110 protein-coding genes, 1 tRNA gene and 1 pseudogene (2 of these 112 cut by a window edge) are annotated in these 112,759 nt (G+C 68.6%); 54 read left to right on the top strand and 58 right to left on the bottom strand.

The genetic code is table 11. From position 1 onward, the window contains the following. Both mfd and LBW94_RS27900 read left to right on the top strand, forming a co-directional pair. Positions 1 to 2,951, top strand: partial view of a transcription-repair coupling factor gene (mfd, locus tag LBW94_RS27905; protein ID WP_225060253.1) — the 3' portion only. Its footprint begins 694 nt before the window's first position; only the last 2,951 of its 3,645 coding nucleotides appear in the window; the start codon falls outside the window, past its left edge; it ends in the stop codon at positions 2,949 to 2,951. Positions 2,952 to 3,274: 323 nt separating this feature from the next. Then, positions 3,275 to 3,955, top strand: a complete 681-nt coding sequence (locus LBW94_RS27900; RefSeq protein WP_225060311.1) for a MazG family protein — start codon at positions 3,275 to 3,277, stop codon at positions 3,953 to 3,955. Between the two features lie 157 nt (positions 3,956 to 4,112). Here LBW94_RS27900 and LBW94_RS27895 read toward each other — a convergent pair whose 3' ends face one another. Both LBW94_RS27895 and LBW94_RS27890 read right to left on the bottom strand, forming a co-directional pair. Beyond that, on the bottom strand, positions 4,113 to 6,587 hold the full coding sequence (locus LBW94_RS27895) for a hypothetical protein (protein WP_225060252.1): 2,475 nt from the start codon (positions 6,585 to 6,587) through the stop codon (positions 4,113 to 4,115). 346 nt (positions 6,588 to 6,933) lie between these two features. Further along, entirely contained in the window at positions 6,934 to 8,343 is a 1,410-nt protein-coding gene (locus tag LBW94_RS27890) for a DHA2 family efflux MFS transporter permease subunit (protein ID WP_225060251.1), read from the bottom strand. Positions 8,344 to 8,464: 121 nt separating this feature from the next. On the opposite strand from LBW94_RS27890, the gene LBW94_RS27885 reads away from it, so the two are divergent. After that, entirely contained in the window at positions 8,465 to 9,427 is a 963-nt protein-coding gene (locus LBW94_RS27885; protein WP_225060250.1) for an RNA polymerase subunit sigma-70, read from the top strand. A gap of 105 nt (positions 9,428 to 9,532) precedes the next feature. Here LBW94_RS27885 and LBW94_RS27880 read toward each other — a convergent pair whose 3' ends face one another. Together LBW94_RS27880 and LBW94_RS27875 are read right to left on the bottom strand one after the other, a co-directional pair. After that, on the bottom strand, positions 9,533 to 9,829 hold the full coding sequence (locus LBW94_RS27880; protein WP_225060249.1) for an MTH1187 family thiamine-binding protein: 297 nt from the start codon (positions 9,827 to 9,829) through the stop codon (positions 9,533 to 9,535). Positions 9,830 to 9,832: 3 nt separating this feature from the next. Further along, positions 9,833 to 10,309: a hypothetical protein gene (locus LBW94_RS27875; RefSeq protein WP_225060248.1), complete on the bottom strand. Its 477-nt coding sequence runs from the start codon at positions 10,307 to 10,309 to the stop codon at positions 9,833 to 9,835. A 632-nt stretch (positions 10,310 to 10,941) separates the two neighbouring features. Between LBW94_RS27875 and LBW94_RS27870 the strand changes: the two genes are divergently transcribed. Then, positions 10,942 to 12,384 (top strand): stealth family protein, encoded by a 1,443-nt coding sequence (locus LBW94_RS27870; RefSeq protein WP_416276960.1) that lies wholly within the window; start codon positions 10,942 to 10,944, stop codon positions 12,382 to 12,384. A gap of 77 nt (positions 12,385 to 12,461) precedes the next feature. On the opposite strand, the gene LBW94_RS27865 is transcribed toward LBW94_RS27870, so the two are convergent. From LBW94_RS27865 to LBW94_RS27840, 6 genes are all read right to left on the bottom strand, one after another. Continuing rightward, the gene (locus LBW94_RS27865) at positions 12,462 to 13,409 is read right to left on the bottom strand and encodes a metallophosphoesterase (protein WP_225060246.1); all 948 of its coding nucleotides are present in this window, start codon (positions 13,407 to 13,409) and stop codon (positions 12,462 to 12,464) included. 133 nt (positions 13,410 to 13,542) lie between these two features. Next, positions 13,543 to 14,967: an MATE family efflux transporter gene (locus LBW94_RS27860; RefSeq protein WP_225060245.1), complete on the bottom strand. Its 1,425-nt coding sequence runs from the start codon at positions 14,965 to 14,967 to the stop codon at positions 13,543 to 13,545. Between the two features lie 28 nt (positions 14,968 to 14,995). Then, positions 14,996 to 16,024: a PLP-dependent cysteine synthase family protein gene (locus tag LBW94_RS27855; protein ID WP_225060244.1), complete on the bottom strand. Its 1,029-nt coding sequence runs from the start codon at positions 16,022 to 16,024 to the stop codon at positions 14,996 to 14,998. A gap of 65 nt (positions 16,025 to 16,089) precedes the next feature. Continuing rightward, entirely contained in the window at positions 16,090 to 17,973 is a 1,884-nt protein-coding gene (locus LBW94_RS27850; RefSeq protein ID WP_225060243.1) for a Y4yA family PLP-dependent enzyme, read from the bottom strand. Continuing rightward, positions 17,964 to 18,953 carry an ornithine cyclodeaminase family protein gene (locus tag LBW94_RS27845; protein WP_225060242.1) on the bottom strand — a complete coding sequence of 330 codons (990 nt, stop codon included), beginning with the start codon at positions 18,951 to 18,953 and terminating at the stop codon, positions 17,964 to 17,966. Before LBW94_RS27845 ends, LBW94_RS27850 begins: the two co-directional genes overlap by 10 nt. Before the next feature lie 13 nt (positions 18,954 to 18,966). After that, positions 18,967 to 19,932, bottom strand: coding sequence for a TauD/TfdA family dioxygenase (locus LBW94_RS27840; protein WP_266272258.1), 966 nt, complete (start codon positions 19,930 to 19,932; stop codon positions 18,967 to 18,969). A 337-nt stretch (positions 19,933 to 20,269) separates the two neighbouring features. On the opposite strand from LBW94_RS27840, the gene LBW94_RS27835 reads away from it, so the two are divergent. From LBW94_RS27835 to LBW94_RS27805, 7 genes are all read left to right on the top strand, one after another. After that, entirely contained in the window at positions 20,270 to 21,040 is a 771-nt protein-coding gene (locus LBW94_RS27835) for a lytic transglycosylase domain-containing protein (RefSeq protein WP_225060240.1), read from the top strand. A gap of 193 nt (positions 21,041 to 21,233) precedes the next feature. Then, positions 21,234 to 22,523 carry a phosphopyruvate hydratase gene (eno, locus tag LBW94_RS27830; protein ID WP_225060239.1) on the top strand — a complete coding sequence of 430 codons (1,290 nt, stop codon included), beginning with the start codon at positions 21,234 to 21,236 and terminating at the stop codon, positions 22,521 to 22,523. A 65-nt stretch (positions 22,524 to 22,588) separates the two neighbouring features. Then, positions 22,589 to 23,227 (top strand): FtsB family cell division protein, encoded by a 639-nt coding sequence (locus LBW94_RS27825; RefSeq protein WP_225060238.1) that lies wholly within the window; start codon positions 22,589 to 22,591, stop codon positions 23,225 to 23,227. Then, the gene (locus tag LBW94_RS27820) at positions 23,224 to 23,787 is read left to right on the top strand and encodes a DUF501 domain-containing protein (RefSeq protein ID WP_225060237.1); all 564 of its coding nucleotides are present in this window, start codon (positions 23,224 to 23,226) and stop codon (positions 23,785 to 23,787) included. The genes LBW94_RS27825 and LBW94_RS27820 overlap by 4 nt, the downstream gene beginning before the upstream one ends. Then, positions 23,780 to 24,733, top strand: a complete 954-nt coding sequence (locus LBW94_RS27815; protein WP_323137945.1) for a Ppx/GppA phosphatase family protein — start codon at positions 23,780 to 23,782, stop codon at positions 24,731 to 24,733. Before LBW94_RS27820 ends, LBW94_RS27815 begins: the two co-directional genes overlap by 8 nt. Before the next feature lie 86 nt (positions 24,734 to 24,819). Further along, a complete protein-coding gene (locus LBW94_RS27810) occupies positions 24,820 to 26,271 on the top strand; it encodes a peptide MFS transporter (protein WP_266272254.1) in 1,452 nt (483 codons plus the stop codon). 56 nt (positions 26,272 to 26,327) lie between these two features. Beyond that, positions 26,328 to 26,404, top strand: a tRNA-Leu gene (locus LBW94_RS27805). Positions 26,405 to 26,482: 78 nt separating this feature from the next. Here LBW94_RS27805 and LBW94_RS27800 read toward each other — a convergent pair. Genes LBW94_RS27800 through LBW94_RS27790 form a run of 3 tightly spaced genes read right to left on the bottom strand, consistent with a single transcriptional unit; the run spans position 26,483 to position 27,975 of the window. Further along, on the bottom strand, positions 26,483 to 26,632 hold the full coding sequence (locus tag LBW94_RS27800) for a hypothetical protein (RefSeq protein WP_225060235.1): 150 nt from the start codon (positions 26,630 to 26,632) through the stop codon (positions 26,483 to 26,485). A gap of 7 nt (positions 26,633 to 26,639) precedes the next feature. Then, the gene (locus tag LBW94_RS27795; protein ID WP_225060234.1) at positions 26,640 to 26,867 is read right to left on the bottom strand and encodes a hypothetical protein; all 228 of its coding nucleotides are present in this window, start codon (positions 26,865 to 26,867) and stop codon (positions 26,640 to 26,642) included. 37 nt (positions 26,868 to 26,904) lie between these two features. Next, positions 26,905 to 27,975: an IS630 family transposase gene (locus LBW94_RS27790; RefSeq protein ID WP_266270995.1), complete on the bottom strand. Its 1,071-nt coding sequence runs from the start codon at positions 27,973 to 27,975 to the stop codon at positions 26,905 to 26,907. A 276-nt stretch (positions 27,976 to 28,251) separates the two neighbouring features. Between LBW94_RS27790 and LBW94_RS27785 the strand changes: the two genes are divergently transcribed. From LBW94_RS27785 to LBW94_RS27760, 6 genes are all read left to right on the top strand, one after another. Continuing rightward, complete coding sequence (locus LBW94_RS27785) at positions 28,252 to 28,578, top strand: hypothetical protein (protein ID WP_225055069.1); 327 nt, start codon at positions 28,252 to 28,254, stop codon at positions 28,576 to 28,578. After that, positions 28,559 to 29,074 (top strand): DUF6879 family protein, encoded by a 516-nt coding sequence (locus tag LBW94_RS27780; protein ID WP_225055067.1) that lies wholly within the window; start codon positions 28,559 to 28,561, stop codon positions 29,072 to 29,074. The genes LBW94_RS27785 and LBW94_RS27780 overlap by 20 nt, the downstream gene beginning before the upstream one ends. Continuing rightward, positions 29,071 to 29,910, top strand: coding sequence for a helix-turn-helix domain-containing protein (locus LBW94_RS27775; RefSeq protein ID WP_225055066.1), 840 nt, complete (start codon positions 29,071 to 29,073; stop codon positions 29,908 to 29,910). Before LBW94_RS27780 ends, LBW94_RS27775 begins: the two co-directional genes overlap by 4 nt. A 33-nt stretch (positions 29,911 to 29,943) precedes the next feature. Continuing rightward, positions 29,944 to 30,351, top strand: coding sequence for a hypothetical protein (locus tag LBW94_RS27770; protein ID WP_225055064.1), 408 nt, complete (start codon positions 29,944 to 29,946; stop codon positions 30,349 to 30,351). Positions 30,352 to 30,369: 18 nt separating this feature from the next. Further along, positions 30,370 to 31,181, top strand: a protein-coding gene (locus LBW94_RS27765; protein ID WP_416276966.1) for an IS5 family transposase whose coding sequence is annotated in 2 segments (ribosomal slippage) — positions 30,370 to 30,706 and positions 30,706 to 31,181 — 813 coding nt in all. Because the reading frame shifts where the segments join, the coding sequence is not laid out codon by codon here. Between the two features lie 70 nt (positions 31,182 to 31,251). After that, positions 31,252 to 31,806: a hypothetical protein gene (locus LBW94_RS27760; protein ID WP_225055132.1), complete on the top strand. Its 555-nt coding sequence runs from the start codon at positions 31,252 to 31,254 to the stop codon at positions 31,804 to 31,806. Here the strand turns inward: LBW94_RS27760 and LBW94_RS27755 are convergent. Both LBW94_RS27755 and LBW94_RS27750 read right to left on the bottom strand, forming a co-directional pair. After that, positions 31,703 to 31,924, bottom strand: a pseudogene (locus tag LBW94_RS27755) (hypothetical protein); the annotation flags it as partial. The gene LBW94_RS27760 and the pseudogene LBW94_RS27755 sit on opposite strands and share 104 nt — an antisense overlap. A gap of 119 nt (positions 31,925 to 32,043) precedes the next feature. Next, positions 32,044 to 32,799, bottom strand: a complete 756-nt coding sequence (locus tag LBW94_RS27750) for an IMP cyclohydrolase (RefSeq protein ID WP_225055062.1) — start codon at positions 32,797 to 32,799, stop codon at positions 32,044 to 32,046. Positions 32,800 to 32,946: 147 nt separating this feature from the next. Between LBW94_RS27750 and LBW94_RS27745 the strand changes: the two genes are divergently transcribed. The 3 genes from LBW94_RS27745 (at position 32,947) to LBW94_RS27735 (ending at position 34,698) form a co-directional block, all read left to right on the top strand. Beyond that, complete coding sequence (locus tag LBW94_RS27745) at positions 32,947 to 33,150, top strand: hypothetical protein (protein WP_225055061.1); 204 nt, start codon at positions 32,947 to 32,949, stop codon at positions 33,148 to 33,150. A gap of 97 nt (positions 33,151 to 33,247) precedes the next feature. Further along, positions 33,248 to 33,547: a helix-turn-helix transcriptional regulator gene (locus LBW94_RS27740; protein ID WP_323137951.1), complete on the top strand. Its 300-nt coding sequence runs from the start codon at positions 33,248 to 33,250 to the stop codon at positions 33,545 to 33,547. Between the two features lie 473 nt (positions 33,548 to 34,020). Continuing rightward, positions 34,021 to 34,698 carry an MspA family porin gene (locus tag LBW94_RS27735; protein WP_225055059.1) on the top strand — a complete coding sequence of 226 codons (678 nt, stop codon included), beginning with the start codon at positions 34,021 to 34,023 and terminating at the stop codon, positions 34,696 to 34,698. A gap of 128 nt (positions 34,699 to 34,826) precedes the next feature. Here LBW94_RS27735 and LBW94_RS27730 read toward each other — a convergent pair whose 3' ends face one another. The 6 genes from LBW94_RS27730 to LBW94_RS27705 all read right to left on the bottom strand — a co-directional run bounded on the left by LBW94_RS27730 (position 34,827) and on the right by LBW94_RS27705 (position 38,432). Beyond that, the gene (locus LBW94_RS27730; protein WP_225055126.1) at positions 34,827 to 35,126 is read right to left on the bottom strand and encodes a zinc-binding dehydrogenase; all 300 of its coding nucleotides are present in this window, start codon (positions 35,124 to 35,126) and stop codon (positions 34,827 to 34,829) included. A 3-nt stretch (positions 35,127 to 35,129) separates the two neighbouring features. Then, the gene (gene ccrA / locus LBW94_RS27725; protein ID WP_225055057.1) at positions 35,130 to 36,203 is read right to left on the bottom strand and encodes a crotonyl-CoA carboxylase/reductase; all 1,074 of its coding nucleotides are present in this window, start codon (positions 36,201 to 36,203) and stop codon (positions 35,130 to 35,132) included. Then, positions 36,200 to 36,838, bottom strand: a complete 639-nt coding sequence (locus tag LBW94_RS27720) for a hypothetical protein (RefSeq protein ID WP_225055055.1) — start codon at positions 36,836 to 36,838, stop codon at positions 36,200 to 36,202. The genes ccrA and LBW94_RS27720 overlap by 4 nt, the downstream gene beginning before the upstream one ends. A gap of 288 nt (positions 36,839 to 37,126) precedes the next feature. Then, complete coding sequence (locus tag LBW94_RS27715; protein WP_255633748.1) at positions 37,127 to 37,258, bottom strand: hypothetical protein; 132 nt, start codon at positions 37,256 to 37,258, stop codon at positions 37,127 to 37,129. Between the two features lie 21 nt (positions 37,259 to 37,279). Further along, a complete protein-coding gene (locus LBW94_RS27710) occupies positions 37,280 to 37,402 on the bottom strand; it encodes a hypothetical protein (protein WP_255633747.1) in 123 nt (40 codons plus the stop codon). A 148-nt stretch (positions 37,403 to 37,550) separates the two neighbouring features. Beyond that, complete coding sequence (locus tag LBW94_RS27705) at positions 37,551 to 38,432, bottom strand: hypothetical protein (protein ID WP_225055053.1); 882 nt, start codon at positions 38,430 to 38,432, stop codon at positions 37,551 to 37,553. A gap of 556 nt (positions 38,433 to 38,988) precedes the next feature. Between LBW94_RS27705 and LBW94_RS27700 the strand changes: the two genes are divergently transcribed. Further along, a complete protein-coding gene (locus LBW94_RS27700) occupies positions 38,989 to 39,705 on the top strand; it encodes an LGFP repeat-containing protein (RefSeq protein ID WP_225055051.1) in 717 nt (238 codons plus the stop codon). Positions 39,706 to 39,709: 4 nt separating this feature from the next. On the opposite strand, the gene LBW94_RS27695 is transcribed toward LBW94_RS27700, so the two are convergent. Next, positions 39,710 to 40,987: a glycosyltransferase 87 family protein gene (locus LBW94_RS27695; protein WP_225055049.1), complete on the bottom strand. Its 1,278-nt coding sequence runs from the start codon at positions 40,985 to 40,987 to the stop codon at positions 39,710 to 39,712. Positions 40,988 to 41,090: 103 nt separating this feature from the next. Here LBW94_RS27695 and LBW94_RS27690 point away from each other — a divergent pair, with 103 nt between their 5' ends. Both LBW94_RS27690 and LBW94_RS27685 read left to right on the top strand, forming a co-directional pair. Further along, positions 41,091 to 42,464, top strand: coding sequence for a purine-cytosine permease family protein (locus tag LBW94_RS27690; protein ID WP_266272246.1), 1,374 nt, complete (start codon positions 41,091 to 41,093; stop codon positions 42,462 to 42,464). Positions 42,465 to 42,567: 103 nt separating this feature from the next. Continuing rightward, on the top strand, positions 42,568 to 44,073 hold the full coding sequence (locus LBW94_RS27685; protein WP_225055046.1) for an amino acid permease: 1,506 nt from the start codon (positions 42,568 to 42,570) through the stop codon (positions 44,071 to 44,073). Here the strand turns inward: LBW94_RS27685 and LBW94_RS27680 are convergent. Continuing rightward, positions 44,045 to 44,650, bottom strand: coding sequence for a hypothetical protein (locus LBW94_RS27680; RefSeq protein ID WP_225055045.1), 606 nt, complete (start codon positions 44,648 to 44,650; stop codon positions 44,045 to 44,047). The two genes, LBW94_RS27685 and LBW94_RS27680, sit on opposite strands and share 29 nt — an antisense overlap. 36 nt (positions 44,651 to 44,686) lie before the next feature. After that, positions 44,687 to 45,331: a TMEM175 family protein gene (locus tag LBW94_RS27675; protein WP_225055043.1), complete on the bottom strand. Its 645-nt coding sequence runs from the start codon at positions 45,329 to 45,331 to the stop codon at positions 44,687 to 44,689. 87 nt (positions 45,332 to 45,418) lie between these two features. Here LBW94_RS27675 and LBW94_RS27670 point away from each other — a divergent pair, with 87 nt between their 5' ends. Then, a complete protein-coding gene (locus tag LBW94_RS27670; RefSeq protein WP_225055042.1) occupies positions 45,419 to 46,174 on the top strand; it encodes a TetR/AcrR family transcriptional regulator in 756 nt (251 codons plus the stop codon). Here the strand turns inward: LBW94_RS27670 and LBW94_RS27665 are convergent. Together LBW94_RS27665 and LBW94_RS27660 are read right to left on the bottom strand one after the other, a co-directional pair. Beyond that, a complete protein-coding gene (locus LBW94_RS27665) occupies positions 46,117 to 47,349 on the bottom strand; it encodes a PucR family transcriptional regulator (protein WP_225055040.1) in 1,233 nt (410 codons plus the stop codon). The two genes, LBW94_RS27670 and LBW94_RS27665, sit on opposite strands and share 58 nt — an antisense overlap. Positions 47,350 to 47,499: 150 nt before the next feature. Further along, complete coding sequence (locus LBW94_RS27660; protein WP_225055038.1) at positions 47,500 to 47,958, bottom strand: winged helix-turn-helix transcriptional regulator; 459 nt, start codon at positions 47,956 to 47,958, stop codon at positions 47,500 to 47,502. Between the two features lie 66 nt (positions 47,959 to 48,024). Between LBW94_RS27660 and LBW94_RS27655 the strand changes: the two genes are divergently transcribed. Then, on the top strand, positions 48,025 to 48,927 hold the full coding sequence (locus LBW94_RS27655) for an NADP-dependent oxidoreductase (protein ID WP_225055036.1): 903 nt from the start codon (positions 48,025 to 48,027) through the stop codon (positions 48,925 to 48,927). A 3-nt stretch (positions 48,928 to 48,930) separates the two neighbouring features. Here LBW94_RS27655 and LBW94_RS27650 read toward each other — a convergent pair whose 3' ends face one another. Both LBW94_RS27650 and LBW94_RS27645 read right to left on the bottom strand, forming a co-directional pair. Then, positions 48,931 to 50,367, bottom strand: coding sequence for a hypothetical protein (locus LBW94_RS27650; RefSeq protein ID WP_225055034.1), 1,437 nt, complete (start codon positions 50,365 to 50,367; stop codon positions 48,931 to 48,933). A 64-nt stretch (positions 50,368 to 50,431) separates the two neighbouring features. Further along, entirely contained in the window at positions 50,432 to 52,708 is a 2,277-nt protein-coding gene (locus LBW94_RS27645; protein ID WP_225055032.1) for a serine/threonine-protein kinase, read from the bottom strand. 293 nt (positions 52,709 to 53,001) lie between these two features. Between LBW94_RS27645 and LBW94_RS27640 the strand changes: the two genes are divergently transcribed. The 4 genes from LBW94_RS27640 to LBW94_RS27625 all read left to right on the top strand — a co-directional run bounded on the left by LBW94_RS27640 (position 53,002) and on the right by LBW94_RS27625 (position 56,191). After that, on the top strand, positions 53,002 to 53,292 hold the full coding sequence (locus tag LBW94_RS27640; protein WP_019929403.1) for a hypothetical protein: 291 nt from the start codon (positions 53,002 to 53,004) through the stop codon (positions 53,290 to 53,292). Between the two features lie 219 nt (positions 53,293 to 53,511). Next, complete coding sequence (locus LBW94_RS27635) at positions 53,512 to 54,369, top strand: SGNH/GDSL hydrolase family protein (RefSeq protein WP_225055031.1); 858 nt, start codon at positions 53,512 to 53,514, stop codon at positions 54,367 to 54,369. A 111-nt stretch (positions 54,370 to 54,480) separates the two neighbouring features. Further along, positions 54,481 to 55,701 (top strand): acetyl-CoA C-acetyltransferase, encoded by a 1,221-nt coding sequence (locus LBW94_RS27630; protein WP_225055029.1) that lies wholly within the window; start codon positions 54,481 to 54,483, stop codon positions 55,699 to 55,701. A 154-nt stretch (positions 55,702 to 55,855) separates the two neighbouring features. Beyond that, the gene (locus LBW94_RS27625) at positions 55,856 to 56,191 is read left to right on the top strand and encodes a DUF1330 domain-containing protein (protein WP_225055026.1); all 336 of its coding nucleotides are present in this window, start codon (positions 55,856 to 55,858) and stop codon (positions 56,189 to 56,191) included. A 108-nt stretch (positions 56,192 to 56,299) separates the two neighbouring features. Here LBW94_RS27625 and LBW94_RS27620 read toward each other — a convergent pair whose 3' ends face one another. Both LBW94_RS27620 and LBW94_RS27615 read right to left on the bottom strand, forming a co-directional pair. Next, a complete protein-coding gene (locus LBW94_RS27620) occupies positions 56,300 to 57,148 on the bottom strand; it encodes a Bax inhibitor-1/YccA family membrane protein (protein ID WP_225055024.1) in 849 nt (282 codons plus the stop codon). Positions 57,149 to 57,261: 113 nt separating this feature from the next. Further along, positions 57,262 to 58,431, bottom strand: a complete 1,170-nt coding sequence (locus LBW94_RS27615) for a class I SAM-dependent methyltransferase (protein ID WP_225055023.1) — start codon at positions 58,429 to 58,431, stop codon at positions 57,262 to 57,264. Between the two features lie 71 nt (positions 58,432 to 58,502). Here LBW94_RS27615 and LBW94_RS27610 point away from each other — a divergent pair, with 71 nt between their 5' ends. Continuing rightward, positions 58,503 to 59,057 (top strand): hypothetical protein, encoded by a 555-nt coding sequence (locus LBW94_RS27610; protein ID WP_225055021.1) that lies wholly within the window; start codon positions 58,503 to 58,505, stop codon positions 59,055 to 59,057. Positions 59,058 to 59,075: 18 nt separating this feature from the next. On the opposite strand, the gene LBW94_RS27605 is transcribed toward LBW94_RS27610, so the two are convergent. Continuing rightward, entirely contained in the window at positions 59,076 to 59,756 is a 681-nt protein-coding gene (locus LBW94_RS27605) for a hypothetical protein (protein ID WP_225055019.1), read from the bottom strand. Positions 59,757 to 59,895: 139 nt separating this feature from the next. Here LBW94_RS27605 and LBW94_RS27600 point away from each other — a divergent pair, with 139 nt between their 5' ends. From LBW94_RS27600 to LBW94_RS27590, 3 genes are all read left to right on the top strand, one after another. Then, the gene (locus LBW94_RS27600; protein WP_225055017.1) at positions 59,896 to 61,275 is read left to right on the top strand and encodes a cystathionine beta-synthase; all 1,380 of its coding nucleotides are present in this window, start codon (positions 59,896 to 59,898) and stop codon (positions 61,273 to 61,275) included. Between the two features lie 831 nt (positions 61,276 to 62,106). Beyond that, entirely contained in the window at positions 62,107 to 62,727 is a 621-nt protein-coding gene (locus tag LBW94_RS27595; protein ID WP_225055015.1) for a transglycosylase SLT domain-containing protein, read from the top strand. A gap of 214 nt (positions 62,728 to 62,941) precedes the next feature. Further along, positions 62,942 to 63,757, top strand: a complete 816-nt coding sequence (locus LBW94_RS27590; protein ID WP_225055013.1) for a mechanosensitive ion channel family protein — start codon at positions 62,942 to 62,944, stop codon at positions 63,755 to 63,757. A 40-nt stretch (positions 63,758 to 63,797) separates the two neighbouring features. Here the strand turns inward: LBW94_RS27590 and LBW94_RS27585 are convergent, their stop codons facing one another. Beyond that, positions 63,798 to 64,166 carry a DUF6401 family natural product biosynthesis protein gene (locus LBW94_RS27585; protein ID WP_225055011.1) on the bottom strand — a complete coding sequence of 123 codons (369 nt, stop codon included), beginning with the start codon at positions 64,164 to 64,166 and terminating at the stop codon, positions 63,798 to 63,800. 154 nt (positions 64,167 to 64,320) lie between these two features. Here LBW94_RS27585 and LBW94_RS27580 point away from each other — a divergent pair, with 154 nt between their 5' ends. Then, positions 64,321 to 65,469, top strand: a complete 1,149-nt coding sequence (locus LBW94_RS27580; protein WP_225055009.1) for a cystathionine gamma-synthase — start codon at positions 64,321 to 64,323, stop codon at positions 65,467 to 65,469. 88 nt (positions 65,470 to 65,557) lie between these two features. Here the strand turns inward: LBW94_RS27580 and greA are convergent, their stop codons facing one another. Continuing rightward, complete coding sequence (gene greA, locus LBW94_RS27575) at positions 65,558 to 66,052, bottom strand: transcription elongation factor GreA (RefSeq protein ID WP_225055007.1); 495 nt, start codon at positions 66,050 to 66,052, stop codon at positions 65,558 to 65,560. Positions 66,053 to 66,411: 359 nt separating this feature from the next. Beyond that, positions 66,412 to 66,879 (bottom strand): DUF4307 domain-containing protein, encoded by a 468-nt coding sequence (locus LBW94_RS27570; RefSeq protein WP_225055005.1) that lies wholly within the window; start codon positions 66,877 to 66,879, stop codon positions 66,412 to 66,414. Positions 66,880 to 67,071: 192 nt separating this feature from the next. On the opposite strand from LBW94_RS27570, the gene mca reads away from it, so the two are divergent. Next, the gene (gene mca, locus LBW94_RS27565; protein WP_225055004.1) at positions 67,072 to 67,974 is read left to right on the top strand and encodes a mycothiol conjugate amidase Mca; all 903 of its coding nucleotides are present in this window, start codon (positions 67,072 to 67,074) and stop codon (positions 67,972 to 67,974) included. Then, positions 67,974 to 68,231: a hypothetical protein gene (locus LBW94_RS27560; protein ID WP_225055125.1), complete on the top strand. Its 258-nt coding sequence runs from the start codon at positions 67,974 to 67,976 to the stop codon at positions 68,229 to 68,231. The genes mca and LBW94_RS27560 overlap by 1 nt, the downstream gene beginning before the upstream one ends. A gap of 16 nt (positions 68,232 to 68,247) precedes the next feature. Here LBW94_RS27560 and LBW94_RS27555 read toward each other — a convergent pair whose 3' ends face one another. Further along, on the bottom strand, positions 68,248 to 68,412 hold the full coding sequence (locus tag LBW94_RS27555; RefSeq protein WP_225055003.1) for a hypothetical protein: 165 nt from the start codon (positions 68,410 to 68,412) through the stop codon (positions 68,248 to 68,250). Between the two features lie 51 nt (positions 68,413 to 68,463). Here LBW94_RS27555 and LBW94_RS27550 point away from each other — a divergent pair, with 51 nt between their 5' ends. From LBW94_RS27550 to LBW94_RS27540, 3 genes are all read left to right on the top strand, one after another. Beyond that, on the top strand, positions 68,464 to 68,727 hold the full coding sequence (locus tag LBW94_RS27550) for a hypothetical protein (RefSeq protein WP_225055002.1): 264 nt from the start codon (positions 68,464 to 68,466) through the stop codon (positions 68,725 to 68,727). A 152-nt stretch (positions 68,728 to 68,879) separates the two neighbouring features. Further along, positions 68,880 to 69,146, top strand: a complete 267-nt coding sequence (locus LBW94_RS27545; RefSeq protein WP_225055001.1) for a hypothetical protein — start codon at positions 68,880 to 68,882, stop codon at positions 69,144 to 69,146. Between the two features lie 2 nt (positions 69,147 to 69,148). Further along, positions 69,149 to 71,515: an N-6 DNA methylase gene (locus LBW94_RS27540; RefSeq protein WP_225055000.1), complete on the top strand. Its 2,367-nt coding sequence runs from the start codon at positions 69,149 to 69,151 to the stop codon at positions 71,513 to 71,515. Here the strand turns inward: LBW94_RS27540 and LBW94_RS27535 are convergent. Genes LBW94_RS27535 through LBW94_RS27525 form a run of 3 tightly spaced genes read right to left on the bottom strand, consistent with a single transcriptional unit; the run spans position 71,500 to position 74,694 of the window. Continuing rightward, entirely contained in the window at positions 71,500 to 72,429 is a 930-nt protein-coding gene (locus LBW94_RS27535; RefSeq protein WP_225054999.1) for a hypothetical protein, read from the bottom strand. The two genes, LBW94_RS27540 and LBW94_RS27535, sit on opposite strands and share 16 nt — an antisense overlap. A gap of 10 nt (positions 72,430 to 72,439) precedes the next feature. Continuing rightward, the gene (locus LBW94_RS27530; protein WP_225054998.1) at positions 72,440 to 73,552 is read right to left on the bottom strand and encodes an AAA family ATPase; all 1,113 of its coding nucleotides are present in this window, start codon (positions 73,550 to 73,552) and stop codon (positions 72,440 to 72,442) included. Next, positions 73,549 to 74,694 carry a DUF262 domain-containing protein gene (locus tag LBW94_RS27525; protein WP_225054997.1) on the bottom strand — a complete coding sequence of 382 codons (1,146 nt, stop codon included), beginning with the start codon at positions 74,692 to 74,694 and terminating at the stop codon, positions 73,549 to 73,551. The genes LBW94_RS27530 and LBW94_RS27525 overlap by 4 nt, the downstream gene beginning before the upstream one ends. 168 nt (positions 74,695 to 74,862) lie before the next feature. Here LBW94_RS27525 and LBW94_RS27520 point away from each other — a divergent pair, with 168 nt between their 5' ends. The 3 genes from LBW94_RS27520 (at position 74,863) to infA (ending at position 78,233) form a co-directional block, all read left to right on the top strand. Beyond that, positions 74,863 to 76,917 carry a thioredoxin domain-containing protein gene (locus LBW94_RS27520; protein ID WP_416276959.1) on the top strand — a complete coding sequence of 685 codons (2,055 nt, stop codon included), beginning with the start codon at positions 74,863 to 74,865 and terminating at the stop codon, positions 76,915 to 76,917. 285 nt (positions 76,918 to 77,202) lie between these two features. Further along, positions 77,203 to 78,003 (top strand): GNAT family N-acetyltransferase, encoded by an 801-nt coding sequence (locus LBW94_RS27515; RefSeq protein WP_225054995.1) that lies wholly within the window; start codon positions 77,203 to 77,205, stop codon positions 78,001 to 78,003. Further along, the gene (gene infA, locus LBW94_RS27510; protein WP_225054993.1) at positions 78,000 to 78,233 is read left to right on the top strand and encodes a translation initiation factor IF-1; all 234 of its coding nucleotides are present in this window, start codon (positions 78,000 to 78,002) and stop codon (positions 78,231 to 78,233) included. The genes LBW94_RS27515 and infA overlap by 4 nt, the downstream gene beginning before the upstream one ends. A 66-nt stretch (positions 78,234 to 78,299) precedes the next feature. Here the strand turns inward: infA and LBW94_RS27505 are convergent, their stop codons facing one another. Further along, a complete protein-coding gene (locus LBW94_RS27505; protein ID WP_225054992.1) occupies positions 78,300 to 79,913 on the bottom strand; it encodes an adenylate/guanylate cyclase domain-containing protein in 1,614 nt (537 codons plus the stop codon). 4 nt (positions 79,914 to 79,917) lie between these two features. Beyond that, complete coding sequence (gene trhA, locus LBW94_RS27500; RefSeq protein WP_266272234.1) at positions 79,918 to 80,604, bottom strand: PAQR family membrane homeostasis protein TrhA; 687 nt, start codon at positions 80,602 to 80,604, stop codon at positions 79,918 to 79,920. Between the two features lie 237 nt (positions 80,605 to 80,841). Between trhA and LBW94_RS27495 the strand changes: the two genes are divergently transcribed. Next, positions 80,842 to 81,630, top strand: coding sequence for an isoprenyl transferase (locus LBW94_RS27495; protein ID WP_225054990.1), 789 nt, complete (start codon positions 80,842 to 80,844; stop codon positions 81,628 to 81,630). A 10-nt stretch (positions 81,631 to 81,640) separates the two neighbouring features. Here the strand turns inward: LBW94_RS27495 and coaA are convergent, their stop codons facing one another. Next, entirely contained in the window at positions 81,641 to 82,573 is a 933-nt protein-coding gene (gene coaA, locus LBW94_RS27490; RefSeq protein WP_225054988.1) for a type I pantothenate kinase, read from the bottom strand. A 242-nt stretch (positions 82,574 to 82,815) separates the two neighbouring features. Between coaA and LBW94_RS27485 the strand changes: the two genes are divergently transcribed. Continuing rightward, a complete protein-coding gene (locus LBW94_RS27485) occupies positions 82,816 to 84,015 on the top strand; it encodes a DUF885 domain-containing protein (protein ID WP_225054986.1) in 1,200 nt (399 codons plus the stop codon). A gap of 1 nt (position 84,016) precedes the next feature. Here LBW94_RS27485 and LBW94_RS27480 read toward each other — a convergent pair whose 3' ends face one another. Next, a complete protein-coding gene (locus tag LBW94_RS27480; protein WP_255633744.1) occupies positions 84,017 to 84,145 on the bottom strand; it encodes a hypothetical protein in 129 nt (42 codons plus the stop codon). 155 nt (positions 84,146 to 84,300) lie between these two features. Here LBW94_RS27480 and glyA point away from each other — a divergent pair, with 155 nt between their 5' ends. Further along, positions 84,301 to 85,596 (top strand): serine hydroxymethyltransferase, encoded by a 1,296-nt coding sequence (glyA, locus tag LBW94_RS27475; RefSeq protein WP_225054984.1) that lies wholly within the window; start codon positions 84,301 to 84,303, stop codon positions 85,594 to 85,596. Between the two features lie 159 nt (positions 85,597 to 85,755). Here the strand turns inward: glyA and LBW94_RS27470 are convergent, their stop codons facing one another. Further along, the gene (locus LBW94_RS27470) at positions 85,756 to 86,721 is read right to left on the bottom strand and encodes an LLM class F420-dependent oxidoreductase (RefSeq protein ID WP_225054982.1); all 966 of its coding nucleotides are present in this window, start codon (positions 86,719 to 86,721) and stop codon (positions 85,756 to 85,758) included. A 168-nt stretch (positions 86,722 to 86,889) separates the two neighbouring features. On the opposite strand from LBW94_RS27470, the gene LBW94_RS27465 reads away from it, so the two are divergent. Further along, a complete protein-coding gene (locus LBW94_RS27465) occupies positions 86,890 to 88,296 on the top strand; it encodes a class II fumarate hydratase (protein WP_225054980.1) in 1,407 nt (468 codons plus the stop codon). A 24-nt stretch (positions 88,297 to 88,320) separates the two neighbouring features. Here the strand turns inward: LBW94_RS27465 and LBW94_RS27460 are convergent, their stop codons facing one another. The 5 genes from LBW94_RS27460 to LBW94_RS27440 all read right to left on the bottom strand — a co-directional run bounded on the left by LBW94_RS27460 (position 88,321) and on the right by LBW94_RS27440 (position 92,806). Then, the gene (locus tag LBW94_RS27460; RefSeq protein ID WP_225054978.1) at positions 88,321 to 89,208 is read right to left on the bottom strand and encodes an immunity 49 family protein; all 888 of its coding nucleotides are present in this window, start codon (positions 89,206 to 89,208) and stop codon (positions 88,321 to 88,323) included. A 6-nt stretch (positions 89,209 to 89,214) separates the two neighbouring features. Continuing rightward, positions 89,215 to 90,405 (bottom strand): hypothetical protein, encoded by a 1,191-nt coding sequence (locus LBW94_RS27455; RefSeq protein ID WP_225054976.1) that lies wholly within the window; start codon positions 90,403 to 90,405, stop codon positions 89,215 to 89,217. Between the two features lie 71 nt (positions 90,406 to 90,476). Further along, on the bottom strand, positions 90,477 to 90,878 hold the full coding sequence (locus LBW94_RS27450) for a hypothetical protein (RefSeq protein ID WP_225054974.1): 402 nt from the start codon (positions 90,876 to 90,878) through the stop codon (positions 90,477 to 90,479). Between the two features lie 57 nt (positions 90,879 to 90,935). After that, positions 90,936 to 91,385, bottom strand: a complete 450-nt coding sequence (locus tag LBW94_RS27445) for a hypothetical protein (RefSeq protein ID WP_225054973.1) — start codon at positions 91,383 to 91,385, stop codon at positions 90,936 to 90,938. A gap of 221 nt (positions 91,386 to 91,606) precedes the next feature. Beyond that, positions 91,607 to 92,806, bottom strand: a complete 1,200-nt coding sequence (locus LBW94_RS27440) for an FAD-dependent monooxygenase (RefSeq protein WP_225054971.1) — start codon at positions 92,804 to 92,806, stop codon at positions 91,607 to 91,609. Between the two features lie 94 nt (positions 92,807 to 92,900). Between LBW94_RS27440 and LBW94_RS27435 the strand changes: the two genes are divergently transcribed. Then, a complete protein-coding gene (locus LBW94_RS27435; protein WP_225054969.1) occupies positions 92,901 to 93,641 on the top strand; it encodes a TetR/AcrR family transcriptional regulator in 741 nt (246 codons plus the stop codon). On the opposite strand, the gene LBW94_RS27430 is transcribed toward LBW94_RS27435, so the two are convergent. The 3 genes from LBW94_RS27430 to LBW94_RS27420 all read right to left on the bottom strand — a co-directional run bounded on the left by LBW94_RS27430 (position 93,638) and on the right by LBW94_RS27420 (position 96,626). Then, a complete protein-coding gene (locus LBW94_RS27430) occupies positions 93,638 to 94,495 on the bottom strand; it encodes an acyl-ACP desaturase (protein ID WP_225054967.1) in 858 nt (285 codons plus the stop codon). The genes LBW94_RS27435 and LBW94_RS27430 overlap by 4 nt on opposite strands. 165 nt (positions 94,496 to 94,660) lie before the next feature. Beyond that, complete coding sequence (locus LBW94_RS27425) at positions 94,661 to 95,968, bottom strand: PhoH family protein (protein ID WP_225054966.1); 1,308 nt, start codon at positions 95,966 to 95,968, stop codon at positions 94,661 to 94,663. A 268-nt stretch (positions 95,969 to 96,236) separates the two neighbouring features. Further along, entirely contained in the window at positions 96,237 to 96,626 is a 390-nt protein-coding gene (locus LBW94_RS27420) for a DUF488 domain-containing protein (protein WP_266272227.1), read from the bottom strand. Between the two features lie 71 nt (positions 96,627 to 96,697). Between LBW94_RS27420 and LBW94_RS27415 the strand changes: the two genes are divergently transcribed. Then, positions 96,698 to 96,970, top strand: coding sequence for a hypothetical protein (locus tag LBW94_RS27415; protein WP_225054963.1), 273 nt, complete (start codon positions 96,698 to 96,700; stop codon positions 96,968 to 96,970). Positions 96,971 to 96,993: 23 nt separating this feature from the next. Here the strand turns inward: LBW94_RS27415 and glpX are convergent, their stop codons facing one another. Further along, positions 96,994 to 98,037 (bottom strand): class II fructose-bisphosphatase, encoded by a 1,044-nt coding sequence (gene glpX / locus LBW94_RS27410; RefSeq protein ID WP_225054961.1) that lies wholly within the window; start codon positions 98,035 to 98,037, stop codon positions 96,994 to 96,996. Between the two features lie 152 nt (positions 98,038 to 98,189). On the opposite strand from glpX, the gene LBW94_RS27405 reads away from it, so the two are divergent. Beyond that, positions 98,190 to 98,756: a DUF4245 domain-containing protein gene (locus LBW94_RS27405; protein WP_225054959.1), complete on the top strand. Its 567-nt coding sequence runs from the start codon at positions 98,190 to 98,192 to the stop codon at positions 98,754 to 98,756. Between the two features lie 150 nt (positions 98,757 to 98,906). Here LBW94_RS27405 and LBW94_RS27400 read toward each other — a convergent pair whose 3' ends face one another. Continuing rightward, positions 98,907 to 100,301: an MFS transporter gene (locus LBW94_RS27400; protein WP_225054957.1), complete on the bottom strand. Its 1,395-nt coding sequence runs from the start codon at positions 100,299 to 100,301 to the stop codon at positions 98,907 to 98,909. A gap of 488 nt (positions 100,302 to 100,789) precedes the next feature. Between LBW94_RS27400 and LBW94_RS27395 the strand changes: the two genes are divergently transcribed. Both LBW94_RS27395 and LBW94_RS27390 read left to right on the top strand, forming a co-directional pair. Next, positions 100,790 to 101,692 carry a LysR family transcriptional regulator gene (locus tag LBW94_RS27395; RefSeq protein WP_225054956.1) on the top strand — a complete coding sequence of 301 codons (903 nt, stop codon included), beginning with the start codon at positions 100,790 to 100,792 and terminating at the stop codon, positions 101,690 to 101,692. Between the two features lie 85 nt (positions 101,693 to 101,777). Next, positions 101,778 to 102,665: a phosphotransferase family protein gene (locus tag LBW94_RS27390; RefSeq protein ID WP_225054954.1), complete on the top strand. Its 888-nt coding sequence runs from the start codon at positions 101,778 to 101,780 to the stop codon at positions 102,663 to 102,665. Between the two features lie 11 nt (positions 102,666 to 102,676). On the opposite strand, the gene LBW94_RS27385 is transcribed toward LBW94_RS27390, so the two are convergent. The 3 genes from LBW94_RS27385 to LBW94_RS27375 all read right to left on the bottom strand — a co-directional run bounded on the left by LBW94_RS27385 (position 102,677) and on the right by LBW94_RS27375 (position 104,863). After that, the gene (locus LBW94_RS27385) at positions 102,677 to 102,904 is read right to left on the bottom strand and encodes an exodeoxyribonuclease VII small subunit (protein WP_225054952.1); all 228 of its coding nucleotides are present in this window, start codon (positions 102,902 to 102,904) and stop codon (positions 102,677 to 102,679) included. Next, complete coding sequence (gene xseA, locus LBW94_RS27380; RefSeq protein WP_225055120.1) at positions 102,891 to 104,132, bottom strand: exodeoxyribonuclease VII large subunit; 1,242 nt, start codon at positions 104,130 to 104,132, stop codon at positions 102,891 to 102,893. Before xseA ends, LBW94_RS27385 begins: the two co-directional genes overlap by 14 nt. A gap of 92 nt (positions 104,133 to 104,224) precedes the next feature. Next, positions 104,225 to 104,863, bottom strand: coding sequence for a lipid droplet-associated protein (locus LBW94_RS27375; protein ID WP_225054949.1), 639 nt, complete (start codon positions 104,861 to 104,863; stop codon positions 104,225 to 104,227). A 230-nt stretch (positions 104,864 to 105,093) separates the two neighbouring features. Here LBW94_RS27375 and LBW94_RS27370 point away from each other — a divergent pair, with 230 nt between their 5' ends. Beyond that, positions 105,094 to 106,098, top strand: a complete 1,005-nt coding sequence (locus LBW94_RS27370) for a 4-hydroxy-3-methylbut-2-enyl diphosphate reductase (RefSeq protein ID WP_225054947.1) — start codon at positions 105,094 to 105,096, stop codon at positions 106,096 to 106,098. A 106-nt stretch (positions 106,099 to 106,204) separates the two neighbouring features. Here the strand turns inward: LBW94_RS27370 and LBW94_RS27365 are convergent, their stop codons facing one another. After that, a complete protein-coding gene (locus LBW94_RS27365; protein ID WP_225054945.1) occupies positions 106,205 to 107,017 on the bottom strand; it encodes a DUF6542 domain-containing protein in 813 nt (270 codons plus the stop codon). A 58-nt stretch (positions 107,018 to 107,075) separates the two neighbouring features. Further along, entirely contained in the window at positions 107,076 to 108,212 is a 1,137-nt protein-coding gene (locus LBW94_RS27360; protein WP_225054943.1) for a DNA recombination protein RmuC, read from the bottom strand. A gap of 175 nt (positions 108,213 to 108,387) precedes the next feature. On the opposite strand from LBW94_RS27360, the gene LBW94_RS27355 reads away from it, so the two are divergent. Together LBW94_RS27355 and LBW94_RS27350 are read left to right on the top strand one after the other, a co-directional pair. Next, a complete protein-coding gene (locus LBW94_RS27355; protein WP_225054941.1) occupies positions 108,388 to 109,569 on the top strand; it encodes an exonuclease SbcCD subunit D in 1,182 nt (393 codons plus the stop codon). 196 nt (positions 109,570 to 109,765) lie between these two features. After that, positions 109,766 to 112,759, top strand: the 5' portion of a protein-coding gene (locus LBW94_RS27350) for an AAA family ATPase (protein ID WP_416276958.1). The gene runs 1,395 nt beyond the window's last position; only the first 2,994 of its 4,389 coding nucleotides appear in the window; its start codon is at positions 109,766 to 109,768; the stop codon falls past the right edge of the window.

Genomic DNA, 112,759 nt, shown 5'->3' with positions numbered 1-112,759 from the left:
TGGAAAGCGTTGTCGCGCAGCCGTGCCGGGAGCTGTTGCTGACCGCCGAACTGCGCGAGCGGGCCGCCGCGGTGGCCGCGGAGAATCCCGCGGACGCGGCGCTGGTCGAGATGCTGGAGAAGCTGGCGCAGGGCATCGCGGTCGAGGGGATGGAGGCGTTGCTGCCGGTGCTGCGACCGGGGCGGTTGCCGCTGCTGGTCGACGTGCTGCCGCCGGAAACACATGTGCTGCTGTGTGATCCGGAGAAGGTCCGGACCCGGGCCGCGGATCTGGTGCGCACCGGACAGGAGTTCCTGGAGGCATCCTGGACGGCCGCCTCGTTCGGCGCCGCCGCGCCGCTGGGGGCGCACGGGCTGGATCTGGCCGCCTCCGCCTATCAGGGTCTGGACGTGGTGCACGCCGAGGCCGAGGCCCGTGGGTTGCCGTGGTGGACACTGAGTCCGCTGGCCGCCGACGATCCGGCCGAGGTGGTGCTGCCGGTGCTGGCCGCCCCCGCCGCGCGCGGTTCGCAGGAGCTGGTGGCGACGGTGTTCGCGTCGCTGCGCGCGCATGTGGCCGCCGACGCGCCGGGTGGCGCCGGTCGCGCGGTCATCGTGGTGGCCGGTCATGGCACCGCGCAGCGCATCCTGGAACGGCTCGGTGACGCCGAGGTGCCCGCCGCGCCGCTGGCGCCGGGTGCGGAGCCCGAACCCGGCCGGGTCGGGGTGCTGTGCGGGTCGCTGCACGACGGCATCATCTTCGACGACGCGCGGCTGGTCGTCATCGCCGAATCCGATCTCACCGGCAACCGGGTCACCGCGCCCGCCGAGGGTAAGAAGCTGCCCGCCCGCCGCCGCAACCAGGTCGATCCGCTGGCACTGACCGCGGGTGACATGGTCGTGCACGACCAGCACGGCATCGGCAAGTTCGTGGAGATGATCGAACGCACCGTCGGCGGGGCCCGCCGGGAGTATCTGGTCATCGAGTACGCGCCGAGCAAGCGCGGCCAGCCCGGCGACCGGCTGTTCGTGCCGATGGATTCGCTGGATCAGCTGTCCCGCTACGTCGGCGGCGAGCTGCCCAGCCTGTCGAAGCTCGGCGGTTCCGACTGGGCCAATACGAAGCGCAAGGCGCGCAAGGCGGTTCGCGAGATCGCCACCGAACTGGTGCAGCTGTACGCGGCCCGGCAGGCCGCGCCCGGTCACGCCTTCGGCCCGGACACCCCGTGGCAGCAGGAGATGGAGGACGCCTTCGCGTTCACCGAGACCGTCGATCAGCTCACCGCCATCGCCGAGGTCAAGGCCGATATGGAGAAGGCGGTCCCGATGGACCGGGTGATCTGCGGCGACGTCGGGTACGGCAAGACCGAGATCGCGGTCCGCGCGGCCTTCAAGGCGGTGCAGGACGGTAAGCAGGTCGCGGTGCTGGTGCCGACCACCCTGCTGGCGCAGCAGCATTTGCAGACCTTCACCGAGCGCACGTCGGGCTTCCCGATCGTCGTGAAGGGCCTGTCCCGTTTCACCGATCCGGGCGAGTCGCGCGTGGTGCTGGAGGGTATGACCACCGGCGAGGTCGATATCGTCGTCGGCACCCACCGCCTGTTGCAGACCGGGGTGCGGTGGAAGGATCTGGGCCTGGTGATCATCGACGAGGAGCAGCGCTTCGGTGTCGAGCACAAGGAACACATCAAATCGCTGCGCACCCACGTCGACGTGCTGACCATGTCGGCCACCCCGATCCCGCGCACCCTGGAGATGAGCCTGGCCGGCATCCGCGAGATGTCCACCATCCTCACCCCGCCGGAGGAGCGGCATCCGGTGCTCACCTACGTCGGTTCCTACAACGACAAACAGGTCGCCGCCGCCGTGCGCCGCGAACTGCTGCGCGACGGCCAGGTCTTCTACGTGCACAACCGGGTGAACTCGATCGACAAGGCCGCCAAGCGGATTCGCGATCTGGTGCCGGAGGCGAGGGTCGCGGTCGCGCACGGCCAGATGCACGAGGACATGCTGGAGAAGACCGTCCAGGGCTTCTGGGAGCGCGAATTCGACGTACTGGTCTGCACCACCATCATCGAAACCGGCCTGGACATCTCCAATGCCAACACCCTGCTGGTGGAACGTGCCGACGCCCTGGGCCTCTCGCAGCTGCATCAGCTGCGCGGCCGGGTCGGGCGCAGTCGCGAGCGGGGTTACGCGTACTTCCTGTACCCGCCGGAGAGGCCGCTCACCGAGACCGCCTACGACCGGCTGGCCACCATCTCGCAGAACTCCGACCTGGGCGCCGGTATGGCGGTCGCGATGAAGGATCTGGAGATCCGCGGCGCCGGCAATGTGCTCGGCGCCGAACAGTCCGGGCACGTGGCGGGGGTCGGCTTCGATCTGTACGTGCGGCTGGTCGGCGAGGCGGTGGAGGCGTACCGCGCCGCCGCCGACGGCCGTCCGATCACCACCGAGGAGGACGTGAAGGAGGTGCGCATCGACCTGCCGGTGGACGCGCACATCCCGCCCGACTACATCGCCAGCGACCGGCTGCGCCTGGAGGGTTACCGCAAACTCGCTGCCGCCGGGGACGATTCGGCGCTGGCCGCGGTGGTGGAGGAACTCGTCGACCGGTACGGGCCGCTGCCGGTGGAGGTCGGCCGGCTGGTGTCGGTGGCGCGGCTGCGACTGCTGTGCCGCGAGTACGGCATCGCCGAGGTCGGTGTCACCGGCACCACCGTGAAGATCTCCCCGATGCAGCTGCCGGACTCGAAACAGTTGCGGCTCAAGCGGATCTACCCCTCGGCGAGCTACCGCCCGACCACCGGCATCGTGCAGGTGCCGCTGCCCCGGGTGGAGGACAGCGTCGGCGCCGCCCGGGTACGGGACGTACAGGTGTTGCAGTTCGTCGCCGACCTGCTGCTCGCGTTGGACGGAAAGGCCCAGGGCTCGGTGGATCTCGCCGTCGCGACCGACCCGGCCGCTCGATGACGGCATCCGAGCGCCGCGCCACCGGGCCGGAGCATGGTGCGGCCGTGCCGGGCCCGGAAAACGGACGGGCCGCCGTGGATTCGGACTCCGATCCCACCGCGGAGAGCTGGGAACACGATGCGGCCGTGGGCGATTCGGTGCCCGGTCGGACGGGCGAGCGTGATCCGGCCGCAGCGGGCCGGGGACGTGATGCGGCCGTGGCGAATTCGGTGCTCGGCACGGCGGGGCCGGGTCCGCGCTGCCGTGCCGCCGGTGAGCCGAGCCGCCCGGCGCCGAGTCCGGTCCCACTGCCGATGGCCGCCGCCGAGGACTATCGGGTGGCGATGGATTCGGCCTCGATGGCCCGCAGTCTCGCCGAGGCGGTCGATGTGATGGACCGGTTGTGGCAGTTCGGCGGCTGGGAGGTCACCCAGACCCACGATTCGCTGCGCCCGTACCTGCTCGAGGAGACCTATGAACTGCTCGACGCGATCCAGGACGGCGACAGCGACGCCATCCGCGAGGAACTCGGCGACCTGTTGCTCCAGGTGCTGTTCCATTCCCGGATCGCCGAGGCCGCAGGCGAATTCACCGTCGACGACGTCGCCGCCACCCTGGTCGCGAAACTCGTGCACCGCAGCCCGCACCTGGACGGCGAGCGGATCGACCCGGACGCGGACGTGGAGACGAAGATCGCCGCGCAGGAACGCGCCTGGGAGGAGCGCAAATTCGCGGAGAAGGCCCGCCGCTCCTGCCTGGACGGCATCGCGATGGCGCAGCCGGCCCTGGCACTGGCGGAGAAGATCTGCTCCCGCGCCCGCGGCGCGGGCCTGCCCGGCGACCTGATCCCCGAGGAGCTCACCGTGGTGCGGCTCGGCGGACCCGCCAGCGCCGAGGAGCGGCTGCGCAAGGCCACCCGCGACTTCGCGGCCCGCATCCGGGCCGCGGAGGACGCCGCCGAGGTGGGGCGTGGTGTGCGTGCGCCGCTCGCGGGAGCGGACTGGCATACCTACTGGCCCCACTGAGCCGAGCGCCGCTGTCGCCCGCGCGGGTCGAGCGCGCCGGGCCGGCCGCCATCGTGGCTTGGTCGACAATGTCGCGGCTGCCGGGGTGAGTTGCACCCCGGTGTGGCGAGACCGGTCCGGCGTCCGGAGGTCCGATCGATGCCCGCGCGGATTCCGGTCAGCCGTGGTTGAGTGCGGCGGTGACCGGCCCGTGCGCGGCCGCCCACGCACTCATCACGGCCGGGTCGCCCGACCAGTGCTGGCCGGGCGGCACCAGCGCGTTCCACGGTGTCCGCTTGGTGCCGGTGGCCCACAGATCGGTGTCGGTGGCCGACGAGATGACCCGCCTGGCCTCGCGCAGCAATTGCGGATCCTCCGGATTCGCCACATAGTGGTTCACGGCTTGCAGGATTTCGTCCGCATGCCGGGTACCGATCGCGTCCATCATGCGCGTGGCATTGATCTGACTGATGCCGGCCAGGGCCCCCGAGCCGGGTGTGCCACTGGCAACCTTCGCGAGTTCTGTGATCTTGGCCGAGGTCGGATTGCTGAAGTAGTCGTTGACCCACGCGTTCTGCGGTCCGGCGGCGTTTCCGTGGTCGAGCGTGACACCACCGCGATAGGTCCGGTGGAAACGGAAAGCCGTGGCCTGCAAGGTGGCGATCGCCGCCGCGGCGTCGGGCGCCTCACCGACGCCGGCGACCATATCCAAGGCGGTGGAATTCACGCGGTGCACCGCGGAGACCACATGCCCCAGATTCTTGTTGGACAGCGTCCAGCCGCTGGCGTCGGATTCGACGATCTGCCATGCGCGGATCGCATTGGTGATGGTCGGATCGCTGTATCCGGCCTTCAGGAGAGCGGCCCGGGCATCCGCGGTCTTGCCGCCGACGTCCATCAGACCCTGCAACGACACGGACGCGCCGAGCAACGACCTGCGCCCGGCCCGGCCGCCGAGAACCGCGGTGCCGCCGCGGCCCTCGACCGCGGCCAGCGCGGCCCGCCAGTACAGCGGGCGATGCATATACGACATGGCGTAGTCCCCATCGGGGCCACCGACCCCGTCGGCCGCCCAGAAACCCTGCTGGCCGATCTGGGACGCCTTCTCCAGCCGGGCCCGCGGCCGCAGCGGGTTGCGGGTGCCGAACGCCAGCCATTCGGTGATCGGTGAATTGCCGAAGGTGCTGGCGGCGGCGAAGATCGGCAGCATTGTCGCGGTGAGCGAATGGTTCGCTCCCACGGTTCCCATGCCGATCGCCCGTGCGCTGCCGCTGCCGCCGCCCCCGGACCCGCCCTTGCCGGCGCCCTGCACGGCCAGCGCGAACCGGTTCGCGATCCACTCGTTGCCGCTGTGCAGGGTCTTGTTGAGCCGTTTCAACTGGAATATCGCGATGATCTCCAGGATGGCGCCGATCACGAACACCACCATGACCTGATCCCCGGCGGCGTCGAACAGGTCGCGCAGAATCAGCACGTACACACCGAGGAATATGGTGAACGCCGTCATCCGCGCGGCGGCCACGAAGCCGTCCACCACATTGCGGATGAGGAAGGTCTGGGTCGGTCCGTAGACGAAACCGCCTGCGGCGAAGCCGAATATCGTCATCAGCCCGTGGTAGATGGTGTCCAGCGCGGCCCAGATCACCTTGATCGCCAGGGTCGCCCCGAACAACAGCAGAATCGTCCCCGAGAGCAGCAGCAGTACGCCGGTGGCGATCTGCTCGAAACTCGGATTGTTCATGGTGTCCCGGGCAGCGGTGTCCCCGCAGTTGCCGATCCCCGACTTCACCTGGTTCTCGCTGCCCGATGCCACGCCCACCGACCAGGCGGTCCTGCATCCGGACTCGTTGTCGATCACGTGGCCGAAGTTCCACACCTGCAACGGCCGCCGCGCGAAATTGTCGGTGAGGGTGGCCTGCATGGTCGCGACCATATTGGTCGGATCGACACTGGTATTGCCGTTGAGTCCGGCGGCCACCTCGATTCCGAGGTCCCGGCCCTGGGCCACCAATCCGTTGGAGGACAGCACATCCGCGAGCGGCTCGGCGAGGAATATCGGCCCGAGTACGCCGACCATCACCATGGTGGCGGCCTGGATGGTGGCCTTGGCGACATAGCCGCGGATGACGAACCAGGCCACGAAGAAGGCGCCGATGGTCGCGGCGGTGATCAGCATCGCGGGTGTGGCGATCTGGCCGGTCAGGCTGTGACCGACCGCCAGCAGCGCTTTCGAGATCAGGTTCAGCCACGCGAAACTCAGCGCGTAACCCATCAGCCAGATGGCCGTGATCACGATGATCTTCCAGCCGGCGAACTCCATGCCCAGCACGATCGACAGTGCCGTGTTCCCCGGATGCAGAATGCTGCCGTGATCGGTGGCGAACAGATAATTCGCGGCCTGCACCCCGGAGGAATCGGCCACCTTGGTCCAGGCGAGTGCGCTGCCGACCGACGAACCCGCGGTCCGGGCATTCGACTCGGCGGCGGCTGCCGTCCCCAATAGACCTGGGAACACGAACAATACGAAGAAACCGCCCGACAGACCGGTCATCCAGCGCCGTCGCCGCGTCGCCAGAACCCAGGCGCGAGCGCGCCGCAGCATTCCGGGCAACAGCAGGCGCGACGGATCCCACAGATCCGTTTTCCTGTTCATCACCGCGACAACCTGATTCGTTTCCGCCCGCACCGAACCAGGACCTGACACCGGAAGTACGAGCATCGAAGCGGGTATTCCTCAGGGCTGCTCAACAGTCCCCGGAATGACGCTTCAACGCTACGGGCGCGGCGTGAACTACCGGGCTCCGGTCAGTGAACACCACACAGCGAAAAATAAGGAACCCGTTGGTATTTCGTCTCCGAGGAGCCCGCGCGTGTTCACCTCGGGTTCGTTGCCATCCGCTGGGCGCGCCGGACCGGATCGGCCGCCGGGAGCGGCCGTCCGCCGGATCGACGCAGGTCGGTCCGGTGCACGGGCTCCCGGCGTGATCACCTGCGCTGGTTCATACCGTCGTAACGTCCGGTGCGGGCGCCGAAACAGAATTCACCCTCGGCGCGACGGTGATTCGGCGGCGGGCGGCGAGGCCCGCCAGTGCCCCGGCGGCGGACAGCGCCGCGGAGACGGCGATCGCGGCCCGGAATCCGTCGGTCACCGCGGCCGGGGAGGCGTAACTGCCGTTGGCCGCGAACACCGCCGACACCACCGCGATGCCGAGGGCGCCGCCGAGTTGACGGCCGGTGTTGTACAGCCCGGAGGCCGTGCCGATGGCCTGCGGGGCCACCGCGCCGAGCACCGCACTCTGCGCGGCCGGCATCGCGACCGAGACGCCCACGCCCGCCAGCACCATCGGCGCGATCAGCGCCGCGTAGCCGGAGCCGGCGGCCAGGGCGATCCAGCCGAATCCGAGGGCCTGGCCCAGCAGTCCGGCGACGATCAGCGGTCGTTCCCCGATCCGATTGATCCGGGCGCCCGCGATCGGCGCCACCACGAACAGCGTGGCCGTCCAGGGCAGCAGCCGCAGTCCGGAATCCAGCGGCCCCTCGTGCAGCCCCGCTTGCAGGTATTGGGCGAAGAAGAACGCCGTGCCGAAGATCGACGCGGTTTGCAGCAGGCTGGCCAGGTTGGCGGAGCTGAATACCCGATCGGCGAAGATCCGCATCGGGACCATCGGTGCCGGGGTGCGCAACTCCCAGCCCGCGAACAGCGCCAGCAGCAACCCGCCGCCGACCAGTGTGAAAATGGTTTCGGTTGCGCCCCAGCCGATTTCACCGGCACGCACCAGTCCCCAGACCACCGCGAGCACCCCGGCGCCGGACAGCAGCAGCCCGGGCAGGTCCGGTTCGGCGATCGGCCCGTGACTCTCGGCGACCCGGCGCAGCACCGCCGGGATCAGCAGCGCGCCGATCGGTACGTTCAGCCAGAAGATCCACTGCCAGGCCGCACCCTGCACGATGGCGCCGCCGAGCACCGGTCCGCCGAGGATGGCCAGGCCGGTGATGCCGCCGAAGATGCCCATCGCCGCACCGCGCTGCCGCGGCTCGAAAGCGGCCCCGATCAGGGCCATGGCGGCGGGCATCACCATGGCCGAGCCGGCGCCCTGCACCGCGCGGGCGGCGATCAGGAATCCGATGCCCGGCGCCAGCGCGCACGCGGCCGAGGCCAGGGTGAACACGGTGAGGCCGGCGGCCAGCGTCCGCCGCCGGCCGAGGCGGTCGCCGATCACGGCCGCGGTGAGCAGCAGCACCGCGAAGGCGAGCGAGTAGGCGTTGACGGTCCATTCCAGCTCGGCCATGCTCGCGTGCAGCCGGGTCCGGATGGTGTTGAGCGCGGTGGCGACCACCAGCGCGTCCAGCCCCACCATGAGTGAGGCGACTGAGGTCAGCGCGAGGGTCCAGCGCTGTCGGGGAGTCATCGGGCGAAGGCCCTTTCGGTCGGGAACAACTGTCTCCGGTACGTACTCGCGGCGTCGCGGAAAATCATCGCCGCACCGGCAGCGGATTCCGGGTGTCGGTGGGTCGTGGCACCATGGCTGCATGACCGTCACGGTCGAGGAGGTGGTATCGGCCACCGACTCCCATCGCGCCGAGCTACTCGGCTACTGCTACCGGATGACCGGCTCGCTGCACGATGCCGAGGATCTGGTGCAGGAGATCGCGCTGCGGGCATGGCGTGCCGCAGGCAGCTACGACCCGCAGCGCGCGTCCGTGCGCACCTGGCTGTTCCGCATCGCCACCAACGTCTGCCTGACCGAGCTGAAGAACGCACGGCGGCGGGCACTTCCGGAGGACCTGTCGGCGCCGAGTTCGCTCACCGAGGTCGGCCGGCATTCCCCGCAGCCGGAACTGCCTTGGCTGGAACCGTTTCCGGACGCGCTGCTGGGCGACGGCGATCCGGCGGCGGTGGTGGCGGCCCGAGACGGTATCCGGCTCGCGTTCATCGCTGCGCTGCAACATCTTCCGCCGCTACAGCGGGCGGTGCTGATCCTGCGGGACGTGCTCGCGCTGCGCGCCGACGAGGTGGCGGCCCTGCTGGACACCAGTGCCGCCGCGGTGAACAGCGCCCTGCAACGGGCGCGGGTGCGGGTGGCGGTGATCGAGCAGTCCGGTGTGGCGCTGGTGGAGCCGTCGGATGCCGAGCAGCGCGAGTTGCTGGCGCGGTATGTGCGCGCGTTCGAGCAATTGGACATCGGTGCGCTGGAACAGGTCCTGCGCGACGATGCCCAGTTGCAGATGCCGCCGTACGCCGCCTGGTTCCTGGGCCGGCCCGCCGTCCTGGCCTTCATGTCCTCGGTGTTCGCGCGTGCACACGCTGTCCGCGTGCTGCCGACCCGGGCCAACGACCGACCGGCGGTGGCGCTCTACCGGCGCCGGGACAGCCCGCGCTTCGAAGCGGCCAACCTGCACGTGCTCACCCTCGACCGAGCCGGCGTCGCGCGCATGGACCTGTTCCACGCGCCCGGCCTGTTCCCGATGTTCGGGTTGCCGATGGAGCTGTGAGGGACCGGCCCGCAGCGGCTCTGTTCGGTCGCCCGGGCGCGGCCGCCGACCCGCGCCGTTCCAGTCGGCGTCGCTGACCGAGGGTGCGGCGTGCTACCGGTCGCGCTACCCTTCGGCCAGGTACCGTTCCACGCTTTCGACCTTGCTGACCAGGCCGTTCCGCACGCCGGGGCGGATGTCGGCCTTGATCACCAGGCTGCATCGGGGCGCGACGGCCATCACCGCGTCCGTGGCCCGTTTGATGACTGCCATCACCTCGTCCCATTCGCCCTCGATCGAGGTGAACATGGCGTTGGTCTCGTTGGGCAGGCCGCTGGCGCGTACCACCCGGACCGCCTCGGCGACGGCCCGGCCCACCTCTTCACCCGCACCGAGCGGGGTCACGGAGAAAGCTGCGATCACCGGTCAATTATCGTCGTCGGCCAGCCGGCCCAGCGTCTCGACGCGCGCGCGGAGATAGTCCAACTCCGATTCGTCCAGGACCGCCCGCCGGATCCCGCCGGTGACCGCGAACGCGGACTGCCGATGGTCGTCGATGACATCCACATCGATCGCGACGGCCACGTAGTCCTCGGCGCCGGGCATCGGATCGGCGATCACATGTGCCGGGCCGCGGGCGCACAGCGCCACGTTGCCGTCGGCGAGCAGCAGCAGCGCGACGTCCGGGCGTCTGCGCAATCGGGCCAGTGAGCCGCGATCGAACTTGAGGCTCAACAGGATTCGCCGATCTCCGGCGCGCACCGGCCAGGAGACCGGGATGGCGTGCGGGCCGGGGTCGGTGGTGATGAGCACACCGATGGTGTCCAGCGGCCAGTGCGGTAGGGCATCCAGTTCGGGATGGGCTGTCGAGGGCTGTTGACGTTCCTGGGCACCGGCTACCATGCGTCACCTCACAGTCGACTCGCGCGGCGGGCTGGACCGCGTGTACGAGCAGTGTAAACCGTTGCGCCACTTGAGTGCTCGAGATGTGCGTTGGACACCGTAGATCGCCCGGTGAAACCTGTGTGCCGGATGCGGCCGGCATGGTAACAGGGTTGGTGAGCCTAACCTTGGGGGAGTGTGTATGATCGAATGTTACCGACGGTTCGGAATGCTTCCGTTACCACTGTGAAAATACAGTGGGACCTGCGACGGTTGCGATTGACGAACGGGTACCGGCGGTTGCATCATTCGTAACAGTTCCTCGACCTTTCAGGGTCGGGCAGGTAGCCGGCCGATGGCCGTCCGGTGAAGCGAACCGTACACGCCCAGCGCGCGAGCCCGCGCCGCGAGCGGTGACGATCGCACAGCAGCAAGATCCGTCGACGCATACGCGCGTCCGGCCGCGAGTGAGGTGAGAACTGATGGAGCTCCGATTCGATCGGCGACCGTCCGGCGTGCAGCGCTCGGATCGACAACGACTGTGGGCGGCGTTCCCGAACAGTCACCCCGCGCGGCCCGTCCGGTCGCGCTGACCCGGTAGTTTCCGGCGCTCCGCCCCCAGCGGAGCGCCGCCACACGCGTATGCGGGAGAGATGGTGATGGTGGAATTCGACGCGATGAGTACGACCCCGGCGGTCGCGGCCAATCTGGCGGTCTCGGCGGCGGTGCTCGACGATCTGCGCTGGCTGCGAGCGGAACTGACCGCCACGGAGGTGCCGTTCCTGTTGGTCCGGGACGCCGAGCAGCGGCCGGTGCTGGCGATCGACGCCGCGCACCGGACGGCGCTGCGCCGGGTGCTGGGTGCGGCCATCACGTCCGGGTTCAGATGTAACGAGTTGCAGCACAACGTCTTCCGGCTCGGTCGCGATATCGACCCGGGGCACCACGTCGAGCTGGAGCTGTGGGAGCACCACGGCGACACGGTCGAGTGCCCACGTCCGAATGCGTTGACCCGCAGCGTCTTCGACCTCGGCGATATCGAGTACGGCACGGTGCTGGCGTTCGACGCCGGCTGGCCCACCCTGGCCGGCATGTTCGACGCGCACCCCGCCGATGTCGGGTTCGACATCGACATCGTCTACTCCTGGGTGGACGGCTCCGATCCCGAATTCCGAACTCGCCGTGCGGGAATGATGGCACAGGTGGTGGTCGGCGAGGGCGACGCCGCCGATGCCCGGATCCGGCAGATCGACGAACTGAAGTACGCGCTACGGTCGGTGCACCGCAACGCGCCCTGGATCCGGCGCATCTTCATCGCCACCGATTCGCGGGTGCCGCACTGGCTGGCCGACGATCCGAAGGTCACGATCGTTCGTGCGGCGGACCACTTCTCGGATGTCAGCGGGCTGCCGGTCTTCAATTCGCATGCCGTCGAATGTCAGTTGCAGCACATCGAGGGGCTGTCGGAGCATTTCCTGTACTCCAACGACGACATGTTCTTCGCCCGCCCGGTGCGGCCGTCGATGTTCTTCACCCCGGCCGGCATCACCCGGTTCGTCGAGGCGGGCACCCGCATCGGACCGGGCGGAAACAACGAGCGGCGCAGCGGATTCGAGAACGCGGCCCGGGTGAACCGGATACTGCTGGCGCGGCGCTTCGGTCATGTGCTCACCCGGCATCTGGAACACACCCCGGTGCCGTTGCGGCGCAGCGTGCTACTGGAGATGGAGCAGACCTTCCCGGAGGATTTCGCCCGCACCCGGGCCAGCCGGTTCCGGGCCGCCACCGACATCTCGGTCACCAACTCGCTGTACCACTACTACGCACTGTTCACCGGTCGCGCGGTACCGCAGGAGGCGGCGAAGATGCGCTACGTCCAGACCACCAGCCACGCCGGGCTGGCCCTGCTGGACGGCCTGGCCCGCCGCCGCAACGTCGACTTCTTCTGCCTCAACGACGGCAGCTTCCCGGAGGTCGCGGAGGCCGAGCGGGTCCGGACGGTCTCGGAATTCCTCGAGGGCTACTTCCCGGAACCGGCGCCGTGGGAGCGTGCGACCGGCGAGGACCGGCTGGCCCTCGAACCCGGCGCCGCCTGACGAACCCGTCCGCCGGATCCCGGTCCAGCTCGCCGGGCCCGGCGTTGCGGGAGCCGACCCTGTCGGTGCCCGCCGGGCTAGGAGACGGTCTCGCCGTCGTGACTGCCCGCCCGCCGCTGCACCACGTGCGGAATGCCGGTGGCCGGTGGGATCACGATGCCGGCCGCGGTGAGTTCCTCGGCGGTCTGCGCCGGGGTGACGGGGCGGCCGACGGTCGGGCCCTCCTCGATCGGCACCACCGAATGCACCACGGTGTCCGGGTAGATGTGCACGAAGTTGAAGGCCTGCACGGCATCCCGGCCGCGCTGACCGCCGACCTGCACCGCCGGGTCCTGGCTGTAGGCGGCCGAGGACACCACCGACACCGGGATCCCGGCGAAGGTGGCGGTGGTGGAGAAGTGCAGATGTCCGGAGAGGATGCTGCGGACGTCGGTGCCGTCCAGCACATCCGCCAGCCGGCGCTGGTCGCGCAACTCCACCGTCACCGCCAGATCCTGGATGTACGGAATCGGCGGGTGGTGCATGGCCAGGATCGTCCCGAACGGCGCCGGTTCGGCCAGCACCGACCCCAGCCACGCCAGCTGATCGTCGGAGATCTCGCCGTGGTGCTCACCGGGCACCGTGGTGTCCAGCGTGACGATCCGCAGTCCGTCGAACAGGTACACCCGATCCAGCGGGTCGGCCGAACCGTCCTCGTCGAGCAGGCGCCGGCGCAGCGTGGCCCGGTCGTCGTGATTGCCGTTCAGCCACACCACCGGGGCGCCGAGCGCCGCGGCGACCGGCTCGACCAGGGCGCGCAGCTTGTCATAGGCGCCGGCCTCGCCGCGATCGGTGAGATCGCCGGTGAACACCAGCGCGGTCGGCGTGATCCGCGTGCCCCGGGCGCGCTCCAGCAGCCGCCGCAGCCGCTGCTCGGAGTCGACCGCACCGTAGAGTTCGCGGTCTCCGGCGACGAGGTGGGTATCGCTGAAATGCAGAAGTACGTGGTCCGGTCGCGGGTACTCTGCGACTCTGCTGATCTGCACCGGACTCCTCCCGGCGTATACGCCTTGGCTATCGGGCTCCGGGGAAAGGATAGCGAAGCCGTATCTCGTACCGAGCCGACGGCCGGTGACGACGCGCTTACACCTCGGTGAGGATTCGGTGCCGCTGTCCCGGTCACGCTCCCGCACTCGAGCTACCGGCCAGCACCCGCGGCGGCGCCTGTTCCCGATCCTGGAGCAGCGCGAAGTAGCGGCGCAGCATCAGCGTGGCTGTCGCGGCCAGCCCGGCGGTGAGGCCCCACCAGACGCCCGCGGCGCCGAGCCCGGCGGGCAGGGCGAGCACCAGTGCTGTGGGCAATCCCACAACCCAGTAGCCGACCAGCGACAGCCGGAATCCGGCCCGGGTGTCCTGCACGCCGCGCAGCAGCCCGTTGCCGATGTTCTGCGCGGCGTCGAAGAACTGCAACACGATCGCGATCAGCAGCAACCCGTGCGCCAGCTCCACCGTCGACCGATCGTCGCTGGTCAGGAACGGGCGCAGCACCGCGTCGGGGAGTACCGCGTAACACACCCCGACCACCGCCGCGACCGCCGCCGCCTGCCGCAGCGCCAGCCAGGCCAGCCCGTGCGCGCGCCGGTACTCGTCGCGGGCGACGGCCCGGCTGACCAGGATCGAGACGCCGTGCGACAGCCCGATCGCGACCTGGAAGACGATGTAGACCAGCTGATAGACGATATTGTGCGCGGCCAGCGCGGCCGCCCCGAGCGTGCCCATCACCAGTGCCAGCACCGAGAACATGCCCGCCTCGGAGCCGTAGGTCAGCGCGATGGGCAGGCCCAGGCGCAGTTCGGCGGTCACGGTCCCGGTCTGCACCGGCCACATCCGGAGCGGCAGGGTGGCGCTGAGCACCGGATCGCGGCGGACCATCACCCAGAACACCAGGCAGGTGATCAGGAAGACCAGCGAGCTCGCGACCCCGACGCCGGTCAGGCCGAGCTGCGGCAGCCCCGCCCAGCCGTGCATCAGGCTGAGGGCCAGCACGGCATTCAGCGCGACCGAGCCGAGTGTCACCAGCAGCAGGGCCTGCGGGCGCTGCATGCCGACGGTGTACTGCCGGATCACCTGGAACCACAGGCACGGCAGCAGTCCGGGCGCCAGTGCCACCAGCATCGGGCGGGCCGCGGCGAGGACGGCGGCGTCCTGGCCGAGCCACCGCAACGCCCAGCCCAGTGTGACCAGGAGCAGGGCGCCGAGGATTCCGGCGGCGGTGGCGATCAGGAATCCGGCGCGGACCACGTCCCGGATCTCGTCGCTGCCGTCGTCTGCGGCCGGATCGCCGGTCCCGGCCTGTTCCGCGCGGCTCGCGGCGGTGGCGACCTGATTGCCGGTCGCGGTGATCAGCCCGACGCACATGGTCCGGATCTGGTTGAACAGCGTCAGCGCCAGCCCACCCGCGGCCACCTGGGCGATGCCCAGCGAGCCCATCAGCGCGATATTCGTGGTCGACACCGCGACCTGGGCCAGCTGGGTCGCCGCGATCGGCGTGGCCAGGGCGGTCAGCCGCCGCCCGTCCGGCCGCTCGTCCGCGTCGATGGTCATAGCGCCCGCCTCGTGCCGCAGATCGGATTCATCGCGCCCCCACCAGGTCCCGGTGCGCCGGCGCATAGCGGTCCAGCAGCGTGGCCACCTCGTGTTCGGTGGCGTCGTCGAGCAGATCGCGGTCGTTCATCCAGTCGTCGTCGAAGACGGTGTCGAGATACTTCTCGCCACCGTCGCACACGATGGTGACGATCGTCGAACCCGGCGGGAAATCCGCCAGCCGGGTCAGCGCCGCGTACACCGAACCGCCCGCCGATCCACCGATCAGCAGCCCCATCTTCCGGGCGATCGCGCGGGCCGCCGCGAACGCCGCCACATCGGAGACCTTCAGGCCCTCGTCGAGCAGCGTGTAGTCGACGGCGGTGCCGACGGTGGCGCCCGGCGGCGTGCCGGTGCCGGACTGCCAATACGGCCCGCCCGGCCCGCCGAAGGCGATCGAGCCCACCGGTTCGACGCCGATCACGCGCGGGTGGCAGCCGAGTTCGCGCAACCGCCGCGCGGTGCCGAACAGCGAGCCACCGGTGCCGACCGCCGACAACAGGATGTCGACCCGGCCGAGGTCGTTCAGCAATTCCTCGGCGACGGCGTAGTAGCCGACCGCGTTGGCGTCGTTGTTGTGCTGTTCGGTGAAGTATCCGTCGGCGTCGGCGGCCGCCATCGCGGCGGCCAGATCCTCGCGGGCCGAGGTGGCCAGCGTGTCGTCACCGTCGTCGGCGACGTAGACGAGCTCGGCGCCCATGGCTTGCATCGCGCGCAATTTGTCCTTGCAGGCGTGGTGGTCGACGACCGCGGTGAACCGGTAGCCGCGTTCGGCCGCGACCACCGCCAATCCCAGCCCGGTGTTGCCGGACGTCGATTCGATGATATGCCCGCCATTACCGAGCAAACCACGGCGCTCGGCGTCGAGCACCATCTCCCGGGCCATCCGGATCTTGGCCGTCCCGGTCGGGTTGAAATGTTCCAGTTTGAGCAACAGCCGGGTGCCGGAGTCGGTCCGGGCGAGCTCGAACAGGGGGGTCTCGCCGATCAGGTCCGTCACACGTGTGACGAGCGGCATTACTGGTCTCCTCGATCTCGATCGTTCGTCGGTGGAATTCCGGGAGATACCCCGGTGCCGGTGGGCTACCCGGCGTCGAGCGTCCAGCGCAGCCGTCCGCCCGGCGCCTCGTGCAGCACCACTTTGGGCGGGATCGGTAACTGGTGGAACGCGGATTCGTTCGAATCCATCTGATAGCCGGCGGTATTGGGATACACCAGCAGATCGCCCACGGTGGCCGGCCGGGGCAGCGGGATACGCCGCCAGCTCAGCATGTCGGACTCCAGGCAGGTGGCCGCGCCGACACAGGCCCCGGTCACGGTGCCGGGCCGGGTCGGCCACAGCACCGGATCGGGCAGGTATTCACTGGAGAACCACTGCTCCGACAGGCTCAGACTGGTGCCGTCGACGGTGAGCAGTTGGTACGAGATATCGTGCACGGAACGCACTTTCGAGCCCTGCACCCGGAACACGGTACTCCCGGCGCGATCCAGCAGCGCCCGCCCCGGCTCGATCGCGGGTCGAATACCGTTGTCCCGCAGATTTTTCGCGAGATCGGCGTACTCCAGCACGGTGGCGAGCATCGCCGCGCCCGGCGTCGGGCAGTGGTACGGATAATAGGAATCGAACCGTTTGCCGGCGTGGAACCACTGTGGCCCGGCCTCGGCGGTGAACCGGTCCCAGGCCGGGGCGGGCACATAGTCCACGCCGAATCCGCCGCCCAGCGAGATCATCGCCGCCTGATGTCCGTGATCACGCGCCCACAGGCAGCGTTCGATCAGTTCGGCGGCCAGTTCGGCGCGCGGTGTCGGCTCGTAGCCGGACAGGTGGAAGCTGAACCCCGCCAACCGAACCGGCCCGAGGTCGCTGCCGGCCACCGCGTGGTTCAGTTCCGTGCCGGTCAGCCCGAACCGGCTGTCCGATCCGGGCGGGCGCACCCGCAGCAGCACCCGGGCCGCGATGCCCGCGGCCACCAGGCGATCCAGCTCGCCCGGCTCGTCCACCGTGATCAGCGCGCCGTGCCGGGCGGCCAGCCACAGCAACCGGTCCGACTTGGCGGGCCCGGTCACCATCAGATCCTCGCCCCGGACCCCGTGCGCCAGCGCCGCGACCAGCTCCCCGGTGCTGGCCACGTCGACCCCGGCGCCGTGCTCGGCGCAGGCCCGCACCACACACCCGGCCTTGTTCGCCTTCTTCCCGTAGTAGATCGCCCCGTCGAGCCCCGCAGCGGCGAACGCCTGCCGGAACGCCTCGATATTGCCGCCCACCCGGTCCGGATACATCACGTGGAAGGGGCCGCCGACCGCGAAGGCGATGTCGCCCAGCAACTCTCGATCGTCGAGCAGCCGCCGCTCCCACTCGTCGGCATGCGCGGGCAGGGCCGCGGCGATCCAGGCGGCTGCGGCCCCGAACTCTGCGCGCGGCTCGGGCGACTCGAATCGTGGGGTGGCGCTGTCGATCTCGGCCGAGGCCGCCGCATCGGTCCCGGACTCGGCGGCCGGTGTGTCTTCCGGGTCCGGCGCCGCCGCACCGGCATCCGCCGGTGTGATTGCTCGTCGCGCCGCGGTGTTGTTCGTGGCGCCGGGGTCGAGGACCGCAACCGTCGGAGCCGACTCCGCAGCGGTGCTCGCGGTCGTCGGCGCCGCGTCCACCAGAGTCGATGGTTCGGTTCCGGAGTGAATCGACGGTGAATCGTTCGCCATGGCAGTGTCTTCCGCGTCTTCGGCCGCAATGCTGTCGGCCGGGGCCACCGCGGCGGCGTCCGCCGTCGAGGCGGCCGGGGCCGTGGTCGGCTCCGCCGCGGCCGGCGCCGGAGCGTCGTCCGGCGCACGGTCCGCGGCGGCGGCGCGCTTGCGGCGGGTGCGGGGGCGGGTGGGTGGGGTCGGTTCCGGAGCGATGTCCGGTGGGGGTGTGGGAGCCGGGTCCTCGGCGTCCCACAGGGAGAACTGGGCGACGGCGCTCAGTCCCACAGAGACACCTCCGTTCCCCGCCCCTCGGCGATGGCGCGCTCGGCGAGGGCATGGGCGACGGCGATATCGGTGAGGACCAGGCCGCTGTTGTAGACGAAGATCCGCTCGTCGTCGGAGCTGCGGCCGATCGCGCGGCGGCCCAGGATCTGCGGGAGTTCGGCGTCGACCGGACGCAGCCGGCCGTCCCGGTCCACCATGTCGGTGCCGGTCAGGGCCATCTGCTCGGCGCTGGTGGCGACCACCCGATCGGCGCCGGTCAGCGCCGAGGGCGCCAGCCCGTAGCCGACCAGCACCGCTACCGAACCCGGTGCGAGATCGTGGGTTTCGACGGCGACCTTGGTGCCGGGGCCGGCGGTGGCCAGCACCACGTCGGCAGTGCGGGCCGCCTCGTAGGGATCGGTCACGGTCTCCAGTTCGAGGTGCGGGTGGTACACGGCGAGTTGCTCGTACACCGCCTTCAGGCCGTCGGGATGGGTGCCGTGCACCATCAGCCGGTTCAGTTGCGGATTCGCCGCCAGCAGATGCGGTAGCGCGTTGCGGCCCTGGGTGCCGGTGCCGATCAGCAGCACGCTGCGCGCGGCCGGGCGGATCGTCTCGCGCACCAGCAGCGCCGAGACGGCGGGGGTGCGCAGGGCGCCGACCCGGGCACAGTCCATCATCGCGATCGGCACGCCGGTGGTGTCGTCGTAGAGCGTGATGGTGGTGTAGTAACGCTTGGTGCTGCGGTCGTGGGCCGGATCGAACTTGTAGGAGGTCTTCATCGCTACCACCCGGCGGCGGCCGTCGCGGCCGAGCATGGCGTAGGCCACCGACCAGCCGTCCGGATGGGCGACGCTGAGCTTGCGGGGATTGTCCGAATCACCGGACGCCAGTGCGAGATACGCGTCCTCGACGGCGCGATTCACATCGCCGGGAGTGATGGGGACGTCGGCGAGGTCGCTGCGGGAGAGGACGCGGAGTGGAGTCGGTCGGGTGTTCACGGGGTGCCTCGGTTCACTGGATCGGGACGGCGTGCGGTGCGGGGACTTCGGTGCGGAAGGGGGCGACCGTCCGCTGGCCGTAACCGGATTCGCCGGATTCGGCCCGATGTCGTTGTGGTAGGCGGATATTCACGCGCTTCAGCCAGCGATCGGTGCCGTCGTAGCGCGGGGCGAACGGCACCCGGCCGTGCACCACCACATCGTTGTCGACCAGGAGCAGCTGGCCCGGCTCCAGGACCGCCACGCGGGCCACCCGTTCCAGTTCCGTGCTCAATTGTGTGTAGGCGTCCCGGAATTCGGCGTCGGCGCGCTGCACGGGGGTGTAGGCCGGGTCGTAGCGCAGGGTGGGGCCGGCCGCGAGGGTGGCGATCGGGGGCGTGGGGTGGTCGCCGAAGCCGTCGCCGTAGGAGACGTCGGGCAGGATGGGCAGCGCCGCGGCGGCCAGCCGGCGGCGGTGTTCCGGACTCAGCCGCGCCTCGCAGACCGAGGACACCGTGGTACCCACCAGCGCCGGATTGCGCAGGCAGCCCAGCAGCAGCAGGTGGGCGCGCTCGGGGTGGAAGGCGTCCTCGGTGTGCGGCGCGAGCAGGGTCACGCTGCTGGCGCCGGACTGCTCGTGCTCGTGGCCGGGGGACGGGACGATGTTGTTCACCAGTCGCCCGCTCTGCTGGCCCTGCCACCCGAACGGCGCGCCGGCGCAACGGGCCAGCAGCAGCATCGTGAGGTCCAGCCGGAACGAGGCCCGGCCCCGGTGCGCGTCGCCACTCCAGGCGGCCGCTTGACGCCAATCGCGTGGTGTGGGGCCCAGTTCCGCGTCCCGCAGCGGCAGCCGATCGATGATCGCCACGCCGGTCGCGGTGGCCGGGGGACGCAGCGCCGCACGGACGCGCTCCGGTACCGCGCGCACGTGCGCGTCGACGAGACCGATGAGGTGTGGGTCGGTGAGTGTCGCGGCGGTCCGTTCCCGCGTTCCTGCCATATCTTCGATTGTGACGGCGATCTCGGCGGCGATGTCGCGCACCGCCACCGCATCGGCATCGGATAAGTTTCGGCGTTCCAGTTCGGCCGGTGCTTCTCGGTGGTGGTTCTCACGTTCGCGGAGAACGTTTTTCACCCATCGATCCCTTCTTCGCAACGGTGGTGAAGCAGGTGGTGAAGATTCGGTCGAGGGATCCGGCCCCCGCCCAGCAGATTAAGCAAGCCTAACCTAACATAGCTCGGGGTGGAATAGCCGCTGCACATCGACGAGGGCCGGTGCGTCGCGCGGCGCACGGGCCGCGTGTGCCGAAGACGCGCCGAGCACGCAAGATGGGAGGGTGCGTCCCGTCCTGGCCCGGCGCCGGGCCTCTCCTTCTGTCCTCGCCCGTGCCGTGTTCCCCGGCGTCGTCGCAGTGCTCGTCGCGGCCCTCGTCGCGCTGTCCGGTTGTGCCGCTTCGAATCTCCCGCCGATCCCGGACGGCATCCCGCCCGGTCCGGGCACGCCGGTTCCGGCGATCGATCTGGACGCGCCGGGGCGGACCGCCGAGCAGTTGCACGGCTGGGCCGAATCCCAGTCCGGCACACTGGGAATCCCGGTGGTCGCGCTGGAGGCGTACGGCTACGCGGCGGCGGTGATGGCCCGCTCCCGCCCCGGCTGCGGCATCGGCTGGACCACCCTCGCCGGGATCGCTGCCGTGGAGAGCAAACACGGCAGCCACGGCGGTTCGCGGCTGGACGCCGACGGTACGGTGCGCCCGCCGATTCGCGGTGTGCCACTGGACGGTTCACCCGGTGTCGCGCGAATCGTGGACGAGGCGGCCACCGCTCGCGCCGGCAGTCCGGTGTACGTGCGGGCGATGGGCCCGTTCCAGTTCCTCCCGGAAACCTGGCAGCACTGGGGTGTCGATGCCAACGGCGACGGCACCGCCGATCCGGACAACATCGACGACGCGGCCCTGACCGCCGCCCGCTATCTCTGTGCCAGCGGCGGTGATCTCACCACCGCCGACGGCTGGCAGCGCGCGCTGATGACCTACAACCAGTCCACCGCTTACATGGCGCGGGTCCGCACCCATGCCGCCGCCTACAGCGTCGGTCGCCGGGCGTGAATCGCGACCGGACGCGTGCACATCCCGTTCGGGCCTCGGCAGGGGTGCGGTTTCCGGCACGGGGTGCGACAACCAAGTGCCAGGCGTACGGGCGGTCCGGACTGCGTTAGGCTCGACGCGCACGGAGACCCGTGCGACCTGCTCATGAACGGCGGTGGGCGGGGCGGTCTGCAGCCGAAGGAGTGTCGTTTTCGTGGCCATCATCGAACAGGTCGGAGCGCGCGAGATCCTGGATTCGCGCGGAAACCCCACCGTCGAGGTCGAGATCGCTCTCGACGACGGCACGCTGACCCGCGCGGCGGTGCCGTCGGGCGCCTCCACCGGCGAGCACGAGGCCGTGGAACTGCGTGACGGCGGTGAGCGCTACGGCGGCAAGGGTGTTCAGAAGGCCGTGGAGGGCGTGCTCGACGAGATCGCCCCGGCCGTGATCGGGCTCGATGCGGTGGAGCAGCGCACCGTCGACCAGGTGCTGCTGGATCTCGACGGCACCCCCGACAAGTCCCGGCTGGGCGCCAATGCCCTGCTCGGTGTTTCGCTGGCCGTGGCCCGCGCGGCGGCGGAATCCTCGGGCCTGGAGCTGTTCCGCTATCTCGGTGGGCCGAACGCGCATGTGCTGCCGGTGCCGATGATGAACATCCTCAACGGTGGCGCGCACGCCGACACCAGTGTCGACGTGCAGGAATTCATGATTGCCCCGATCGGCGCGCCGACCTTCAAGGAGGCGCTGCGCTGGGGTGCCGAGGTCTACCACGCGCTGAAGAGCGAACTGAAGAGCAAGGGCCTGTCCACCGGTCTCGGTGACGAGGGCGGTTTCGCGCCCGATCTGGCCGGCGGTACCCGGGAGGCGCTGGACCTCATCGCCTCCGCCATCGCCAAGACCGGCTACCGGCTCGGCACCGACGTCGCCCTGGCGCTCGATGTGGCCGCCACCGAGTTCTACACCGCCGGGCAGGGTTACAAGTTCGAGGGTTCGGTCCGCACCGCCGACGAGATGGCCAAGTTCTACGCCGAACTGCTGACCGGCTTCCCGCTGGTCTCCATCGAGGATCCGCTGGCCGAGGACGACTGGGACGGCTGGGTGTCGCTCACCGACCAGATCGGCGAGAAGGTCCAGCTGGTCGGCGACGATCTGTTCGTCACCAACCCGGAACGCCTGGAGGACGGTATCGCCAAGGGCGCCGCGAACGCGCTGCTGGTGAAGGTGAACCAGATCGGCACGCTCACCGAGACGCTCGACGCGGTCGAACTGGCCCACCGCAACGGCTACAAGACGATGATGAGCCACCGCTCCGGCGAGACCGAGGACACCACCATCGCCGATCTGGCGGTGGCCGTGGGCAGCGGCCAGATCAAGACCGGCGCCCCGGCGCGCAGCGAGCGGGTCGCCAAGTACAACCAGCTGCTGCGCATCGAGGACGCGCTCGGCGATTCCGCCCGGTACGCCGGGGACGTTGCGTTCCCGCGGTTTACCTTCCAGGGGTAGTACCGTCGGAACCTGTTGTGTCGGGCTGACTTCGGCGCGTCTCGAACGATGGAGCGGTGGGTGAGATGACAGAGCGACGGGCACGCGGTACCAGTCCGGCCGGACGTGGTGACCGCGGCTCGTCGCGGTCACCACGCCCACGGCAGGAACGGACCGGATCGGTGGCGGCGGCGCGGACGGCGGCGGGTAATCGCGCGGTACAGCGCCGCACGGCCGCGGGCAAGGCGGCCGGCACGGCCCGCGCCCGGTCCCGCAAGGGCAAGGGCCGCGGCGGCGACCGGACCATCCTCGGATTGTCCACCGGCCGGGCCGTGATCCTGGCAGCCGTGTTCTGCGCGCTGGCACTCACTCTCGCGGTGCCGATGCGCACCTATTTCAGTCAGCGGGCCGAGGCGACCCAATTGGCGCAGCAGCGCCGCGAACTCGAACAGGATGTGGCCCGCCTGCGGGATCGCCGTGCGCAACAGCAGGATCCGGCATACATCCGGTCCGAGGCGCGCGACCGGCTGCGGCTGGTGCTGCCGGGCGACACCGCGTACGTCGTGCAGGTGCCCGGTATCGAACAGCCGGCCGTGCCCACCCCGACGGCCCCGCCTCGCCCACCCGACCCCTGGTACACCCAGCTGTGGCGCAGTATGTCCACGCCGCAGCCCGTTTCGGCAGCGCCTGCGCCTGCCCCCACCTCCGAAGGAGCTCCCCGGTGACCGGCGGCACGAGCGCGGTTCAGCCCAGCGAGGCCGATCTGGAGGTCGTCGCGCGGCAACTGGGCCGCCCGCCGCGGGGCGTGCTCGCGATCGCCTACCGCACCCCGGACGGCAAGCCCGCGGTGGTGAAGACGGCGCCGCGGCTGCCCGACGGCACGCCCTTCCCGACCCTCTACTACCTGACCGACCCACGGCTCACCGCCGAGGCGAGCCGGCAGGAGGCGGCCGGGCTGATGCGCGGGATGACCGAACGGCTGCACCAGGATCCGGCGCTGGCCGCGGCCTACCGCAGCGCGCACGAGAGCTACCTCGCCGAACGGGACGCGGTCGAGGTGCTGGGCACCGATTTCAGCGGTGGCGGCATGCCCGACCGGGTGAAATGCCTGCACGTCCTGATCGCACACGCGCTGGCCAAGGGGCCGGGGGTGAATCCGTTCGGTGACGAGGCGGTCGCCCTGGCCGCCGACAACGGCCTGCGCGGCACCGCGATTCCCGCCGACTGGCCGTCCTACGCGCAGTACCACCCGGATTCGGGGGAGAAAGGTTCCACTGATGAGTGACCGGGTGGCCGCCGTCGACTGCGGCACGAATTCGATCAGGCTCCTGATCGCCGATGTCGGCCGCGACGGCCGGCTCATCGATCTGCACCGCGAGATGCGCATCGTGCGGCTCGGCAAGGGGGTCGACGCCACCGGCGAGCTGAATCCGGAAGCGATCGAACGCACCCGCGCCGCCCTGCACGACTACGTGGATCGGATGCGCGACGCCGGTGTCGGCCGGGTGCGCATGGTCGCCACCTCCGCCACCCGCGACGCGCGCAACCGCGAGGACTTCTTCACCATGGCCGCCGCCGAACTGGGCCGCGCGGTGCCGGGCGCCCAGGCGGAGGTCATCACCGGCGACGAGGAGGCACGCCTGTCGTTCGCCGGCGCGGTCGGCGAACTGCCCGCCGACGAGGGCCCGTTCGTGGTGGTCGATCTCGGCGGCGGCTCCACCGAGGTGGTGCTCGGCGAGGCCGCGGCCGACGGCGTCCAGGCCGCCTACTCCGCCGATATCGGATGCGTCCGCATCACCGAGCGTTTCCTGCACACCGACCCGCCCACCGGTGAGGAGGCCGCCTCGGCCCGTTTCTTCGCCGCCGAGCAACTGGCCCAGGCATTCGGCGTGGTACCGGTGGAACGCGCCCGCACCTGGGTCGGCGTGGCCGGCACGATGACCACGCTCGCGGCGATCGCTCTGGATTTGCCCGAATACGATTCGGACCGTGTGCATCTCACCCGGCTGAGTCTGGATCAGGTGCGCGAGGTCTGCCGCCGACTGATCGGCATGACCCACGAGGAGCGTGCGGCACTGGGCCCGATGCATCCCGGCCGCGTCGACGTGATCGGTGGCGGTGCGGTCATCACGCAGCTCCTGGCCGATGAACTGGCCCGCCGCGCGGGTGTCACCGAGCTGATCGTGAGCGAGCACGACATCCTCGACGGAATCGCGCTGTCCATCGCCTGATCCCGGGTCACCCGGCGATACCGGCGTTCATTCTGTGATTGCTGCCGAATTGCCTGACTAGGGGGTCGTGGACATTGGCAGAAGCGGTGACCAGGGCTTGCCCGCCCACCCGGACGTTCTTCGGATATCCGATCGGGCTGACGAATCTGTTCGGTGTCGAGCTGTGGGAACGGTTCTCGTTCTACGGCATGCTCACGATCCTCGGCTACTACCTGTACTACTCGATCACCGACGGCGGCCTGGGCCTGTCGCAGTCGACGGCCACCGGGGTGGTCGGCGCGTACGGCGGCCTGGTGTATCTGTCCACGGTGCTGGGCGGCTGGGTGTCCGACCGCCTGCTCGGCATGGAACGCACCGTCTGCTACGGCGGTGTCGTGGTGATGATCGGCCACCTCGCCCTCGCCCTGATCCCCGGCCTGCCCGGCGTCGGCCTCGGCCTGGTCCTGATCGCCCTCGGCAGCGGCGGCGTGAAGGCCAACGCCTCCTCCCTGCTGGGCACCCTCTACCCACCGGGCGACCCCCGCACCGCCGGCGGCTTCACCCTCTTCTATCTCGGCATCAACCTGGGCGCCTTCCTCGGCCCGCTGCTCACCGGCCTGCTGCAATCCCGGGCCGGTTTCCACTACGGCTTCGCCGCCGCGGCCGTCGGCATGGCCTGCGGCCTGGTCCAATACGTCGTCCAGCGAGCGAACCTCGCGGGCCACGGCCGCACGGTCCCGAATCCGCTGGCGCACCGGTCGATCCCCCGAATCCTGGCCGCCGCCGGCGCGCTCACCCTGCTGATCGTCCTGGCCGTCGCGACGGGCGCGGTCCACCTCGACACTCTCTCCCCGGTGACCACCGGCGTCCTCACCCTCGTGTCGGCCGCCTGTTTCGCGATCCTGCTGACCAGCCCCGAAGTCTCACCCCTGGAACGCACCCGCGTCCGCGCCTTCGTCCCCCTGTTCCTCGCCAACGCCCTGTTCTGGTCCCTGTTCCAGCAGATCTTCACCGTCCTGACGGTGTACTCCGACCAGCGGATGAACTGGACACTGTTCGGCTGGACCGCCCCCGCGAGCTGGATCGGCTCCGCCGAACCCATCTGGGTGATCGCCCTGTCCCCGATATTCGCCGCCCTCTGGACCCGGCTGGCCGAACGCGCCCCCACCACCCCGCACACCTTCGCCTACGGCGTGATCGGCATGGGTGCCGCCTTCCTGCTGTTCGTCCCGCTGACCGCCTTCGAGGGCAAAACGGTACCGGCCTGGCTGGTCTGCCTCATCCTCGCCGCCTTCGCGATCTCGGAACTCCTGCTCTCCCCGATCGGCCTGGCCGTGACGACCCAACTTGCCCCCGCCGCGTACCGGGCCCAGATGATGGCCCTCTACTTCCTCTCCGTCGGCATCGGCACCGCGATGTCGGGAGTGCTGGCACACTACTACTCCCGAGACCACGAAATCGCGTACTTCGGCCTCACCGGGATCATCACGATCGCAGTGGGTATCGTCGTCTACTTCCTCGCTCCGCGAGTAAGCAGCCTGATGAAGGGGGTTCATTGAGCAAACTATCGGACAATTCCGAGACGGACGTACGACTTAGGTAGGCTGTCCGGCACGCCCCCGTAGCCCAATTGGCAGAGGCAGCGGACTTAAAATCCGTCAAGTCTGGGTTCGAGTCCCAGCGGGGGCACCACGAAAGCGCAGTTCAGGGCGCTGCGGGCGTGGTGGGACAGGTCGGTGCGGGCTGCGGCCCCGGCACCACCCCGGCGCGCTACCGGCGGGGTGGCCGGTCCTCGGCCTCGATCCGGCGGCGGATGGCTTCCACCGTGCGGTCCTTGGGGATGCGCTCCGGCCACACGATCGCCAAGACCAGCACGGCCAGCGGCACGCCGACGGCCGCGATCAACCCGAAAGTGATCATCGTGTTGTCACCACACTTCGGTATCGGTCACGGATTCGGGATTCACGTCGATCACAGGGCCGGATATCGCACTTGCCGCCTCGGCCTGGAACTCCTCCGGGCTGACGGGCCACCCGTCCTCACCGACAAATGACCATGAGCCGTCGCTGTGGTGGAGGTACGAGCACGGCCCGCCCTGCGGCGCAATGGCGAACTGTTGCGAGTCTTCGTTTTTCCGTCGTGCGGGTGTGTTCATGTCCACCCCTTGTGTTGTCCGGCTGGCTAGTGCCTCGTCAAGCAACCTTCGGTAGGTAATCGGGTTGGCGGATTTTGGAGTTGGCGGCGAACTCGCGTTTGGGTTTGGCGTGCTGGTTGTGCCAGCGGATGTAGGCGGCGATGGCGGAGTCCTGCTCATCGTGGCTGTGGTGATCGGTGCCGTTGAGGGCGAAGTAACGCAGTGCCGCGAACTCGGACTCGATCCAGTTCAGCCAGGACGAGTAGGTCGGCAGGAACACCAGCTCCACGTCGTGGGCGGCGGCCCAGTCGCGGACCTCGGCACGCTTGTGCGGGGAGAAGTTGTCGGCGACGATGTAGAGCTTTTCGCCGGCCCAGCGAGCACGCAGCGACTTCAGCAACGCCAGGAACTCGGTCCACCGCTTGCGGTCACGGATCCGATAGTGGATCTTTCCGGTGGCCAGGTCCAGTGCGCCGAGCAAGTGCCGGACACCCTGGGTGCGGTGATAAGTCGCCCGCAACCGCTTCGGTCTTCGTTGCGGAAACCAGCCTCTACCAGCACGGGGTTGCAGATTCAATGGGCCGAACTCGTCGACGCAGATCACCCGCCCGTCAGCGGGCGGGTGGTCGTAGAGGTCCAGGATCCGGTTCATCTTCGCGGTGAAATCCGGGTCGCGACCGGCCTTCCAGGTCTTGACCGCCTGCCACGACACACCCTCGGCCTTGAGGATTGCGCGCAGGGTCTCCCGGCTTATGTCGGCAATAGCGTTGTTCTGCAATGCCTCCCGCAGTTTCGACAGGCTCCATGTCGAGAACGGCCAACCCAGGTCACGGGGACAGCACCGGGCGATACAGGCGATACGTTCACGCGTCGCCCGGTCGACCTTCTTCGGCCTGCCCCCGCTCCATTTTGGGTCCAGCGCCTCGAACCCCCGCTCGTTGAACTCGTGAATCACTTGCCGCACATAGGCTTCCGACACCTGCATCAACCGGGCGATCGCCGGGACCGGCTGACGCTGAGCCGAAGCCATCACCACGATCGCGCGCCGCATCCGGACCGGTTGCCTGCTGGTCTTCGTGATCCGCTGCAACCGGCGCCCTTCCTCCGGGGTCACCGCTCGCACAAACACTTCCGGCTTCCGAGCCACCGGGCACCACCTCCACCGGCAGCTTCGCCGCCGGCGAGCACCCGAGCAAACCGACACCCGGTTACCAGCACAACCTTTCTAGACGAGGCACTAGCACCTACCGCCGAGGCAGCAACACCCGGCGGTAGGGCTGGTTGAACGCTATTTGTATGCTCCGAGCTCGAACCAGGAAATTGCGCGATATTGCGCCGAAAGGGCGTGCGGTGGACCGGCGGCGGATTGATGATGAAGGGGTTCACCGGCGTCAGAGGAGGCACGATGGAACTGGAATGGCTCGGCGGGGACAGCACAGACGGGCAGTCGCCCACGCTTTTCCGCAGTGATCGCGGGACGTACGTCACGCAGGGCTGGCGTACCGACCGGCCCGACACCATCGAGATCCCGCACCGGCTGATCCGGCATCTCGTCCCGGGGACGTGCCTGGGCGCGCTGCTGCACGACACCGGGCACGGCACGTTCTTGCTCACGGGCGAGCCGGTGACGGATGCCCGAGCGCTGGAACGGATTCGGCTGCCGGACCACGAGACGGCGGTGGAGGTGCCGATCGGTACGGAGCGGAGGCGCGATGCTGCACCTCACGTTTGATGATCTGGCGCAAGCCTTTCGGGCGCATCGCCGGGCGTTCCACCTGGAGGTTCGCGACGACTACAGCGGCGTAGCCGGAGAAGCCGACCGGGTGCAGCGATTCCTGAACGGGGAGCCGCAGGACCCGGCGGCGAGCGCGCGTTGGCACGCACTGATGCGGGAGGTGATCGGCGCAAGGTGCGTGGTGCAGCGGGTCCGGGTGATCACCGAGCCGCACGGTCCCTACACCCGGTTCGCGGTCGGTACGACCGACGCCAATCTCCGAGTGGGCGAGGATATCCGGTGGCTGCCCCGGCGGGACGCACCGGTGGATCTCGGGGATGACGACTGGTGGCTGTTCGATGATGAGGTGGCCGCCTACACCGTATTCCAGCGGGACGGCTCCGCGTTGCCGGGCTGGGCCGCGACTACCGATCCGGCGGTCGTCCGGCACTACGCGGATGTACGAGATCGGTTGTGGACCAAGGCAATACCGCACCTCGAGTACGCCAAGTGACCAACGTCGGTGAGGCGCGCCGTGACCTTGGAACCCGCCTGCGCGGGTTGAGGGTTGCGGCGCGCCTGCGCGGGTACCAGCTTGCCCAGCAAGCGGGCTGGCACCCGGCCAAGGTGTCGCGTATTGAGCACGGTACCCAAGCCGTCAGCGAAGACGACCTGGCCGTGTGGTGCCGCCTCACCGACGCCGAGCACGAATATCCCGATCTGCTGGCCACGCTGCGCAATATCAGTGCCGCGTGGATGGAGTGGCGGCGGATCGTCGGCCACGGGTACAGCAACCACCAGCGGCAGATCAGCGGAATGGAAGACCGCAGCGAGCTACTGCGCGGCTACGACCCGCAGGTGTTCCACGGGCTGCTCCAGACGCCGGGCTACGCGCGGGCGCTGATGGCCGCGGGCATGGAATTCTTGAACACCACGCGAGACCTGGACGAGGCCGTGGCGGCTCGCATGGAACGGCAGCGGGTGTTGCGCGAAGGGCGGCACCGGTTCTACTTCCTGGTCGGCGAGCAGGCGCTGAGCACCACGGTCGGAGACGACGCCGTGATGGTCGAGCAGATTCAGCACGTTCTGGAGCTTATGACGTTGCCGCGCTTGATATTTGGGATCGTGCCCGCCGCGAGCGCGTACTTCCGGCGGACGACTGATTTCGTTCTGTACGATCAGCGCAAGGTGTTGGTGGAGACCATCACCGCCGAATCGGCCGTAACGCAGCCGCGCGAAATCGCCTTGTACGAAAAGGTATTCAACCGGCTGGCCGAGCAAGCCGTCCACGGCGACGCTGTCCGTGCGCTGCTGGCCTCGGCGTTGAAGCGGCGCACAGCGGAGGCGTAATGGTGTCGGAGGGCAGTGGCAGAATCCTCGGCCATGAACTTCGCACTTCCGCGTTGGGTGAGGTCGATCGGTAGTTGGTTCGGCGACGCATGGGACTGGTTATTGCACGTCCGCGCCGACGCATGGGCCGCTACAGCGGGATGGGCTACGGCGGCTATCGCTCTCGGTACCGTGGTGGTTGCGGGCATCTACGTCAGAAAACAGGTCAGGGCGGCACTCGACCAAGCGGATGAGGCGCGTAAAACTCGTGAAGAACAGGCGCAACCGAATGTAACAATTTTCATGGATCACAATCCCGCCGACTGGGATTTTCTCGAGCTGGTTATCAAGAATTTCGGCGCTACCCCTGCTCATAATGTACGAGTAATGATCAGCCCTAAGACCATGTCTCACATGGATGTGATTTGTTTCCGGTGCACCGGGATCGGTTGTGCTGCATGATGTTCAGTCGTGGATGCGTTGTCGCTGCGGTTGGTGCCGGACGAGTTGTGGGAGTTGGTCGAGCCGTTGCTGCCGGAGTTCCGTCCGCGTCCGCAGGGTGGTGGGGTGTCTCCGGTGGATCAGCGGGCGGTGTTCACGGCGGTGGTGTATGTGCTGACCAGTGGTTGTGCGTGGCGGATGTTGCCGCCGTCGTTCGGGGTGACGGTGCCGACGGCGCATCGCCGTTTCACCGTCTGGACGAAGGCGGGTGTGTGGCGGCGGTTGCATCGGGCGGTGCTCGACGAGCTGGGTGCGGCGGGTTTGATCGACTGGTCGCGAGCGGTGGTCGACGGAGCGAGCGTGCGAGCGAAAAGGGGGGCGGCCTGACCGGCCCGAATCCCACCGACCGGGGCAAACCCGGTTCGAAACTGCACGTGCTGACCGATCGGGCGGGAATCCCTGTGGCCGTGGCGGTTTCCGGCGCGAACGTCCACGACTCCCAAGCCTTGAAACCCCTGGTGAAAGCGATCCCGGCAGTGCGGTCCCGGCGAGGCCCGCGGCGGCGCCGGCCGGGCAAGCTGCACGCCGACAAGGCCTACGACCAGCCGGAGCTACGACGGTGGCTGCGGCGGCGCGGGATAGCAGTTCGTATCGCCCGCAAGGGAATCGAGTCCACCGAGCGGCTCGGCCGACACCGGTGGGTGGTCGAGAGAACCATCTCGTGGCTGACCGGATATCACCGGCTGGCGATCCGCTACGACCGCAAGGGAACTCACTACCTGGGCTTCCTGACGCTCGCCGCCGCGCTGACCGGCTTCAAGAAGCTCGCCAAGGCAAAGCCATCCATGTGAGACACGGTCTAAGCCGCAAGTCAGCGAATGGTCCGTTGGTGAAGGGGTCACCGACCTACCTTTTCCCGAGTTGATACCGTTTCTAGCACCTCAGCAGGAGTGGCGAACGGTTTGGGATGCGGGTATTTTTCGGTCGCGTTCTTCTGGTATTGCAGCACGTCATGGGGCGGAAATTTCGTTTGAAGACGGCCGTGGAGATATGTTCACGACAAGAGCAATTCTCGACTGGGATATCTATGTTGGAGCGCGGCGGGTCGTGATCAAAGGCACGCATGATCTGGTTAGGCTTTTTGACGACAAATTGAAAGAGCAGAACCGGGTGCTCAGTGATATCCGCCAGATACTCGCGCGTTACTCCAGGGAGCACGAAGGAATTTGGGTGTATGGTGCGAACGACGACGGCGAGCGAGAGTTCCGAGTTGAGCGCGCACGGCAAGAGGCAGAAGAGGCAGCGGAGAGTCGCCGCCAAATCGACCAGCTTCGGCGGAAACTCGTGCCGCACGAGTTCCCAGCCGAGCCGCCTACCCTGCCGACCGCCGCCGGAACGGAACCACGTTCGTCGAGAGTTCCGGCTCCTCCGTCCCCCGATCCGGAGCCGGAATCGTCTGCGGCGGAACCGAAGTAGAGCGCGGCGGCTCGGGAAGATTGTTGCCGGTACCGCCTTCTTCGTCGGGGATCCAATCGCCGTAGGTGTTCAGGGTGAGCGTGAAAGTGCTGTGCCCCAACCATTTTGACACCTGCATGTCGACACGGTCGCGCCCGACAGCCTGACCGTCCCGTGGAGCCCCCGCGCTACCGCGCTGCTGCACACGGTCGCGCCGGTGCTACCCGCCGGGCTGACCGGGCGGGCCGGGTTCGGCACTCACCTGGTGCTGCGGCCGGTCCCCGCCTGAAGGATCAGCGGTTCGTGGGCACCAGCGAACCGTCCGTCGCGCAGGTCCCCGGTCAGCGGCACCACCGCGGCCGCGACCCGTAGCACCGGGTCCAGGCCACCCCAGATCCGTTCCAGCAGCTGCGGCCACACGCCGTCCACCGTCACGGCGACCGGCTGGCCGCTGGTCACCACCGCGCCGGTGTCGCCGGCGTAGGTGGTCATCGCATGCCCTTCGCCCGGCGCCAGCCGGGGAATGTGCGCCAGGTGGTGCTGCGATTGCTCGATCGCCGGCCACTTCGGGTGGGCCACCGCGCCGGAGAGAACCAGCTCCAGCACCTCGGTGCCGCCGATCGCCGCGGTGGCGGTGATGCGCGGGGTCAGGATCGGCGGATCCGGCTCGCACTCCAGTCCGGTCAGCGCCTGCCACACCGTCGTGCCGGCGTCGAGTCCGGCCACGACGTCGGCCACCTGGGTGCCGTTGCCGACAACGATCCGGCCGCTGCTCATGCGCACGATCGCGGTGTAGTGCCGCAGCGGATCCGCCGGCCCGGACGTGGTGTCGGCGATCTCGAGAGTGTCCGGTCCGATCACCAGCCGCCGTGCCCGGCTCGCCTCGCTGCGGCCGGTCAGGAAATACGCGGCGAACCCGGTCCCGTCGCCGTCGCGGCCGAGCATGATCCCACGACCGGGATACCGGTACTTCGTGACGAACTCGTCGACTCCCAGAACCTGGACCGAGGCCATGATCGGAGAGTGTAGGTGGCGCCGAGTACCCGGCCCCGCCGCGGGTACTCGAGGGTCGGGTGACGGTCAGCTCCGATACCGGTGACTTCGGTTGGCGGCCATGCGATTTCGGACACCTGGCCGGCCCGGCGGCGATAATCTGAGGGCATGGCGGCTTTCACGGTGTACCTCGACGACGACAGTATCCCGCAGGGCCTGGACTACGGGCCCGGCGCCAGCTACTCCATCACCGCCGCCGGCGTGCTCAGGGTCGACGACGCCGGCCATGTCCGCCACTACGCGCCCGGCTACTGGCAGCAGGTGCACGAACAACCGGCACCGGCCGATCCGGCAAGGCCGAGCCCGGCCTGATCCACGCCGCCGGCAGCCTCAGCCGAACTCGCCACTGTCCGCCGGGGATCCACTGCGCGGCAAGCGATCCCCGGAATCGGAGACGGCAGCGTAGGAGATTCCCGCCTCGTGCGGCGGCCGATCGCCGGACTCGCCGGTCTGCGCGCCCGCGGAGCAGACCAAACCGCCTCTGAACTCGTCGTTACGCGCTTTTGGAGAGCGCGTTAGAACGCGACGGCAAGAGCTGGGCTGGAGCCAGGAAGTCGCCGCGCACGAAATCGGCGTGCACTGGACGCATCTCAGCCAGGTGGAGCGCGGCCAGCGGAGCCCCCGGCTGGAGAATATTCTGCGGTTCGCCGCAGGATTGCGGACTACCCCCGGCGCTCTGTTGGACGGGCTGCCGGTGCCGAGCGAGTAGCGGTGCGCCCACCCCGGCGTCACCCCGGCACCCTGCGGGTTGTCTACGGTCTATGGCAACACCCGCCAAGGCGGCGGCAACTTGCGGCAATATGCCTCTCACCTGCGTCGATGCGACACCGCGTTCTGTGCTGGCGCAGGTGGGCGCGGTACGCGCCGGAGGTACTTGAAATCCGTCAAGTCTGGGTTCGAGTCCCAGCGGGGGCACGACGAAACGGCAGGTAGGGTGCGGTTCTCGCCTGTTGTCGTCGGCGGGACGATCGTCGCCGCGCGTCGTCCGCGGCGGCGGTGTTCGGTGCTGTCGTGGCGTCGGCGCCCACACCGTCCCGATCAGCGTGGCCATCCGGCGACACACCTTGCCAGGCGTGACCTGTCCGGCCCGGCCCCAGGCTATCGTTTGCCTTTCGACAGCCGTATCGGTCCGTGTCTGCTGGGTCGAGCTCATGCACCTCCGCTTCGAGAACGGGATTCGGTATGCGACGAGCGCTCCTACCCGTCGCGGCAGTGACAGCCGCGGCAAGTGTGGTCGCCGTGGGTTTGTGGGCCGGTGCCGAATCCGGCCATGCCCAGCCACTCGGCGCGGACATTTCCGCGTGGGGGATGCATCTGACCGCGGCGGTCGGCAACATCGGGGTGAATCCGCCCGGTGACCGGACACCCGGGATGATGGCCTTCTCGCATGCCGTGCAGATGTCCGGCGACTATTCGGTCGATGTGGCGGGTGACCAGATCACCTCGGGCCAGACCGTCGCGGGGTTCATCCTCGGATGCGGGGTCAACATCGTCAACGGTTTTCCCATCGGTATCCAGCCCAATGAGGGTCTGAGCCTCGGTATTTCGCCGTCGTTCACCCCGCCGAGCGGGACGACTCCGCCCAGCGCGAGCCTCGGGCCCAGCGTGGCCGGGCTGCTGGGCCTGACGGAAATCCTTGCCGCGACCCTGGCGCCCGGGCAGGTCACCGCGGCGACGACGGCGACGGTGAACCTGGACGACAAGACGCAGTTTCCGTACCACATCACGTTCAACAACGCGGCGTTGAATGTCTCCCAGTGTGTGTCATCGGTGTCGGCGGTCCCCTTCGTCACCGTCACAGTGGGTAATGCGCAGGGCACAGTGCAGACCACCGCCTACGGCGACCAGTTCGTATTCTGAGGCCCGACCGGATCGGCAGGCGTGATCCTCGGTGTACTGCTTCCCGGTGCCGATTCGGTGAGTGCCCGCTGGAGGGGCGGGCAGGTGTCGAGCACGCGAGCTGTGCCGGGCGGTGACGGCGCTGGGGATCAGGATTGCCGGGTCCGATCTCCGTGCCCGAACTGGAGGTCCCGGGTTGCCGCCCGCCAGCGATCGATCCCGGGGCGAATCGGCGATCGGCCGACCGGGTCCGTGACGCCCAGTTCCGGTTCCGGAGCCAAGCAGCGCACCACGACTTTGCCCACATGATCGTTGCGCTGCACCAGCCGGGCGGCCTCGGCGGTCTCGGCGAGGTCGTAGGTCCGATAGACGGGCGGGATCAACGTGCCCATTCGGAACAACCGCGTGCACTCGGCGAGTTCCTGGAGGTTGAATCCATGGCTGCCGATTATTCATTTCAGATTCATCCACAGATAGCGGTTGTCGTATTCGTGGCGGAATCCGGTGCTGGAACCGCAGGTGACCACCGAACCGCCGCGCCGTGCGAGGAAAACCGAGGTACCGAAGGTCTCCCGGCCGACATGATCGAACACCGCGTGCGGGTCCTCCCCCCACTCACGACGAATCGCTGTGCCGATCTGCTTGCCCACCGCCATGGACTGCTCGGCGAGACCGGTTCCGGCGTCGATCCGCAGGAGTTCCCGGTTCACCACCAGGTCGCAGCCCAACTGCCGGGCCAGATCGGCTTTCGCCTCCGAACCGACGATGCCGACCGCGACGCCGCCGCCGTTCTTGACCAGCTGTACCGCGAACGACCCCGATCCGCCGGTCGCGCCCCAGATCACGACGATGTCGCCCTGCTTGATCCGCACGCCGTGCTCACCGACCAGCATGCGATACGCGGTTCCCCCGCACAACGCGAAACAGGCGGCCTCCTCCCAGGTCAGCAGGCCCGGTTTCGGCAGGATCTGCGAGGCGCGAGCGATCGCGTAGGTGGCGAGGCCGCCGAAGTTGGTTTCATACCCCCAGGCGAGCATTCCCGCGCCGAGCATCCCGTCGCTGTGCGTCGCGGGTTCTTGGTCGTCGACATAGACCGGGCTGACCACGACGTGATCGCCCACGCACCAGCGGCGCACACCGGCGCCGACCCGGACGACGACACCGGACACATCCGATCCGATCACCTGGTGATCGCGATCGTGCCGGGCGGCGAAACCACCTTGCCGCGCGAACCGCGCGAGCATGTCGAACGTCGATACCGGCTCGAACATGGCCGACCACACGGTGTTGTAGTTGATCGAACTCGCCATCACCGCGACGACCACCTCGTCCGGCGCCAGTTCCGGCATCGGGACGTATCCGACCCGGATCGAACGGCGTACATCCTTGTCGGCGGCGCCGCGGAACATGCCCGCATCGGCCCGCCTGAGGTGCGCGGCCAGGTACTCCGCGGGGAGCGGCTGGGCGGCGATCTCGTCGACCGGCGCACCGGCGATCACCAGTTCCGCGAGGCTGTCCACTGTCACGCTCCCGACTCGCCGTCGCCCGGGGCGGCCGGAACAGCGCGCGGCTGCGCGGCGCACTCCGCCAGAAACCGGAGGATGTGCCCGAACACATCCAGCGCCGCACCACGGCCGATGAACGCGTCCAGATGCCCGTACCCGGCCACTTTCGTATAGCGGACGTCGAGCTGCGGATATCTGTCGGCGAGAACGTCGTGGCAGAGTTCGTCGGAGTCGAACCACGCCTCGTTTCGACTTCCCGACAGCAGCAGGACCGGGCAGTCTATCCGGTCGGCACATTCCAGCGCGTTCTCCGGGAGCACGCGATAGCGGTCGTCGTTGTCGTTCCAGCGCATCACGGAATGCGCGAGCTCGACCCGCCGCAGATGCGGAACCGTCCAGGTCGGGATCGGCCCGAGAAATTCGGCCAGCCGGTCGTGGGTGCGCGGATCGAGGTTCTCGTGGACGAACAGCGATCCACCCAATCCCCAGTTCGCGTGGACCATCGCGCAGGTGGGATCGGGGCACGGCGCACCCCGCGACAGCAGAGCGAACATCAGCGTGTAGCGCGACCGGAATCCGACCTTTCGAAAGTCCGTCGGAATTCGGTCGAAACATGCCCTGACGAGTTCCGCGCCGAATGCGGTGCGCACTCGCATCGACTGACTCGTCTGGTGACGCGGTCGTGCGGCGGATATCACAGCCGTGACGGCCGTGCGTACCGAGCCGACGGTGTGGGCACGACATCGATTGCCGGAGAATGCTTTCCGGATCGGATGCCGTGCCGTCATCCACCGCCCCGCCGCGGCTGACCACCCTCAGCCGGTGACGCTGAAGGTGCCGAGGTAGTCGATCGTGGCGACCCTTGTTCGCACGGCCTGAGCTCTCCCTACCCCGACCCGAATGTTGTGTGATACACATCACATGATACTCCGGATGGCAACCATTCAGCAGGCGGCGGCAGCGTTTTCGAGAATGTTGCCCGGCGCTCGGATCGGCCGGGAGAAGCCGCCGAGCACCACCACCACGAACGCGGTGATGTCGAACTGCTCGCCGAGGGTGGGCTTCCCGGCGGGCACCGATCAGGCCGGCCTCGGCCGTCACGGGTTCTCGTGCACGGTGATTGCCCGAAATCTTTCCGCGTCGCCGGAGAACACGAGGAACAGTATTCTGTTGCCGTGCCTTTCGTGGAAGGTCACGACCTCGCGGGAAGAGTTGATCATGTCGATTTCCGCGTTGTCGACGGTGAGGTCGAAGTACTGCCCGAGATCTGCGCGAGTGACCGGTGGGCCGGTGCCGACCTCTGCGATGACGATGCTGTGGCCCGATTCGACGGACTCGCGAAAACATACCGACGCGAACGGCCCGATGTCACCACTCGCCTCGAATTCGCGAAAGTATTCGTCCGCCTCGACCTCGCGCAGCGACGTGGAGAAGATGTCGGCGATCGCGTCGACCGTGAAGGGTCCGGGAGTCGTCAGCAGCCGATCGATCGTCCGGAGAATCCCGGGCACGTTGTTGTCCGGGGCCGTTCTGGTGTGACGTCGGAAAATCGCTGAGTTCGCTGATCGAGTCGTTGAGTGCGGCCACGTTGCGCCGGGCTTCGTCTCTGGAGATCTCGCCGTTCGCATATCGGTCGAATATGTCGACGTGCGCTGTCGTATTTCTGTCCAGCATGTCCAGGCTCAGATAGTGCTGATGCATGTGAGTGGGGTTCTGATAGAACGGGACGCCATCGGGATTGAGGGCGTTCAGCATCTGGGCATCCACGTGGCCCGTGGGGTCGTTGATCACATGGTTGTCGTCGACCACCTCATAGGTCGGGCCGTTGTGGATCGGTCCGTTTATCGGTGGAAGTATATCCGGGCCACCGTTCTGGATGATCTCGTGCCGAGTTTCCGCCTGACTCAATACGCCCTCTGCATCTTGGTTGCGCAGGTGATCGATCTTGGCTGCGACCCAGTTTTCCCGCACCATTCCGTCGGTCGATACCTTCGACAACACCGGGCCGTATCGCGCCTTGCCCGCGGCATCGGCGAGTTCGGCGGCAACGGTGCCCGTGTCGAAATACTCCCTGTTCGCGAACCTTCCGCTGATCTCGATCCGCTTGTGTGCGAAGTCGACGTGAGTACTCCAAGCCCGACCGTTGGAGTACCCGATCTTCCATCCGCTGCTCCGGAGGTCGTGGACGGCAGCGGATGTGGTCGGCGATTGATCGATGAGCGCGTAGACCTCTTTGTCGAGGGAACTCATCCGACGGAAGGGATCTGCCCCGTGCATCGAGCCGAGACCTGCTCGCCGCAGTTCGAATTCGATACTGCGACCGGCCTCTCTGTCCGACTCACCGATCCTGTCGACCGTATTTTTCAGGGCATTTCCGGTATCACGATTCCAATCCGATTACGGAATGGGACGCCCGCCGAATCGGGGCGGCGAGGCGGTCGGCAACATCACGGAGAACTTCGACGATTTTGTTGCTGCTCACGTCTGTCCCCTCATCAGAATTACCGCAGGCGGCACGCAGACCACATGCCGATGGTACGGCATACTGCGACGGCACAACGGTTTTGCCGGTTCCGCTATGGCGGCCCGCTCGGTAACGATCGGCCGAAAACGACGGCATTGTCACCCGCGGTGTGGATGTCACGGCGATTACTCGGTGAACGTGTGACGTCCATCCCGTCGAGGAGCCGATACCACCGACTGCGAGCCCGCCGCCACCTGCGGCCGGATAGGTAGTCTGGCGTGCGGGTTCGCTGCTGTCGGCGCGGACCATCAGTACTCACGCCGTAGCCGGATAGGAAGCCCTATGCATCGTCACCGTCTCGCCGCCGTCGCCGGCCTCGTCAGCGTCGTCCTGCTCGCCGGTTCCGCCGCCACCGCCTCGGCGCGGCAGATCGGCGCGTTCGACGTGGGCGGCGCCATCGAGACCGAATACGACGCGGCCGGTGGATTCGATCTGCTGGGCAATCCCACCGGGCCGGACAGCCTGGGCGCCAACGGCGGTCACTACCAGGTGTTCGATCACGGGTCGATCTACTGGCACCCGGACACCGGTGCGCACGAGATCGGCGGGCTGATCCGGGATCGGTGGGGTGCGCTGGGCTGGGAGAAGGGGGTGCTGGGGTATCCGACCACGCGGGAATCCGATGCCACCGGCGGCAGGTTCAACAGTTTCCAGGGCGGGTCGATCTACTGGTCGCAGGACACCGGGGCGCACGAGATCGCCGGGGCCATCTATGTGAAGTGGGCGGCGCACGATTACGAGCGCGGGGATCTGGGCTTCCCGACCAGCGACGAGTTCGCCACCAAGGGCGGCGGGCGGGCCAACCTGTTCTCCGGCGGCGCGATCTACTGGACCCAGGCCACCACCGCGCACATCCTGACCAACGGGCCGATCCTGGACCAGTGGACCGTCGCCGGCAGCGATGCCGGCCGCTACGGATTCCCGACCAGCGACGAATACGACGTGCCGGGCGGGAAGGCGCAGAACTTCCAGCACGGCACCATCACCGTGCGGAGCTGATCGGTCAGACGCTCGCGAGGGCGGGCGCGGGTTTGCGGGCGCTGGTGGTGGCCAGATAGAGCACCACCAGCAGCACGCTCAGCCACACGTAGGTGTTGCCGATCACGTGCTGCCACGGGGTCCACGACAGTTCGCGATTGTCCTCGCCCGGTTGCCAGTTCTGCGGGCCGATCACGAACACCACGGCGGTGGCCAGCAGGATCGCGTACCAGGCGGCGGCCTGCCGCAGCGGCGCCCGGCTCGCGGCGCCCACCCCGGCCAGCAGGCCGGGGGCGATCCACACCCAGTGGTGCGACCAGGAGATCGGCGAGGCCAGCAGCGTGAACACCGCGTTGAAGGCCAGCACCAGCGGCGGATTGTCGGCGGCCCGGCGCATCGCGGGGACCACCAGCGCCAGCAGCGTCAGGCTCAGCAGCAGCCACAGCGCCGTGAATTCCGGCTTGGGCACCTGCAACCGCGACAACACACCCTGGATGGACTGGTTGGTGCGGAAGGCCGAACCGCTGAGGCCGGACACGTTGCCCATGCCGCCGAACCAGTACCGGGTCGACTCGCGCGGCAGCACCGCGAAGGCCAGCGCGGTGGCGATCGCGCCGGTGATCGCGGCCGTTGCCGCCGCCCGATAATCGCGGCGCACCAGGAAATACAGCACGAACGCGGCCGGGGTCAGCTTGATCGCGGCGGCCAGGCCGACCAGCACGCCACGCGGCCACTTCGAGCGCGCGGGCGGCCCGTCCTCGCCGACGCTGCGCCCGGACAGGCAGTCGATCGCGACCAGCACCATGAGCAGCAGGTTCACCTGCCCGAAGTCCAGCGTGGAATGGATCGGCTCCAGCAGCAGGGCCAGCGGCAGCGCGCACGCGGTGACCCAGAGGGCCAGTTCGACGCTGCCGGACCAGATCCGGCGCGCGGCCAGGTACAGCGTCACCGCCAGCGCCAGCACGGTCACCACGAAGAAGGCGGTGGCCGCGGCATGCCAGGGCAGCATCGCGAACGGGCTCAGCGCCAGCGCGGCGAACGGGGGATAGATGAACGGCAGGCTGACGCCCATCGTCGTCTTCGGCAGGCTGCCGTACATATCGGCGCCGTGCCACATCGCCTGCACGCCGAGCCGGTAGACCTGCAGGTCGATGTACTCGCGCTTGATCGGCGTCAACGGCCCGCTGGGGTGCAGCAGCCACCAGACGCAGACCGCGACCAGTAACGCCGGCAGCGCCCACACAATCCGCGCGAAGCGGCGGGTCGCGGCCGTCGGTCGACTGGAGGTAGTGACGCTAACCATCCAGGAGGAGATTACCGGCAGCGGCATTCGGACAACCGGACGGGTTGGCACCGGGCCCCGCCGGGTGGACCGTGACCCGGGAGCCAATAGCATGACAGCCGCTATGACGATGACCCGCGGCGAGCGCTCGGCCGCCGAAGCGCCCCTCACCCTGACCACCCGGCCGCCCCGCAGCCTGTCCTTCGGCGATCAGACCGCCTTCTGGGCCAATCTCGGGGTCACCCTGATCGGTTTCACCGGGGCGCTCTACGTCCTGCACCCGACCGGCCATCCGCAACTGCCACTGCTCGGCGCACTGCTGGCGACCGTGGTCGGCACGGTGATCGGCGCGGCCATGGTGGCCGCGGCCGGTGCGGTCGGCGAACGGACCGGCGCCCCCGCGATGGCGAACTTCCGCGGACTGTTCGGCACCCGGCTGTCGTATCTGCCGACCGTGGCCAACATCGTGCAGTGCGTCGGCTGGGGTGTGTACGAACTGACGGTGATCGCCGGCGGCGTGCAGGCGCTGACCCATCATCGGCTCCCGCACGCGGCGGTGATCGTCGCGGCCGGGACGCTGTGCACGGTGATGGCGATCTGGCCGCTGCGGATGCTGCGCATCCTGCGCAAGTACGTCACCGTCGCGGTGGCCGTGGCGATGCTGTATTTCACGGTGCAACTGCTGCACCGGCCGCTGCCCGCGGTACCGGACACCTCGTGGAGCGGTTTCTTCCCCGGCGTGGACACCGCGCTGGCGGTGGCGGTCTCGTTCGTCCCGCTGGCCGCCGACTACACCCGGCACGCCCGTTCCGCCGCGGCCGCCTCGGGGGCCACCCTGCTCGGCTTCTCGATCGCGCAGAGCTGGTGCTATCTGCTCGGCATCATCGCGCTGATCCAGGTGGGCGGCGACGGTGACCGGATCTTCGACACCTTCCTCGGCGTCGGCGCCGGCTGGTTGTTCTTCGCGGTGCTGGTACTGCGTGAATCGGATCAGTCGTTCGCCAACGTGTACTCCACGGCGATGTCGATCCAGAATCTGCTGCCGCGGGTGGATCGCCGGCTGCTGGCCGCCGGGGTGGGTGTGCTGGCGACGGTGCTCGCGCTGGGGGTGCACGATTTCACCGGATTCGCCAACTTCCTGCTGCTGATCGGCTCGGTGTTCGTACCGCTGGCCGCGGTGCTGGTGGTGGACTTCTTCCTGGGCCGCGGCCGTGGCGGCCCCGGCGGGCACGGCTGGGATCTGTCCGAGCGCGCCCCGGCGCGTCCGCTGATGTTGCTGCCGTGGCTGCTCGGATTCGTGGTCTACCAGCTCTGCAATCCCGGTTCGGTGGACGGCTGGGCGCGCTGGTGGGGGCGGGCGCAGGATGCCCTCGGGGTGCATCCGGGCTGGTGGTCGTCGGCGTCGCTGCTGTCGTTCCTGACCGCGGCCCTGTTCACCTGGGTCATCGTGCTGTTCGAACGGCGTCGTCCGCATGATCCGCCCGTGGCCGGGGTATGACCGAACCGCGATCCGCGGCGGCCCCGCATGCGGTGTGACGGCTGCTAGATTCGCCTGACAGCGGGTTCGAGACGCGGTGCTTTCCGTCTACGGAGGAGGCCGAATGACCGATCCGGGGTCAGGGAACGCGCGGCGGCGCGGGATCTTCCGCGTCAAATCCGTCGAGCAGTCGATCCGGGACACCGACGACCCGGACGCGAAACTCCGCCGGGAGCTGTCCGCCTGGGATCTGACGATCTTCGGCGTCGCGGTGGTGGTCGGCGCGGGCATCTTCACCCTCACCGCGCGCACCGCCGGGACGGTGGCCGGGCCGTCGGTGTCGCTGGCCTTCGTGCTGGCCGCGGTCGCCTGTGCGCTCAGTGCGCTGTGCTACGCCGAATTCGCCTCGACCCTGCCGGTGGCGGGCAGCGCCTACACCTTCTCGTACGCCACCTTCGGTGAGATCGTGGCCTGGATCATCGGCTGGGATCTGCTGCTCGAATTCGCGCTGGGTACCTCGGTGGTCGCGAAGGGCTGGTCGCAGTACCTGGGCGAGGTGATGGGAACCCGTAGTCCCCTCGTGCATCTGGGGCCGGTGTCCTTCGACTGGGGAGCGGTGCTGCTGGTCGTGGTGCTGGGGGTGCTGCTGGCGCTGGGCACCAAACTGTCGTCGCGGGTGTCTGCGGTGGCGGTGGCGATCAAGCTGGCGATCATCGCCATGGTGGTGATCGTGGGGCTGCGGTACTTCTCGGGCTCGAATCTGTCGCCCTACATCCCGCCCTCGCAGCCGGGCGACCACGGCGGCGGACTGCGGCAGTCGCTGTTCTCGTGGCTGACCGGCGCGGGCAACAGCACTTTCGGCTGGTACGGGCTGCTGGCCGCGGCGAGCATGGTGTTCTTCGCGTTCATCGGCTTCGACGTGGTCGCCACCACCGCGGAGGAGACCCGCGACCCGCAGCGCGACGTGCCGCGCGGCATCCTCGGCTCGCTGGCCATCGTGACCGTCCTGTATGTCGCGGTGTCGCTGGTGCTGACCGGCATGGTCCCCTACACCGAACTGTCCGGCGAGGACGCCACCCTCGCCACCGCGTTCGCCCGGCACGGGGCCGACTGGGCGAAGAACGTCATCTCCGTCGGCGCGCTGGCCGGGCTGACGACGGTGGTGATGGTGCTGTTCCTGGGCCAGACCCGGGTGATGTTCGCGATGGCCCGCGACGGTCTGATCCCGCGCCGGCTGGCCCATACCGGCCCGCGCGGCACGCCGGTGCGGATCACCGCGATCGTCGGTGTGGTGTGCGCGGTGCTGGCCGGATTCGTCGATTTCGGCACCCTGGCGGAGATGGTGAACATCGGCACGTTGTTCGCCTTCATGCTGGTGTCGCTCGGGGTGGTGGTGCTGCGGCGCACCCGGCCCGATCTGCCGCGCGGATTCCGGGTGCCCTGGGTGCCGCTGATCCCGATCCTCGCGGTGCTGGCCTGCCTGTGGCTGATGCTGAACCTGTCGATCGAGACCTGGTTGCGGTTCGTGATCTGGATGGCGGTGGGCCTGGTGGCGTATTTCGGCTACGGCCTGCGGCATTCGCAGCTGGGCGCGCGGGAGCTCAGGACGGCGCGTCCGTCGCACCGGTGACGATGTGCTCCTGCGGACCGGTGACGATGTGCTCCTGCGGACCGGTGACGATGCGTTCCTGCGGGGTGGTCTCGGCGGCCGCATGCGCGGCGCGGGCCAGTGCGCGGGCACGATCGAGCTGGGTCAGCACGGATTCCCACGCGGGATGGCCGACGGCCCCGGAGCCCTGCGCCAGATCGCGCTGGATGCGCAGCAGAGCGCGGGTGGCCTCGGCGGTGTGGGCCGCGGCGGCCAGCGGCGGTGCCTGCGCGGCCTCGGAATGCAACTCGGCGATCCGGTCGGTGAGCCAGTAGGCCTCGAAATGCGCTTGGTCGTAGAGATCTTCGTCACGCATCGCGATGGTGCTGGGGGTGGCGGCGCGGGCGCGGTGCTCGAAACTGGCCAGGTCCGGCGCGGCCGTCAGGGTGCGCCGCAGATCCGCGCCGATCAGCCGGTAGAGCAGGCCCGCCAGCATGGCATGCTGCACGCCCGCGCTGTCGGCGCCGGAGGTCTCTCGCTCCGACACCTGGTGTGCGACATCGTCGACCTCGGCGCGCAGGACCGCCAGCGCTGCCCTCAACTGCCCGATAGTGGCCATCGGTCCGCAAGGCTACCTCGTGGCAAACGAATTCGGTCAGGATCGGGCCGGGAAATTCGATGGTGTGTCGCCGGTCGGCAGCCGGTCGCCGCGGGGTGCGGGCAGATGTTCGAAGGCGTAGTACAGCGAGAGCAGGCCGAACAGGATCAGCGCCGACAGCGGTTCCCACAGCGCCAGCGCGGTGCCGGCGAGATATCCGACGGCGCCTACGCTGAATCGAATGTTGGCTTTGCGCAACTCTTCCCGGCCGAGCCGGGTGTCGAGAACGCCCGGCCGCAGCACCGCGTACCACCAGACCAGGCTGAATCCGGCGGCCATCGCGATCATCACCAGGCTGTAGACGAAGGTGACCGTGGCGGTGTCGCCGCCGCGCAGTTCGTGCGCGAGTTGGCGGCCGAGCAAATCGGTGGGGAACGGCACCGCGACGATCACCAGGAGCAACAGCAGATTCGCCAGCTGCAACCCCCGGTCCACCCGGACCACGTGCCGGAACATGGCGTGGTGGTTCATCCACATGATGCCGATGTTCAGGAAACTCACCACGTAGGCCAGATACGACGGCCACATGTGGGTCAGGCCCTCGCGTAGATCTCCGTCGGGCGCATGCAGATTCAGCACGAGCAGCGTGATGGCGACGGCGAATACGCCGTCGCTGAACGCCTCGGTGCGGCTACGGTCCATGCGTCGAGTGTGGGCAATGTGCTCGCGTTCGGCCAGCCCGGTAGCGGCTGGGAAGCCGAACGGCCCCGAGGCTCATATTCTTGCGGCATGAGTCCACAGTCCGACGAGCCGCCGGGCCCGCTACCGCGCGGCCGCCATCGGCTCAGCCGGGACGAGGTCCGGTCCTCGCAACATCACCGGTTGTGCACCGCGGCGCTGGTCGCCGTGGGCGAGCTCGGCTATGCCGCCACCACCGTGGCCGACATCGTCAGCCGCGCCCAGGTGGCCCGCCGCACCTTCTATGCGCTGTTCAGCGGCAAGGACGAATGTTTCGCCGCGGCATACGATTTCGGTGTGGAGACCGGGTTGCGAGCGCTGCGGGAGGTGGTCGCGGCCGCGGGCGAGATGAGTTTCGCGGAGCGGGTGCAACTGGCCTTCGACGTCTACCTGACCACGCTGGCCGCGGAACCGGCCGCCGCCCGTGCGCTGTATGTGGAAACTCTGGTGGCCGGTGGCCCGCTGGTTGCGCACCGGGCCCGGGTGCACCGTCTGTTCGCCGAGTTCATGCTGGACATCGCCCGGTGCGGGGTGGACGGCGGCGATCTGCTGTCCACACCCGATCCGCAGCTGATCGACATGCTGCTCGGCGGAATCGACGATCGCATCCGGGCCTGCCTGCACGAGCGGGGAGCCGAACATCTGCCCGACCTCAGCGCGCTGTTCACCCGGACCGCGCTGGCGCTCTGCGATCGCGCGCACGACCGGGTGATCACCCGCCCCGGCGAGCGCGCGGCCGTCGCGGACCCTCAGGCCCCCGGTAAGCCGCCGGAACGCAGTGCGGGCGATCCCGAGCGGTCGCGGTAGGTGCGGGCGATCAGGGCCGCGCGCAGGTACCAGAGGCCGGTGTCACGGCTGGGGTCCAGCCCGGTCAGCTCGTTGATGCGCTTGAGCCGGTAGTCGACGGTGTTGGCGTGCACGTGCAATTGCCGCGCGGTGCGCTGCCGGGACAGCCCGTTGTCGAGATGGCAGCGCAGTGTGTCCATCAGATCCGGATAGTCGTCGAGTGGGTCCAGCAGCGTGCCGAGCCGGTCCAGGCCGGGTCCCGGGCGGGTCACCTGGTACTCCAGGACCAGGTCCGCGAGCCGGTAGATCCCGGGCGGGCGGCCCAGCCGCAGTACCGTGTCGAGCAGTTCGTGCGCCTGATCGGCCGCCTCCGGAATCCGTTCGGCGGCAGCGGGTATCACGGTGGCGGTGACGGAAACCCCGGCGGCGTGCGAGAGCCGCGCGATCAGCGGGTCGAGTTCGCCCGGGGCCGACTCGAGGTCGTCGGTCGTGCCGCCGGACTCGCGCGGGATCAGCACGGTGCCGCCGTCGACCGACAGCAGCGACAGTGCCCGGCCCCCGCAACGCTCGGCCAGTTCCGACTGCAACCGCCGAAGTTTGCGCCGGGCAACGACTTTGGCGTCGACCCGGGGATGCGATTCGTCGCGGTGCGCCGGAATGCTCATGGCCACCACGAGATACGACGCAGCGATCTCGATACCGGCCACCCGGGCCATGGTCGAGGTGGGGTGACCGGCCAGCAGCGCCGACACCAGGGTGTGCACGGCGGTGTGGTGCTCGGCCGCGGCGGCCTGATGTTCGCGGACGTAGGCGACCGCGACAGCGGGGGTGATGGTGTCGATGATGCGCAGCATCAGCCGGGCGGTGTCGGAGGGCCGCTCGCGCGGATCCGTCTGTGCCAGTAGCAGATCGAAGGCCAGGGTGAAGCCCTCGTGCACGGCGTGGTGCACCGTGTCGATCGGGATGCCCTCGCGCGCCCATTCCGCGGCGGCGCGTTGCAGCCGCTCCACCTTGCCGTCGGGTTCGCCGCCGGACATCATGTCGACGGTGATCTCCAGGCAGATCCGGGTGACCGCGGTGATGTCACCGTGTGTCGCATCGCCGGGAAGGGTGGCGCACGGCGCCAGGTGGGTGGCGAAGTGGCCGACAAGTTGCCGCGACAGAGCGTGAATATCGTGGCGTGTGCGTCCGGTCATGCAGGGCCCCGCGATCACTGCTTCTAGGAACTCTGGCGTTCCTATTGATACGAAACTGTAGCTTCCATGTGGGTGCGAAAGCAATAGTTGGTCCTGAATGTGACAGTCGCGCTCAATTTTACGTGCCAACCGGTCGGATCAGGCTGGGGCTCACAGTGGTTGCGGTGCGGTCGCGAGACGTTCGTCGAACTGCTCACGGGCGGTGTGGATCTCGTCCAGGTGCAGTAGCGACCAGGTACCCAACGCATGGGTGAGCTTGCCCAGATCGGCGCCGAGTTCGGTCAGGGTGTACTCCACCCGCGGCGGCACCGTGGGATACACCGCCCGGCGGACCAGGCCGTCGCGCTCCAGGGTGCGCAGGGTCTGGGTGAGCATCTTCTGGGTGATGCCGTCCAGCCGCCGGCGCAACTCGTTGAACCGCACCGGGCCGGCCTCGGCCCGCAGCGTGCCCAGCACCAGCAGCACCCACTTGTCGGCCAGCACGGCCAGGATGTCGCGGGCCGGGCAGCGGCGCAGGTAGGCGCCGACCAGATCGGCGGAATCGGCCCAGCTGTCCAGGGCGTCACGGTCGGGGGCGGGATCGGTGTCCGGCAAGTGGGTGGTTTCCATCGGGTACCTCGGTATGGAATTAGTGCCTTCTTTCCAAGAGATACCACAGCTCCCAGAATCGGTGTCATGCGAGCAATCACACAGAACACCGTGGGCGGACCGGATGTGCTGGAGACCGCCGACCTGCCGATACCGGTCCCGGCGCCCGGTGAGGTGCTGATCCGGATCGCCGCGACCGCGGTGAATCCGGCCGACTGGAAGCTGCGCTCGGGCGCGGTCACCCGGCTGGGACCGCCGCCGTTCACCCTCGGCCTCGACGTGTCCGGCACCGTCGTGGACACCGGTGCGGACGTCACCGGATTCGCCGTCGGCGACGAGGTCTTCGCGCTGGTGCTCAGCCGCCGCGGCGGCTATGCCGAATACGTGACCGCCCCCGTCGCGGCGGTGGCCGCCAAGCCCGCCGCCCTCGACCACGTCCGGGCCGCGGCGCTGCCCACCGCCGGGCTCACCGCCTGGCAGGCGGTGGCGGATCTGCGTGCGGGACAACGTGTTCTGATCCACGCCGCAGCCGGTGGGGTCGGCCATCTGGCGGTGCAGTTCGCGAAGCTGCGCGGCGCGTACGTGATCGGCACCGCGCGGGCCGCCAATCACGAATTCCTCCGGGAACTCGGCGCCGACGAGGTGATCGACTACAGCGCGGTCGATTTCACCGAGGTGGTCCGGGACGTGGATGTGGTGCTGGACCTGATCGGCGGGGACTACGCCGCGCGGTCGCTGCGGGTGCTGCGCGCCGACGGCCGGTACGTCGACGCGCAGGGCGAGGACACCGACGGCGACCCGCGCTACCACCGGCTGTACGTGTCACCCTCGGGCACGGACCTGGCCGAGATCGGCGCGCTGGCCGCCGCGGGCCGAGTGCAGGTCCGGGTCGAGCGGGTGATGTCACTGGCCGAGGTCGCGCTCGCACACGAACTCAGCGAATCCGGCCGGGTCCGCGGCAAGATCGTGCTGACCCCCTGGACCGATTGAGCCTCAACGGTATTCGGCCAGCCGCGGCCGCACACCCAGGAACACCAGCACCGCGATCAACGCCAGCGCGCTGTAGGGCAGCAGCCGGTTCCAGCCCGACAGGGTGTCGATGCCGTCGGTGACGGCGGCGTCGAAGGCCCGCTGGTTGATCGCGACGACCTTGTTCAGACTGTCGTCGTAGAAGGCGAAGTCGCCGTCGGACTGGCCCGGATCGGCGCTGGTGTCGAACGAGATCGCGGTGCCGAGATCCTCGGCGGCCAGGGCGCGCATCGACCGATCGTCGCGCTGATAGGCCTGGAAGGCGAGCAGCATGGCGTCCACCGCGTTCCGTTCCCCCGGGAAGGTGATGTTGCCCAGTTCGTCGGCGAAGAATCCGGTGAACCGGACGTCGGAGTTGTTGCGGCGGTAGGCCGTCAGCGCGGCGCGCAGCGCGTCGTCGTAGTCGAACACCGATTTCACGTGCACGTTCAGCAGCCATTGCGACTGGTCCAGGAAGCCCTGTTCGTAGGTCGCGGCCCGCTGCGGGTCCAGCAGCCAGCGGCTCTCGTCGGCATTGGAGTCGTAGCCGTAGGCCCGGGCCCGTTGCAGGGTCAGTAGCGATTCGAAGGCGTCCTGTTTCGCCACCTTCAGTTGATGGGCGGCGTCGGCGCCGGCGATCAGGCTGCCGCCCACCAGCGCCGCGGCCACCGCCGTCGCGGCCAGCAGCGCGGGATTGAGCCGGCGGCGCATGGTCACCCGCAGCAGCACCTGCAACGCGATCAGGGCGCCCAGCAGCACCGCGCCGAGCAGCATCAGCTGGACCCGGGCGTCGGTGGTGTCGCGGCGGGTGGCGGTGTACGCGCTGTCCAGCGCGGTCTTGTTGTCGTTGGCCAGCCGCTGGGTGTCCAGCTGCATCCGCGCCATCAGATCCGTGGCCTGCCGTTGCAGGACGAGGATCCGGCCCGACGGCCGGCCCGCCGGATTCTGCTCGGTGTCGTTGAGCAGCATGATCTGCGCGGCCAGCGCCTCGTACTGGCCCAGCTGGTCGAGCAGGCCGTGGGAGACTTCGGAGCCGGTCGCCGAGATCGCCTGCCGCAGATCGCCGTCGGCCTGGCTGCGGCGCTGCTCGTAGGTCCTGCGCGTATCGGCGACCGCGGCCCGGTTCGCGCCGCCGGCCAGCAACAGATCGGCCAGTTGCGCGTCCATGTCGGCGAAGGCCACCGAAAGATCCTCCGTCGCCGCCACATTCGGGGCGGTGTGGTGGCCGAGCAGATCGATGCTGGCCCGGATTCCGGTGGCGTCCACCGCCTCCACCACGGCGGTGGCGAGCGCCGCCAGCACCACGAGCGCGGCCAGCAGCCGGATCCAGGCCGGGCGGTCCGAGCGCTGCGGCACCCGCGCCCACGCGGCGTCGGCCAGCGTTCGCACCGTGACCGGGCGAGTTGCCTCGGCAGTCACCATGATTCCCCTCCGAGAGACTCGAGTTCGGCCCGCCGAGTGGCCGGCCGATCAGTGCGCGGCCCGCTCACACCCAGCTGAGCGGGCGAACGGCGTTGGCGCGGTTGATCATGTCGCGGCGGGACAGTGGATCCGGCGCCAGCCGGGCCAGATCCCGGTAGCGCTGTTCCAGCGCCGCCCGCAGCGCGCGGTCGTCCAGCGCGCAGCCGAGCACCCGGCCCCCGGCCGCCGCGCCGCGCCGGACCAGCCGATGGGCCGCGTCCAGCACCTCGATGCCGAAGTGCGCCTTGCGTTCCGGATCGAGGTCGAGTCCGATCAGCAACTCGCCCGCGGCGACCAGATACCCCTCGGATGCCTCTCGCACCCGGACGCGCACCGCTGCCAGCCGCGCCGCCAGATACTGGCTGGAGCTCTCCGGCACCGACTCCGCCGCCGCGATGGCGCCGTCGAAGTCGTTGCGGGCCAGCAGGGTCCGGGCCAGGCCGAAGGCGGCACCCGGATAACCGTGGTCGGTGCGCCACACCGGCTCGTAGAGCGCGGCCGCCGCGGCCGGATCGCCGTCGCATTCGGCCGCGGCCGCCAGCGCCAGCTTCGCCGCGGCCTCGCCGGGCAGCAGATCGTAGAGGGTGTCGAAAACCTCGCGGGCCGTGCCGATCTCGCCGGCGGTCAGGGCGGCCAGGCCGCGATACCAGCCGATCCGCCAGTCGGCGCTCTCGTGCTCCTCCAGCTCGTCGAGCCCGGTGGCCGCGGCCCGCGCATCACCGACGGCGATGCGGGCCCGGGCCAGCGCCAGCCCCACCTCGTAGGACGGGATCGGCGGCGCCTCCAGCAGGGCGACCAGCCGACGCGGATCGCCGCCGCCGACACTGGACAGCCAGCGCGCGGCCGGATCGGCCGGGTCGACCAGCGGTATCGGCAGCGCGTGCGCCACCGCGACCGGGGCCGGCGGCGCCGGCCAGTCCGCCGAGTCCGCGCCGAACACTCCGCGCTCGGGCCCGAACAGCGTCGACAGCGCCGGATGTGGTTCGCCCGCTTCGGCCGCCACCACCTCCCGCAGCACGCCGGTGAGCTGTTCGGCCATCTCCGCCGCGGTGCCGAACCGGTCGGCGGGATCGGCCGCGGTGGCCCGGCGCAGCAATCGATCCAGCGACGGATAGCGTTGCAGCACCGGCACATCCGCGGTCGGCGGCAGGTCGTGCCGGTAGCCGTTGCGGTAGTCGAAATTGAAGGTCAGCACCGCCAGCGTCCGGCCGACGGTGTAGAGGTCGGATTCGACCGACGCGCCCTCGGACTCCAGTTCGGGGGCACAGTAACCGTCGGTCTTGAAACCGACGCTGTCGAGATCCTCCCGGTGCCGCACCGCGCCCAGATCGATCAGCTTGAGCTGTTCCTCGGACTGGATCACGTTGTCCGGCTTGAAATCACAGTAGAGCAGATCCCGTGAGTGCAGATAGCCCAGCGCGGGCAGGATCTCCAGCACGTAGGCCAGGCCCTGGGCCGGCGGCAGCGGTTGCAGCGGGCCCTCGGCGCTGCGCCGCGAGCGCAGTTCCTTCAGCGAGGCGCCGCCGACGTACTCCATCACGATGTACCCGACCGGTTCCCGGGTGCGCGGGTCGGGATGCTGGACGAAGTTGTAGATCTTGACGATGTTGGGATGTTCGACACCGGCCAGGAACTGCCGCTCGGCGGCCGCGGCGGTCATCGCGTCGGCGTCGCCGGAGTCGAGCAGGCCCTTGAGCACTACCCAGCGGTCGCTGACGTTGCGGTCGCGGGCGAGGTAGATCCAGCCCAGACCGCCGTGGGCCAGGCAGCCCAGCACCTCGTACTGACCGGCGACCAGCTCACCCGGGCCGAGTTTCGGGGTGAAGGAGAATCCGGTGCCGCAGTGCGGGCAGAAGCCCTCCGCCCGGCCGGGCCTGCCGTCGTGGGCGCGGCCGACGGACTTGCCGCAACTGCTGCAATACCGATCCCGTTCGGGCACCTGCGGGTCGGTCATGATCGCCGTCGCCGGGTCCCGGTAGGGCACCGGGGCGATGGTGACCAGTCCGGCGCCGAGCCGGCCGCGATCGGACCGTCCGCTGCGCGAGGGCCGGGACCGGCTGGAACCCCGCCGCCCCCGGCTGGTTCCGGTGCCGCCGGTGCGGTTGCTCGACACCGAGCCCGCCACCGTCTGCGACAGCGCGGAGGAGCCCGCGGCGCGGGACGACGAGGTCCCCGCGGCGCGGGACGACGATACGGACGCGGCCGGCACCGAACTCGCCGCGGGGGCCGGAGCCAGCCCGCAGACCGTGCAGTAACCGTCCTCGACGATGCCGGGGCAGCCCGGCTGCTCACACCTTGTCATTCCCTGTCTCACCGAAAGATTCCGGTATGGGAACCGACCCCCACCCGTACCGCAGATACTGCCAGAACCCCGCGTAAACAAACCATAAGTATTCGATCGAACGATCGGCCACGCGTTTGCGACGCGGGCAGGGCTCGATTTGGTGTGTCCGGCTGCGGCAACCGCCCGGCTTACGGTTCAATGAGGCTCGAACGTCGAGTTCTACCAGCATGCTCCGACCGCCCGCGGCACTCGCGGGCGCACCGCTTCATCGCAGCAGCACATCGGCATCCGAGAGGACAACGACTGTGAGCATGGTTCTCGCCGCAGCGCACGACATGTACACCACCGTGCTGGCCCAGGTCGGCAACCCGACACCGGAGACCCCGCCGGCGGCCGAAAAGCTTATGAAGCTCGTCCGCTACTTCACCTGGTTCGTCCTGCTGTCCGGGGTGAGCGCCATCACCTACGGCGGTGGCAAGTTCGCCTGGGAGAAGTGGAGCGGCGGCGGCCTGGAATCGCCGAAGATGGTGGCGGGGGCGATGATCGGCGGCGGTGTCGCCACCAGCGCCGGCACCATCATGAACGCCGTCATCGGTAGCTGATCCCGGCGCGGGACCACTGTCCGGTCGGCCGTCGGATCATTCCGCACGGCCGCCGCCGGTGTCCCGGTATCCGGGTCACGCCGATACCCTCGCACCGCCGGTGGCCGGAACTCCCCGGTGGTGGCGCTGGTGCGATGGTGCCGCGGACGGAAACTTCCGGCACCATGTATCCAGAAGAATGCGAGGTAGCGGGGAGATCCGGTTCCCGGGAGGTAGCTGATGACGCGAAGCTGGCGCACCGTCACGATGGCGAGTGCGGCGACACTGGCCGCCGGATCGGGTGCGGGCACCGCGTGGTGGGCCACCTACCGGCTGTTGATGTCGCAGGCCGCGATGGCCCGGGACGTGATCGGCCACGGGATCGTCCGCCCGCCCGAGGCCGACGGCGTCTACACTGCGGGCTGCGCCGCGCCGGAGCCGTGGCGCGCCGGTACCGGCGTCGACCTGCATCTGATGGTCTTCGGTGACTCCACCGCGGCGGGGGTGGGCTGCGCGTCGGCCGAGGAGGTGCCGGGGGTGCGGCTGGCCCGTGGGCTGGCGGAGGTGACCGGGCTGCGTATCCGGTTGAGTACCAAGGCGATCTCGGGCGCCACCTCGAAGGGTCTGGCGGGTCAGGTGGACGCGATGTTCGTGGCCGGTCGGCCGCCGGACGTCGCGGTGATCCTGGTCGGCGCCAACGACATCTCGAAGAAGCATTCGGTGTGGCAGTCGGCGCGGCGGCTGCGGCTGGCGGTGGCCCGGTTGCGTGCCGCCGACAGCGTGGTGGTGGTCGGCACCTGCCCGGATCTCGGGACGGTCGCGGCATTTCCGCAGCCGCTGCGGACCGTGGTGCACAGTTGGAGCGCGCGGCTGGCCCGGACGCAGGCCGCGGCCACCCAGGCGGCCGGTGGCCGGGCGGTGGCGCTGGGCGGACTGCTGGGCCGCGATTTCCGCATCCAGCCCGCCGTGCTGTTCTCCGCCGACGGTTTCCATCCCTCCGCAGCGGGCTACGAATTGGCGGCCGCACACCTTCTACCTGCGGTGTTGGCCGAGTTGGCGGCATCGGACCGGGTCCGGGCGCACCCGGCTGTCCACTGAGCGGAATCCCGCCCCCTCCGGTGGTGCGTCGCGAAACCGGGCGACGTACATTCGGTGTGGAACCGTTTTACCGAACAACGTTCGGTTAGTCGTCACGACAAAGGAGTCCTCATGCCCGAGGCCGTCATCGTTTCCTTCGCTCGTTCACCCATCGGCCGGGCCGCCAAGGGCTCCCTGGTGAGCATCCGCCCGGACGACCTGGTCACCCAGATGGTGCGCGCGGCCCTGGACAAGGTGCCGAGCCTGGCCGCCGCCGACATCGACGACCTGCACCTGGGCTCCGGCCAGCCCGCCGGGACCGCCGGGTTCAACATGGCGAAGGTGGTCGCCACCAAGCTCGGCTACGACTACCTGCCGGGTACCACGGTCAACCGCTACTGCGCCTCCTCGTTGCAGACCACCCGGATGGCCTTCCACGCCATCAAGGCCGGCGAGGGCAACGTATTCATCTCCGCGGGTGTGGAGACGGTGTCGCAGTTCCCGAAGGGCACCTCCGACGGCTGGCCCGACACCCACAACATCGGCTTCGCCGAGGCCGAGGCCCGCACCGCGAAGCGCTCGCAGGCCGGTTCCGCGGACTGGACCGACCCGCGCGAGAACGACGAACTGCCCGACATCTACATCGCCATGGGCCAGACCGCCGAGAACGTCGCCCAGCTGACCGGCATCTCCCGCCACGACCAGGACGAGTGGGGCGTGCGCTCGCAGCAGCGCGCCGAGGAGGCCATCAAGTCCGGCTTCTTCGAGCGTGAGATCACCCCGGTCACGCTGCCCGACGGCAGCGTCGTGTCCACCGACGACGGCCCGCGGCCGGGTACCACCTACGAGAAGATCTCGCAGCTCAAGCCGGTGTTCCGCCCCGACGGCACGGTCACCGCCGGTAACGCCTGCCCGCTCAACGACGGCGCCGCCGCCCTGGTGATCATGAGCGACACCAAGGCGAAGGAACTGGGCCTGACCCCGCTGGCGCGGATCGTGTCCACCGGCGTGTCCGGCCTGTCGCCGGAGATCATGGGCCTGGGCCCGATCCAGGCCGTGCGCAACGCGCTGGCGCTGGCCGGCAAGACCATCGGCGACATCGACCTCTACGAGATCAACGAGGCGTTCGCGGTACAGGTGCTCGGCTCGGCCCGCGAACTCGGCATGGACGAGGACAAGCTCAACGTCTCCGGCGGCGCGATCGCGCTGGGCCACCCGTTCGGCATGACCGGCGCCCGCATCTCCGCCACCCTGATCAACAACTTGCAGACCCACGACAAGCAGTTCGGTCTCGAGACCATGTGCGTCGGCGGTGGCCAGGGCATGGCGATGATCATCGAACGCCTCAGCTGATCCGGCGATCCGCCCGGGTCACGAGGCCACTGTCGCCGCGTGACCCGGGCGGTCGCATGTCCGGGGTCGCGGCATTACCCGGCGGGTAATCGCTTCCGGCCGTGCGCTGCGGAAACATCGAGGGCACCAACGTGATACCCGACAGGAGCCCGAGATGCCCGGATACGCGGTAGCCCATCTGTACAACGTCGACGCCAATGCCCAGATCGCCGAATATCTCGAGCGCATCGACGCGACGCTGGCGCCGTTCGGCGGGCGGTTCATCGTGCACGGCGGTCGGCAGTTCGTCGCCGAGGGCCCGCGGGACGCGGTGCCGATCGTGATCGAGTTCCCGGACTACGCGGCGGCGCAGGGGTGGTATCGGTCGGCCGACTATCAGGCGATCCTGCCGCTGCGTACCGGCAACGCCGACGGGATCGCGACCCTCGCGGACTACTGCGGGGACGGACACGCCGCCACCGACGTGCTCGGCGCCGCCGCGCCGCACTGACGGGCCACCCCGCCCCGGGCTCCGGCTCGATGCGCGACGGCCGGTCCCCACCGTGGTGGGAACCGGCCGTCGTGTGCTCAGGGGGCCGCATCACCGCGGCCCGCACGATCAATCGTTCTGTAGATAGCTCAGCAGGCGCAGGATCTCCAGGTACAGCCAGACCAGGGTGACGGTCAGGCCGAAGGCCACCTGCCAGGCCGCCCGCTCCGGGGCACCGGCGCGGATGAGGCCGTCGGCGGCGTCGAAGTCGAGCAGGAAGCTGAACGCGGCGATGGCGATCACCACCAGGCTGAACACGATGGCGATCGGGCCGCCGTCGCGCAGGCCGAAACCGCCGGGGGTGAAGATCGCGGCGACCGCGTTGCCCAGGGCCAGCACCAGCACGCCGATCAGCGCGCCGACCATGATCCGGGTGAACCGCGGGGTGACCCGGATCGCACCCGTCTTGTAGACGACGAGCATGCCGAAGAACACGCCGAAGGTGCCGAGCACCGCCTGCGCGATCATGCCGGACCCGCCGACCCCGCCGTGCCCGCCGAAGCGGACGTTCGCCAGCAGGAACGACACCGCGCCCAGGAACAGGCCCTCGAACGCGGCGAAGGTCAGCACGAACGCCGGGCTGGTCTGCAGCCGCGGCGAGAACATGGTGACGAAGGTCATGCCGAAGGCGATCAGCCCGGCCAGCGCGAACAGGCCCGCCAGGCCGTGGTTCGCGGAGGTCACCGAGTAGGAGATGATCGCCGCGACGGTGACCACGCCGAGGCTGATGCCGGTCTTGGTGACGACGTCGTCGATGGTCATCGGCCGCGTCGCCGGCGCCGTCTGATACGGCTGGTTGCCGTACGACGCCTGCTGTCCGCCGAATTGGCCGGCATCGGCCGGACCGAACCCGGCGTATCCACCACCCTGCCGCTGCTGCGGCAAGTTTCTGAAGACTGGGTTGCTAGTCGTGCGCACCGTCTCGTGCCCTTCCGGAAGTCGCGAGCCACTCTGTCGTGGTCGTTCTGAGTATCCAACGTCCGGCGGCCGAGGCAAGTTCCTGAAATCCGGAAAAAATCAGACAAATCGGGCTATGCGTCCGGGTTGCCGGGCTCCGGGGGCAGGTCGTGCAGGCCGCGTACCGATCGGGTAACGGTGAACTTGGCGTTTCGGGCGACCACCTCGGTCCGGCCGACCAGTCGCTGCATGACGCCGCGGTAGTTGAGGTGGGTGTTGTACACCGTCCACAGTTCGCCGCCGGGTCGCAGCACCCGCCCGGCCTGGCCGAACATCTTGATCGCCGCCCCGGTGTGCACGGCCGCGCCGACATGGAAGGGGGGATTGCAGAGCACCAGATCGGTGCTGCGGTCGGCGAGGCCGGTCATCGCGTCGTCGCGCAGCACCCGCACCCGGTCGGCCACGGCGTTGGCGGCGGCGGTGGCCCGGGCGGAGGCCACCGCCGCTGCGGACTGATCGGTGCCGACCACCGTGACGTGCGGACGGGCCTTGGCCAGCGACACGGCCAGGATGCCGGTCCCGCACCCGAGATCGACGGCGTCGCGGGCGTCGGGTTTCATCCGGCGCAGGTGTTCCAGCAGGAAGCGGGTGCCGATGTCGAGTTTCGAGCCGGAGAACGCCGCGCCGTGCGCGACCACCTCGAGCTCGATCTCGTCGAGTTGCCGCCGCACCGGATACGGTGGGTCGCCGAGCACGCGGGGTTCCCGGGCCAGCAGGATGCGGGACTTCTGCCGGCCCCGGCTGGCCCGCACCGAGGTGAAGGATTCGGCGAGCACCTCGTTCATGGCCGGGGTGAGGTACTTGTCGCGGGCGCCGGCGAACACCGTCACGCCCGGGGCGGCGTAGCGGGCCACCGCGTCGGCGATCTCGGCCAGCCCGGCCAGCGCCCGCGGCAGCCGCAGCAGCACCACCTCGGCCCCGGCCAGCAGCTCCGCGCCGAGAACGTGCACGGAATAGCGGTCGGCCAGTCCGACCGCGCGGGCATTGTTCGCCAGCGCCAGTTCCCCGGTGAGCAGATCCTGGTGCACCCGCACGTCGCGCAGATCGTGCGCGGCGACGGCGCCCAGCGTGAGCGCGCCGTAGCCATCGTCGACGATCGCGACCCGGCCGCGGCCGGTGGCGGCCAGGGCCTCGGCGGCCACATCGAGAATCAGCCGGTCGGCGGCGTCGACGGCGTACAGGTTCACCGCCTCCACATCGGGGTAGCGCCGCAGGCGGCTCAGCACGTCGTCGACTTCCAGCACCCCTACAGTGTGCTAGACCGTTGCCGTGTCGTCACCCCGACCCCAGCAGTCGCACGCCTACCATCTGCCCCATGCGTAACAGGCTGGCATTCACGATCGCCGCGGGTATCGCGCTGCTGGCGGGTTGCTCGACGCCCTCGAACCATCCGGCTCCGGCCCCGGCCGGCACGACGTCGCCGACTCCGGCGGCCGCCGTGCCGCGATCCGCCGACGATGCCCTCGCCTCCCGTGATGCCCGGCTGACGGTGACCGGTGTGCATCTGGAACATCTGCCCGGCATCGACCGGGTGGTCTACGAACTCGGCGGCACCGGTGCGCCCGGCTGGCAGGTGCGGTACGTCGGACAGCCGTTGCAGGACGGTAGCGGAACGCCGGTGGAGGTGGCCGGTACGTCGATCCTCGAGGTGCGGATCCTCGGCTCGGCTTATCCCTGGGACAGCCTGGCCGCCGAATACGACGGCCCGGATCCGGTGACCGACCCCGCCGTGCCCGGCATCGCCGGGGTGTACGGCACCCAGGTCTACGAGGGCGTCACCCAATCCTTCATCGGCGTGCGGGCCGACCGGCCCGCCTACACCGTGACCGGCGACCCGGCCCGGCTGGTGGTGGACATCACCACCGCCTGACCGGAGCCGTTCGGCCGCCTAGACAGTGCCGCGGGGAGAGACGGCCGGCTCGGCGTCGGTCTCGTCGGCGGCCGTCGTGTCGCCGGGGGTGATCGATTCCGGCGAGGTCCGGCCGGTGCCGGCCCGGTCGTCGACGGCGGCGGTCCGGTCGGCCGCCTGTGCGTCGTTCGGGGCGGGCTTCGCGGACTTGTCGTCGACCGGCGCGGGCTTGGCGGGGTCCGGCTTCGGCGCGTCCGGGGGCGGGCCGACGACGTCGAACGAGCCGTGCACCGGGGTGGCGGCATTGTTCGTGGTGACCGTGACGTCGATGTGGCCCGGCCCGGTGTCCTGGAACAGCGAGTAGAGGATGCTGCCGTAGATACCGGACACGACAGTGACCCGATAGTCCCCGGTGGCGCCGGTGCCGGTGTTGCGCCAGGACACCGTGGTGTCCACCTCGCACAGCGGCGCCAGCGGGTAGTCGCCGGGGCCGACACCCTGGATCGGCAGCGACTGCACGTTGAGCACGGCCCGGCCCGGATAGTCGGGGCTGGTGTCGGCCCAGGTCCGGATGCTGCCCCAGCAGGCGCCCCCGTAGAACAGGGTCGAGATCTGCGGGAATTCGACGGTCTGGGCGCTCGCGGAACCGGGCATCGCGAGGGTGGCCACGGCCCCGAGGGCCCCGAGAGCGGTAGCGGAAGCGGTCTTCGGAATCCTCACGGCGGCGATGATAAGGGCAAACCGAGGCTGTCGAGGCGGTATGACGGGTGCGTCTGCACTGTGATGTGGACGACAGCGGGTGCGGTCGGTGGCAGGTGCCACAGCAGGGTGGTCGGTCCCTTCTGCAACGATGGGTGCCATGCGCATCGCGAACCATGTCGTCGATCTCATCGGCAACACCCCGCTCGTTCGACTGAACTCGGTGGTGGAACCGAATTCCGGCCTGGTGGCAGCGAAGATCGAGTACCTGAATCCGGGCGGCAGCTCCAAGGACCGCATCGCGGTCAAGATGATCGATGCCGCCGAGCGGGACGGTCTGCTGCGGCCCGGCGGCACCATCGTCGAGCCCACGTCCGGTAACACCGGCGTGGGCCTGGCGCTGGTCGCACAGCAGCGCGGTTACAAGTGCATCTTCGTCTGCCCGGACAAGGTCAGCGAGGACAAGCGCAACGTGCTGCGCGCGTACGGCGCCGAGGTGGTGGTCTGCCCGACCGCGGTGCCGCCGGAACATCCGGACAGCTACTACAACGTCTCCGATCGCCTGGTCCGCGAGACCCCGGGCGCCTGGAAGCCGGATCAGTACTCCAATCCCGGCGGCCCGGCCAGCCACTACGAGACCACCGGCCCGGAGATCTGGCGCGACACCGAGGGCAAGGTCACCCACTTCGTCGCCGGCGTCGGCACCGGTGGCACCATCACCGGCACCGGCCGGTACCTCAAGGAGGTCTCCGGCGGGAAGGTGCAGATCATCGGCGCCGATCCCGAGGGTTCGGTGTATTCCGGCGGCACCGGCCGTCCGTACCTGGTCGAGGGCGTGGGCGAGGACTTCTGGCCCTCGGCCTACGACCCGGCGATCCCGGACGAGATCATCGCCGTCTCCGATGCCGATTCCTTCGACATGACCCGCCGCCTGGCCCGCGAGGAGGGCCTGCTGGTCGGCGGTTCCTGCGGGATGGCCGTGGTGGCGGCGCTGCGGGTGGCCGAGCGCGATCCGGACGCCGTGGTGGTGGTGCTGCTGCCCGACGGCGGCCGCGGTTACCTGTCGAAGATCTTCAACGACCAGTGGATGAGCTCCTACGGTTTCCTGCGCACCCGGCTGGATCCGCGCCTGCCGGAGCCGCTGGTCGGCGACGTGCTGCGCGGCAAGTCGGGCGCACTGCCGGATCTGGTGCACACCCATCCGCAGGAGACGCTGCGCGACGCGATCGAGATCCTGCGCGAATACGGCGTCTCGCAGATGCCGGTGGTCGGCGCCGAGCCGCCGGTGATGGCCGGTGAGGTGGCGGGCAGTGTGACCGAGCGCGATCTGCTGTCGGCCGTGTTCGAGGGCCGCGCTCATCTCACCGATCCGGTGTCCAAGCACATGAGCCCGTCGTTCCCGCTGATCGGCTCGGGGGAGTCGGTCTCGTCGGCGACCAAGGTGCTGGAGTCTACCGACGCCCTGATGGTGGTGGAGGACGGTAAGCCGATCGGCGTCATCACCCGGCACGATCTGCTCGGTTTCCTGTCCGGCAACTAGTCGGCACACTTCTCGGATCCGAACCCCGGTGGCCCGCGGGCCACCGGGGTTCGTCCTGTCTGCGGGCACCTGTCCCGGGCGCTGTCACGGCTGCCGTCGCGGCCCGTCCGGCGTTCCGGCAGCGGTGGTGAGAGCCCTCGCCGAGGCCGATTCCGCCCCCGCGCTTCGCCTGCAATGTCCGGATTCTCGGGTTTCGGCATGGTCACGGAACCCCGTTCAGAGGTCCATATGGACCTGATTCGCCGAGTCTCGAGCGTGACCTGAAGGGGTCCAGCGAACTTCTAATTCGGACAAATCGTGCATGTTGGTATCGGCGAGGTAACTTTTTGTGTGATGCACGCCACTTTGCGGTTTGGAAGAAATACCCAGGTGGATGCGATGTTACCGGTCCGAACGGACCGCGATCGCGAGCTAGTTCACCTTGCGTTCAACTTTGGTTTCTTTCGATTTAACTTCGCGAGATCAGGCTGTGATCTGTCGGTTAACAGACCGCAAGTCTGGAAAGCACAAGGAGTTGTCAACGCTTATGTGGAACACGACCGCAGTCGCAGTGCCTGTCGGCGCCGCAGCCGCAGCGTTTCCCGCAACCGCGCGCGCATCTCGCTTCGCCGCCGGGTCGCCAGCCCGTTAGCTGCTGAAGTCGCGTCAGTGTCGGTGGAGAGCCAGAGTCCTCTTCGCTGAGGGGAGCACAAGTCTCCCCGGTCCCCTTTCAACAGCAGAAGCCACGATCAGCCATTCGCGGGCGAACCCCTTCGAGGGTAACCGCCCTGGTTCAGCGCTGCCTGTGGCAGGCCGGTGACGGCCGACGTCCCAGATAGGAACCACGCACAAATGTCTGCAAGCACCCTCAAGACCAGCCGAGTCAAATCCGCCGCTCGTACCGCCGGCGCCGGCGCCCTCGCCCTGGCCGCCTTCGCGGCGATCACCTCGGCCGGCGGCCACCGCAGCACCGAGGTGCAGCCGGTCGCCCTCCAGTCGACCATCGCGGCCGCCGCCGACGCGGTGAAGGCCAAGCCGATCGACGACCCGGTGACCGACGACGCCCCGGTCGATCCGGCGCAGGTCGACGACCCGGCCCCCGCCGCCATGCAGGACCCGCCGGCCGCCCCGGCGCCCGCCCCGGCCGTCTACTCCAACGATCTCGACGGCTGGATCCACCAGGCCATGGACATCCTGAACGCACGCGGCATCCCGGCCAGCTACGACGGCATCTACCGCAACGTCATCCGTGAGTCCGCCGGTGACCCGCACGCGATCAACCTGTGGGATATCAACGCCATCAACGGCATTCCGTCGAAGGGCCTGCTGCAGGTGATCGACCCCACATTCCAGACGTATCACGTCGACGGCACCTCGTGGGACATCTACGACCCGGTCGCCAACATCGCCGCTGCCTGCAACTATGCCGCCGCGCGCTACGGCTCGATGGACAACGTCAACTCGGCGTACTGATCCGCGTTCCGTTCTCTGCCATACCGTTTCCCGGCCGTGGTCTCGACAAGAGACCGCGGCCGGGCGGCATTTCGGGCAAGTTCACGATATCGGCAAAACTCGTGCAAATCGGATGACCGGGTGTTCTAATTGGACCAGCACCACCCTCTGAGCAGCGTCGGCAGTCGGCCACGCGCGCGCCAAAGCGAAGGGAAAGGTCGTGTACACCTCCACTGTGGCTATCGATTTCCAAAAGGGATTCACGGACGCGTGGAGTTCGGTCGCGACGTTCGTGCCGAAACTGGTCGGATTCCTGGTCATTCTGTTCATCGGCTGGATTGTCGCGAAGGTGATCTCGCGAATCTGCAACCGAGTGCTGCGCCGGATCGGATTCGATCGCCTGGCCGAACGCGGCGGGGTCAACCGGATGCTCGCCAACAGCCGGTACGACGCCACGTCGATGCTGAGCAAGCTGATCTACTACGCCATCCTGCTGATCACCCTGCAACTGGGCTTCGGCTCCTTCGGCCCGAACCCGATCAGCCGGATGCTCGACGGCATCGTGTCCTGGCTGCCGAAGGCGGCGGTCGCGATCATCATCGTCTGCGTCGCGGCCGCGGTCGCGCGGGTGGTGATGGACCTGGTCTCGAACATGCTCAGCGGCCTGTCCTACGGACGCATGCTGGGCCGGATCGCGGCCGTGTTCATCTGGGGCATCGGCATCATCGCCGCGCTGAACCAGATCGGCGTGGCCACCTCGGTCACCACCCCGGTGCTGATCACCGTGCTCGCCACCATCGCCGGCGTGCTGATCGTCGGCCTCGGCGGCGGCCTGATCCGGCCGATGCAGCAGCGCTGGGAGCACTGGATCGATACCGTCGAGGGTGAGATGCCGGAGTTGCGCGGGCACGCCGAGGCGTTCCAGCGCGGGCGCGAGGACGCGGCCCGGCAGCAGCAGTGGTCCGCGACGCCGCAGGGCGGCCGGTACCCGGAGACGACCTCCACCTCCGGCTACCAGTACGGCGACCAGGCCGGTTACGGCCGGTCGTAACGCCTCACATCACGAGAGAAGCCTGAGCACCCGCTGGTGCTCAGGCTTCTCTCGTCATGCCTGCGCTGCGCACGGGGGCGAGCAGGCAGACGGCGGCCAGCCGCAGCGGCAGCCAGCCGGCCTCCGCCCAGCCCGCCACGTCGTGCGGAGCGCGGACGGCCTCACGGCCGGAGTGTTCGATCAGACCACGGGCATATCCGGCGAGCAGCACGGCGACCGGGACGGTCGTGGCATTCTCGATTCCGAACTCGAGAATGTCGCGAATTGCGGCCGCATGCTGATCCAGAGCCGCCGAAACCGCGGGAACCACCTTCGCGGCATCGGCCGCCGGAACACCGTGCGACAGCTGCAGACGGCTCAGAGTCCTTCGCGCCGCCACTTCAGCCATTGCAGGTCCGATCGAAAACACATTGTTACTCTATCGGCTGTCGAATATTTACCGCACTGTGATGAATGTCTTAAGGCATTGCTGTGTGGTTATTGTCCGGTTATTCCAGCGGCCCGGGACGGGTGCTGGTACCGTGCCCGCCGGTCTCCGGTGGCGGTTCCGTAGGCTCTCGGGTATGACCGACGATTTGCTGGGGTTCTCGACCCGGGCCGTGCACGCGGGGTTCGATCCGGACCCGCAGACCGGTGCGGTGAACGTGCCGATCTACGCCAGCTCCACCTTCGCGCAGGACGGGGTGGGCGGCCTGCGCGGCGGCTTCGAGTACGCGCGGACCGGCAACCCGACGCGCAGCGCGCTCGAGGCCAATCTGGCCGCGCTGGAGTCCGGCCGCCACGGCCGCGCCTTCGCCTCCGGCATGGCGGCCACGGACTGTGCGCTGCGGGCCACGCTGCGGCCCGGCGACCATCTGGTGATCCCGAACGACGCCTACGGCGGCACCTTCCGGCTGATCGACAAGGTCTTCACGCAGTGGGGCATCGAGTACTCGGTGGCCGCGGTGTCCGATCCGGACGCGGTGCGCGCGGCGTTGCGGCCCAACACCAAGCTGGTCTGGGTCGAGACGCCCACCAACCCGCTGCTCAACATCGCCGACATCGCGGCGCTGGCCGATATCGCACATGCCGGGCGGGCCCGGCTGGTGGTCGACAACACCTTCGCCTCGCCGTACCTGCAACAGCCGTTGCGGCTCGGCGCCGACATCGTGCTGCACTCCACCACCAAGTACCTGGGCGGACATTCCGACGTGGTCGGTGGCGCGCTGATCACCGACGACACCGAACTGGACAAGGCCTTCGGCTTCCTGCAGAACGGCGCGGGCGCGGTGCCCGGCCCCACCGACGCGTTCCTCACGCTGCGTGGCATCAAGACCCTGGCGGTCCGGATGGACCGGCACTGCGACAACGCCGAGACGCTGGCCGAATACCTGGTCGATCATCCGGCGGTCGAGCAGGTCATCTACCCGGGTCTGCCGCAGCATCCCGGCTTCGCGGTCGCGCAGAAGCAGATGCGCCGGTTCGGCGGCATGATCTCGGTGCGGCTGCGCGGCGGCCGGCAGGCGGCGCTGGACTTCTGCGCGCGCACGCGGATCTTCACCCTCGCCGAATCGCTGGGCGGGGTGGAGTCGCTGATCGAACATCCGGGCGCGATGACGCACGCGTCCACGGCCGGTTCCGCCTTGGAAGTGCCGGAGGATCTGGTGCGACTGTCGGTCGGTATCGAGGACGCCGCCGATCTGCTCGCGGACGTGCAGCAGGCGCTGAGCTGACCGGGTCCGGTATCGGACACCGACGGCCGCACCGGATCCGGTGCGGCCGTTCGGCTTTCGCCGATCGGGGACGGATCGGCCGGACGTCTCAGCTGTGGTAGGGCTCCGCGCTGAGCAGCGTCACCTTCATGGTGTTGCCGTTCGGCAGCGTGTATTCGCGGGTCTCGCCTACCTTGGCGTTCAGCAGTGCGCCGCCCAGCGGCGAGTTCGGCGAGTAGGTCTCCAGACCGGAACCGCGCAGGCCCTCCTCGCGGGTGCCGATCAGGAAGGTCTCGGTATCGCTCTCGTCGCCGTCGTAGTACACCTTGACGACCGAACCGGGCAGTGCGATGCCCGCCTGCGACGGCGGCACGCCGACCTTGGCGTTGTTCAGCAGCTCCTGCAGCTGACGGATGCGAGCCTCCTGCTGGCCCTGCTCCTCGCGCGCCGCGTGGTAGCCGCCGTTCTCCTTGAGGTCGCCTTCTTCGCGGCGTTCGTTGATTTCGGCCGCGATGACCGGACGGTTGGCAATGAGCGCGTCGAGTTCGCCCTTGAGCCTGTCATGCGACTCCGGTGTGAGCCAGGTCACGTTCGTCTCAGTCATCTCGATCACTCCCTAGTAGTTGTTCCCGGCGTGCCGGGATTCCCTGATACCCGCTGCGCGCATCCGCCCAAGGGTCGAGCGCACGCGACAGCAATGGACGGCTGGAGCGACGCCTGGGGGGATGTCCCTCGAACCCCGACAGGTCCTGTTCCGTGGGCATTGTGTGCCCGGGGAACCGACAGCGCTGGCCGCCAATGCAGCAAACACGGCTCCGAGTGTTCGGAACCGTGTATCGCCCCATTCTACCACGATTCATAAATTCGCAGGTCGGAGTAGGTGTTCGCGGGCGTTTCGCGACTGAAACGTGCTCTGGAGGGGTGGTTCGCGGGTGCCGTCGCCTGCGGTGATGCGGCGGCGGATCAGCTCGCTCGCAGGTATGCCGGAACGTTGCCACCACAGCCGTAGACATTGCCGTTCGCAGGCCGGGCGGTGCTGCGGACCGGGACGTCCACCTCGACGGTACCGCTCTTCGACGGCGGGATCAGGACCTCGCGACGGCCGAGTTCGTTGCCGTCGGCGTCCATCGCGCGCACGAAGCAGACCGCCGGCCGCTCCGGGTGGGTGCGGGTGACCTTGAAGTGCACGTCCACCCGGGAGTCGTTCACCACCGAATAGCCCAGCTCGTCCGGCTGGATGTCCTTCGGACCGAATTGCCGGTATCCGACGTAGGCCACGACCAGTCCGAGCAGCACCACCACCGCACCCAGCGCGAACACGATCCAGCGGGGTCGCCGGGCGCCGCCGCGCCGCGGACCGGTGTCGCCGTAGCGGTCGGCCACCCGGCCGGTCGCGGCGGATCGGTCGGTTTCCGGTGTGGTCTCGTTCATGATGTGGACCCTCCCGGGGGGTAGATCGGCTGGCGCGTGGGTCGGATGGAACTATAGGGAATGGGGAACCGCACCCCTCCTGCCTGGATGGTCCGCCGGGACGGGCAGGTGCCGCGACGAGGCGGCGGCGGCCCCGTGACGACACGGCGAAAGCGACGAGATGACGACGGTGAGCGACGAGGTGAACGAGAAGTGAGCGGCCTTCGCCTCATGGCGGTGCACGCCCATCCCGACGACGAATCCAGCAAGGGCGCCGCGACCACCGCGAAATACGCCGCGGAGGGCGACGACGTGCTCGTGGTGACGCTCACCGGCGGGGAGCGCGGCTCGATCCTGAATCCGGCGATGGACATCCCGGGTGTGCTCGACCGCATCGAGGAGGTGCGCCGCGAGGAGATGACCGAGGCCGCCAAGGCCCTCGGTGTCCGGCAGCACTGGCTCGGCTTCCGGGATTCCGGCCTGCCCGAGGGTGATCCGCCGCCGCCGCTGCCGGAGGGCAGTTTCGCGCTGGTGCCCCTGGAGGAGGCCACCGAGGCGCTGGTCCGCGTGGTGCGCGAGTTCAGACCGCATGTGATGACCACCTACGACGAGAACGGTGGCTATCCGCACCCGGACCACATCATGTGCCACAGGGTGTCGGTGGCGGCCTTCGAGGCGGCCGGCGATCCGGAGCGCTTCCCCGAGGCCGGTGAACCGTGGAGGCCGCTGAAGCTGTACTACAACCACGGCTTCAGCCTGCAACGGCTGAACGCGTTCGCCGACGAGTACGAGCGCATGGGCGAACCGTTCCCGATGCAGGAGTTCCTGGACCGGATCCGGCGCGGGGTGGCCGAGCGCGGCGACTCGATGACCCGGGTGACCACGCAGATCGAATGCGCGAAGTACTTCCCGCAGCGTGACGACGCCCTGCGCGCGCACGCCACCCAGATCGACCCGAACGGCGCCTTCTTCGCGATCCCGCTGGAGATCCAGCAACGGCTGTGGCCCACCGAGGAATTCGAACTCGCCCAGACCCGGGTGCGCACCGCGATTCCGGAGCACGACCTGTTCGCCGGGATCCGCGAAGCCGACACCGCGACGGAGGGCGAGTCGTGATACTCACCCTGCTCGCCCAGTCGACGAATCCGACCGGCCCGGAGTTCGGCAAGGCCTCACCGCTGGGCCTGGTGATCGTGCTGATCCTGCTCGCCGGTACGGCCCTGCTGATCCGCTCGATGAACAAGCACATCAAGGGCCTGCCCGCCGAATTCTCACCGGAGCATCCGGAACCGGACCAGGAGGCCGACGAGGGTACCGAACACGGTGCGGCCCACCAGGATTCCGACGAGCCCGCCGATTCGGAAACGCCCTGACGCGTACCTGCCGGGCTCAGTAGCGCAGCCCCGGACGGCGACACAGGTCGCAATCGCAGTCGAAGTAGCCGATCCCGGCGCTGCCACGCGCGCCACGGCGCTCGGCATCCTCGAGATCGACGAACCAGGGACGGCGGGTGGGCGCCGCCCCGATGGCGGGAGAGGACGACGTGTTCTTCATGATGGAAGAAATACCCACTCCCACCCCCCACCCGATCACATTTCGGTACGTGTGAGCGAAAATTCGGCCGCCGCCATATGCCGGGTCCGCCCGGCCATCCGGCTGAGCGTCTTCCGGGCCCTGCGATCACGCCCCTTCCGCTGGTACTTCGCAGGCCAGATCGTCTCCGCCAGCGGCACTTTCGTGCAATCGACCGCGGTCGGCCGGCTGGTGCTGCGCGTCACCGGCTCCCCGGCGTCACGGGGTCTGGTCCTGGCCGCGGCGGCATCACGCACCTGCTGTTCGGCCCTGGGGCGGCGTGGTGGCTCTGGCTGACCCCCGCGATCGGCCATGCGGGCATCCCCCTGGTCATCGCCGTGACCGTCACCAGCGGCCCTACTCCGCAGTGAGAAGACCATGACTCAGCACATCGTGCCGTCAGCGGCACGCCCCGTATGGTGCCCACGCTTCGAAGGTGGACGTCGCCGATGAAAGACCTGATCACTGTCCTGTTCATGCCCGGCGCCGTATGGTGGTCGACCCACCTGGGTCCGGAACGATTCATGGCCGCCGCGTGTGCGGTATGGCATCCGAATCGATCTCGCCGTCGCGAAGCAGGCGATGTGCTCGATCGTCTGCTCTCGAAAGACATTCCGGCACGGCTCGTCTCACCTCGTCACTGCGAGTGTGAGCCCGGCTCGCCGGGCAAGCACCGGACGGGTTGCCCGTATGCGAACGAAGCACGCGAGGAGTGAACGTGACAGACGCCGACAAGCCATCGCATCCCGCATATGTGTACAAGCGGGATATCGCGAGGCTCGCGGGAGTGCAGCGGCCGGTTGCCACGACGTGGACGAAGCGGCACCCGACGACCTTTCCGCAGCCGGTGGGCTTCGATGACCAGGGCGACTATTACCGTCTCGACCAGGTGATCTCCTGGCTATCGAATCGGGTTGTGCCGGAACGGGCTCGTTCTGAGCAGGAGCCGGAGGGCATCACCTACGGGCAGCGTGTCCGGGACCGGGCCGCGGCAGAATATATCGAACGCACCTCCGCAGTCCCAGCCGAAGCCGAACACATTCAGCAGGTGCTGTCCATGGTGCTGGGGCAGGTCGGACGTCGGCTGCGGGCGGGCATAGTCTCCGAGCCTCAATTTATCCTGATCCTGTTGGGAGTGATCTTCCTTCGCCTGCGCGACCACGAGTCCTGGAGCGAGCTGCGGAGTTCGGCGGGGCGTGCGCCGAGCACGGCACTGTTGCAGGAGATTGGCTTTCGAGTTGATCGAGTGCTGCTCGCGAACGGCATCGCACCCGGCATCCGCGCGACGACCGTACAACTGGTCTCCGGTCGTGCCGGGGACGTACGCGATCTGCTCGATTTGTGTGACAACCTTGGCTCGCGGGCTTTCTCGCGGCTGATCGACAGATATGCCGCGACCTCGGACCTGGGCAGCGCCGAGTACTTCACCCCACCGTCGGTGGCTGCCCTCATGGCGGCACTCGTAGCGGGCGGTGCGGAGGTGTCCGGCGTGATCTACGATCCGCATCTGCGCGGTGGTGAGCTGTTGCACGCCGCGGTGCGGCTTTGCGGGCCGCAAGCCGATGTGCGAGTGCGTGGTTCGAGTGCAGTTGCGCAGACACTAAAAGTGGCCGCCATGCGGATGGCGGTAGCCGGACGCCCCGGCGAGTTCCGCCTGGACAGCACATTGCCCTGGAACGAGCAGGACGAGATGGGCGCCACACCTGCGGATATCGTCCTGACGAACCCGCCCTTCAACAGCAGGACCACACGGATTCCGGGAAAACCCGTGCACGGCTGGGCCTTCGGTGATCCGCCGTCATACAACGACAACTTCGCCTGGCTCCAGTACGTCGTCGCGAGTCTGACGGACAACGGGGTTGCCGCTGTGCTGATGCCTGCGCAGGCGGCGGTCTCGGCCGACCACAACGAGGCGGCGATCCGGCGCGCAATGGTGGAACAAGGGGCGATACGTGCGGTGATTGCGTTGCCTGCCAAAATGTTTCCGAACACCGATGTCGCCGCATCGCTGTGGATCGTCACCCGGCCGCGCAAAGATCTCGACGCAGTGTTGTTGGTGGACGCGCAGCGCATGGGTGAGTCCGACGGTAAGCGGGTAACGCTTCCGAAGGCCGCGGCCGCGGCAATCCAGCGTCGATACGACGAGCGGGCCACGTTGCGGCAAGGGCACATTGTGTTGCTGGCCGAGAACGGGCTGGCAGTCAATGCGAGCGCCGCGACGATCGGTGCGGCCGATTTCCGACTGCGTCCCTCGGACTATCTGCACCGAGCAGCGACTGCGGAGGCAGAGCCGCTACTGAGTGAGGTCGAAGAAGCGCTGCACGAATTCGGGCGTCTCCGTCGGCGGACCGCGCCGCCCGCGATGCTCGATCTACTGAGTTCGCGCCCGAGACACGCACGGTCGGAACCGGATCCGCCGGCCGCCCCGCGAGAGGTACGAATAGCCGAGATCTGCGATATCCAACCCGGCCCTTCACCCGACCTCATGCCCAAAAGCGCCGGGGACGACGAACCTTCGGTGGCAGTGGTCAAGCGTCAGCATATGCGTGGCTTCCGGGTCGTCGTGACAGGAGACGACACGATCAGCGAGCGCGATGCCGAGCGGCTGAGTAAATATTTGGCCCAGCCTGATGACATTCTCCTTGTCAGGTCGGGTGCGATGAACCAACCACCGGCGATTGTCGAGGCCGATCAAAAGCCGCTCTTGCTCAGTAACAACCTCGTTCGACTCCGAATTCACGATCCGGAAGTAGCGGACCCGATATTCCTGCTCGGCTACTTGTCCAGCCCCCGGATCCTGGCTGAGGTTGCTTCGCGTGCAACCGGTACCGCGGTGCCGAGCCTGAGCAAAGCCGCTCTGGGCCGCCAGCCCATCGTTCTGCCGCCCATCAGTGAGCAGCGTCGAATCGGCGCCGTGATAGGCGCGGTCGATGCGCAGGTTGCCACGTTCGAAGCACTCGCCGAAGCGGCGACCCGAGCGCGCAAGGCTCTGTCGAGTGCGCTGGCTGCCGGGGTGATAGAACTCGGTGATCCGACCGGTCCCAGCGAAACTGTCGAGTTCGAGGGCCTTCACGTACTCAAGTGATCGACGAAGATGCCGATCAACACCTTGTTGCCCAGCTTCGGGATGGGCAGTGTGAAGTGCACTCGGTCGTGATTCCACGACCGCTTACCGTGCCACTCACACCGGTAGGTCGCATTGTCGTGCAAGACAAGACGTTCAGCCCACGCCTTCGCGTTCCTCTTCGTCGAGGGACTTTCGGGCGAGATCTCCAGTCCCAGGGCATCGAACTGCGCAATGACTCGATTGTGGTCGCCGCGATGGGTGGCTACTGCGGTAGCGAAATGGTCGCTGACGGCACCGAGCAGGTCTACCACCCAAGGCAGTACCTCCGGGTACTTGCCGTCGAATCGGTGGAAACCCAGACCATCGACCAGAATCAAATTCGGGAACGCCAGCGACGTAAGGGAGAAGAAGACTTCTTCGGGGGTTGATTCCTGCGTGAAGACTCGTCGCCAGAACGTCGGAGCGCAGGATGGATCGTTCATGAAGTGGATTTCGAGCTGTCCGGCCCAGCACTCGACGGTGATCCATCCCGAATGCCGGAACGTATGTGGCACAACCAGACACGACATCGCACGTCCGGCCGCGGACCGTGCCAACGCGTGGGAGACGCCCCAGGAGGGTTCCGGCTGCTCGACGCCTGCGATTCGCATCGGCTGAGGAAGGTCGTTTTCTTCCGGCTCTACGACTGCGCATCGGTCGATCAGTCTTGCGAGGCGGACGCGGACGTCGCGCGGGATATCGGGATGCTGCACATAGAGAAATTCCATGAAGTGCAGATCTCTCCGGCACTCGATTTCATATGCTGCGTTCATGAATGCCACATGCCGGCCGTCCGCTATCGGTTGCAGCAGGTCGGCGAATGCATCCAGCGCGTCGTGGAGTTGTTCGACGGTAAGAGCACGCCAGTCAAGGCTGTGCTCGTCGATGACCACTCGGTAGTCGTCATGTATTTCTGCGTGCACGAGCCAACCCCCCGAGGTCGTTCTCTATTTGGTCGAAGAAACCCGACGGCCAATGATCCAGCTCGCCCTTGTCGTTGATGCCGACAGCCGAGGTCCGATCGTCACCGAAGTAATGGATCACCATATCCCGGGCCGAGAGGGTTCGGTCGTCGGCCACCGCCAACCGGGCGCCGTTGAGGACGTGGTCGCTGTGGGTTTCCATCACGACTTGGACACCGCTTCCTGCCACTCTGGCCAGGAACCGGCCGAGCTTGGATTGCCCGGCTGGATGCAAATGGGCCTCAGGGTTTTCCACCAGGAGCATGTCACCGGGCTGGGTCAACAAACCCGCGACGATGATCGGGAGCGCGTACGAGACGCCGAATCCGGTGTTGGCGGGCCGAATCACTTCACCGGCCTGGCCGATGTCCTCGAACCGTATCGTGCTTCCCATGACGCCCACTGCCAGCTGCGCGGTGATGCGAATCGGTCGAATTATGTCCGACGCCCAAGCCTCGGCCTGCAATCTGGGAATCGGGCTCGCGGTGCCGGGGTGCTGGAGCGATTTGCGCACCGCATTACGTCTGCTGACGGCGCGGATTTCGCGCAGTGCCAGTACTTGTGCGGTAAATTCTCCCTGCGTGCCCACACCGATCTCATCCGGTTCATCGGCCGAGACCGACAACAGATCACGAGGGCCGAGACGTTCCGCGCACAGATAGGTAAAACCGCCACGGGAATTTCCTATTCCCGGAGCTGGATGCCGAGGAACGTGTTTCGATATCAGGGATAATGCGTGCTCCCGGTCCGGTACTTCGAAACCGAACTCCCAAGGCCGTTCGCTTTCCTCTGCCTGGATTCGTATGCCGATCTCGGGGCGGGGCGCTGCCCAATGTAAAATGTCCCGGGCCGTGCCCAGGGCCAAGCCGAATGGTCCGTTCAACTGGACTGCGTGGTCATCTCCGGCGAGGAAGGCCGATCGTGCAAGCAGGAGTGCCTGCAGGACTGTGCTTTTTCCGCTGCCGTTCACTCCGGTCAGGACCGTGAGCTGACGAATTTGGAACGATGCATGATCGAAGCACTTGAAATTGTCTATTTCCAGGGATTCGATCACCTTCCGGACTCCACATCTCGGGCTGCGGCGGTGAATCGATAACCGACCCGGCGGCGATCTGCGGTCGAGGAGGTGATCGCGTTGAGATAGTCGATGTCAGTGGCCATTCGGTGGCGCACCGAATTCACGATCGCTTCGCGGCGGTGTCGGAGATCGGTGGCGTCGCGCCCGGCGAGGGTGTGTGCCCAGGTCTCGAAGAGAGCCCGGTTTATCGGACTTCGGACCTCCGAGCCGCTGGGCCATTTACGGAATGCGTGGGCGCCGAACAGCAGATATGCGTTGGCCATTGCATTGGTGAATGCTTCCACCAGCTCATCGACTCGAGTGTCCGGTACCTGATCCGGATCATCCAGCAGGCGGGTCGCGCGCATCAAGAAAGTCTCCATTACCGGCTGAGCCATATAGGCGTCGATGCCCAGTAGCCAGAACGCCGCGAAGCGTAGCGCCATTTCGCGATCATTCATGCGAATATGGTCGGTCAGGCCATTTGTGGCGGCGCTGAACTCTTCGGTGTGTGTCATTCGCTTGAGAATTTCTCGGCTACGCGTCTTGCTCATGCAATGCCGTATCTCCTGGGCGTTGAGCGGTGTGCCGCCGGTGTTGATGCGTTTAAAGATGTCATACATCACATCGGGTGGCGTCGTCGGATCGATGACGTTGACGATCAACTGAGTATTGTATATGCGGCGCTGTGACTGTACGGGTAACCCCTTGAAATATTTCCCCTCCAGCTCATTGAGATACTCCAGCCGTTTCAGGGAAAAGCCATGATTCCGAACGAATGTATGAAGAGTCGACAGGCGCTGCAATCCGTCGACGACATGAAATGCGCCGTCGGTGTCTTCGGCGAAATAAAACGCAGGTAGGGGTATCTGTAGCAACAGGGACTCTATGAGGAGGGACTTTTGATGGTCATTCCAGACACGACCTCGCTGGAAGTCCGGCGCGAGTTCGAGAGAGCCCTCATCGATTTGATCGAGTATGTTTCGCAATGAGAAAGCGCTGGTGGTCACCCTGATCTGTTCAGGGTTCCACGGTCGATGAACGTCGTCCTCGGCCGTGCCCGAGTCCTCGACTTCGATGTCGGTAGCTTGGCCCTCGAAAACGTCCTCCACCACGGTGGGCGCTGACTCTGTTCCCATGCAGGCATCCTAAGCGGTGCAGATTGCTGACCCGCTCGCGATGGCAACGAGAAGATATCGCAGCAGTCCGCGCAGGTGGGACTTCTCCACTGCAACATGCACCAGGATCGTGTGCAACAAGTCGTGAGCGGTCAGGTATCCGTCCTTCGGGTGTGGGAGGCTGGTGGAGTGAATCGGCTTGGTGACGCGACGTCGCCCTACCTGCGGCAGCATGCGGACAATCCGGTGGATTGGCGGGAGTGGGATGCCGAGGCGTTGGCGGAGGCGGCCGAGCGGGACGTGCCGATCCTGCTGTCCATCGGTTATGCCAGTTGTCACTGGTGTCACGTCATGGCGCACGAGTCGTTCGAGGACGAGGAGACCGCTGCGTTGATGAACGCGAACTTCGTGTGCATCAAGGTGGATCGGGAGGAGCGGCCCGATCTGGATGCGGTGTACATGGCGGCCACCGTTGCCATGACCGGGCAGGGTGGGTGGCCGATGACATGTTTTCTCACGCCGGCGGGGGAGCCGTTCTTCTGTGGGACCTACTACCCGAACCAGCCGCGTGGGGGGATGCCCTCGTTCACGCAGTTGCTCGAGGCGGTGGCCGAGACCTGGCGGGATCGGCGGGGGGAGGTGGATCAGGCGGCGGGGCAGGTGGCGGAGGCCCTGCGGGCGCAGGCCGATGGGTTGCCGGAGGGGGATGCGGGGGTGACGGCGGAGCTGCTCGAGCAGGCTGTCGCCGATATCGTGCGGGATGTCGATTCGCGCAACGGGGGGTTCGGGGGTGCGCCGAAGTTTCCGCCGTCGGCGTTGCTGGAGGGGTTGTTGCGGCATGTCGAGCGGACCGGGAGTGAGCGGGCACTCGCGGTGGCCGCGCTGACTGCCGAGGCGATGGCTCGGGGTGGGATCTACGATCAGGTACGGGGTGGGTTCGCGCGGTATTCCGTCGATGCGGCTTGGGTGGTGCCGCATTTCGAGAAGATGTTGTACGACAATGCGCAATTGTTGCGGGTGTATGGGCATCTGGCTCGGCGGTGGTCGAAAGTTACTGTAGGACAGTTGGATTCGTCGGCCCTGCGGGTTGCCGCCGAGACGGCTCGGTTTCTGATCGATGATCTGGGGACCGCCGAGGGCGGGTTCGCGTCCGCGTTCGATGCCGATACTCGTGTCGAGCCGGGGGCGCCGGGGGTCGAGGGCGCTACCTACGTGTGGACGCCGGAGCAGCTTCGCGAGGTGCTCGGGGTGGACGACGGGGAGTGGGCCGCGACATTTTTCGATGTCACTGTGGCGGGGACCTTCGAGCACGGTGCGTCGGTGCTCACCCGGTACCGCGACCCGGAGGATCCGGAGCGGTTCGAGCGGGTTCGGGAGTTGTTGCGGGACACGCGGGATCGGCGGCCGCAGCCGGATCGGGACGACAAGGTGGTGACCGCTTGGAACGGGATGGCGATCACCGCGCTCGCGGAAGCCGGTGCGGCACTGGACCATCCGGAGTGGGTGGCGGCGGCCGTGCGTTGTGCGGGGTATCTGGTGGCGGAGCACGTCACCGGGAATCGGGTGGTGCGGGCCTCGCTCGGCGGGGTGGCCGGTGCCGCGCCCGGCGTGCTGGAGGATTACGCCTGGCTGGTCACCGGGTTGCTGGCCGTGTATCAGGCCACCGGTGACGCGCAGTGGCTCGGCCCGGCCGAGGGGCTGCTCGATGCCGCGATCGAGTTGTTCGCCGATCCGGAACAGGCCGGCAGTTGGTTCGATACCGCCGCCGATGCCGAAACGCTGGTCACCCGGCCTCGGGATCCTTTCGACGGCGCCACGCCCGCCGGTGCTTCCGCGCTGGCCGAGGCGCTGCTGACCGCTTCGGTGCTCACCGGATCGGAGCGGGCCGGGCGTTATCGGGGTCTGGCCGATGCCACACTCGCGCGCGGAGCTGTCGTGCTGGCCCGGGCTCCGCGTTCCGGCGGGCACTGGCTGGCTGTTGCCGAGGCCGCGCTCACCGGGCCGATCCAGGTGGCCGTTTCGCTGCCCGCCGATGCGGATGCTGCCGAACTGCTCACCGCCGCACGGCGTTTCGCGCCGGGTGGGGCGGCGGTACTGGCCGGTCCGGAGAATTCGAGTCCGCTGCTGATCGATCGTCCTCCGGTCACGGGCCGTCCTGCCGCCTACGTCTGCCACGGCACAGTCTGCGACCTTCCGGTCACCGACCCGGCGGCGCTGATCGAGGTGCTCGACTCCGTGCCCTGAGTCGCGGCCGGATCCGATGGCGGCGGCCTGCGTCCGCGGCTGCCGCGGTCGGTGGCCGTCGAACCGGTTTGCCGCCGAGCGGGCGGATCCGGCCCCGCGGAAAATAATTGGCGGGGATGGCGGACCGGCTGATAGTGTCCGGGGCACCGTGACGTCAGGCGAGGAGGTGAGACCCGTGAACACTGTATCGATGTGGGGGCTCCCGCTCGTGGTCACGGCCGTGCGGACGAAATAATTGTCGCCGGGAGCGCCTGTGTCGCAAGGCAATTTCGGAAGGCGACAATCATGGACACTTCTTATTTCATCTCGGGTACCGGTGAGCCCGCGGCGGTGATCACCCGTACCGGGGAGACACAGTGGCAGGCGAGGGCCGGGGATCGGGCCGTGGGCGACGGTGAGGCTTCGCGGCGGCCCGACGGCCGGATCTTTCTCAGCAACGACTCCTGGGACGAAGCGGTTTTCGGGCGGATCGCCGAGGCGATGGTGTCGGAGCTGCCACGGCCATTGTACACAGTGGTCGACGGGGTCGACGCAGAGTTGCAAGCCGCGTGGGAGCGGACCGGTTTCGTGGTCGGCCGTCGGGAGTGGGAGTACCTCGTGCCCACCGATCCGCACGACACCGGACTCGACCTGGCGCCGGACCTCGGCGAGGTGACCGTATTGCCGGTCGGTACGGCATCGGAAGCTCCGCTTCGGCTGGCGTACAACGAGATTCGCGCGGAGATCGACGTCGAACCGGGCTGGGATCTCATGCCCGCCGAGATCTTCGGCTGTCCGGGCGGGCATCCTGCGCTCGATCCGGCGCGGTATGCGGTGGCCGCCGGGGCCGACGGGTATGTGGGGCTGCTGCGCTTCGGCACGCGGCCGCGGCACGCGCGGATCGAGTTCGTCGCGGTCCGGGCCGATCATCGCCGTCGCGGCATCGGCCGGGCGCTGCTCGGCGAGGCGCTCGGCGCGTTGCAGCGGTCCGGGCTGGAACGGGCATCGGCGTACGTACACGCCGACAACGCCGCCGCACTGGCGCTGTTCGATGGTGTCGGTGGCAGTCGGCGGGCCGGCAGCAACCTGGAATTGGTGCTGCGATGACGAATCCGGGGAAGAAGAGTAAGGGCATCGAGATCGAGGGCATCGTTGTCGAGTGCCTGCGCAACGCCACCTTCACGGTGGAGCTGCACAACGGGCACAAGGTGCTCGCGCACATCAGCGGGAAGATCCGGAAGAACTACATCAAGATCCTGCCGCAGGATCGGGTGCTGGTGGAGCTGAGTCCCTACGACCTCGGGCGGGGCCGAATCCTGTTCCGGTACCGCACATAACGGGCCGGCGCAGCTGCCCGGTCCGAGGCGACCGGCACCACCGCACGGTGAGACTCGGGCCGGGCGTCACGGCGCCGGGTCCGGTTGCGGGGTCGGCCGCAGGCGCTCGGGTTGCGTCACTTCGGTAGCGTGATCGACCGGGGTGGAATCGGTTTCGGCGATCGAATGGGTCGGGGTGATCCGGTCGGCGTCCGGATCCGCAGGGATCTCCACGGTGTCGGTCCAGCAGATGGTGGGTTCGAGACGACCGCGCAGCCGGATCGTCTCGAACTCCTGCCAGTTCGCGCGCTCGGCGGCGGTGGCCGCGTCGATCACGGCCTGGCTCACCAGGATTCGGCGTGGCACCCGTTTGGCCTCACCGGTCAGGCGGGCGGCCTCGTTGACGGCGTCGCCGATCACGGTGAACTCCAGGCGGGTGTCGGTGCCGACGTCGCCGGCGAAGACCAGGCCGCGGGCGACACCGATCCCGATGTCGAGTTCGGCGGCGGCGAGCACCTCGTCGCGGATCCGGCGGGCGGCGCGCAGGGCGGGAGTCGCGTTGTCCGGCATCGGAATCGGGGCGCCGAAGATGCAAAGGGCGGCGTCGCCCTCGAACTTGTTGACCAGGCCGCCGTTGTCCTCGGTGGCGGCGACGACGGTGGCCAGCAGGCGGTTCAGGGTGGCGACGAACTCGCGTGGCGGCAGGCCGGTGGACAGTTGCACCGATCCGGTCACGTCGACGAACAGGGTTGTCACCTCGCGCAGTTCGCCGGTGAGATCGGCGCTGCCGGACAGGGCGCGTTCGGCCACCTGGGGGCCGACGTGCCGGCCGAACACGTCCCGCATCCGTTCCCGCTCACGGAGATTCGCCGCCAGTTCGTTGACCGAATGTTCCAGGCGGCCGATCTCACTTGTGCTGCCGATCGGGACCTGCACGTCCAGGTCGCCGCGGGCGATGCGGTCCAGGGCGCGGCGCAGCAGGCGCAGCGGCTCGGCCACCGCGCGGGCCAGCGCCGAGGTCGCCAGCGCACCCACCAGGATGCTGAGACAGGCCAGGTAGATGCCGGTGCGTACCCGTTCCGCGGTACCGGCTTCGGGGTCGGCCAGCACGGTGATCAGGCCCAGCATCGGTACGGCCGCCGACACGATCCAGGACACCACCACCCGGTTGAGTACGGTGGAACTCCAGTGCATGGCGCCGCCGAGCACCTCGGCCACCATCGGGATGGTGGGCCGGATCATCCGGTCGACGATCAGCAGGGTGAGCCCGGCCGATTCGAAGGCGCCGAGAGCGAACATGGCCAGCACCGTGGGCAGGGCGCGGTGGTCGATCTCGTGCGCGAACAAGCCACCGGCGATCGCGACGCCGGGCAGCCAGATCGCCAGGGCCCGGCCGGCGATCGCGATGGGCAGGTTCAGCAGCCGCCGCGCCTCTTTCGGCGTGGGCGGGCGGCCGTTGTCCAGCCAGCTGAAGTAGTGGTCGCGGTCGCGGACGGCCAGCACGATGCCGGCCAGCGCGCCGAGGGTGGGGTAGATCGCGATGCGTGAGATCGCCGACATCCACTCCGTGCCCATCCGGCCGAGCAGCCCGCTGAGCCACAGCTCCGTGACGATCACGCCGAGGCCGCTCAGGTGGCAGGCCATCACCACCGCCGACAGCCCCCAGCGTGCCCGCAGCGCCCACAGAATCAGCCGGCCCATGTGTTCACGGTAGTACCAGCCACACCGCCGCGTAGTGACATACGGCCGCGAGAACCGTTGCCGCATGGAAGAACTCGTGATGACCGAAGACCCTGGGCCACGGATCGGGCCATTTGCTGGCGTAGAGGATCGCGCCGACGCTGTAGGCGATGCCGCCGACGAGCAGCAGCACCATCGGCGCCACCCCCACCCGGTGTGTGAGGGTGGCGGCCACCGGCACGATCGCCCAGCCCAGCAGCAGATACAGCGGCACCCCGACCCAGCGGGGTGCGGTGGGCCACAACAGTTTCAGGCCCATCCCGGCCAGTGCGCCCGCCCACACCACGAGCAGCAGCGTGACCCCGGCGCGCCGGGGCAGCCCCAGCAGTGCGAAGGGGGTGTAGCTGCCCGCGATGAACAGGAAGATCATCGAATGGTCGGCGCGTTTCATCCGCATCCGGGTGCGGTCGCTGCGCCAGGTCACCCGGTGGTAGGTGGCGCTCACCCCGAACAATCCGCACACCGTCACCGCGTACACCAGCGTCGACCAACCGGCCACCGCCGAGCGGGTCGACGCGACGGCCACCAGCACGATGCCCGCGACCGCCGCGAAGCCCACCGCGTACGCGTGGATCCAGCCCCGCATCAGCGGCCGGGCCAGGGTCTGCACGGCGGCCGCCGGCCCGGTTACCGGGTCCTCCTCTACGATCACGTGACTTACCTCCCGAGTAACCTACGGTTGCGTAGGTTGGTTTTGGCCACTGTACCGACTTGCACCCGGTGTGCAACGGCTGATTTGGTGTGTGGATGGGTGACTTCGCTGGGACCTACCGGTCCGGCGGCACTAGGGTGGGACTGTGCCCGACCACCGCGGCTCCGACTCGTACGGCCGAACTCGCGGAACGCCGGATCAGCACGGCCGAAATCGCGGAGAGGCGGATGAGTACCTGTGACCGACAGTCGAGGCTCCGGCAAGCTGCGTCTCCTGCCGTATCGCCTCTACGAGTCGCGGCTGTCGAAGGAGCTCGCCGGGCAGCAACACCCGCGGCACGTCGCGGTGGTCTGCGACGGAAATCGGCGCTGGGCCCGGGAGAACGGCTTCACCGATGTGGCGCACGGCCACCGCGTCGGCGCGCTGAAGATCGCCGAACTGGTCGACTGGTGTCATGCCGAGGGCATCGAACTGGTCACCGTCTACCTGCTGTCCACCGAGAACCTGCGCCGCGCCCCGGACGAACTGGAGACGTTGTTCGAGGTGATCCCCGACGTCGTCGAGGAGTTGTCCGCCCCGGAGAAGAACTGGAGCGTGCGCATCGTCGGCTCGCTGGACGGCCTGCCGGGCGAGGTCGCGCGCCGGATGGAGAAGGCCGCGGCGGAGACGCACGGCCGCAGTGGGGTACACGTCAACGTGGCCATCGGTTACGGCGGCCGGCAGGAGATCGCCGACGCGGTGCGGTCGCTGGTGCGTCAGGAGATCGCGGCGGGCGAGACCGGTGAGGATCTGGTGCAGTCGATCACGGTCGACGCCATCGGCCAGCACCTCTACACCTCGGGCCAGCCCGATCCGGATCTGGTGATCCGCACCTCCGGGGAGCAGCGGCTGTCCGGATTCCTGTTGTGGCAGAGCGCATATTCGGAGATCTGGTTCACCGAGGCGTACTGGCCGGAGTTCCGGCGGGTGGACTTCCTGCGGGCGCTGCGCGACTATGCGGCCCGGCACCGCCGGTACGGCATCTGAGCGACCGGTTCTACAGCTTGCGCAACCGGATCCGGTTGATCGTGTGGTCGCCGTCCTTGCGCAGGACCAGCGTCGCGCGCGGCCGGGTCGGCAGGATGTTCTCCACCAGATTCGGCCGGTTGGTCGAGTTCCAGATGTCCTGCGCGGTGGCGGTGGCCTCGTCGTCGGTCAACTTCGCATAGTGATGGAAGTGCGAATTGGGATCCGAGAATGCCGTTTTACGCAGTGTGAGAAAGCGATTGATATACCACTGCTCGATATCCTCGATGCGGGCATCGACATAGATGGAGAAATCGAACAGATCGGACACCATCAATCGCGGCCCGGTCTGGAGTACGTTCAACCCTTCCACGACGAGGATGTCGGGCTGCCGCACACAGTGGAAATCGTCCGGCACGATGTCGTACAGGATGTGTGAATACACCGGTGCGCACACCTCGGCCGCACCGGATTTCACCTCGGTGACGAAACGCAGCAACTTGCGCCGATTGTAGCTTTCCGGAAAACCCTTGCGGTGCATGATTCCCCGGCGATTCAACTCGGCCGTGGGATAAAGGAATCCGTCGGTGGTGATCAGGTCCACCCGGGGGTGGTGCTCCCAGCGCGCCAGCAGCGCCTGCAGCACGCGGGCGGTGGTGGATTTGCCGACCGCCACGCTGCCGGCGATGCCGATGACGAACGGTACCTGGTGGTCGGGGTGGGTTTCGCCGAGGAACGTCGCGGTCGCGGCGAACAATCGCTGCCGGGCCGCCACCTGGAGATGGATGAGCCGGGCCAACGGCAGATAGACCTCGGCCACCTCTTCCATGTCGATCTGCTCACCGAGTCCGCGCAGCCCGGTCAGTTCTTCCTCGGTGAGTACCAGAGGAGTGGATTTCCGCAGCGTGCGCCACTGTTTACGGTCGAATTCCACATAGGGACTCGGCTCGCTCATCCGTGCCATTTACCCACGACCCCGTCCCGCCAAACTTCGTTGTTCGCCGCGTGCTTCGCCGCCACGGCGTGATCCGGTCGACGCTGCTCGCATGAACGAATTCTCCTCCGGGGCAACAGTGTGCTGCACCCCGGGTCGTACTACTCATCGGTAACTTGGAGTGACATTTCTCTCTGCCGGGGATGCGCGCGAGTCCCGGATGCGCTCGCGGCACTGCACGGGCCCCGGTGGGCGGGCTATCGTCTCCGGACATGGACGCGCACTCGCTGGTGCCGGAATACCTCCGGCTGGGGCTGGCATTCGACCGTCTCGAACCGGGCTTCGTCGACGCCTACACCGGCGATCCGGCGCTGCGCCGGGAGGTGGCCGACGGGCCCGCCCCGCAGCCGCGCGAGCTGGCGCGCCGGGCGGCGGCGCTGCGCCGGGAACTGTCCGGCGCCGACCTGCCGGCAGCGCGCGCGGAATTCCTGGACGTGCACCTGCGGGCGCTGGAATGCTCCGCGCGCAAGTTCGCCGGGGACGCCATCGGGTTCGTCGACGAGGTCCGGGAGTACTTCGACGTCGACATCGCCCCCGGCGACGTCGAGGACTACCGGGAGGCGCACCGGCAGCTGGACGAGGTGCTGGCCGGTGACGGGCCGCTGCTGGACCGGATGACCGCGCACCGCAAGGCCGACGAGATCCCGCCGGAGCGGCTGCGCGCCTGCGTGGACGCCTTCTCCGGCGCACTGCGCGAGCAGGTGCGGGCGCGCTACCCGCTGCCCGACCACGAGCAGGTCGAATACGAGGTGGTCGGCGACAAGCCGTGGTCCGGCTTCAACTACTACCTGGGTGACTACCGCTCCAAGGTCGCCATCAACTCCGACCTGAAACAGCACATGGCGCACCTGCCCGCGCTGATCGCGCACGAGGCGTATCCGGGGCACCACACCGAGCACTGCCGCAAGGAGGCCGGGCTGGTGTCGGCCGGCCAGGCCGAGCAGACGTTGTTTCTGGTCAATACGCCACAATGCCTGATGGCCGAGGGCCTGGCGGATCTGGCGCTGAAGTCGATCGTGGGTCCCGGCTGGGGTCGCTGGGCCGAGGAGATCTACGCCGATCTGGGCCTGCGCTTCGACGGTGAGCGGGCGGAACGGGTTTCGACGGCCGCCGCGAAACTGCTCGGCGTGCGGCAGGACGCCGCCCTGCTGCTGCACGACCGCGGCCGCGATGCCGACGAGGTGGCCGAATTCCTGCAACGCTGGAGCCTGACCACACCGGAACGGGCCAGGCAGTCGCTGCGCTTCCTGTCGTCGCCGCTGTGGCGCGCCTACATCAGCACCTACGTGGAGGGTTACCGGCTGCTGGGCGACTGGCTGGATCGCGCGGCCGACGCCGACGACCGGGCCGATCGCTTCGGCCGGCTGCTGGACGAGCCGCTCACCCCCGGCGCGATCCGGCGGATGGCCTGAGCTAGAAGGTGGTCCAGGTGCTGCATGCGGTGTTGTTGCTGGAGGAGATGCTGCATGCGGAGGCCAGCAGGGCCAGGATGGTGTCGAGGAGGGTGCCGGTGGATGCGATGGGCGCCGCGAAGAAGAGCATTGGTACCTCTGTGAACTCATGACGTGAACTCACCCGGCGAAAGCCGGATGCGACGTGCGCGCGGCGTACGTTACGGCATTCCGGGCAGGTAGTCAGCCCCGGAAACCGGGGGAGCCCACCCCGGACGGCGCCGGACGGTTGCCTAGACTGTCCTGGTGACCCAGACGACCGCTTCTGTCAACACCCAATCGCTCGCCGAGCTGGATCCCGAGCTCGCGACGGCGATGGCGGGGGAGCTCGCCCGCGAACGCGACACGCTCGAGATGATCGCCTCCGAGAACTTCGTGCCGCGCGCGGTGCTGCAGGCGCAGGGCAGCGTGCTCACCAACAAGTACGCCGAGGGTTATCCGGGCCGGCGCTACTACGGCGGATGTGAGCACGTCGACGTCGTCGAGGATCTGGCCCGCAACCGGGTCAAGGAGCTGTTCGGCGCCGAATTCGCCAATGTGCAGCCGCATTCCGGCGCGCAGGCCAATGCGGCGGTGCTGATGGCGCTGATGAATCCGGGCGACCGGCTGCTGGGCCTGGACCTGGCGCACGGCGGCCACCTCACCCACGGCATGCGGCTGAACTTCTCCGGCAAGCTGTACGAGGTGCACGCCTACGGGGTCAGCAAGGAAGACCACCGCATCGATATGGACGAGGTGCGCAAGCAGGCCAAGGAGGCCCGGCCCACGGTGATCGTGGCCGGCTGGTCGGCGTACCCGCGGCACCTGGACTTCGCGGCGTTCCGGGAGATCGCCGACGAGGTCGGCGCCTACCTGTGGGTCGACATGGCCCACTTCGCCGGCCTGGTCGCCGCCGGGCTGCACCCCTCGCCGGTCCCGCACGCCGATGTGGTGTCCTCGACCGTGCACAAGACCCTCGGCGGTCCGCGCTCGGGCCTGATCCTGGCCAAGCAGGAGTTCGCCAAGAAGCTGAACAGCGCGGTGTTCCCCGGTCAGCAGGGCGGGCCGCTGATGCACGCGATCGCGGCCAAGGCGGTGGCGTTCAAGATCGCCGGCGGCGCCGAGTTCGCGCAGCGGCAGGAGCGCACGCTGTCCGGGGCGAAACTGCTGGCCGAGCGGCTGACCGCGCGTGATGTGCAGGACAAGGGCATCACGGTGCTCACCGGCGGCACCGATGTGCACCTGGTGCTGGTCGACCTGCGCAACTCGCAGCTGGACGGGCAGCAGGGCGAGGATCTGCTGCACGAGATCGGCATCACCGTCAACCGCAACGCGGTGCCGTTCGACCCGCGTCCGCCGATGGTCACCTCCGGGCTGCGCATCGGCACGGCGGCGCTGGCCACCCGCGGTTTCGGTGACACCGAATTCGCCGAGGTCGCCGACATCATCGCCACCGCCCTGACCGGCGCGTCCGATGCCGACACGCTGCGCGGCCGGGTGTCGAAGCTGGCCCGGGACTTCCCGCTGTACGAGGGCCTGGAGGACTGGCGCCTGCTCGGCTGAGCGCCCGCACGAAAGCTTCGAGCCCCCTGCGCTTCGGCACAGGGGGCTCGTTCGTCGTAGACCCGGTCCCGGTCACTCGGCAACCGAGGTCCGGATCGCGTCTGCGGGCGGGCTCACCGGTGGACCAGCGGACTGCTCACCGGCCGGACCGGGATCCGCTCACTTGTGCAGCAGCGGTCCGAGCGCCTTCCCGGCCACCTCGAGGACGCCTTCCTCGTGACCGTTGGCGATCATGTTGCAGATGACGCCGTCGATGCCCTGATCGAGGACGCGACGCTGGAGCTGCTCGGCCACATCGTCCGGGTCGCCGACGAACATCCGCTCCTCGGCGGTGGCCCCGCCGCTGAGCGCGGCCTGCCGATCCAGCATGTCCTGCTTCAACTTCCGGGCCCGGTCGCCGTCCGAGTCGATGATCGTGAAGGCCAGGAAGCTGGTCTCCAGCGTCTTCGGATCGCGGCCCACCTCGGCGCAGCGCTGATGCAGCGCGTCGACCTTCTGCGGCAGATCGGCCGGGTTGCAGATGATGTTCAGATGATCGGCGTACCGCGCGGCCAGGCCGAAGGTCTTCTTCTCGCCACCGCCGCCGAGCATGATCGGCAGATCGTCGCGGATGCGCGGCTCGTTCATGGCCTCCTTGGTGTGGTACCACTTGCCGTCCACGGTGGGCCGCTCGCCGTGCAGCATCGGCGCGATGATCTGCAACGCCTCCTCCAGCCGCTGGAACCGATCGGTGAAGGTACCGAATTCGTATCCGAAGGCGTTGTGTTCCAGCTCGAACCAGCCCGCGCCGATGCCCAGCACCGCGCGCCCGCCACTGACCATGTCGAGGGTGGTGACGGTCTTGGCCAGCATGGCCGGATTGCGATAGGTGTTGCCGGTGACCAGGGTGGACAACTGGATCCGCGAGGTGGCGGTGGCCAGGGCGCCCAGCGCGGTGTACGCCTCCAGCATCGGCTCGTCGGGCGTCCCGATCAGCGGCAGCTGGTAGAAGTGGTCCATCACGAACGCAGCGTCGAAGCCCGCCGCCTCGGCCGCCTGCGCCTGGGCGATCACCTGCGGGAAAAGTTCGCGCGGCGAAGCGGCATTGCTGAAGTACGGCATCTGATATCCGAGGCGAATGCTCATGGTCGTCAACCTACCGCCAGGTGGCAGCGGTTCGGCAGTGACAAACCGGCCCTGGTAAACACCCGGCGTCGCGCGTATAAGCGATGTCCGATATTCCCGGCGTTCGTGTGCGAATCCACTCACGCGTGGCAGCCCACTTTCGGTGATACCGCGCTTAGTGTCGGATTCATGAGCGATGACCAGACCGAATACCGCATCGAACACGACACCATGGGTGAGGTTCGGGTCCCGGTGGCCGCGCTGTGGCGGGCGCAGACCCAACGGGCCGTGGAGAACTTCCCGATCAGCGGGCGCGGTCTGGAACGCGCGCAGATCCGGGCACTCGGCCTGCTGAAGGCGGCCTGCGCCGTGGTCAATCGCGATCTGGGCCTGCTGGACCCCGTGAAGGCCGAGGCGATCATCGCGGCCGCGACCGAGATCGCCGAGGGCCGCCACGACGACCAGTTCCCGATCGACGTGTTCCAGACCGGCTCCGGCACCAGCTCGAACATGAACGCCAACGAGGTGATCGCGACCCTGGCCGCGCGCGCCGGGGTCACCGTGCACCCCAACGACGACGTCAACATGTCGCAGTCCTCCAACGACACCTTCCCGACGGCCACCCACCTGGCGGCGACCGAGGCGGTGGTGAAGGACCTCGTCCCCGCCCTGGACCACCTGCGACTTCGGTTGCTGGACAAGGCGATCCAGTGGCGAGAGGTGGTGAAATCCGGCCGCACCCATCTCATGGACGCCGTCCCGGTGACCCTCGGCCAGGAATTCGGCGGCTACGCCCGGCAGACCGAGGCCGGGATGGAACGCCTGCTGGCGACGCTGCCCCGGCTGGGCGAACTGGCCATCGGCGGCACCGCGGTGGGCACCGGCCTGAACGCGCCCGCCGGCTTCGGCGGCCTGGTCGCCGCCGAGCTGCGCCGGGTCACCGGCCTGGACGAGCTGACCGAGGCCCGTGACCACTTCGAGGCCCAGGCCGCGCGTGACGGACTGGTGGAACTGTCCGGCGCGCTGCGCACGGTCGCGATCAGCCTCACCAAGATCGCCAACGACATCCGCTGGATGGGCTCCGGCCCGCTGACCGGCCTGGGCGAACTGCACCTGCCCGACCTGCAACCGGGCTCCTCGATCATGCCCGGCAAGGTGAATCCGGTACTGCCGGAAGCGGTTACCCAGGTCGCCGCCCAGGTGATCGGCAACGACGCAGCCGTCGCCTGGGGCGGCGGCAACGGCGCCTTCGAGCTCAACGTCTACATCCCGGTGATGGCGCGCAACATATTGGAGTCGATCCGCCTGCTGGCCAACGTCTCCCGCCTGTTCGCCGACAAATGCGTCGACGGCCTCACCGCCGACACCGAACGCCTCCGCCGCCTGGCCGAATCCTCACCTTCCATTGTGACGCCGCTGAATTCGGCGATCGGCTACGAGGAGGCCGCGGCGGTGGCGAAGGAGGCGCTGAAGGAGCACAAGACGATCCGGCAGACGGTGATCGATCGTGGGCTGATCGGCGACACGTTGTCGACCGAGGAGCTGGATCGGCGGCTGGATGTGTTGTCGATGGCGAAAGTGCAGGACGGGCAATAGATTTCGGGAGTGCGGGCCGCCACCTCAGGGTTGCGTGGAGGTGGCGGCGAGCTCGGTTGCCCAGTCGGGATTCTCGATGAAATGCCTGGGGATGTAGTCGGATTCGACATCGACCGGCAGGCCGAGGTCGTGGGCCCAGCAGGCGAGGGCGAGCAGGGGGACGGACAGGAACCCGATGGGGTCGTTTCGCCACCGGGCGGTCCCGAAGAATTTGCGGTGTTGGGTCAGCGCATCGGCCAGTAGGCGGTTGAACTGTTCGCCGTTCTGCACTGCCAGGGCGTCGAAGACTTCCATCGGCGGGCGTATCAACCGGTCGGTGACGCGCTGCCCCTCTCGCCCGCCGACCTCACTGACGGTGGACAAGGAATTCACTTCTCCCGCTTGGCTGCCCGGGCCTCGCAGCCAGGCATTCTGGAGGATGGTCACCCACTGGTAGCTGAATTCGCTGGACCGACTGCCGTCGCCGGTGTCACGTAGCCGGTCGACTGCGAAGTGTGCCAGCAGGTCGGCGGCACCACCGTCGCGAGCGATACGGGACCACCAGAACGCGTCCTGCCACTTCCCTTGGGTCGCAGCATGATTCCGCTTCGCAGGAACAGCGAGGGTCGTGTCCAGTATCCGAACTCGTACCGGGTCGGTTTGTCCGGCGAAACCGGCGTCGGTGACCCGGAACAAGCCGACTGTTGCCTGTTCGCTCCGCAGTGCGGTCTCCTGTACCGGTCGGCCGCTTCCTTCCGGATCGGTCAGCAACTGAACCGACAGCAATGATTCCGCGAGAGAGCAGACGAACACGAACTTGTCGGGCATCGTCTCCAGTAGCGGCAGCAATCCGGTGAGATGGCCGGCGTACTTGTCGGCGCGACCTTCGAAGGCGGAGAGATCGATGGGGTGGCGCTCCACAATCACGGTCACGATCATCTATCTTGTCAGGTCGAACTGCTCGCTTCGGTACCCATCGTACCTTTGCGTGACGACCCCGTCCCGCTGCTCGCTTGCGACGGCGGCGCGTACCAGAACGTATTCGATATCCGAATCGGCCGTAGCCAGGAGCCGAAGCCCCAGGTCCTGTTCGATCTCGGAACTACTGCGCGTCAGTGCGTTGACGATACTGTCGTAGTAGCAGCGTGAACCCTGTTTGCAATCCTCGTTTTTCAAGCCCACGCGGGTACCGAGCGCGGACTCCGGTCCTTTTTCTTCGACGATGACGATCTTCTTCTTGCCGGTCGACTTGTCGGTGACCTCGTAAACCTTGTCGAACGTTCCGGATCGCGTGTTGTTCGGATCGGTGAGCGGCGGGCTCCGATCGTATCTGTCGAGTGGATAGGTGTAGTCGAGGAAATGGTCACCGGCGTATCGGCCGATCTCCTGGCCGGTCGAGGTCTGTGCGGCATATGCCTGGGAGAGTTCGGCCTCGGTCTGGGCAGTGGCGGCACCGGTGTCCGCAATTTCCGATTGTTTCTGCGCCAGCCATGTTTTGACCGAGAGGATGGCCATCGAGCGCGCCTCCATCGCCTCGGACGCGTCCATCCACTGCGGTAGCGACGCCGTCTGGTGGTCGACGGAGCCCGGTACGAATTTCGGGGGAGTCGGGGCGGCGGCCGCAATGTAGCGAGTGCTGTCGGCCGGATCCTGGCGGATGATCGGGACCGGCTCGCCGTTCTCATCGATCTGATTGGCATTGCGACGGCGCAATTCGCCGTCCGGACCGGCGTTGTCGTAATAGCGGTCGAGGTAGGCCGGATCGTTGACCTTCTCGGCCATGGGGGCGTTGCGTTTTTCGATCGCGGTCGGCGGGCCGCGCGGCGGTTTCGGGCCCGTCGCCGACTTGCCGGGCGCGCCCGCTCGGGCGCTCTTCTGCATCTGCTGGAATTGGGTGACGCAGCCGGCGCGTTGCTCGTCGAGAGTTGCTTTCTCGTCGTTGAGCTGTTTGCTGACGTTGTCGAACGACGTCACCGCGCCGACGTCGGTGCGGTCGATCGAGGGCGCTTCGGCATTGTGCGCGTTGGTCTCGGTATTGTGCGCGAGGGCGCGCTGTGACCACGTGGTACAAGCCGGGTCGAGTGGTGGTGGCGCCGGCGCCTGTGCCTGGACAGCGGTGCCGATGCTCATCGTCCATGCCACGGCGAGGGTGATCAGGAGCGCCGCGAGTCGTGCGAGTCTCGTGCGCCGGGAGGCGAATGCTATTCGGCGAGGAGCCATTTCCCGCTCTCCCTGACGAGGATGAATGTGGTCGTGGTCTCCATGAGATCCGGATACAGCCGCGTCACATCGGCGTTGGCCAGATCGCCTTCGATCACATAGTTGCTGACGTACAGAATCTGGCCCTGATCACTGCGATCGGATTTCTCGGGCAGTACCCCGCGCGACCGGGCGAGGTGGAACCGTTCCCGAACCTTCGCGCTGTGCAGGTCGATCACCGCCGCGGGACGGTCGGCATCCAGCACGGTGCGCAGCACATGCTCGATCTCCGCCTCGTCCCGCGCTTCCCGCTCAGTGGGCGATACGCTGTGGCCCAGCGACAGGAAGATACTCACGGTAGCGACGACCGCCACCACGACGACCGCCGCCACCGTCAGCAGCACGGCACGGCGCGAACGCGGCACACCAGGGATTCTCATGCCCGATCACCTCGGCCCGGGTCACTTCGTCGGCGCGGGGCTCGGGACCGGGAAACCCATGTCGGGGCAGTACTTCCAGGTGCCGTTCTCCTTGCGGAAGGTCACCGGACCGCTGGCGTCGCCGCCGGTGTCGGTCTTCCCGACGGCCTGTGCGGTGGCCTTGTCGCCGGTGATCTGGACGGCCTCCAGCTTCGTCAGCGTGCCCTTCGGCCGGACGGTCGAGAAGTTGCTGGTCATTTCGGGCGGGATGCTCTTGAAGATGTCCGCGAACTGGGCGCAGAACTGGGCGGACGCGTCACCGGGATTCTTGGCGCTCATCACCGTCCGCAGCGTGGACTCCATCTGCGCCTTGTCCGGGTCGGCGGTGACACCGGTGTCGCCGCCTCCGCAACCGGTGGCCGCGACCACGGTGACCAGCGCGGCGGCCGTCCAAAACGCTTTCGAACACAGCTGTCCGGCAACTGATTTCATCGTTGTCCTCCCCGTGGACATGCTCAACCCCTACAGCTGGTCACTGTAGAACATCGCCGTCCCGGAAGCGAGCCCGTTCTCGAGCAGCGGAGTTGTCGGCGGATAGCCGGTGATCTGCTGAATCGGGCAGCGGGGCAAGGGCTCGGTCGGCCGAAGGCCGGGTGGCCGAGGCGGGCCCTCGATCGCCGCAACCCAGAAGTGGGTGCGGAAACAGTTGTCGCTCAGTGGTATTCGGTATCGTGTGCCGCGGCGAAGGCCGGGTAGTCCTGCAACTCGATGTCGTTCTTGGCGTGGTCGGCGTACTTGGCCGTCAGATCCATCCCGCGGGAGCCGAGGAACCAGTTGCGGAAGCGCAGTCCCAGTGCGGTTTTCGGGGCCAGGAACCGGCCGGGGTGGGAGCCGTCGGCGAGTTTGGCGTGGCGCTTCATGATCTTCTGGTAGCGAGGGAAGGCGACGGTGTGATCGCCTGCGGCGGTGAGCAGTTCGCCTGCCAGGACGTAGGCGCCGACCACGGCCAGGCCGGTGCCGAAACCGGCCAGGGTGTTGCCGTGGGCGGCGTCGCCGGCCAGGGCGACGCGGCCGCGGGTGTAGTCCGGCATCGTCACCTTGCTCAGCGAGTCGAAATAGAAGCCGTCCAGGCCCGGCAGTTCGGCCAGCATGCGGGGGACCTCGCCGCCCATGCCGGCGAAGCGGTCGGCGAGCAGGCGGCGCTGGGCGTCGAGGTCGTCGCGAGGGCAGTCCAGCCGGGGAGCGGCGAACAGGTACAGCTGGGCCGCCTTGGAGCCGCCGGAGGTGGCGAGGCGGCCGGGGGTGTTCCAGCCGTGCGCCACCGCGCGCTCACGCGGGCCGTCGGCGGGCGATTCCCAGGGGGAGGCGCCGGCGATCGCATAGTAATAGCCCTTGTGGGCGACGAAATCGGATTCGGGGCCGAAGGCCAGGCGGCGTATCCGGGAGTGCATGCCGTCGCAGCCGATCACCAGGTCGAAGCGCTGGGGCGGGGCGTGTTCGAATTCGACGTGCACGCCCTCGGCGGTGTCGGTGAGCGCGGTGACGGTATCGCCGAAGCGGTATTCGCAGTGGTCGGCGGTGTGCCGGTACAGGATGTCGGCGAGGTCGCCGCGCAGGATCTCGATGTCGCCGCCGGTGAAATCGCCGGAGATGACGGCCCGGCGGCGGCCGGACCCGTCGTGCAGGACGGTGTCGGTCTTCCCGGTCTGGCGACGCCGGATGTCGGCGAGGACGCCCATTCGTTCCAGCACGGTGTGGTGGGTGGTTCCGGTGAAGTCGACGGCCTGCCCGCCGCGGCGCAGGGTGGGTGACTTCTCGACGACGGTGACCGTGCAGCCGTAGCGCGCCAGCCACAGGGCCAGCGCCGGTCCGGCGATACTCGCGCCGGAGATGAGGACGGTGGTGTTGCGCATTGCTGTTCCTCCCGCTTACTGCGTCCATGGGACGCTGTTGAATGCGATAAGCGTACGATGGACGCAGTTTCTTCGTCAAGCATCGTTCGGAAGGATGGAGGTCATGTCGTCACCCACCGCGCTGGACCTGTTGTGGGGCACCCGCGATCGCCCTCGCCGAGGTCCGAAACCGTCGCTGACCCTGGAGCGCATCGTCGGCGAGGCCATCGCCCTGGCCGATGCCGAGGGGCTGGCGAATCTGTCCATGCAGCGGCTGGCCGAACGGCTGGGTTGCGCGAAGATGGCGCTCTACCGGTATCTACCGGGCAAGGCGGAACTGGCCGCGCTGATGGTGGACTTCGCGATGGGGGCGGCGCCGGAGCTCGTCGCCGAAAGTGTTGCGGCCGAACAGCTCTCGTCGGAATCGCCGTGGCGGCGGCAGTTGCGCGCCTGGGCGGTGGCGGTGTTCGACGGGATGTGCGCGCATCCGTGGATGCAGGAACTGGTGGTCGGGGCGCGCCCCCTGGGCCCCAACGAGATCGGCTGGTTCGAGGCCGGCCTGACCCCGCTGGCCGAGACCGGCCTCACCGGTGCCGAGCGCCTCGACGCGATCGCGCTGCTGGCCGGGCACGCTCGTGCCCTGGCACAGCAGACCGTCGGCGAGCCGGGGCTGGAGAACGAGATGGCCCGGCAACTCGGCGCGACGTTGTCCGCGCACGCCGGGCGTTATCCGCACACCATCGCGGCCTTCGCCGCGCCGGAGGGCCCGGGCGCCCGCGACAATGCCCTGAACTTCGGCATCGATCGCATTCTCGACGGCCTCGCCGTCCTGATGGCGACCCGGGCCGGCGACTAACGGGCCGCGACGGTCAGTTCGGCGCGGGCCTGCTCGCCCGCCTCACCGAAATCGGTGCGGGAGAAGACGTTCCAACGCTCCAGCAGGGGTGCGAAGACCAGCTCGGCGGTGCGGGCCGGATCGTGGATGCCGGCGTCGGTGAGCACCTCGGTGCTGTTGCGGCCGTCGGCGAGGGTGAGTTCGGGCACCCGGAACGCGGCGATGCGGTCCGCGACGGCCCGCATGGTCTGGTCGGGGACCAGGTCGAAGGCCGCGGCGACCAGATCGGCGAAGAACTCGCTCTGGAGTTCGTCGTCGGCGGCCAGGCGCTCGGCGATCGCGGTCACCATGGCGTTCTCGCCGAGTGCGGCGATGTTGCGGTGCCGGATCGCGGCGGCGGCCTCGTCGAACGCGACCTCGGCCAGCACATCCAGCAGGTGCAGCGGCGGGCGGCGGAAACCGTTGGTCATGTGCTCCATGCGCGAGCGATCCAACTGCACCGGATCGACCGCGCGTGTCACCATCAGATAATTGCGCAGCAGGATCTCGTGCCGGTTCTCCTCGGCGGTCCAGCGGCCCACCCAGCGCCACCACGGACCGGTCCGCAGGTACTTGCCGACCTCCCGGTGGTAGGAAGGCAAATTGTCGGCGATCAGCACGCTCACCGTCAGCGCCAGTTTCGCGGTCTCACTCAGCGTCGACTGCGCAGGGTCCCAGTCGACGCCGCCGAGGAATTCGAAATTGCGCCCCTCGGCCCACGGCACATAGTCGTGGGGTTGCCACTCGTCGGCGGCCGCGATGTGCCGCTTCAGATTCGCTTCCACCTCCGGCGCCAGCGATTCCAGCAGCTCACGGTCGGTCAAAAAACTTTGCACGCCGCAAATTTACCCACCGCGAGGCGGTTTCGGGCGATCCGCCCAATTGTCCACGGCAAGGACACAGCGAATCCACAGGCAGGTGCATGACCTGCGCGATCGCGGTGACCGCCGGAGCGCCGCGGCGCCGGGAACCCCGGCGCCGCGACGGCTCTCACGCCGGGATCAGCGTGGACCGTACTCCTCCAGCATCTCGGTGACGAGCGCCGCGATCGGCGACCGCTCGCTGCGGGTCAAGGTGATGTGCGCGAACAGCGGATGGCCCTTGAGCTTCTCGATCACCGCCGCCACGCCGTCGTGCCGCCCGACGCGCAGGTTGTCGCGCTGTGCGACATCGTGCGTGAGCACCACCCGTGAGCCGCTGCCCAACCGGCTCAGCACCGTGAGCAGCACATTCCGCTCCAGCGACTGCGCCTCGTCGACGATCACGAAGGAGTCGTGCAGCGACCGGCCGCGAATGTGGGTCAGCGGCAGCACCTCCAGCATCCCGCGGGAGAGCACCTCCTCCATCACCTCCGGGCTGGCCAGCCCGTCCAGCGTGTCGAAGACCGCCTGTGCCCAGGGGCCCATCTTCTCGCTCTCGCTGCCCGGCAGGTAACCCAGTTCCTGGCCGCCGACCGCGTACAGCGGCCGGAAAACCACCACCTTGCGCTGGGTGCGGCGCTCCAGCACCGCTTCCAGGCCCGCGGTCAGCGCCAGCGCCGACTTACCGGTGCCGGCCTTGCCGCCGAGGGAGATGATGCCGACGCTCTCGTCCAGCAGCAGATCCAGCGCGATGCGCTGCTCCGCCGACCGGCCGTGCAGCCCGAACGCCTCCCGATCGCCGCGCACCAACTGCACCCGCTTGTCCGGGGTGATCCGGGCCAGCGCGCTACCGTTGGCCGACAGCAGTCGAATTCCGGTGTGGCAGGGCAGATCCCGGGCCTCGTCCAGATCGATGACACCCTCGGTGTAGAGCCGGTCCACACATTCGGAGCTCGCGTCGATCTCGGCCATGCCGGTCCAGCCGGAGACGATCACGTCCTGGGCGTGGTACTCGTCCGCGTCCAGGCCGACCGCGCCCGCCTTCACCCGCAGCGGAATGTCCTTGGACACCAGGACCACCCGGTTGCCCTCGGCCGCGAGATTCAACGCACAAGCGAGAATTCGGGAATCGTTGGTATCGGTGCGAAAACCCACCGGCAACACCTCGGGATCGGTGTGGTTCAACTCCACCCGTAGCGTGCCGCCCGCCGTGCCGACCGGCACGTTCTGATCCAGCCGAGTGTGCTCGATCCGCAGATCGTCCAGCATGCGCAAGGCTTCCCGAGCGAACCAGCCGAGTTCGTGGTGATGGCGTTTTGCCTCCAGTTCGCTGATCACTACCAGTGGCAGGACCACCTGGTTCTGACCGAATCGAGTTACGGCCCAGGGATCCGACAGCAACACGGAAGTGTCGATCACGAAGGTTTTGACGGAGCGTGCATCAGTCACGGTGGGCTCCTTCGTTGCCCGTGCTTCACTTGCACGGACTACTCTCGCTGGACCGGTCGGCCTGCGGATCGATCGACTAGATCAATCGGCCCAGGGGCCGGGTGCCGGCCCCCTCGCACTGAGTTGCTCAGTCACGATCAGGACCTCCCGTACGAGCCACACCGCCGCGGCCCGCACACCCGACGTTACTGCGATTTCGCCGCCAAGGTGAGAGTGATCTCGTTCGGCACGGTGAACATCCCGTAAATGTCCAGCTCGCGGGTGATCTTCAGCGGTCCAGTTGGGCCAGCAACACCGGGATGTGGCTGTGCGCAGGATCCTTGACCGATGTGACGAGAGTCACTGCACCGGCGGCGGCCAGCTCGCGGAGGTGGGCGAGCGCCTGCTGCTGCCGGTCACCGGCGAGTTCGGCCAGGTAGCGGCGTTCGAACTCCGGCTGCCGCCGGGCGGGATCGGCGTGCAGCCAGCGGCGCAGTTCGGTGGACGGCGTGACGTCCCGGGCCCATTCGTCCACGCGCGCCTGCTGTTTGCCGATGCCGCGCGGCCACAGCCGATCCACCAGGATCCGGGTGCCGTCCGCGGCCGCCGGCGGCTCGTAGACCCGGGCCACCCGGACCTCCGGGCGGGCGGTGCGACGGCCGTGCGGCTGCTGTGCCATATCTCCCATCGCAGCACGAACCGATGGGAGACGCGAGCCCCGAAACGGTCACAGCGGATAGAGTGCCCTTCATGGCGGACGTTCGGGAACTGGACCAGTTGTCGTCGAAGGAGCTTCACGATCGGGCGGTGAAACATGCCGTCACGCATGGTGACGTGAAGTTCTTGTGGCAGTTGCTGGAGCAGATACCCGCCGCCGAGGCGGCGGCCGGGAACCTCGCCGAGAGCGAGTCCGACATCAAGTACATCCTGCCGATGCTCGACGACTACGTGCACGCCGGCGAGGGGTCGGTGGCCGATGCGCTGCGGCCGTTGTACATCGAGTACCTGGCCGAGCGCACCTAGCCACCGGTTCTGCTCGCGACGCCTCAGGGCATCGGGGGCGCGGCGTGCTCGTCGCCGGTGAAATCGACCGACGAGTACTCCCGCAACTTGGTCAGGCGGTGGTAGGCGTCGATCATGCGGACCGTGCCGGACTTCGAGCGCATCACGATGGACTGGGTCGAGGCGCCGCCGGAGTAGTAGCGCACGCCGCGCAGCAGATCGCCGTCGGTGACACCGGTCGCACAGAAGAAGACGTTCTCCCCGGACACCAGATCCTCGGTGTCCAGGATCCGGTCCAGGTCGTAGCCGGCGTCGATGGCGCGCTGCCGTTCGTCGTCGTCCTTGGGGGCGAGCTTGCCCTGGAGCGCACCGCCCATGCAGCGCATGGCGGCTGCGGCGATGATGCCCTCCGGGGTGCCGCCGATGCCGATCAGCAGGTCGGTGCCGGAATCGGGGCGGGCCGCGGCGATCGCACCGGCCACGTCGCCGTCGCCGATCAGGCGGATGCGGGCGCCGGCGTCGCGCACCTCCTGGATGTGGCGCGCGTGCCGCGGCCGGTCCAGGATGCACACCGTGAGATCGGCGACCCGGGTGGCCTTGGCCTTGGCGACCCGGCGCAGGTTCTCCGAGATCGGGGCCGCGATGTCGATCACGTCGGCGGCCTCCGGGCCGACGGCGATCTTCTCCATGTAGAAGACGGCCGACGGATCGAACATCGCGCCGCGCTCGGCCACCGCCAGCACCGCGATCGCACCCGGTGAACCCTTGGCCATCAGGGTGGTGCCGTCGATCGGGTCGACCGCGAAGTCGACATCCGGCCCGGTGCCATCGCCGACGGACTCGCCGTTGTACAGCATGGGCGCCTCGTCCTTCTCGCCCTCGCCGATCACGACGATGCCGCGCATGGACACGGAGGCCACGAGCTGACGCATCGCGTCGACCGCGGCGCCGTCGCCGCCCTCCTTGTCGCCCCGGCCGACCCACCGGCCCGCGGCCATGGCACCGGCTTCGGTCACCCGGACCAGCTCGAGGGCGAGGTTGCGGTCCGGGGCCTCGCGGCGGCTGGATGCGGGGGTGGATGCCGTCATGGCGTGCCTCCTAGGTTGTCCTTCGCTGACCGAATTGTCGCAGAGTGCCCTGAACGGTTGATCACCTGTCAGGGTGCGCGGGCCGGTGGAACGGGATGCGCGCGAGCGGAGGGGTGTGCGGCCGCCGGGGCCGGGGCGTGGATACTGGGGCTGTGTCCTACCAGAAACCCCGCACTCAGCACGACTATCGGGACCTGGTCTGGTCGCTGATCCCGCTGGTGCTGATCTGCGTGGTCTTCGCGGCCGTCGCCAGCCAGTGCAGCTTCTCGGCCCACGGCCCGACACGCGGCAACATCCCGTCCTTCGATCTGGACGCCGCGCTGCAAGCCGATGCGCACACCCTGTCCTTCCCGGTCCGCAAGCCGGATCTGCCGGGCTGGACACCCAACTCGGGCAGCCGCGACACCGTCACCGGCACCGGCGGGGGTGACGTGAGCACGGTGGGATTCATCACACCGCAGGGCACCTACATGCAGCTCACCCAGTCCAATGCGACCCCGGACGCGCTGGCCGGGCACATCGAGGGCGCCCGGCACGCCGGCGGTACCCAGCAACTCGGCGATCGCACCTGGTCGGTCTATCACCAACCCGGCAGCGAACCGGCCTGGGTCACCGATTTCGGCACGGTCCGGGTCCTGATCAAGGGTGCCGGCGACAGTGCGGCATTCGACGCGATGGCGAATGCGGTCGACGCGGCGCAGCCGCTGGTGGCGAAGTAATACCGCGGAGCCGCCGACGCTGAAGTGGTACGTGGCAGCCGCCGGCGAAGTGCCGCGGGGCAGCCGGGGGACACGGCGCATCCGGGTGGTGCGGTGCCTCCGCTCGAGGCCGAATGACGAGGCGCGGCCGTCGAGTCGAGCCCTCCGGGGTCAAGCGATGGGTTCCGGTCGGCGGTGCAGTGCGGCCGCGGCGATCAGTGCGGTGACGAGCATGCTGATTCCCGCCACCGCGAAGGCGTGGTGCAGGCCGTCGATGTTCAATCCGGAGCTCCCGTAGGCGAGGGCGCCCAGGACGGCGACGCCGAGTACCTGCCCGACCTGACGCAGCCCGTTGTGCACGGCCGAGGCCATACCGGTGCGGTGTGGCAGCACCGCGGCCACCGCGGTCGCGGTCATCGGGGTCAGCGACAGGCCGATGCCGAAGCCGCCGAGGGCGAGCACCCACCAGATCGCGCCGAGACCGGTATCGCGTTGCAGCCCCAGCAATCCCAGAACGGCGCCGCCGCCGAGCAGCAGCCCCGCGACCATCGGCGGCCGGGCGCCGAAGCGGCCGACCAACCGCCCCGAGATCGGCGCCGCCACCGCGAACGCGATACCGATCGCGCACACGTCGAAACCCGCGCGGATCGCCGAATGTCCTTGTAGCTGTTGGAAATACGCGCTGAGATAGACCACCAGGCCGATGAAGGCGAAGAACACCACCAGCCCCGCCAGATTGGCCGCGGCGAACGCCGGATCGCGGAACAGCGCGATGTCGACCAGCGGTTCGGGGCGGCGCCGCTCCCAGCGCAGGAAGGCAGCACCGGTGAGCGCGGCGACGGCGAACGCGCCCAGCGTCGTGGCGGAGGTCCAGCCGTACTGCTGGCCCTCGATCAGTCCGAACGCCGGCGCTCCGACCGCCACCGTCGTCAATGGCGCTGCGGCCCAATCGAAGTCGTGCGCCGCAGGGGCGTGCGGTAGTCGCGGCACCGCCAGTGCGGCCACCGCGACCACCACCGCGGCCAGCGGCGCGTTGAGCAGCAGCACCCAGCGCCAGCCGAGTTCGGCGACCACGACGCCGCCGAACACCGGGCCGATCGCCATGCCCAGACCCGAACTGGTGGACCACAATCCGATCGCCATCGCGCGCTGCCGCTCGTCGTGGAAGGTGGCCCGCACGATCGCCAGGCTGCTGGGCACCAGCAGCGCCGGGCCGAGGCCCTGGATCACCCTGCCCGCCAACAGGATCGGGACGGAGGGCGCCAGCCCGCCGAGCAGCGCGCCCACTCCGAACAGCGTCACCCCCAGCAGGAACGCGCCCTTGCGCCCGTAGCGGTCGCCGAGGCCGCCGCCGGCGACCATCAGGCTGGCGTAGACCAGCACATAGGCGTTGACGATCCACTCCGAGGTGGTGGCGCCGGTGTGCAGTTCGTGCCCGATGGTCGGCAGCGCCACCCCGACCGCCGTACTCGACAGCACGGCCAGGAACTGCCCACCGGTCACCGCTGCCAGCGTGAGCCGGTCGGTGGCGTGCGCACGGGTGTCCGTGACGGGTACGGAAATCATATCCGGACGGTAGGTCCGCTCGAGTCATGCCGTCCATGACCAATAGTGCTATGGACCGATGCCTCTAGAGTTATGAATATGGTGCGTCCTGGAAGCTGGACTGAACGAGCGGGTGGAAGTCCCGTCCCGGTAGGTGCCGGGCGCCGGGTAGCAGGCTCTGGTCTGTCGTCGAGGAGTGGCGGGCTGCGCGGGGTGTCGAATGCCTGCTCTGTACGACCGGATCTGCCGGGGTGACGTCTTGTGGGGGGCGTGGGAACGGGTGCGTCGTAACAAGGGGGCGGCCCCGGGGTCGATCGTGTGATCTTGGCTGTGGTGGAGGACTACGGCACGGAAGAGTGGTGCAACGGGCACGGTCCGCGCCGGTTGCGAGGCACCATCCGATATCCGAAGGCAGCGTGGCCCGGTCATGACGATCATCGGTGAGCCGTGTGCGGGAAAACCGCACGCACGGAATTGAAAGGGATAGGGGCGAGAGCCCCGGACCACCCATGGATCTGCTCCAGCTGCGCTACTTCCGGACCGTCGCCCGCACCGAGCACCTCGGCCGCGCCGCGGCACAGCTGCGGGTGGCGCAGCCGTCGCTGAGCCGGACCATCGCGCGCCTGGAGACCGATCTCGGGGTGCCGCTGTTCGACCGGCAGGGCCGCGGCATCCGGCTCAATCGGTTCGGGGCCGCCTTCCTGGCCCGGGTCGATCGGGCCCTCGGCGAACTCGACGACGCCCGTACCGAATTGGCCGATCTGGCCGGGAACAACTGCGGCTCGGTGGTGGTCGCCGCCGAGAATCTGGCGGTACTGCGGACCCTGGTGGCCGCCTATCTGGGCGTGTATCCCGATGTGGCCGTGCGCTTGTCGCAGTGTTCACCGGAGGAGACGGCGAACCGGCTGCTGGGCGGCACGGTCGATCTCGCGGTGCTGTCGCAGCGGCTGGACCGGCCCGGGGTGGTGGGCCGGGATCTGATCACCGAGGAGGTGCTGCTGGCGGTGCCGCCGGGGCATCGCCTGGCCCGGCGGCGGCGAGTTCCGATGTCGGAGTTGATATCCGAGCCGTTCGTGACCACCGGCCCGGACTACTGGCCGCGCCGGCTGCTGGACCGGCTGCTCGCCCCGACCGGGCAGCGGCCCGTGATCGCTTGCGAGGGTGACGATCCGGCGTCGCTGCGTGGACTGGTCTCGATCGGCCTGGGTGTCGGCCTGCTGCCCGCGATGGCGCGGCAGTCGCCGGGGCCGCGGGTGAGCTGGCTGCACATCGACGACCCGGACTGCCGCCGGACGCTGTCGCTGTACTGGCGCGAAGGTGCCTATCTGCCGTTGTCGGCCCGCCGTTTCCGTGATCTCGCCACCGAACGCTTCGCCGCCGTCGAAGCCGGGCGGCAACCCGCCGGGCTGTGAGTCACCGGTGATCGCGGGTGCAGCAATCTCGAGGCAATCCACCCGAGTGGCTGTGCGGCGGTCGGGCGGAAGATACTCTCTGCGGGTGGATCGTGGGGAGTTCGGTTGGTTGGAGGTGCTGCTCGGGCGGCGTATCGTCGCCGTGGCACCGACGGAATCCGGGTTTCGCAGTCGTAGCGACCTGATGTCGCTCGCCGACGGCCGGCGGGCGCTGCTGCGCCGTCACCACCGGCGAGCGGATATCCGGCGACACGACTGGATCGTGGCCGCGCTGCGAGCGCGCGCCGCGGGCAAGGGCATCGCGATGCCGCGGATCATCCGGTCGGGCCCGGAGGCCGATCCGTCGTGGATCGTCTTCGACGCATTGCCCGGGGTGCCACTGGCCGGCGAGCTGGACAGTCCGCGATTTCCGGTGCTCGCCTGGGAAATGGGCGCGCTGCTGGCCGATTTGGCCGAATTACCCTGTGCCGACCTGAAACTCGACGAGACCTGGACCCGGCCGCGGTTCGTCGCCGCGCGGGCCGACGCCTGGGCGGAATGCCTGCTGCCCACGCTGGGCGCCGCCCAGTACGGCGAATTACAGGCGGTGCTCGGCGAATTGCCGGAACTGTTCGAGGGGCGGCCCGCGGTGCTGGCGCACGGCGACTTCGTGCCCGGCAACATCCTCGCCGACGGCGAGCGGCTCGGCGGCATCCTCGATTTCGACGAGGTGCGGCTGGCCGACCCGCTGTTCGACGTGGCCACCTGGGCGTGGTCGGTCAGCTTCGCGCGGGCCGAATCCTTCGCCGCCGCCTGGCCCGCATTCCTCGACGGCGCGGGCATCGACCCCGCGGAACCCGGTCTGCTGCCACGGATCCGGACATTGCAGGTGGTCCGGATGATGGAGATGCTCGCCGAACACGACCTCGGCCCGGACCGCTGGCGGATCGTGCACAGCCGATTGGTGCGGACCCTGGGCTGGGTCGCGGCCTGATCTCGGCCGGGCTATTCGTCGTCGGCGTCGCGGCGGTTCAGCGCGTCCTCCACCCGGCGGCGGGCGCCGGCGAGATGTTCCTCGCAGCGGTTGGCGAGGGCCTCGCCGCGCTCCCACAGGCCCAGTGCGTCGTCGAGGTCCATACCGCCCTGTTCCAGCATCTTCACCACGTTGACCAGCTCGTCGCGGGCGCGTTCGTAGCCGAAGTCGGCGATTTCGGCGAGATCACTGTCGGTCATCGGACGGCTCCTCCGGTCGTTCGGTGCGGGGACGGGCGAGTAGCTGGCTGCCGAGCGTAGCGGCGGTCACCGCGCCGTCGGCCACCCGGATCCGCAGCTGGCTGCCCGGGGGAGCATCGGCGACGGCGTGGATGACGTGCCGTTCCTGCCCCGAAACTCGTTGTACGACAGCATATCCACGCGCGAGGGTGGCGGCCGGTCCGACGGCCGTGAGCTTTTCGCGCAGATGCCGGGTGGTCGTCGACTCGGCGGCGAGGGTGTGCTCGATCGCGCGGCGGGTGGCCGCGCGCAGCCGCTCGGCCTCGTCGTGGCGCTGGTCCAGCATCCGCAGCGGATCGGCCAGCACCGGCCTGGACCGCAGTTGTCGCAGCGATCGCGCCTCGCGGGCGACCCAGCCGCGCAGCGCCGCCGCCGAACGCTCCCGCAGGTCGGCGACCAGGGCCAGTTCGGCGGCGGCATCCGGGACGATGCGCTTGGCGGCGTCGGTCGGGGTGGCCGCGCGCAGATCCGCCACGTAATCCGACAACGGGTTGTCCGGTTCGTGACCGATCGCGCTGACGATCGGGGTGGTCGCGGAAACGATGGCGCGGCACAGGGTTTCGTCGGAGAACGGCAGCAGGTCCTCGACACTGCCGCCGCCGCGGGCCAGGACGATCACGTCCACCCGCGGATCGCGATCCAGCTCGGCCAGGGCGTCCAGGATCTGCGGTACCGCGGTCGGGCCCTGCACAGCGGTGTTGCGCACCTCGAAACGCACTGCGGGCCAGCGCTGCCGGGCCACCGTCAGCACGTCCCGCTCGGCCGCGCTCGCGCGCCCGGTGATGAGCCCGACCGTCCCGGGCAGGAACGGGAGCGGCCGCTTGAGCCGGGGATCGAACAACCCCTCGGCCGCCAGCAGCGCCTTCAGTCGCTCGATGCGGATCAGCAGTTCGCCCACGCCGACCGGCCGGATCTCGGTGACCCGCAACGAGATCGTGCCCCGGCCGGTGAAATAGCCGAACTTGCCGTACACCACCACGCGGGCGCCCTCCTGCAGCGGCACCGCCGACCGCCGCAGCAGATCCGCCTCGCAGGTGAGCGACAGCGACATGTCGGCGGCCGGATCGCGCAGCACCAGGAAGGCGGTGCGGGCGCCGGGCCGCAACGACATCTGGGTGATCTGTCCCTCCACCCAGACGCTGCCGAGCCGATCGATCCACTGCGCGACCTTGATCGCGATGGAGCGCACCGGCCATGGATTGTCCGCCGAATTGGCCGGTCGGCCGGCGTCGGCGGGCCGCTGCGCCCGCCCGTCCCCGCCGGTCGCGGTATCGGAATCGGTCACTGCGCCGTCACGGTGGCGATCCGATTGGTCAGCATGGTCACGAACGGTGCCCGGTCGCGGGTGCGCTGCTCGTAGTCCAGCAGCGCCGTCAGCTCGCCGAGGTCGAGCAGGCGCAACCGGGCCCGCAGCTGGGCCAGCGTCATCTCGGCGTAGTCGTAGCGGGTCGCGACCTCGGGCACGGGCACCGCGGGCGCACTGCCGTTCGTCGTGGGCCGCGTGGCCGCCGGATCGGCCGCGGCGCCGGGAGTGTCGACCGCCGTGTCGCCGTTCGTGTCGGCGGCGGACGCGGTGTCCGAGCCGGGCTCGATGTCCGGTTCGGCATCGACCGGATACCGGTCGAATCGGCTGTGACGGCCGGGTTCGGCGACGGCGCCGGAGTACTCGGGCTCGACATCCTCGTCGAAGGTGGCCCACTCCGGTTGCTCCGCGTCGGCGCCGGTGAGCCGCTCGAAGACGGAGTCGCCCTTGAGCGCGAGCGTGGTGACGAACTGCTGTGCGTGCATCGTCGTCTGAAGCACCCGGCTGATCGCGGTGATCGGCAAACTCATTGCCACACTTGGTAATCGCCGAGTTTCCTCGAGGGCGTAGACAGCGGCCCCCGCAGCGACCCGGGCGATGAACGGCGGTCGGAACATGCCCTAAGGCTAGCGGCGACACCGCCGGCTGACGACACCGCCGACGGACGCGACACCCTACCCGGTACGGGCCGGGCCGGGTTCCGCCCGGCCGGAACCATACCGGGCCATTCGGCGTGTCGGACCGGTCCGGCGGCGCCCGGCGCCGGGCCGCTGCCACGCCCGACCACGGGGAATGCGTTCGTGACCGGGCCGAGTGCGATTCGTGGCGCGCACGTAAGCTGTGGGGCATGTCCTCGGCAATCCCCTTGAATGTCGGAATCACCCGGTCGGCCGGTGCGGCCACGGCCGGCTCGGCGAAGCGGGTCCTGCTCGCCGAGCCGCGCGGCTACTGCGCGGGGGTGGATCGCGCGGTCGAGACGGTGGAGCGCGCGCTCGAGAAGCACGGCGCACCCATCTATGTGCGCAAGGAGATCGTGCACAACCGCCACGTCGTGGAGACGCTGCGCGATCAGGGCGTGGTGTTCGTGGACGACACCGGCGAGGTGCCGGAGGGCGCGGTCGTGGTGTTCTCCGCGCACGGGGTCTCACCCGCGGTGCACGAGGCGGCCGCGGGGCGCAATCTGCACACCATCGACGCCACCTGCCCGCTGGTCACCAAGGTGCACCAGGAGGCCAAGCGGTTCGCCCGCGACGATTTCGACATCCTGCTCATCGGCCACGAGGGCCACGAGGAGGTGGAGGGCACCGCGGGTGAGGCGCCGGACCACGTGCAACTGGTCGACGGCCCGGACTCGGTGGTCAACGTCACCGTCCGCGACGAGAACAAGGTGATCTGGCTGTCGCAGACCACCCTCTCGGTCGACGAGACCATGGAGACCGTGCAGCGGTTGCGGGAGCGTTTCCCGAAATTGCAGGATCCGCCGAGCGACGACATCTGCTACGCCACCCAGAATCGTCAGATCGCGGTGAAGGCGATGGCCCCCGAATGCGATCTGGTGATCGTGGTGGGCTCGCGCAATTCCTCCAATTCCAAGCGGCTGGTGGAGGTCGCGCTCGGTGCGGGCGCGAGCGCGAGCCATCTGGTCGACTTCGCGCGTGAGGTGGATCCGGCCTGGTTCGAGGGGGTGCGCACGGTGGGCGTCACCTCCGGCGCGTCGGTCCCGGAGATCCTGGTCCGCGGCGTGCTGGATCTGCTGGCCGAACACGGTTACGGCGATGTGCAGCCGGTCACTACCGCCAACGAGACCCTGGTGTTCGCCCTTCCCCGGGAGTTGCGGGCCGCGCGGAGCTGACCGGCCCGGTCGTAACGCTCGCGGGTTGCCCGCCGATCAATCCGGCGTGGGGTTGGGGCAGGGAAGACCGGGGAGTCGGCGCGGGCAGGCGCTGCGGCGGGTACGGTCAGCGGTCCACGCGACCGGCGTCACGTTCGCGATAGCGGACGTTGGGCCGCGGATGCGGCGGGACGTCACCGCTGTGCTGGCCACGGCCGCGGCGCGGCGCCGGCTCTCCGGCACCGGACCGGTCGACCGCCGGGCGGTCGGTGGTGCGCGGGTAGTCGGCGCCGGGAGTGACTCGTGTTGTGCGGCCCCCGGTTCGTTCGCCACGGCGGCTCGTTTTGGCCGGAGTCTCGGCCGCACCGGATCCGGACCGTGCCCGGCGTCGCCCGGTATCGGCCGTGGTCTGGGCGCGAGCGCGTTCACCGCGGCCGGTGGCGCCCGCCCGCGGCCGGGGCGAGGTGGTCTTGCGGGCCCGCCCGGTGCCCGCGCGCGGGTTCTCGCCTCGCTGCAACAACACTCGGACAGCGCCGACGGCCAGGGCCAATACGGTGCCCAGGGCCATCAACGGGAAGCGATTCACCAGCGGAATCGCCAGGTTCAGCACGATGTCCTTCTTGGACGTGGAACCGTGGCCGACAAGTTGCTGGTAGGCCAGCGGGACCGCGATGAAGAGCAGCAGCGGCGGTGTCACCATGGTGGTGAACAGGCCGCGGTAGCGCACCGACAGGGCGGCCAGGACGCAGCCGACCAGATAGCAGGCGGCGAAGACGGTGCCCAATTCCTTGCGGTGGCCGCCGGCATCGAGGAAGTAGCCCACGAGTGTGGACACCACGGCGACCAGGACCGCGGCACCGGCCGGCAGGCCGGGCACCGCGGGGATGATCGACCGATGTGATGCGGGCACCTCGGATCGCTCGCGTTGGATAGCTGCCACGTAAAGCACACTATCGTTAGCGGCCCAAGCGTGCGTCGAGGCCGGGCGGATATGCTGGTCAATCCTTGGTTTCGGTCACCGTCACAGCCCGTGGCCACGATTCGATATGCCGGATCATCGATACCTCACCGTCGCCGATATCGAGGTCGTGCAACCGCCGGGCGGTGACCATCACCCGCGACTCGACGGTGGCCACGGTCCGGTTGAACGCCTCCACGGCCTTTCCCAGCTGGGTGCCCAGGGCGTCCAGATGGCGGCCGGTCGTGTTCAGCCGCGCGTACAGTTCCCGGCCCAATTGCTGAATGATTGCCACATCGCGGGTCAGGGCTTCCTGCCGCCAGCCGTAGGCGACCGTCCGCAGCAATGCGACAAGCGTGGTGGGAGTAGCGAGAATCACATTCCGGCCGAAGGCGTACTCCAGCAGTCCGGCATCGGCGTTCAGCGCGGCGTCCAGGAACGGATCGCCCGGGACGAACAAGACGACGAATTCCGGTGATTGATCGAAGGCCGCCCAATAGGTCTTGTCGGCCAACTGATCGACATGGCCGCGCAGATGTTTGGCGTGCCGGGCGAGATGGTCGGCGCGCACCCGCGGCTCCTCACAACCGGTGGCGTCGAGGTAGGCGGCCAGCGGCACCTTGGCGTCGACCACGATCTGCCGCCCACCGGCCAGCCGCACCACCAGATCCGGGCGCACCCCGCCGTCCCGGCCGGACCGGCTGACCTGGGTGTCGAAATCGCAGTGCCGGGACATGCCCGCGAGTTCGACGACCCGCTCCAGCTGGATCTCGCCCCAGCGGCCACGCACCTGCGGCGCTCGCAGTGCCGACACCAGCTGCCCGGTCTGCATCGACAACTGGTGCGAGACCTGCTGCATACCCGCCACCTGCTCGCGCAGGCCCGAATAGGCGCTGATCCGGTTGTGCTCGACCTGCCGCAGTTGCCGATCCAGCGCGCTCAGCGTCTCCCGTAGCGGCTCCACCAGACCGCCGATGGCGAGCGCGTTGCGCCGGGCCGCATCCTCCCCGGCCGCGCTCAGCGACTGCCGCAGCACCTGCTCGTTGTCCCGTAGCGCCGACAGCCGCGCCTCCGCGACCGCGGCCCGCTGCCCCGCGCGGGCGGCGTGCCCCAGCCACCCGAGGCCCAGCCCGGCGGCGAACACCAACAGCAGCGCGAACAGCATCGGTGCGGTCATGGGTGCAGATAGTGCCCCATACCCCTGACAAGTTCCGGGAACCCGGCAAACCTCCGGCGTCGCCGCGGGAACGCAATCGGCGGCCGGGGCGGGCATCGTAATCGGGGGTCGTAATTGGGACAGCGCGGAGTGCCGGTTTCGAATTTGTCGGGGCCATCGCCTACGGTTTCGCGGCATGCGGATGCTGCACACGTCGGACTGGCATATCGGCCGCACCTTCCACGGTGTGGATCTGCTTGCGGACCAGGCACGTTCGCTGGCGTCCATCGCCGAGATCGTGGCCGAGCAGCGGGTCGACGTGGTGCTGGTCCCGGGGGACGTGTACGACCGGTCGATCCCGGGCGCGGAGGCCATCGCCGTGTGCAACCGCGGTTTCGAGGCGATCCGCGCGGCCGGTGCGGTGATCGTCGCCACCTCCGGCAACCACGATTCCCCGACCCGGCTCGGCGCGCTGGGCAGCTTCGCCGCCGCCGGCGGGCTGCATCTGCGGACGACGGTGGCCGATATGGATCGGCCGGTGCTGCTGTCCGACGAGTTCGGTGAGATCGCCTGCTACGGCCTGCCCTATCTGGAGCCGGAGATCACCCGGGTGGAATTGCAGGTTCCGCAGGCCCGGACACACGCGGACATCCTGGCGGCGGCGATGGCCCGGATCCGGGCCGATCTCGCCGCGCGCGGCAACCCGCGTTCGGTGCTGCTCGCGCACGCGTTCGTGGTGGGCGGGGAGGCGACCGGGTCGGAGCGCTCCATCTCGGTGGGCGGCGTGGAGACGGTGCCGCAGACCGCGTTCGACGGCATCGATTACGTGGCGCTGGGCCACCTGCACTCACCGCAGGTGCTGTCGGAATCGGTGCGCTACAGCGGATCTCCGCTACCGTACTCGTTCGGCGAGCGTTCGCACCGGAAGTCGGTCTGGGTGCTGGAATTGGCGGCCGGCGGTCTGAAAGAGGTGGTGCGGCACGAGCTTCCGCGGGTGCGCGGGCTGGCGCAACTCACCGGCGACCTCGAGGCGCTGCTCACCGATCCCGCACACGCCGAGTTCGAGGACCACTACGTCTCCGCGCAGCTGACCGACCACGCCCGCCCGGTCGACGGCCTGCGCCGGCTGCGGGAGCGTTTCCACCACGCCGTGCACGTGGAATGGTCACGGCCGGAAGGTAATCCGGAACTGCACTACCGGGAGCGGGTGCGCGGGCGCCGCGACACCGAAGTAGCGCACAGCTTCCTCACCGACGTGCGCGGCGTACCCAGCTCCGGGGAGATGAAGTGGGTGGAACGGGCACTCGCCGCCGCGACCGCCGAGCACCCCGGCGAAACGCTGGCCACCGCAACGCTGGTGGAGGGTTTGACGGCATGAGCGATCGGGGGCCGGAGGTGGGGTGTGGCCACGGAGGTCTGTTGTCCGTGCCGAACGGGTACGGCATGAGTGGGTACGGGTCGACGGGAGAGCGTCGGCGCGCGGGCGCTTCGCTCCTGCCCGCAGGGTGCCGCCGTATGGGTGACGCTGTGCCCGACGTGGTGTGTGAGCGCCCGTGAGGCTGCACCGGTTGGAGATGACGGCGTTCGGCCCGTTCGCCGAGACCTCGGTGGTCGATTTCGACGAGCTCGGGGCCGACGGGCTGTTCCTGCTGCACGGGCAGACCGGCGCCGGGAAGACGACGGTGCTGGACGCGATCGCGTTCGCCCTCTACGGCCGGGTGCCCGGGGCGCGCGGCGAGAGCAAACGGCTGCACTCCGACCATGCCGACCCGCACACGCCGCCGCGGGTGTCGCTGGAGGCGACGCTCGGTGGCCGCCGCCTGCGGCTGATCCGCACCCCGGAATTCCGGCGGCCCAAGAAACGCGGCACCGGCTGGACCGACGAGAACGCCGCCGCCACCCTGGAATGGCTCGACGGCCGTGGTCAGCACCTGTCCCGGCTGTCCGACATCGGCGACGAGGTGAATCGTCTGCTCGGTATGAGCGCCGACCAGTTCTTCCAGGTCGTGCTGTTGCCGCAGGGGGATTTCGCCCGATTCCTCCGCTCGGACAACGAGGATCGCGAACGACTGCTGGAAAAGCTGTTCGACACCGAACGTTTCGGCACCGCCGAACAGTGGCTGGCCAACCGGCGTCGCGAGAGCGCCGCCGAGGTCGAGACCCATCGGCAGCACATCGACCGCTTGGTCGCCCAGGTCGGCGTCGCGGCCGGGCTGAGTGCCACCGAGACCGTTGCCCCGCTGGAGGCCGTCGACTGGTCGCAACGCCTGCTCGACACCGCTCGCACCACCGCCGCGACCGCCACCACGGCCTGGGAACACTGCCGCACCGAGTCGAGCCGCGCCCAGCGCGCCGCCGAAGAACAGCGCCGCCTGCACGATCTGCACCGCCGCCTCGCCGCCGCCCGCACCCAGCTCGAGAACCACCGGACCGGCACCGCCCATCGCACCGCCCTTCGCGACGAAGTGGATCGCGCTCGCCGCGCGGAACCGGTCGCCGCCGCTCTGGGCGATGCCCGCGCCGCCGCCGTGACCCTCCGCCGCCGCACCGACGAATCCCGCTCCCGCGCCGAAACCCTCGCCACCCACCTGCTCGACCCGGTCGCCGCTGAATTGTCCGGAACTCCTTGGGCCGCTGCCGATCTGGTGGAAAACGAGCTGGCGGGGACCGGCCTCGCGGCAGACCTCGCGGCCCTGACCACAGTCGAATCCGCAGCCGGCGCAGCACATTCCGCGCGAATCGACGAGTATCCGGAGGCTGCCCGAGGGAACCCGGATTCGTGCGGCGCGGTCGCCGAGCCGGATCCTCGGCCCCGACTTGCGGATCACGCTCCGGAAAGTTCGATTGCCGCTGTCGATTCTGCCGCTGCTGCGGTGGATCCGACCCGAGCAGGGGCGGACGAGACGAACAGTGACGGGCACGTCGAACTCGCGGCTGATCCGGATGTTGTCGAGTCCTCGTCCGCTGCCGGCTCGGCGGATGCGTCCGGCGAGGCGCACGCTCGGGAAAGCAAGGGTGTTCCGAAAGTTCCGCCTGCGGTGCGCGATACGACTGCGAACGGATCGGACCGGAGCACGAACGACACCGTTGGTGTGGGGTCCGACCCCACCGGCACAGTGCTCGATGCTGATGCTGATGCTGATGCTGATGCTGATGCTGATGCTGATGCTGATGCTGATGCTGATGCTGATGCTGATGCTGATGCCCGCCCGACCGGATCCGGTCGCACTGTCGAAATGCGGTCGGAGGCGACCGCTGCTGACACACCCGATGATGGGGCGGCGCACGCAGGCCGCGCGCCGCTGACCGGAGTGTCGGCGGACGGCGGCACCGGCGCAAAGCGGGCTCGTGGTCCGGCGCGTGGGAAAGTCGGCCGCAAGAGCGCCGCGTCCTCCGAAGCCACACTTGCGAACAACGGCGAGCGATCACGGCCGCAGATCGAGGAATCAGTTGTCGGCCGGTCGGGAGTGGTCGAGCTCGAATTATTCTCTGTCGCAGCCGATGACGCCGCGAGCGCAAGCCCCGCGCAGTCCGCTGCTGCTCCGCAGCCGGACGACCCGCCGGAACCGAAGAAAGCGACACGCAGCCGCCGGAACACTCGGCGCAGCGCTGACGACCGCCCGCGTCGAATCGACGAACAGACGCTCGTATGGGCACCTCCGGACGACGAACCTGGCTTGTTCGCAATGGATTCCGTGGTCGGCGGGCCTGCGGGAGGCGGCGCCGGTTCGTCCGGAAGTGGCGGGTCCGCGGCTGGGGCAGCAGTCGGTGGGGCGGCGGGTGCCGAGGCAACGGCCGGTGGTTCTGCCGAGGAGCTCTCGACCGATGTTGCCGGGGTGGCCGAAGGCGAGCAGCCTGGAGGCAGTGCGTCCGGCGGCGAGCGGCCTGGAGGCAGTGCGTCCGGCGGCGAGCGGTCCGAGGCTGGAGCGTCGCCGACGGATCAGCGTATCGAATTGGGGGCCAACGAGTTCGGGGTCGTAGCAGGGGAGTCCGTGCGAGTGTCCCGGCTGGAGGTGGCCATTGCCCGGTGGTCGGCGCAGATCGGGGCCTTGGACGAGGTGCGGGCGGATGCGGAGTCGGCTGAGCGGTTGAAGGGTGAGCTCGGCGAATTACGTGGTGAGCAGAAGAAATTGAGGGTGCGGCTGGAGCGGTCGGGGTTGCGGCAGGCGCAGTTGCCGGAGGCGATCCGGACGGCGGAGACGCAGTTGCGGGAGTCCTCGGACGCGTTGGCGGCACTGCCGGGTCTGGTGGCGGAGAGCGACCGGTTGCGGATCGCCGCTCGGGCGGCGGTCGAATTGGTCACGCGGCGTGCGGAATCGGAGACCGCGCGGGCCGAGTTCGATGCGGCGCGGGTGGTGCACGCCGATGCCCGGGAGCGGACGCTCGATGTGCGGGAGCGGCGGCTGGCCGGGATGGCGGCGGAGCTGGCGGGTGCGCTCGCCGACGGGATGCCCTGTGCGGTATGCGGTTCCGTCGAGCACCCGGCTCCGGCGAGTGTCGCGGCAGCCTCGGCGACCAAGGCGGACGAGGAGCGGGCCGTAACGGCCGAGCGGGCTGCCGAGGCGGCG

The organism is Nocardia sp. alder85J (assembly GCF_020176955.2).
Classification (GTDB): domain Bacteria; phylum Actinomycetota; class Actinomycetes; order Mycobacteriales; family Mycobacteriaceae; genus Nocardia.
This window is presented reverse-complemented; position numbering and strand designations above follow the sequence as displayed.

Excerpts from the sequence above, each read along its gene's own strand:
- LBW94_RS27370 (WP_225054947.1), top strand. The coding sequence starts at position 105,094 with ATGTCCTCGGCAATCCCCTTGAATGTCGGAATCACCCGGTCGGCCGGT.
- LBW94_RS27860 (WP_225060245.1), bottom strand. The coding sequence starts at position 14,967 with ATGACCATCGACGCGGACGAGCGGCCGGACGGGCGGCGGCTGACCGCC.
- LBW94_RS27360 (WP_225054943.1), bottom strand. The coding sequence starts at position 108,212 with ATGACCGCACCGATGCTGTTCGCGCTGCTGTTGGTGTTCGCCGCCGGG.
- LBW94_RS27895 (WP_225060252.1), bottom strand. The coding sequence starts at position 6,587 with ATGAACAGGAAAACGGATCTGTGGGATCCGTCGCGCCTGCTGTTGCCC.
- LBW94_RS27485 (WP_225054986.1), top strand. The coding sequence starts at position 82,816 with ATGGACGCGCACTCGCTGGTGCCGGAATACCTCCGGCTGGGGCTGGCA.
- LBW94_RS27610 (WP_225055021.1), top strand. The coding sequence starts at position 58,503 with ATGCGTAACAGGCTGGCATTCACGATCGCCGCGGGTATCGCGCTGCTG.
- LBW94_RS27515 (WP_225054995.1), top strand. The coding sequence starts at position 77,203 with ATGGACACTTCTTATTTCATCTCGGGTACCGGTGAGCCCGCGGCGGTG.
- LBW94_RS27480 (WP_255633744.1), bottom strand. The coding sequence starts at position 84,145 with ATGCTCTTCTTCGCGGCGCCCATCGCATCCACCGGCACCCTCCTCGAC.
- LBW94_RS27840 (WP_266272258.1), bottom strand. The coding sequence starts at position 19,932 with ATGGCAGGAACGCGGGAACGGACCGCCGCGACACTCACCGACCCACAC.
- LBW94_RS27700 (WP_225055051.1), top strand. The coding sequence starts at position 38,989 with ATGCATCGTCACCGTCTCGCCGCCGTCGCCGGCCTCGTCAGCGTCGTC.
- LBW94_RS27445 (WP_225054973.1), bottom strand. The coding sequence starts at position 91,385 with ATGAAATCAGTTGCCGGACAGCTGTGTTCGAAAGCGTTTTGGACGGCC.
- LBW94_RS27735 (WP_225055059.1), top strand. The coding sequence starts at position 34,021 with ATGCGACGAGCGCTCCTACCCGTCGCGGCAGTGACAGCCGCGGCAAGT.
- LBW94_RS27885 (WP_225060250.1), top strand. The coding sequence starts at position 8,465 with ATGACCGTCACGGTCGAGGAGGTGGTATCGGCCACCGACTCCCATCGC.
- LBW94_RS27800 (WP_225060235.1), bottom strand. The coding sequence starts at position 26,632 with ATGATCACTTTCGGGTTGATCGCGGCCGTCGGCGTGCCGCTGGCCGTG.
- LBW94_RS27855 (WP_225060244.1), bottom strand. The coding sequence starts at position 16,024 with ATGCCGCTCGTCACACGTGTGACGGACCTGATCGGCGAGACCCCCCTG.
- LBW94_RS27680 (WP_225055045.1), bottom strand. The coding sequence starts at position 44,650 with ATGGCCACTATCGGGCAGTTGAGGGCAGCGCTGGCGGTCCTGCGCGCC.
- LBW94_RS27690 (WP_266272246.1), top strand. The coding sequence starts at position 41,091 with ATGACGATGACCCGCGGCGAGCGCTCGGCCGCCGAAGCGCCCCTCACC.
- LBW94_RS27745 (WP_225055061.1), top strand. The coding sequence starts at position 32,947 with ATGGCGGCTTTCACGGTGTACCTCGACGACGACAGTATCCCGCAGGGC.
- LBW94_RS27600 (WP_225055017.1), top strand. The coding sequence starts at position 59,896 with ATGCGCATCGCGAACCATGTCGTCGATCTCATCGGCAACACCCCGCTC.
- coaA (WP_225054988.1), bottom strand. The coding sequence starts at position 82,573 with ATGGCACGGATGAGCGAGCCGAGTCCCTATGTGGAATTCGACCGTAAA.
- LBW94_RS27505 (WP_225054992.1), bottom strand. The coding sequence starts at position 79,913 with ATGGGCCGGCTGATTCTGTGGGCGCTGCGGGCACGCTGGGGGCTGTCG.
- LBW94_RS27870 (WP_416276960.1), top strand. The coding sequence starts at position 10,942 with ATGGTGATGGTGGAATTCGACGCGATGAGTACGACCCCGGCGGTCGCG.
- LBW94_RS27890 (WP_225060251.1), bottom strand. The coding sequence starts at position 8,343 with ATGACTCCCCGACAGCGCTGGACCCTCGCGCTGACCTCAGTCGCCTCA.
- LBW94_RS27635 (WP_225055031.1), top strand. The coding sequence starts at position 53,512 with ATGACGCGAAGCTGGCGCACCGTCACGATGGCGAGTGCGGCGACACTG.
- LBW94_RS27670 (WP_225055042.1), top strand. The coding sequence starts at position 45,419 with ATGAGTCCACAGTCCGACGAGCCGCCGGGCCCGCTACCGCGCGGCCGC.
- LBW94_RS27640 (WP_019929403.1), top strand. The coding sequence starts at position 53,002 with ATGGTTCTCGCCGCAGCGCACGACATGTACACCACCGTGCTGGCCCAG.
- LBW94_RS27385 (WP_225054952.1), bottom strand. The coding sequence starts at position 102,904 with ATGACCGACAGTGATCTCGCCGAAATCGCCGACTTCGGCTACGAACGC.
- LBW94_RS27630 (WP_225055029.1), top strand. The coding sequence starts at position 54,481 with ATGCCCGAGGCCGTCATCGTTTCCTTCGCTCGTTCACCCATCGGCCGG.
- greA (WP_225055007.1), bottom strand. The coding sequence starts at position 66,052 with ATGACTGAGACGAACGTGACCTGGCTCACACCGGAGTCGCATGACAGG.
- LBW94_RS27415 (WP_225054963.1), top strand. The coding sequence starts at position 96,698 with ATGGCGGACGTTCGGGAACTGGACCAGTTGTCGTCGAAGGAGCTTCAC.
- LBW94_RS27625 (WP_225055026.1), top strand. The coding sequence starts at position 55,856 with ATGCCCGGATACGCGGTAGCCCATCTGTACAACGTCGACGCCAATGCC.
- LBW94_RS27395 (WP_225054956.1), top strand. The coding sequence starts at position 100,790 with ATGGATCTGCTCCAGCTGCGCTACTTCCGGACCGTCGCCCGCACCGAG.
- LBW94_RS27420 (WP_266272227.1), bottom strand. The coding sequence starts at position 96,626 with ATGGCACAGCAGCCGCACGGCCGTCGCACCGCCCGCCCGGAGGTCCGG.
- LBW94_RS27435 (WP_225054969.1), top strand. The coding sequence starts at position 92,901 with ATGGAGGTCATGTCGTCACCCACCGCGCTGGACCTGTTGTGGGGCACC.
- LBW94_RS27695 (WP_225055049.1), bottom strand. The coding sequence starts at position 40,987 with ATGGTTAGCGTCACTACCTCCAGTCGACCGACGGCCGCGACCCGCCGC.
- LBW94_RS27455 (WP_225054976.1), bottom strand. The coding sequence starts at position 90,405 with ATGAGCATCGGCACCGCTGTCCAGGCACAGGCGCCGGCGCCACCACCA.
- LBW94_RS27795 (WP_225060234.1), bottom strand. The coding sequence starts at position 26,867 with ATGAACACACCCGCACGACGGAAAAACGAAGACTCGCAACAGTTCGCC.
- LBW94_RS27710 (WP_255633747.1), bottom strand. The coding sequence starts at position 37,402 with ATGATCAACTCTTCCCGCGAGGTCGTGACCTTCCACGAAAGGCACGGC.
- infA (WP_225054993.1), top strand. The coding sequence starts at position 78,000 with ATGACGAATCCGGGGAAGAAGAGTAAGGGCATCGAGATCGAGGGCATC.
- LBW94_RS27595 (WP_225055015.1), top strand. The coding sequence starts at position 62,107 with ATGTCTGCAAGCACCCTCAAGACCAGCCGAGTCAAATCCGCCGCTCGT.
- LBW94_RS27655 (WP_225055036.1), top strand. The coding sequence starts at position 48,025 with ATGCGAGCAATCACACAGAACACCGTGGGCGGACCGGATGTGCTGGAG.
- LBW94_RS27675 (WP_225055043.1), bottom strand. The coding sequence starts at position 45,331 with ATGGACCGTAGCCGCACCGAGGCGTTCAGCGACGGCGTATTCGCCGTC.
- LBW94_RS27470 (WP_225054982.1), bottom strand. The coding sequence starts at position 86,721 with ATGAGCATTCGCCTCGGATATCAGATGCCGTACTTCAGCAATGCCGCT.
- LBW94_RS27555 (WP_225055003.1), bottom strand. The coding sequence starts at position 68,412 with ATGAAGAACACGTCGTCCTCTCCCGCCATCGGGGCGGCGCCCACCCGC.
- LBW94_RS27570 (WP_225055005.1), bottom strand. The coding sequence starts at position 66,879 with ATGAACGAGACCACACCGGAAACCGACCGATCCGCCGCGACCGGCCGG.
- LBW94_RS27705 (WP_225055053.1), bottom strand. The coding sequence starts at position 38,432 with ATGAGTTCCCTCGACAAAGAGGTCTACGCGCTCATCGATCAATCGCCG.
- LBW94_RS27400 (WP_225054957.1), bottom strand. The coding sequence starts at position 100,301 with ATGATTTCCGTACCCGTCACGGACACCCGTGCGCACGCCACCGACCGG.
- LBW94_RS27780 (WP_225055067.1), top strand. The coding sequence starts at position 28,559 with ATGCTGCACCTCACGTTTGATGATCTGGCGCAAGCCTTTCGGGCGCAT.
- LBW94_RS27650 (WP_225055034.1), bottom strand. The coding sequence starts at position 50,367 with ATGGTGACTGCCGAGGCAACTCGCCCGGTCACGGTGCGAACGCTGGCC.
- LBW94_RS27750 (WP_225055062.1), bottom strand. The coding sequence starts at position 32,799 with ATGGCCTCGGTCCAGGTTCTGGGAGTCGACGAGTTCGTCACGAAGTAC.
- LBW94_RS27355 (WP_225054941.1), top strand. The coding sequence starts at position 108,388 with ATGCGGATGCTGCACACGTCGGACTGGCATATCGGCCGCACCTTCCAC.
- LBW94_RS27545 (WP_225055001.1), top strand. The coding sequence starts at position 68,880 with ATGAAAGACCTGATCACTGTCCTGTTCATGCCCGGCGCCGTATGGTGG.
- LBW94_RS27815 (WP_323137945.1), top strand. The coding sequence starts at position 23,780 with ATGAGTGACCGGGTGGCCGCCGTCGACTGCGGCACGAATTCGATCAGG.
- LBW94_RS27465 (WP_225054980.1), top strand. The coding sequence starts at position 86,890 with ATGAGCGATGACCAGACCGAATACCGCATCGAACACGACACCATGGGT.
- LBW94_RS27875 (WP_225060248.1), bottom strand. The coding sequence starts at position 10,309 with ATGGTAGCCGGTGCCCAGGAACGTCAACAGCCCTCGACAGCCCATCCC.
- glpX (WP_225054961.1), bottom strand. The coding sequence starts at position 98,037 with ATGACGGCATCCACCCCCGCATCCAGCCGCCGCGAGGCCCCGGACCGC.
- LBW94_RS27770 (WP_225055064.1), top strand. The coding sequence starts at position 29,944 with ATGAACTTCGCACTTCCGCGTTGGGTGAGGTCGATCGGTAGTTGGTTC.
- LBW94_RS27900 (WP_225060311.1), top strand. The coding sequence starts at position 3,275 with ATGGATTCGGCCTCGATGGCCCGCAGTCTCGCCGAGGCGGTCGATGTG.
- LBW94_RS27525 (WP_225054997.1), bottom strand. The coding sequence starts at position 74,694 with ATGGGAACAGAGTCAGCGCCCACCGTGGTGGAGGACGTTTTCGAGGGC.
- LBW94_RS27375 (WP_225054949.1), bottom strand. The coding sequence starts at position 104,863 with ATGTTCCGACCGCCGTTCATCGCCCGGGTCGCTGCGGGGGCCGCTGTC.
- LBW94_RS27785 (WP_225055069.1), top strand. The coding sequence starts at position 28,252 with ATGGAACTGGAATGGCTCGGCGGGGACAGCACAGACGGGCAGTCGCCC.
- LBW94_RS27685 (WP_225055046.1), top strand. The coding sequence starts at position 42,568 with ATGACCGATCCGGGGTCAGGGAACGCGCGGCGGCGCGGGATCTTCCGC.
- LBW94_RS27645 (WP_225055032.1), bottom strand. The coding sequence starts at position 52,708 with ATGACAAGGTGTGAGCAGCCGGGCTGCCCCGGCATCGTCGAGGACGGT.
- LBW94_RS27825 (WP_225060238.1), top strand. The coding sequence starts at position 22,589 with ATGACAGAGCGACGGGCACGCGGTACCAGTCCGGCCGGACGTGGTGAC.
- LBW94_RS27665 (WP_225055040.1), bottom strand. The coding sequence starts at position 47,349 with ATGACCGGACGCACACGCCACGATATTCACGCTCTGTCGCGGCAACTT.
- LBW94_RS27580 (WP_225055009.1), top strand. The coding sequence starts at position 64,321 with ATGACCGACGATTTGCTGGGGTTCTCGACCCGGGCCGTGCACGCGGGG.
- LBW94_RS27660 (WP_225055038.1), bottom strand. The coding sequence starts at position 47,958 with ATGGAAACCACCCACTTGCCGGACACCGATCCCGCCCCCGACCGTGAC.
- LBW94_RS27440 (WP_225054971.1), bottom strand. The coding sequence starts at position 92,806 with ATGCGCAACACCACCGTCCTCATCTCCGGCGCGAGTATCGCCGGACCG.
- LBW94_RS27720 (WP_225055055.1), bottom strand. The coding sequence starts at position 36,838 with ATGCGAGTGCGCACCGCATTCGGCGCGGAACTCGTCAGGGCATGTTTC.